The organism is Mixta tenebrionis (assembly GCF_006517625.1).
Classification (GTDB): Bacteria; Pseudomonadota; Gammaproteobacteria; order Enterobacterales; family Enterobacteriaceae; genus Mixta; species Mixta tenebrionis.
On sequence record NZ_VHQI01000013.1, the window covers coordinates 1 to 115343 of the forward strand.

Sequence of the window (115343 nt, forward strand, 5' to 3'; positions counted from 1 at the left end):
TCTGATAAATTGTTAAAGAGCAGCGCCACATTCTACTGCGGCGCGGGCTGCATATATTATGCTTTCCCGCTGAAGAGTCAAGATTTTATTTTCTTTTCCCTTCCTGACTAAGCCGGCTTACAAGCCGTTGTGCCGTGTCAGTGGAGGCGCATTATAGGGAGTTCTTTTTGGCTGACAAGTACTAAATGCAAAAAAAGATTCGTATGTCGCTTTTTTCATCAAAGCGCGAGTTTTTCCAACTTTTCGAAGCCATAACGCTGCAAAACGGGCGTTAATTGTACAGCTTCCGCAGTCATTTCCATACAAAAGGCCAGGTTGTTATCGGAAGAGCGCGCATCAGGCGCCTCATGCTCCAGCAGCCAAACGGTACGCCGGGCAATGGCGGCGGCCGAATCAATAAAACGCGTTCCCTCTGGCAAAACCTGCTGTAGTTCTTCAGCCAGCAAAGGAAAATGAGTACAGCCCAACACCACCGTGTCCGGCGGTTCCGCCATACGCAGCCACGGCTGCAGGATACGGCGAATCGCATCAAGCGACACCATCTGACCGTGCAGCTTCATCTCCGCCAGCTCCACCAGCTCGCCCGAACCCAGCATTTCAGTCTTACATTCACTGGCAAACTGAGCAATCAGATCGTGGGTATAAGAGCGGCGCACCGTCGCCCGCGTCGCCAGCAATCCCACCACGCCGTTGCGCGTCAGTCTGGCGGCAGGTTTGATCGCGGGCACCACGCCAACCACAGGAAAATCAAAGCGCGCCCGCAGCGCAGGCAGAGAAACGGTGCTGGCCGTATTGCAGGCGACAATCACCATTGCTAAAGGATAACGACGCGTTACCGCCTCCACGATCGCTACAACGCGCTCGACAATAAACGCTTCCGATTTTTCCCCATAGGGAAAAGCAACGTTATCAAAGGCATACAGATAATGGAGATCCGGCAACAGCCGCCGAACCTCATCATAGACAGAAAGCCCACCCACACCGGAATCAAATACCAGTACGGTGGGCCGCTGATTAGAAACTGTAAGTTCCGCTGAGATAGAACTCTCTGCCTGGGGTTTCGAAGCCATACGCTGTCTCGTAATCTTTATCGAACAGGTTGGCGATTCTACCACGAACCGTCAGCTGAGAGGTGACGGGATAAGCAACCGCAAGATCCCACAGGCTCATGCCGCCCAGCTTCACGCGCCGCGTCGGCGTGCTGCTATAGTCTGTATCATAGCGCGAGCCGGTGTAGAGCCAGGTTAATGACCAGTCGAAATCAGACAGCGTCCAGTCCAGTTGATATTTCACCAGCTGCCTGGCACGACGCGCCAGAACCTGGTCAGTTTGCGTATCGCGCGGATCGTTATAGTCCCAGGAAAGCTGATGGCTTAGCGGCCCGGTATCGAACTGCGCCGTTGCCTCAATACCTTTAATCCGCACCTGCTGAATATTGTAATAACGGTAAGAGGCATCGGTATTAATCATATTGTCGATATCATTACGATACGCCGATACGCGCCAGTTAACCGCATGAGTTAAACCTTCAACGCCGCCTTCCCACTGTTTGCTTTTTTCCGGCGAGAGATCAGGATTGCCATAGCCCGGTGAATAAACCTGCCCCAGATTCGGCGCTTTAAAGGCGGTGCCGTAAGAGGCAAAAAGCCGGTAGCCTTCGATAAACTCCCAGGCAGCGGCGCTTTGCCAGGTGCTATGCCAGCCGAACTGGTTGTTATCATCACCGCGCACCGCTCCTTCCAGCGTTACGCTGCCGAACTGCTGCTGCCCCGTCAGGTAGAGCCCTGTATTGCGTTGTTGATAACCCTGCGCCAGATAATTAGTGCCCGGCTCCGTGGTTTGTTTCTGCCAGTCCACGCCAGCGCTGACTTCTCCCTGCGCCACACGCAGGGTATTGCCCCACTGCAGGTTATATTGCTGGATATCGTCCAGCGTGGAGATAGCGTTATAGCGGCCCAGACGCGGATCGTAATTATAATCTTTAGTGCGGCTGTAGCTGGCGATCAGCTGGGTCGAATAGATATCGTTCTGAAAACGCAGCCCGCTATCCCAGTTGCGGCTGTACAGCTGCCGCGTATCCCTGATGCCTGTTACCTGGGTATAGCTGCTGTCATAAAGGTAATCGGAATCGTAGGCGCTGCGGTTGCTGAAGCCATAGCCGCGTATAAAGCCGCTAAGCTCATTGGTAAACTGCTGCTCAATCGAGCCATACAGCGTTTTACTCATGAAGCCATCACGATCGGGCTGGGCTGGGCCATAAGCGTTAGGATAGCCCGCCCTGACATCGAACCCTTTGGTATAGGTGTAGTCTCCCGCCAGCGTGAGCGTCGTCGCCTCGCCCAGCTTTTGCTGCGTCGCGCCGTCATAGGTCTGATAGCCGTGGGAGCCGACGCCCGCCGTTAAGCTGCTGCCGGGCTGCCCGCGTCCGGTAATAATATTGATCACGCCGCCAATAGCGTCTGAGCCGTATACGGCGGAACGCGCGCCACGGATATATTCGATGCGCTGCACCAGCGAGAGCGGAATCTGGCTAAGATCGGACGATCCGCTAATGCCCGCCTGATTAAGCCGCACGCCGTTAATCAAAATCAGCACATGATCCGATTCGGTGCCGCGAATAAACAGCGAACTTTGCTGCCCCAGGCCGCCGTTAACCGCTGAGTTGACGCCGGGCAGGCGGCGCATCACATCCACCAGGCTTTTCGCCTGCCAGCGTTCGATATCATCGCGGGTGACGATGGTAGTGGGCACCAGTACAGAGGAAACCGGCTGAGCAAAACGATTTGCTGTTACTACGATATCATTATTACCGCTGGCGGCGATGCCGAACGGCACCCAGCAGGAAAGTGCCGCAATAGCCAATGCCAGCGGCGTTTTTTTCATTATCATCATTTATCAAAGCATCCAAAAGATCGGGCAGGATGCCGCAGTGGTACGGCCAATAGCACGCGATAGCCGTAGAGTGCGACGTATTACCGGCAGGTCTTCGGGCTTGGAATCTATTATATGGCGATGACTTCCCATCAAATGACAGTGTCTGCTTGCGCTATCGCCACGACATTCCTTACCGCTGCGCGTCAGCCCCAGAATCGCACTGGGTTCCCTGTTAACTCAGCAGGAGACCGGCTCGCGCAGTCTACAAGCGCGCTTTTTGGAAGTCCAGACTTCCAGGTTGCCCTTCTCAGTAAACGTGAGAAGGCTGGACATCGCGCAGTGAATCCCTACAATCGCCCGGCAAGTTTGCCATTCAATCAGGAAAAGCCATGACGCCCGAACAACTGCCTGTCGAACAATATGAAGCCCAGCTCGCGGAAAAGGTGACGCGCCTGCAAACGATGATGGCGGCCTTTTCTGCGCCGGAGGTCGAGGTATTTCGCTCGCCGGCCAGCTACTATCGTATGCGCGCTGAATTTCGCATCTGGCACCAGGGCGACGATCTTTACCACATCATGTTCGATCAGCAGACGCACCAGCGTATTCGCGTCGATCAATTTCCGGCCGCCAGCCGGCTGATCAATCAGCTAATGCCAGTGATGATCGCTGCGATCCGCGACAATGACGCGCTACGCCGCAAGCTTTTCCAGATTGATTATCTCTCCACGCTCAGTAACCAGGTCGTTATCTCACTGCTTTATCACCGCAAACTTGATGAGCAGTGGCGGCAGGCGGCGCAGGCGCTGCGTGACGAGCTACGGGCGCAGGGCATTGACGTACAGCTGATTGGGCGCGCCACCAAAACCAAAATCTGCCTCGATTGCGACTATGTCGATGAACGGCTGCCGGTCGCCGGGCGCGACATGATCTATCGCCAGATCGAGAACAGTTTTACTCAGCCCAACGCAGCGGTGAATATTCAGATGCTGGAGTGGGCGCTGGAGGTAACTAAAGGCGCGCAGGGCGATCTGCTGGAGCTGTACTGCGGCAACGGCAACTTTTCGCTGGCGCTGGCGCGTAACTTCCGCCGCGTGCTGGCAACGGAAATCGCCAAGCCTTCGGTCGCGGCCGCCCAGTATAATATCGCGGCCAATCAGATCGATAATGTGCAAATTATTCGCATGGCGGCCGAGGAATTTACCCAGGCGATGAACGGCGTGCGCACCTTTAACCGCTTACAGGGTATCGATTTGCAGAGCTATCAGTGTGAAACGATTTTCGTCGATCCGCCGCGTAGCGGGCTGGATGAAGAGACGGTGAAGCTGGTGCAGGGCTATCCGCAGATCCTCTATATCTCCTGTAACCCGCAAACGCTGTGTCAAAATCTGGAAACGCTGAAGGAAACCCATGTTATACAACGTCTGGCGCTGTTCGATCAGTTTCCTTATACCCATCATATGGAGTGCGGCGTTCTGCTGACGCGCCGTTAAAACCCGGCGGGAAGCGTCTGCCCGGCAGGGCGACAGCGGAAACTTCCCGCAGGTTGGCTGCCTGGCGCTATCGCGCGGATAGCGCCCCGGCATCAGCTTCTCTTACGCAGTTTGCTGCCAATCCAGAAGATCAGCGCCACCATTAAAACGGTCGGGATAAAGTTCGAGCCGATTTCAGGGTGGTCGGCGCGAACAATCGCGCTGTAAAGCAAAATGCCCAGCAGAAAAAACGCGGCGGCCAGCGCAGGCATACCTTCCGGCATCGCGCGATCGAGGTAACGTTGATGCAGGCTCCAGGCAGCAAGGCCCAGCGCAAGAACGGGAAAGATAGAGAACGGCACAAAAGTATTAAACAGGGCCGAAAAAGAACCGTTAATCGCGAGGCCGGTAATAAACGCCAGCACCAGGGTTCCTTTATCGCGAGGGTTCTGATCTGTCATAGCTTATCCTTTTTTATATGTTAGTCAGGACTATCGAGCGTGACCGCTGTCCGCTCTTGTTCACGGCGATACCAGTAGTAGGCGCCTTTAGAGATCATACGCAGCTGCAACACTAGCCGTTCTTCCAGCCTGCGCCTCTGCTCCACGTCAACATCCAGCGCTTCCGCGCCCGCATTGAACACAATAATCACCATCGCCTCCGCCTGCGCTTCGGTAAAACTACGCGGCATACGGTTTTCCAGCTCAAGATAATCGGCCAGTTCGGCGATAAAATGCTGGATTTCACGCGCCACGGCGGCGCGAAACGCAGCGGAGGTGCCCGAACGCTCGCGCAGCAGCAGGCGGAAGGCGTTAGGATTGCTTTCAATAAACTCCATAAAGGTGGCGACGGAGGTTTTAATTACGCTGCCGCCTTTGGCGATACGCTGACGTGCCTGGCGCATAAGCTGCCTGAGCATCAGGCCGCTTTCATCCACCATGGTTAACCCCAGTTCATCCACATCACGAAAATGCCGATAAAACGAGGTTGGAGCAATACCGGCTTCGCGCGCCACTTCGCGTAAACTCAGGCTGGCAAAACTGCGCTCGGCACTTAGCTGACTAAATGCCGCTTCAATAAGTGAACGTCGTGTACGTTCTTTTTGCTGTGCTCTGACGCCCATCATTACTGCCTGTTAGCCTACCGGAGGCCCACTATAACAAATAACTCAGCGTACAGTCCGTCAAAGTTTGTGAACGGCTGTTAACCTCACGCTTTAGCAAATTGCGGCTAAAATCACTGCAGGAATTGGGATGTGAGCGCTGAGATGTTAGAATCACGTTGCTAAAATGTGTATAAAATAAAGGAAGTGCCGGTATGCAACATGCTTACGATTACGATGTTATTGTGATTGGCTCTGGCCCTGGCGGCGAAGGCGCCGCGATGGGCCTGGTCAAACAGGGCGCCCGTATTGCCGTGATTGAGCGCTATCACAATATTGGCGGCGGCTGCACACACTGGGGAACGATACCGTCCAAAGCGTTGCGACATGCGGTCAGCCGCACTATCGAATTTAATCAAAACCCTTTATACAGCGATCACACCCGCCATCTTCGCTCCTCTTTCGCCGATATCCTGGCGCATACGGAAAACGTTATTAGCCAGCAGACGCGCATGCGCCAGGGTTTTTACGAGCGCAACCACTGCGAACTGTTTCAGGGCGACGCCCGCTTTCTTGACGCCAACACCATCGGCCTGACGCATCCTGACGGCTCGGTCGATCGCCTGACGGCGGAAAAATTTGTGATCGCTTGCGGTTCTCGTCCCTATCATCCGGCGGATGTCGATTTCACCCATCCGCGCATCTATGATTCCGACTCAATCCTTAATCTCCATCATGAACCGGGACACGTGATTATCTATGGCGCCGGCGTAATCGGCTGCGAGTATGCCTCGATCTTTCGCGGCCTGAACGTCAAGGTGGATTTAATCAATACGCGCGATCGCCTGCTGGCGTTTCTCGATCAGGAGATGTCCGATGCGCTCTCCTATCACTTCTGGAACAGCGGCGTGGTAATTCGTCACAACGAAGAATTTGAGAAGATTGAGGGCGTAAGCGACGGGGTGATCATGCACCTTAAGTCGGGCAAAAAAGTTAAGGCGGACTGCCTGCTTTACGCCAACGGACGCACGGGCAACACCGATTCGCTGTCGCTGGAAAATGTGGGGCTGGAAGCGGATGGGCGCGGGCTGCTTAAGGTTAACAGTATGTACCAGACCGCACAGCCGCATATCTATGCCGTAGGCGATGTCATCGGCTATCCCAGCCTGGCCTCCGCCGCCTACGATCAGGGGCGCATCGCCGCACAGGCGGTGATAAAAGGCGAAGCGACGGCGCATCTGATTGAAGATATCCCCACCGGCATCTACACCATCCCGGAAATCAGCTCCGTAGGAAAAACCGAACAGCAGCTGACGGCGATGAAAGTGCCTTATGAAGTGGGCCGCGCGCAATTTAAACATCTGGCGCGTGCGCAGATCGTCGGTATGAATGTCGGCAGCCTGAAAATCCTGTTCCATCGCGATACGAAGGAGATTTTAGGTATTCACTGCTTCGGCGAGCGCGCAGCTGAAATTATTCATATCGGCCAGGCGATTATGGAGCAAAAAAACGGTGGCAACACGATCGAATATTTTGTGAATACCACCTTCAACTATCCCACAATGGCGGAAGCCTATCGCGTAGCCGCCCTGAACGGCTTAAACCGCCTGTTTTAACGTGGTTTCCATTTTGCCCTGCATATGGCTGCGAATCGCTTCAGCCAGCTGCTCATAGCGGCTGCGCAGAGGCGATCCCGGCCGGTAAACCAGCGCGATAGTGCGCTGCGGCACGGGCTTATAGCAGGAAAGATAGCTGATGCCGTCGCGGGTGCGCTCAGGCGGCACCGCCAGCGCAGGCAGCAGCGTAATGCCGCTTCCGGCCGCCACCATGTTACGCAGCGTTTCAAGACTGGTTGCGCGGAAGTGAGTGTCTTCATCGGCGCCGGCCTGAAAGCAGAAGCCCATCGCCTGATCGCGCAGGCAGTGTCCATCTTCCAGCATCAATAACTTCTCGCCCGCCAGATCGGACATCGGCACGCGATCGCGATCCTTCCACGGATGATCCTGCCAGATCGCCAGCTTCATCGGTTCATCAAACAGCGGAACCTCAATAAAGGCCGCGCTCTCTTTAACCAGCGCCAGAATAGCGCAGTCAAGCTTGCCGCTATCCAGCTGGCTTAGCAGCTGCTGCGTTTGCGCCTCGTGCAGATACATCTCCAGCCTGGGAAAGCTTTGATGCAGCATCGGAATAATATGCGGCAACAGATAGGGCCCTACGGTCGGAATCAAACCGATATGCAGCGGACCAGACATCGCCTCGCCCTGCTGGCTGGCCATCTCCTTCAGCACTTTAACCTCACGCAGTACGGTGCGCGCCTGATCGACCAGCAGTAAACCCGCCTGTGTAAACAGCACTTTACGGCTGGTGCGCTCCAGCAGCATAACGCCCAGCTCATCCTCCAGCTTACGGATCTGCCCGCTCAGCGTCGGCTGGCTGACATGGCAGGCATCGGCCGCGCGCCGAAAATGGCGATGTTCTGCGAGGGAAACCAGGTATTCAAGATCACGAATATTCATTTTATCCTCCGAGCCACGATAGCCCGTGGCAATGGATAGAATAGCAATGAACGATTAGCCCTATCAAGCCTGGATAAGAATAATGCACAGCAGAAGATAAATATGAACCGCAACGTTAATTAAGAGGTGCTGATTCTTATGTTTGCAAGTCAGGAAGGCAAAAGCGTCCCACAGGTTACTTTCCATACGCGCCAGGGCGACAGCTGGGTTGATGTAACAACTGACGAGCTGTTTAAGGGCAAAACCGTTATCGTATTTTCGCTGCCGGGCGCGTTTACCCCAACCTGCTCTTCCAGCCATCTGCCGCGTTATAACGAGCTGTCAGGCGTATTCGCCAGTCATGGCGTTGACGCCATCCTGTGCGTTTCCGTTAACGATACCTTTGTGATGAATGCGTGGAAAGCGGATCAGCATGCAGAAAATATCACCTTCATTCCGGACGGCAACGGCGATTTTACCCGCGGCATGAACATGCTGGTTGAGAAAGCGGATCTCGGCTTTGGCCCGCGCTCCTGGCGTTACTCAATGCTGGTTCGCGACGGCGTTATCGAAAAAATGTTTGTAGAGCCGAACAAACCTGGCGACCCGTTTGAAGTTTCTGACGCTGATACGATGCTGCGCTATCTGGCGCCGGAATTTAAAGTGCAGGAATCGGTCTCGCTGTTTACTAAGCCAGGCTGCCCGTTCTGTACCAAAGCGAAACAGATGCTGCTCGATCGCGGCATTCAATATGAAGAAATTGTGCTGGGACAGGATGCCACTACCGTCAGCCTGCGCGCCATGACCGGAAGGGCGACCGTGCCGCAGGTATTTATCGGCGGACGTCATATTGGCGGAAGCGACGATCTGGAAAAATTCTTTCAGGCTGCCTGAGAATCCGGAGGCCGGCTCTCAAGCCGGTTTTCAGATGTGCCTATAAAAATAAATCTGAAGTCAGAGGTTGGCGGGCAAGAATGCCCGCCTTTTTTATTACTTTCGTAAGCTACACCGGAGACTGTCAGGCATAAAGTATGATGAGTGACAGCAGCTAAATAATTAACCGGTTTTTTGCTTTTCGTCATTGGAAAGAGAGCAAATAACCTGTTAAACATTAGCAAATCTGATGTTGTCGTTAACAATTACTCTGATTAAGGCCGCAGATTTCCTGGCTTGCCGTGGATCATATTAAGCATCAGCTCTTCCGCATATGCCAGGCCTCTTTCATAACCCATGGCGGTTCCCTTAATGGCGCCGAGAACGATACCCACGGCCGCGCCGGCCAGCGCGCCAAGGAATCCGGTAATGCCGCCGCCGATGCCGATTAAATCATAGCGGGACGCGCCGCCCCAGTCGCCCCATATCGCCAGCGTCCAGGCGCCGACCACAGCTCCGCCGACCGCGCAGATGGCAAATTCGCCGATATTGGCCAGCATATTCGCGCCATAGCCGCCGGACACGCTTACTAATTCATTATGGTTCAATTCACGCATGATAATTCCCTTTAAACAACGTTAGTCCAAACTTCAACTCTCTTACTCGATTTGACCATTCCTGATCGATTCGAAAGCTTTCATTGCCATGTTATAACAAAACTCATAGGAAACCAGTAAACCGCCGATAACGCCGCCGATGGCGCCGATAATAGCTCCGGTAATGGCGCCGACGGGATGACCGATAAGGCTTAAGCCTAAATAACCCGTATTTTTACCGCCATGAACCCAGCCAATAGCGGCCCCGGTTACAGCAGCAGCAAAGCCGCCAAGCGCAGCGGTATGCAGGCGATCCGCGAGAAAGTCAAAAAAACCATCGCCCTCACCACCAGCAACGATAGTTATTTCCTCAAAAGAAAGTTGTCTCATATTTCCCTCTCGTTATTTAATTAATTATTGTTAATCAGGTTGCTGTTTTGATAAACAGGACAAAAAGAATAGAAGAATGCCTAAATATTAACATCGAAAAAAATCCATTTTAAAATTCCATTCTAAATAAAAGATAAGTTTTAACAAATTATCAGATGGCGAATGATTATTTTAAGAAGTAATAAGATGATTAAAAACATGCGGTTAATTCTGGCGCCGCGCAGCAATATCTTACTGTAATGAAAATAAGGAATTAATATGGAAAAGGAGAATTTATTCATTCTCCTTTCTGGTTATTGGCGGGATTTAATTAAGCCGCTGCCGCGCATGCAGAATGGCTTTTTGCACCTGCTGCGGCGCTACGCCGCCCTGCGCATTACGTTTATCCAGGCAGGACTGTAGTGAAAGAATTGAATACACATCCTGTTCGATAACCGGGCTAAACTGCTTCAGCTGCGTCAGCGTCAGGGCTTCCAGCGCGACGCCCTGAGCAATCGCCGCAACCACAGCCTCGCCGACGATATGATGGGCCTCCCGGAAAGGAATGCCTTTAGCAACCAGATAATCGGCCAGCTCCGTCGCGTTAGCATAGCCCTGCTCCGCCGCCTCCTGGCAACGCGGACGCTTCACCTGCAGACCATTCAACACCAGCGCCGACATATGCAGGCAGTCAAGCCAGGTATCGAGCGCATCGAACAGCCCCTCTTTATCTTCCTGCATATCCTTGTTATAGGCCAGCGGCAGCCCTTTCAGCGTCATCATCATAGCGGTCAGCGCGCCCTGCACGCGCCCGCATTTGCCGCGAATCAGTTCCAGCGCGTCCGGATTCTTTTTCTGCGGCATCAATGAAGAGCCGGATGTGACACGATCGGATAGTTCGACAAAGTTAGCTTCGCCGGTATTAAAGAAGATGAGATCTTCGGCAAAACGCGACAGGTGCACCATGCCGATAGCCGCATCGGAAAGCAGTTCCAGCGCATGATCGCGATCGGAAACGCTATCCAGACTATTACGCGTGGCTGAAGCAAAACCGAGCCAGCCGGCCAGCTGCTCGCGATCGATCTCATAGGCGGTGCCGGCCAGCGCGCCGCAGCCCAGCGGGCTAACGTCAAGGCGCTTTAGCGTATCCTGCAAACGGCTTTCATCCCGCGCCAGCATTTCAACATAGGCCAGACACCAGTGGGCAAAGGTGACCGGTTGAGCGCGCTGCAGATGAGTATAACCCGGCATTACCGCATCCTGATTCGCCTCCGCCGTCGCCACCAGCGCCTGCTGCAGTTCGCGCACCGCGCTTAACAGCTGCAGCACCTGCTCTTTGCACCACAGTTTCAGATCGGTAGCGACCTGATCGTTGCGGCTGCGTCCGGTATGAAGCTTTTTACCCAGCGCGCCGACCTTATCGATCAGCTTGCCTTCCACCCAGCTATGGATATCTTCAGCATCGCTTTGCAGGATCTGCTGCGGATTTGCGCGTACTTCTTCCAGCAGCGCTCCCAGCGCGGTTTCCAGCTGCTGCTGCTCTTCTGAAGTTAAAACGTTAACGGTTACCAGCGCTTTAGACCAGGCGACGGAGCCAATAATATCCTGTTCCGCCAGACGGTAGTCAAAACGCAGCGAATCGTTAAACTGCTTGAAGCGTCCATCGGCCGCCTGTGTAAAGCGTCCACCCCATAATGCCATGTTAAATGCTCCTGAAATCTGTTGCGCACCGGCTGCGCCTGGCTTTTTCCTGGGCGACGCGCAGGCATCGCCCTTACCGTTTATTGTTTCTCGTTCAGCGCGCGAATGCGTGAAGAGAGCGAGAACAGTCGGATAAAGCCGCCGGCATGGCTGTGGTCGTAAACTTCATCTTCGCCGAAGGTGGCGAACTCTTCGGAGTAGAGGCTATTCGGTGATTTCTTCTGGATCGCCGTCACCTGGCCTTTATAAAGCTGCAGCACCACTTCGCCGTTAACCTCGGCGGCCAGCGATTCAGCGGCGGCCTGCAGCGATTTACGCAGCGGCGCGAACCAGCGTCCGTCATAAACTACGTAAGACATCTCCAGCCCCAGCTGCTCGCGCCATTTAAAGCTGTCGCGATCCAGCACCAGCTGCTCCACCGCGCGCAGCGCGTTAACCATAATAGTGCCGCCGGGAGTTTCATAGCAGCCGCGTGATTTAATGCCTACCAGACGATTTTCAACGATATCGATACGGCCAACGCCATGTTTGGCGCCCAGCACATTGAGTTTTTCCAGGCACTGGAACGGGCTCAACGCTTCGCCGTTAACGGCTACCACGCGGCCCTTTTCTACCGTTACCGTGACCTGCTCCGGCCGATCCGGCGCTTCCAGCGGATCGACGGTCCAGACCCAGCAATCTTTATTCGGCGCGTTCCACGGGCTTTCCAGCACGCCGCCTTCGGTAGAGATATGCCAGGCGTTTTCATCGCGGCTGTAAATTTTTTCCAGTGAGGCGGTCGTCGGGATATTGCGCTCTTTCAGATAGTCGAGCAGCGCTTCGCGGGAACGCAGGTTCCATTCACGCCACGGCGCTACCACTTTCAGCTGCGGCGCCAGCGCGGTATAGGTGGTTTCAAAACGTACCTGATCGTTGCCTTTACCGGTAGCGCCATGACAGAGCGCATCGGCGCCCACTTTCAGCGCCAGTTCAACCTGCGCTTTAGCGATAATCGGACGCGCCATTGAGGTGCCCAGCAGATAGCTGCCTTCATACAGCGCGCCGGTCTGCAATACCGGATAAACGTAATCGCGGATAAACTCCTCACGCAGATCGGCAACATGGCATTCTGAAGCGCCGGACTGCAGCGCTTTCTTCTCAACGCCGACCAAATCTTCACGATCCTGGCCGATATCCGCCACGAAGGCGACCACTTCGCAACCGTAGTTCTCTTTCAGCCACGGAATAATAGCGGAGGTATCCAGGCCGCCGGAGTAAGCCAGAACGATTTTTTTAATGCCTTGATTTTGCATTTCTTAATCCTTGAAAGTAGTTTCTTTATGCGTGAATCCGGGTGCCGATCGGCACGCCGTTAAACAGAGAAGGCAGCCGCTCGGCATGGCGCCAGCTGGCGATATCCACCGGACGTCCCAGCGTGCGCGCCGCATCCAGCGCCGCATTAACTTTAACAATCATGCCGTCGGTAATAATGCCCTGGGCAATCAGCTGCTCCGCTTTTGCCGCCGTCATTTCAGCAATCCGTTGGCCTTTGCCATCAAGAATACCGCTAACGTCGGAAAGTAAAATCAGATCCGCCGCCAGCGTCGCCGCCAGCGCCGTCGCCGCCTGATCGGCGTTGACGTTCATCAGTTCGCCCGCCTCGGTAATGCCAATCGAACTGACGATCGGCATATAGCCCGCCTGCAGCAGCATCGTTAACAGCGCAGGCGCACCCGGCTGCGCCTTGCCGACATGGCCCAGCTCATCATCAAACTGCGTCACGTTAGCCATATCGCCATCGCCCAGACAAAGACCAACCGCCGGGATATGATGCTTTTTCGCCCAGGCCAGCAGGGTTTTATTCGCCGTACCCGCCAGCGCGCCGGTAATAATGTCGATTTGATCGGCAGGCGTAACGCGCAGGCCATGCTTCTTTTGCACCGGCAGAGAGAGCTTCTTCATCAGCTCATCCACCAGACAGCCGCCGCCGTGAACGATCAACAACGGACGCTGGTGCGCTTCCCGGTAAGCCACCAGCGCGGTAAACAGACGCGCCAGCGCTTCTTCGCTATCGAGCAGCACGCCGCCCAGTTTGATAATCAGTGGAGTCGTCATCATATTTATCCGCTCAGATAAGTGACTCGGTTTCCGGGAAACCGAAACGAATATTGAGGCACTGCACGGCCTGCGAGGCCGCGCCTTTCAACAGGTTATCTTCCGCCGCTACCACAATCAGGTGTTCCCCCTGCACCGCAAAGCCAATATCGCAGAACGGCAGCCCCACCACCGCCTTTAGCGCCGGTACGCCCTGCTCATAGAGGCGCACCAGCGGTTTATCCTGATAAGCGTTGTGGAACGCTTCCGCCACGTCGGCGCGGCTTACGCCGGCGCGCAGACGACAGGTGATAGTAGCGAGGATACCGCGCGGGAAATTACCGAGATGCGGAGTAAAAATCACCGGCACGCCAAGATGGGTTTCAATTTCCGGCTGGTGACGATGAGTGAAAATACCGTATGGCTGCAGGCTGACTTCACAAAAGCTGTTATTTAACGTCGCCTTACGGCCCGCGCCGCTTACGCCGCTGGTGGCATTAATCACCGGCCGCTGCGCATCGCTCAGCAGATTGGCCTCGATTAGCGGCTTCAGCGCCAGCTGCGAGGCGGTGGGATAGCAGCCAGGCACCGCAATCAGCTGCGCCTCTTTAATCGCCTCGTGCTGCCATTCCGCCAGGCCATAGACCGCTTTCTCCAGCCATGCGCTATGCTGATGCGTAAAGCCGTAATAACGTGCATAGAACGCGGCATCCTTGACGCGAAACGCGCCGGAAAGATCGAACACCACGCAGCCCATCGCCAGAAACTGCGGCGCCAGATGGTGACTGACTTCATGAGCGGTGGCGAGAAACACCACGTCCACCTTGCCAGCCCAGGCAGAGGCGTCGCTGAGCGGCTCCAGCGTCATATCGACGATGCCCTTCAGCTGTGGATGCAGTTCGGAAAGGCGTTTTCCCGCATCGGGGCTTTGCGCTGAAACCGCTAAAGCGGCTATGTTCATATGCGGATGACGATTCAGAAAGGTTGCCAGTTCTACCCCGGCGTAGCCGCTGGCACCAACAATCAGCGTGTTCAACATCAGGCCGTTTACCTTATTTACTGTCATTCAAACCCGGTGTGCAGCCTCATTGCCGCGCGCCCATGAAATCCAACGTTAGCCGGCGGGCTTTTTCAGTTCCCATCCTGCGCACGTTATTGTATTTTTATTCACTATTATTGCATGAATATTGATACATCCTAACTCAAGGACCGTCAACAGTGAAGACAAAATTACCGCCTTTTATCGAACTTTATCGCCAGCTAATCGCCACGCCTTCCATCAGCGCTACCGACAGCGCGCTCGATCAAAGCAATGAGGATTTAATCACTCTGCTGGCGGGCTGGTTCCGCGATCTCGGCTTTAAGGTAGAGGTGCAGCCGGTGCCAGGCACGCGCCATAAATTCAATATGCTGGCTAAAAGCGGCGAAGGCGCTGGCGGGCTGCTGCTGGCAGGCCATACGGATACGGTGCCCTTTGATGACGGACGCTGGACGCGCGATCCCTTTACGCTGGCCGAATATGACAACAAGCTGTACGGTTTAGGTACGGCGGATATGAAAGGCTTTTTCGCCTTCATTCTTGATACGCTGCGCGATACCGATATCCGCCAGCTAAAAAAGCCGCTCTGTATTCTTGCCACGGCGGATGAAGAAACAACGATGGCGGGCGCAAAATACTTTGCTGAATCGGCCACGCTGCGCCCGGACTGCGCGATCATCGGCGAGCCGACCTCGCTGAAGCCGGTGCGCGCGCATAAAGGCCACCTTTCCAACGCCATTCGCATTGAAGGCCAGTCGGGTCATTCCAGCGATCCGGCTCGTGGCGTAAACGCCATTGAGCTGATGCATGAGGCCATTGGCCACCTGATGCAGCTGCGTAATACGCTGAAGGAGCGCTATCACCACGACGGCTTCGCGATTCCTTATCCCACGATGAATTTTGGTCATATTCACGGCGGCGACGCGGCCAACCGCATCTGCGCCTGCTGTGAGCTGCATATGGATATTCGCCCGCTGCCGGGGCTGACGCTAAGCGATTTAGACGAACTGTTAAACGGCGCGCTGGAGCCGGTGAGCGCCCGCTGGCCGGGGCGTTTGACCGTCGCCGAGCTGCATCCGCCGATCCCCGGCTATGAGTGCCCGCATAACCATGAGCTGGTTCAGGTAGTGGAAAAGCTGCTTGGTACGCCGACCGAAGTAGTGAACTACTGCACCGAGGCGCCGTTTATTCAGCAAATCTGCCCGACGCTGGTATTAGGTCCTGGCTCAATTAATCAGGCGCACCAGCCGGATGAATTTATCGATATGGCATTTATTAAGCCGACGCGTTTGCTGATTGGACAACTGGTTAACCATTTCTGTTACTGACTGGCAGCATTTGGGGCAATTCACTGCAAAAATGGCGGTTTTCCCCGGCAAAGTTCCGACTTTGCCGATAAGAATAACTTATCCCACTTCAGGGTTGTTAAATTTCTTAAATTACCGGGATTTAACCGCCGCAGCCGACGCGCTTTGTGCAATTGACGAATCGGCAGTTACATGGCTAGATAAAAGGCGGCGTTATGCCCGCCAGGGCGAAAATTAAAGACAAGAAGGGTGTCAGGGGTCATATGAACGAACAATATTCCGCAATGCGAAGTAATGTCAGTATGCTCGGCAAACTGCTGGGAGATACGATTAAGGATGCGCTGGGAGAAAACATTCTTGATCGGGTGGAAACTATCCGCAAACTCTCCAAGTCATCCCGCGCGGGCAACGATGCGCATCGCAAGGAATTGCTCACCACGCTACAGAATCTCTCCAATGATGAACTTTTACCGGTCGCGCGCGCCTTCAGCCAGTTTCTTAACCTGACCAACGTTGCCGAACAGTACCAGACCATTTCGCCGCATGGAGAAGGCGCCAACCATCCGGAGCTGATGAAAAAAGCCTTTGAGCGTCTCAAGCAGCAGCCCGATCTGAACGAGGCGGATATTCGCAAGGCAATTGAATCTCTGTCGCTGGAACTGGTTCTGACCGCTCACCCTACCGAAATCACCCGCCGCACCCTGATCCACAAACTGGTCGAAGTTAATACCTGCTTACGTCAGCTCGACCATAACGATCTCACCGATTATGACCGCAACCAGATCATGCGCCGCCTGCGGCAGCTGGTGGCGCAGGCGTGGCATACCGATGAAATTCGTAAACATCGCCCTTCCCCTGTTGATGAAGCTAAATGGGGTTTTGCGGTAGTGGAAAACAGCCTGTGGGAAGGCGTACCCAATTTTCTGCGCGAGCTGAACGAACAGGTTGAAGAGACGTTCGGCTTTACGCTGCCGGTTGATTTCGTGCCGGTACAGTTTACCTCCTGGATGGGCGGCGATCGCGACGGCAATCCCAACGTTACCGCCAGCATTACCCGCCACGTTATGCAGCTCAGCCGCTGGAAGGCCGCCGATCTCTTCCTGCGCGATATCAGCGTGCTGGTTTCCGAGCTGTCGATGTCGGAGTGTACCGATGAACTGCGCGCGCTGTGCGGCGATCCGCAGGCGCTGGAGCCTTACCGCGTGATCCTGAAACGCCTGCGCGCCCAGCTGACCACCACCCAGGATTACTTGGAACGCCGCCTGAAGGGCGAGCGCCTGCCGCGTCCGGAAGGGCTGTTGATCTCTAACGATCAGCTGTGGGAGCCGCTTTACACCTGTTATCAATCGCTGCAGGCGTGCGGCATGAGCATCATCGCCAACGGTCTGCTGCTGGATACGCTGCGCCGGGTGAAATGTTTCGGCGTGCCGCTGGTGCGGATCGATCTGCGCCAGGAAAGCACGCGCCATACGGAAGCGATCGCCGAAATCACCCGCTATCTCGGCCTGGGAGATTATGAAAGCTGGTCGGAGGCGGATAAGCAGGCTTTCCTGATCCGCGAGCTGAACTCCAAACGTCCGCTGCTGCCGCGCCAGTGGGAGCCGAGCGAAGAAACGCGCGAAGTGCTGGAAACCTGTCGCGTTGCGGCGGAAGCGCCGCGCGGCTCCATCGCCGCCTATGTTATTTCCATGGCAAAAACCCCTTCCGACGTGCTGGCGGTGCATCTGCTGCTCAAAGAGGCGGGCATCCCCTTTGCGCTGCCGGTCGCTCCGCTGTTTGAAACCCTTGATGACCTGAACAACGCCAATGATGTTATGTCGCAGCTGCTGAGCATCGACTGGTATCGCGGCTTTATTCAGGGCAAACAGATGGTAATGATCGGCTATTCCGACTCGGCGAAAGACGCGGGCGTGATGGCCGCCTCCTGGGCGCAGTACCAGGCGCAGGATGCATTGATTAAAACCTGCGAAAAAGCGGGCATCGCGCTGACGCTGTTCCACGGACGCGGCGGCACCATCGGGCGCGGCGGCGCTCCGGCGCAGGCGGCGCTGCTTTCCCAGCCGCCGGGCAGCCTGAAAGGCGGCCTGCGCGTTACCGAACAGGGCGAGATGATTCGCTTTAAATATGGTCTGCCGGAAGTGGCGGTCGCCAGCCTGTCGCTCTACACCAGCGCTATCCTGGAAGCTAACCTGCTGCCGCCGCCGGAGCCGAAAAACGAATGGCGCAGCATTATGGATCAGCTATCTGCGGCATCCTGCGCGATTTATCGCGGCTACGTACGTGAAAAAGCCGATTTTGTCCCCTATTTCCGTTCGGCAACGCCGGAGCTGGAACTGGGCAAGCTGCCGCTGGGCTCTCGCCCGGCCAAGCGCCGCCCCAGCGGCGGCGTTGAATCGCTGCGGGCCATCCCCTGGATCTTTGCCTGGACGCAGAACCGCCTGATGCTGCCTGCCTGGCTCGGCGCGGGCGCGGCGCTGCAGCAGGCGATGGACGAAGGCCTGCAGGATCAGCTGGAAACCATGTGCCGCGACTGGCCCTTCTTCTCCACCCGGCTCGGCATGCTGGAAATGGTGTTTTCCAAAGCGGATTTATGGCTGGCGGAATATTACGATCAGCGCCTGGTAGATGCTTCGCTCTGGCCGCTGGGTAAGGAACTGCGCGATCGGCTGGCGGCGGATATTAAAGCGGTGCTGACCATCGCCAACGATTCACACCTGATGGCCGACGAGCCGTGGATTGCCGAATCTATCGCCCTGCGCAACGTCTACACCGACCCGCTGAACGTACTGCAGGCGGAGCTGCTGCACCGCTCACGCGCGCAGGAGGCCAAAGGCGAAGAGGCAGACGCGCGCGTCGAGCAGGCGCTGATGGTGACCATCGCCGGCGTGGCGGCGGGCATGCGCAACACCGGCTAACCGGCGTAACAACAGGCTCATACCCGTCAGGTATGAGCCTTTTTTATGTGCGGCGTGGGAAATCAGGCAACCAGCGCCGCAGCAGGGCGCACGCCCAGCGTATGGCAGATGGCGTAGCTCATCTCTGCACGGTTCAGCGTGTAGAAGTGAAAATCTTTCACCCCTTCGCGGCTGAGGATTTTCACCATATCCATCGCCACGTTAGCCCCGACCATTTTGCGCGTTTCCGCATCGTCATCCAGCCCGGCGAACATCGTGTTCATCCAGCCGGGAACCCGCACGTTCGTCATCGCGGCAAAGCGCTGCAGCTGTTTGAAGTTGGATACCGGCAAAATGCCCGGCACGATTTCCACATCAATACCGGTCGCGACACAGCGGTCGCGAAAGCGCAGATAGCTCTCCACGTCAAAGAAGAACTGCGTAATGGCGCGGCTGGCGCCGGCATCGATTTTACGCTTCAGGTTGATCAGATCGGCCTGGGCGCTTTTGGCTTCCGGATGTACTTCCGGATAGGCGGCGACGGAGATATCAAAATCCCCTACTTCCTTCAGCAGCGCCACCAGATCGGTAGCGTACATCTCCGGTCTGCCGCTGCCCGGCGGCAAATCGCCACGCAGCGCCACGATATGACGGATGCCGTTATGCCAGTAATCCTCGGCGATAGCGCGCAGCTCCTCGCGTGAAGCATCAATGCAGGTCAGATGCGGCGCCGCTTCCAGCCCGGTGCGATCTTTAATGCCTTTGATAATCGCGTGGGTGCGATCGCGTTCGCCGGAGTTAGCGCCATAGGTAACCGAAACAAACTTCGGCTTGAGGCTGCTCAAACGATCGATAGAACTCCACAGCGTCTCTTCCATTTCGCTGGTGCGCGGCGGGAAAAACTCAAAAGATACGTTAATGCGCCCGTTCAGCTCTGCCAGGCTTTGGTTCAGCGCTTCGCGCTGGTTGGCGTGAAAGAAACTCATATCCGCTCTGCCTTAATCAATCTCTAAGTGATTACGCTGGTACGTCGTTACACATCTAAACGTATAGACGTCCACATAGCCATAAGATGCGTGTTGCGCACTTTGTTGTCAATTGAAAAGCAGCCAGAAGCCGGTGATTTTCTTTCATGGCAGATGAAAAAGTTACACCACCGCCAGCGCTGGCCCAACAGCAGAGAGAGAAACTGACGTAAACGGAAGATATGCTCCTTTTTTTACCCGCTTATTATGATATTGCTTATAAAACAAACATTGAATATTTATTTATAATTATTTATTCTCTTAAAATAATTTTTAAGAAAAATAACAAAAAGTTTTTCTTTATTTACAACTCCAGAACCGGGCATCGCTAAAAAAATTTGTGATACCATAAAAATAGATCGATAACTTAAACCAAATAATTTGCCTGCTTATTATGTTCAGGAAACGTATTATGCAAAGAATGGAATATCTTTGCCTGTTATCACAATACCATTTATCAAACCTTCAGGGATGAAGCAGCATGCCGTTATCACCAGCCATAACCTTTATCTTTACTATTTTCAGGCATCATAAAAGCGCGCTATATTCGGTTATCCTTTTTTCAGCGCTGACCAACCTGCTGGTTTTATCCCCTTCGATTTATATGCTACAGGTTTACGATCGGGTATTGCCCTCCCGTAACGAAATGACTTTGCTGATGTTGACGGTTATGGTTCTTGGCGCGCTGGGGACCATCGCATTGCTGGAATACTGCCGCAGCATGATTGCAATTAACATCAGCAAAAAAATCGATCGCCATCTGAGCCTGGCGGTTTATCAGGCAGCTTTTGCCGCCAGCGTTCAGCAACAAAGCAAGAACGCCGAAAATTATTTAAGCGATGTCACTACGGTAAGGCAATTTTTTACCGGCAACGCCATTTTTTCTTTTATCGATGCGCCATGGTTTCCCGTGTTCATTCTGGTTATTTTTCTTTTTAATCCGTGGCTGGGCCTGTTTTCTTTCACCGGCGCGCTAATATTAATAGCGCTGGCAGCAATCAACCATAGAATTATCCAGCAGCCAATGAAAGAGGCAGGAGAAATGTCCCACCGTTCGGGAAATACCGCCGGCATGACGTTTCGCTATACCTCCACCATCGCGGCAATGGGGCTATTGCCCGCCTTCCAGCAACGCTGGTGGGGGCTGCATGAAAGGTTTATCCAGCTACAGCACCAGGCCAGTGAATATAATGGGCGCCTGACTTCAGTCACGCGCTTTGTGCGTATGGCCCTGCAGTCGTTGATTCTCGGCGTCGGCGGCTGGCTGGCGCTCGCGGGAGAGCTGACGCCGGGTATGATGATCGCCGGTTCAATTTTACTCGGACGCGCCCTGGCGCCTATTGAGCAGCTGATCGCTGCCTGGAAGCAGTGGGGCAGCGCCTGGAGCGCGCTGAATCGCCTGGAAGCGCTGCTCTCTCAACATCCGCCCGCCGCCGAAAAGATGCGGCTGCCCGCGCTCGAAGGGAACGTCTCAGTTGAGAATCTGACGCTGGTCTCGCCGCATAACAGCGAGGCGAACATTCTGCACAACATAAACTTCAGCCTGGCGGCGGGCGATATACTGGGCATTATAGGCCCCAGCGCCTCAGGAAAAAGTACGCTGGCGCGGCTGCTGCCCGGCCTGCAGCCGCCCACCCGCGGCGCCATTCGCCTGGACGGTGCGGATATACAACAGTGGAATCGCGAACAGCTGGGCCCATCGCTGGGCTATCTGGCGCAGGAAGTCGAAATATTTCCCGGCACCATCGCAGAAAATATCGCCCGCTTTAATCAGGTCGATCCGGAAAAAACCATCGAGGCCGCTAAGCTGGCCGGCGTGCATGAGATGATCCTGCGCTTACCCGCCGGTTACGATACGCCCACCGGTATTGGCCTGTCCGGCGGCCAAAAGCAGCGCATCGCCCTGGCCAGGGCGCTGTATGGCGATCCAAAACTGCTGATTCTCGATGAGCCGGACGCCAGTCTGGACGACAGGGGCTTACTGGCGCTGGCGCAGGCGCTGGCCGCCATGAAAAAGCGCAACGCTACGGTCATTCTGATTACCCATCGCAAACAGCTGCTGACGCTAACTAATAAGCTGCTGGTTTTACAGGCAGGAGAAGTAAAAGATTTCGGCGCCACCCCTGCGGTATTAAACAAATTAATCAGCGCGGCGACGGTAAAAAGCAAGGCTGCTCAGGCTGGCGCCGAAGAAACGACACAGGCTGGATTAACAGGATGATAGTTACTGATGGATCAGAAAAAAGATTTTATTGTCCCGACGCCCGATGAAAACGCCCATCGTGGAAAGGATGAGCATTATTACCAGCGGATGGGGCTGGCCATCATTTTTATCGGCGTTATCGGTTTTTTCAGCTGGGCTGCTTTTGCGCCGCTGGATAAAGGCGTAACGGCATCAGGCACCGTTATTGTTTCCGGTAACCGGAAAATGGTGCAGACGCCGGTTAATGGCATTGTCGATAAAGTCTGGATAAAAGAGGGTGACAGCGTTCAGGCCGATGCGCCGCTGATTACCTTAAGCCGCACCGCAGCTCTGGCGCGCTATGAGCAGTCGCGGGATAAATATCTCTCCGCCGTGGCTACCGTTGCCCGGCTGGAAGCGGAGCGGGATAAGCAGGCGACGCCGCGCTATCCCGCCGCGCTTCGTCAGGAAGAGTGGCAGGCGCAGGGGGAAGCCGTTATCGCTCTGCAAAACCAGCTGCTTGCCGCACGCCGGCATGCCCTGCTCAGCGAAGTAAATACCAGCCAGCATATGCTGGCCGGCCTGACACAGCAGATAAAAAGCCTGCAGCGCGCCCTGGCCCTGAAACGCAAGCTTAACGCCAGTCTGCAACAGCAGCTGCACGATATGAAGGAGCTGGTGGCAGAACATTTTCTGCCGCTCAATCGCTACCGCGAATTAGAACGCCAGCAGCACGATACGCAAGGTCAGGCGGAAGAGCTGGCAGGACAAATAGCCGTTAATCAGAAAAAACGGGATGAGATTGAACAGCGAATCGATCAAATAGAGCGTGAATACGATAAAGAGGTTCACACCCAGCTCGAAAAAGCCGCCGCCAGCATTAACGAACAGCAAAATAATATGCAGATTGCCGCGGAGGATCTTAAACATACCGCTATTGTCGCCCCCGTATCCGGAACGGTAATGTCCCTTGCGGTGTTAACGCCCGGCAGCGTGCTTTCCGCTGGCGAAACGCTAATGGAAATTGTGCCGGATAACACGCCGTTAATTATTGATGCGCAGGTCACTGCCGATCTGATTGATAAAGTTACCCCAGGGCTGCCGGTCAATATGATGTTTACCGCGCTGAATCAAAACCGCACGCCGGTAATTCCGGGGCGCGTCAGCCTCGTCTCGCCTGACCGGCTTATCGATAAAAAAAGCGGCGCCCCCTATTACGCTATCCAGGTTACCGTCAGCGACGAGGGGATGACGCTGCTGCGACATGAAGATATTCGACCGGGCATGCCGGTTGCCGTGTTGATTAAAACCGGGGCGCGTTCGCTGTTGAGCTATCTCTTCAAGCCGGTCTGGGATCGCACCGCTACCGCTCTGACCGAGGAGTAACTGATGCATCACAAGATAATCATGCTGCTGTTTTGCTGCGGTTTTTGTCTGCCGGCCCGCGCCATCGGCATTATGGAAATATACGCCCTGGCCCAGCAGCAGGATGCGCAGTTCCGCGCCTCGGTTGAAGAAAAAATGGCGGGCGAAGAGTATAAGGCGATGGGGCGTGCAGCCTTGCTGCCTTCCATTAACCTTTCCTACCAGAACGGCGTAAGAAACTGGCAAACCGCCGAGGTGCCGCAGCGCAAAAGCGCACTGAATCCAAACATGGAAAAGGTCATCACCCATCGCCGCTATCAGTCGCAAAGCGGTTCAGTCACGTTAACTCAGCCCCTTTTTGATTACGAAGCGTGGGCCAGCTATCAGCTGGGAATCGCGCAGACGCTAATGGCAAACGATCAATGGCGCGCCAGCTTTATGGAACTGGCGGTGCGGGTGGTTAACGGCTACCTCGACCTGATCGCCGCACAGGAAAAAGTCGCCCTGACGCAGCAGCAACAGGCCGCTCTGCGGCGGCAGCTTGAGCAAAACCACCGCTGGCTGCATGCCGGCGAAGGTACGGTTACTGAGATAGCAGAAACGGAATCACGCCTGGCGCTAACCGCAGCAGAGCTGTTTGCCGCACAGGATGAACAGGATAAGGCGCACAGAACGCTGGAAAGCCTAATCGGGCAGCCGATCGCCAACCTGGCTCAGCTCGACAGGCTGCTACCGGAGCCTTTTCAGCCAATTCCACTCTCTCCGCTCCATTTTGCGCAGTGGCAGCAGATCGCGCTGAAAGAGAATGCTGAGCTGGCGGCGGCCAGGCAGCAGTTGCAGATTAGCTTTTATCACCGCGAACAGCAGCGCGGCGGATTTTTTCCGCGCGTTCAGCTCTATGCCTCGCACAGTATCAGCCACTCCTCCAGCGATACCACCATCGATCAACGCTACGACAGCAGCAGCGTCGGCATCCAGCTTAACTATGCGTTTTATTCAGGCGGCTACAGCCGCGCCGCCGTCAGACAGGCCAACGCGCGCTATAACCAAAGCAAGTTTGATTTAGAAAAAAGCACTAATGAGATCGTGAATAACCTGCACAACTATTTTGACCAGTGCCGCCACGCCGGCCAGCGCCTGGGAGCGTATCAAAAGGCGGTGAGGGCGGCGGAAATTCAGGTTACGGCCACCCGCCAGGGAATTAAGGCAGGCCAGCGTACCAATATGGATTTACTCAATGCGGAATACCAGCTCTACGGCGCGCGGCTGAATTTAATTAATGAACAGTATCAACATATGCGCGCCTGGCTAATGCTGAACTACTATTCCGGCCAGCTTACGCCCGACAAACTGAAAATCATCGCCGACTATTTTTCATCATAATGCTATTGGCTAACTCATAAATAGCCTGTTTAATTATTAAGCGCCGATAAAAAAGAGAAACGGCAATTAAACAGGCTGTCGCATTGCGAATAACAGCATAATTACATTAACCATTACTCCGGTTAAGCCGCCCTGTATTTTACTCGTCCTGAAGCCAGCCGGCAGAGAGAGGAGTAATTTACGCCAGCTCAGGTTTTATCTGGGTGTTTTACTTATATATTAAAAAAATAACCTTATTCTTCAGGATATTTAATTAAACTTACAGCAAAAGGAATGCCAATGGCTATTTTTGATTATCAAAATAAAAACGATATAGCGTTAATTAACGATGCGCTGACGCTAAACGCCTACAGTACTGAGCTGGCCGGCTTTACGCTGGATACCTCTTTTCAGCAGCGCGCTGCTGAAAGCGGCTGGAAAGTTTTAAGCGCGCAGGATTTATCCTATTCAGGATCCTTTGACCAGCACAATATATTTAACGGCGAAACGCTGTTTTACTGGTCTGCGCAGGTTAACGTATTTGGTAAATATAACGATGCCGGAGATTTAGTCTCGATCGGCGTGTGCTACTGGGGAACCGGTGATGTGAAAGGCGTCCCTGGCGAACAGCTCAACACCATGACGGATAGCCTGCACGATATCCTGATTGCGCTGGAAAACGAATTCAGCGAAACCTATGTCAGCAACGCCTTTGGCAATTTGCTGAGCTGCGTCGCCCGCCTGGCCACGGAAAACGGGCTTTCCGGCAAAGACGTTATTTTTAGCGGTATGAGCCTGGGCGGCATGGCGGTAAACAGTACGGCGATGGCCTCGGCGAACAATGCCTGGGACGGTTTTTATGAAGATTCCAGCTATATCGCCATCTCCTCGCCGGTGCAAAATACCTACGATGATAAGGTGCTGAATATCGGCTGTGAAAACGATCCGGTTTATCGTGCGCTGGAAGGCACATCAATTAACTTTCCCGGTACTTTCTTTGAGCATGACAAGCCGCTGGATACCTGCGTTAACAACCTGGTGATATTCAATGACTATTATGGCTCTGAAGATTTCACTATTTTATCTATTGCCGGACAGACGTGGGGAGCCTGGGCAGGCCACGATGCTGTAAATTATATTGAGGGTTTACAGAGCATACTTAACTCTCTGACTTATCAAATCACCAACAGAGATTCCACGGTTATCGTTTCCCGTATGTCTGATGAAATGCGCGAAAAAACCTGGGTAACGGATCTGAACCGCTTTGCCGAACCGCACGAAGGCCCGACCTTTATTTTTGGCTCCGATAAAGCGGACCTGATTGCCGGCGGCAAAGGTATGGACTACCTGGAAGGCTTTGCCGGCGACGACAGCTTCCGCGATGCGGGCGGCTTTAACCTTATCGACGGCGGCGCGGGCTACGATCTGTTCGATCTGCAGGGTGAAATCAGCAAAACCTCTATTGCGCAACTGGCCGACGGCATTCTTGCCATTAAGGGGGCCGACGGCGGCATCACCCTGCTGCACGATGTCGAGGCGATAAAGGAAACCTACTGGTTTCTCTGGGACAACTACCTCACCTATGAGGTGACCAACGAAGGGCTGACGCTGGACGGCAAGCTTTCCCTTACCTACGCCAATACCGTACACGCCAGCACCGAACGCAGCGGCGAAATCTTCGCGCCGGAAAACGGCGGCTTCTACGTTGACCAGACCAGCTGGCTGATGGGCTCCGCTCAGGATACGGTGATGCACGGTTCTCACAGCAGCGACGTGTTCATCTGTCAGCAAGGCGATGACATCATTTATATCAACGGCGGCGACGACATCATCCTGCTGACCGGCAACGATATCGGCAATAAAACCGTTTACGGCTTCGGTCAGGATGACAAGCTGGCGTTTATGGTTAATGCGCAGACCACCGCCAACGGCAACTATCTGGATTATCTGTCGCAGTGTGAGGACGGCGTACAGTTTACCTGCGATGCGGGCAGCGTCACGCTGGTAGGCGTCACGCTCGATCAGCTGCATGAAAGCCAGTTCGTACTGGCCTAAGCGCGCCGCCTGACGGACAGCTTGAAAAACAAACGGGTGACCAATGTCACCCGTTTTTTACTTACCTCACAGCAGCTGCGCCAGCCGGTTAATATCGGACTGTATCGCCCCCGCCGTCACGTCACGCCCGGCGCCCGGCCCGCGGATCACCAGCGGATTATCCCGATACCAGCGGCTCTCAATCGCAAACACATTATCGCAGGGCAGCAGCGCCGCCAGCGGATGTTCAGGACGCACCGCCTCGATACCAACGCGCGCCTTGCCGTTAGCGTCGAAGCGCGCAACGTAGCGCAGCACCAGCCCCAGCTCCTGCGCCGCCTCCAGCCGTTGCAGCATCTGCTCGTTCAGCGCCTCGCTGTTTTCAAAGAAGTGATCGACAGAATCGCTTTCGCCGCCCGCAGGCACCAGCGACTCGACGCGCACCTGATCGGGCTCGATATCGTAACCCGCCTCGCGCGCCAGAATCACCAGCTTGCGCATCACGTCCAGCCCGGAAAGATCGACGCGCGGATCGGGTTCGGTCAACCCCTGCTGCCACGCCTGATCCACCAGCTCGCTAAAGGGCACCGTGCCGTCAAATTGCAGGAATAGCCAGGAGAGCGTACCGGAAAAAATACCGCTGATAGAAAGAATAGTATCGCCGCTCTCTCGCAGATCGCGCACCGTATGGTTGACCGGCAGGCCGGCGCCTACCGTCGCGTTATAAAGCCAGTGGCGTCCGGTTTTGGCAAAGGCGTCGCGCACCTGGCGCCAACGATGGCTGCCCGATGCGCCAGCGACTTTATTTGCGCTCACCACATGAAAACCGTAGCTGGCAAAATCCAGATATTGCTCAGCCAGCGACTCACTGGCGGTGACGTCCAGCACCACTAAATCATCATAAGGATGGGCGCGCATCCACAGGAAGAGCGATTCCTCATCCTGCGCAACCGCCTCATCCTCAAAAAACGCCATGGCGCGACTGGCATCCAGCCCGTCATAGCTCAGCAGGCTGCGGCGGCTGTCCACCACGCCCGCCAGCACAAATTCAAAGCCGGTACGCGCAGAGAGGCTTTTCTGCTCGCGAGCGAACAGCTCCAGCCAGCGTGAACCGATATTGCCTTTACCAAACAGCACCAGGCCAATGCGTTTCTCGGCGCGGAACAGCGACTGGTGCAGCCCCTGGATCAGATGCTGCGTCGGGCCGACGCGCAGCACCGCCACCAGGCTGATACCCTCTTCCGACTGCCAGATAAACTCTACCGGCTGATCGTTAATCTGCTGCCAGAAGCGATGGCTGTGCAGCGGATTACGGCTTACGCCGGCGCCGACCAGCGCCACCAGCGCCAGCCCTTCACGCAGCTGGAGGCGCCCCGGCAGCCCCGCTTCCAGCAGCAGTTCGAAGGCGCTGTTAACCACCTCGGAGGTGTAGCAGAGCTGTAGCAGGCTGCGATCGCTGTGCACGCCGGTCGCCAGCGGACGAATCTGCGCACGCTTCAGCAGATGATCCACCTCCTTATGCAGCGCCGCAAAATCGTGCTGCGGCGGCACCTCAATCTCAATCAGGCAGACATCGTCATGGCTGGTAACGATGCGCGCGCCGGTACCGGAAGCCAGCACGCGCTCAATGCGCGTCGATCCCTGCTCCGGTTGGTAGCTGCAGCGCAGCTGTAGATCGATATCGCTATTGGAAACCGGCTGCAGGGTGCGGGCATGCAGCACCGGCGCCGCCAGGCGCGCCAGTTCGCTGGCCTCGTCCAGACGCAGCAGCGGCAGTAGGCAGGCATCCTTAACCTTGCGCGGATCGGCGCTGTACACCCCCGCTACGTCGCTCCAGATAGTAACGCGGCTGACACCTGCCAGCGCGCCGATCTGGGTGGCGGAATAGTCAGAACCGTTACGCCCCAGCAGTACCGTTTCGCCGGCGTCGTTACGGCAGATAAAGCCGGTAACCACCAGGCGCTGATGCGCGTGCTGCGTCATCAGCTGCTGCAGCAGAGGCCAGGATTTTCCTTCGTCAACCTGCGGCTGCGCCGCACGCTCGGCGCGCAGAAAATCACGCGCGTCCAGCCAGCAGGCCGCCAGATCGCGCTGTTGCAGCACCGCCGCCATCAGGCGCGCCGACCACACCTCGCCGTGCCCCACCACTTCGGCATAAACCGCATCGGTAATCTGGCCGTCCAGCAGACCGGCCAGGTACTCCAGATCCTGAATAAAGCGCGCCAGCAGCGGCTGGGCGATATCCGCTGGCAGCAGGCCCTTAATTAAATCGGACTGATAACGGCGCAGACTCTGCTGTACCTGATGCGCCGACAGCCGATCGCTCTGGCTCAGCTTCAGCCAGCCGATCAGTTGGTTAGTGGTGCTGCCGGCGGCGGAAACCACCATCAGATCGCCAGGCTGGCTGTAATCGGCCATAATGCCGGCAACGCGCTGATAGCAGCTGACATCAGCAAGGCTGCTGCCGCCAAATTTATGCAGCTGCCTGCTGTTCGACGCGCCCGCTGTGGCTGAAATACTCATCTGTTAATCCTCGACCGCCGCCCGGAATGCCTGATCCAGATCGGCGATTAAATCTTCGTGATCTTCTATCCCAACCGATATGCGCAGCAGGGCGTCGGAGATACCGGCCTCCGCTCGCGCTTCCGCAGACATCCCGGCATGGGTCATGGTCGCGGTATGGGAAATTAAACTTTCTACGCCGCCCAGCGATTCCGCCAAGGTAAAGAGTTCCAGCGCCTTCAGGAAACGGCGCAGGCGCGCTTCATCGCCATCCAGCTCAAAACTTAGCATCGCGCCGAAACCGCGCTGTTGGCGCGCTGCGAGCTGGTGGCCAGGGTTTTCCGGCAGGGAAGGATGATACAGCTTTTTCACCAGCGGCTGCTGCTTCAGATAATCAATAATTGCCAGCGCGTTACGCTGTGCCGCCGCCATGCGCGGGCCTAACGTGCGCATACCGCGCAGCAGCAGGTAGCTGTCGAAGGCGGAGCCGGTTACGCCGATATTATTCGCCCACCAGGCCAGCTCCGTCGCTGTCCCGGCCTCTTTGGCAATCACCGCTCCTGCTACCACGTCAGAATGACCGTTGAGATATTTGGTGCAGGAGTGCAGCACCAGATCGGCGCCCAGCGCCAGCGGATTCTGCAGCGCCGGGCTGAGAAAGGTGTTATCCACCACGCTCACCGCGCCGGCGGCGCGCGCGGCGGCGCAGATGGCGGCGATATCCACCACGCGCAGCAGAGGGTTGCTGGGGCTTTCCACCAGCACCAGCTTCGGCTTCTGCGCCAGCGCCGCCTGCAAAGCTTCAGCATCGCCCTGATCGACGAACTTCACGCGGTATGCGCCGCGTTTGCTCTGGCTGTCAAACAGGCGATAGCTGCCGCCGTAGCAGTCGTGCGGCGCCACCAGCAGATCGCCGGGCTTCAGGAACAGCGTACAAACCAGATGAATCGCCGACATGCCGGTATTAGTCATCACCGCCCCGGCGCCGCCCTCCAGCTCAGCCAGCGCCCGCTGCACCACATCGCGCGTCGGATTGCCCCGGCGCGAATAGTCATGGGCGCGCGGCTGGTTGTAATCAGTGAAGTTATAGGTGCTGGAAAGGTGGATCGGCGGGACAACGCAGCCATACTGTTCGTCATCATTCAAACCGCTACGTACTGCGATAGTTGCCTGTTTGCGCGTCATGGTGCTTACTGTTCCTGAAAGGGCCTGAAAGAAGGCTCACAGGATAACATCTCGCTTCTGGACGTCAATACATCTGGACATCTAAATGTCTTTGCGTATAGATTGAGCAAAGGCGCAATAACCGCTAAAATTGCGGGACATTGCCCTGCTGTAAAACGTCTTACCTCAACCGGCAAAGCGGCTGTTATATGCTGACTTTAATTAGTGAGACGTGGAAAGATCGGGCATAATTGGCTGATTTCCGGCACTTTCACTTTTAATAATTAAGGTAACTCATGGCTGAATGGAATGGCGAATATATCAGCCCTTATGCTGAGCATGGTAAGAAGAGCGAGCAGGTTAAAAAAATTACCGTGTCTATTCCGCTGAAAGTATTAAAAATCCTGACAGACGAGCGTACGCGCCGTCAGGTAAACAATCTGCGTCACGCCACCAACAGCGAACTGCTGTGCGAAGCATTTTTGCATGCTTTTACCGGGCAGCCGCTGCCGGACGACGTCGATCTGCGTAAAGAGCGCAGCGATGAAATCCCGGAAGAGGCGAAGAAAATTATGCGTGAACTGGGGAAAGATCCCGATACCTGGGAATATTAATCCGTCGGTTGCGCCCATAAAAAAACCCAGCCGAAGCTGGGTTTTTTCTTGCATCCGCTCCGCTGAAACCAGGGTAGCGTCTGCCGGGAAACTTATTTGCTGCCCGGAATGCTGAAGCGTTTGTTGAAGCGCTCAACACGGCCGCCGGTATCAACAACACGCTGTTTACCAGTGTAGAACGGGTGGCATTTACCGCACACGTCCAGGTTCAGATCGTGACCAACGGTAGAACGGGTTTTGATCACATTACCGCAAGAACAAGTTGCAGTAATTTCAACATAGTTAGGATGAATACCTTGTTTCATGGGATAACCTCAGTAAAGGCCGTGTCGCTCTCCCGCGCCAGGAAAAACCTGCGCCGGCACCACACGTGGATTAAAGATTCTGGTGATTTTTGATACTTTTTTCTGCATCAAAGGCGGCGAACTATACAGAAAATAACCGCCCGATGCAATCGAATCCGCACATTTATGGCGACCCGGTGTACACTACGCCGTCCAACTCTGTTTACGGATAACCTCATGCCCGTTGCTCAGGTCGCGCTGCCCGTTCCGCTGGCGCGCAGCTTTGATTACCTGCTTCCCGCTCACCTGCATCCCGTGCCGGGCGGCCGCGTGCGCGTGCCTTTCGGCAACCGTAAGATGGTCGGCATCGTGGTAGGGTTCAGCGAGCAGAGCGATCTGCCGGAAGCGCAGCTGAAAAGCGTGCAGGAAGTTATCGACAGTGAATCGCTGTTCCCACCTTCCCTCTGGCGCATCCTGCACTGGGCGGCGGATTATTATCATTATCCGCTGGGCGAAGTGCTGTTTCATGCCCTGCCGGTGCTGCTGCGTCAGGGTAAACCGGCGCAGGAGACGCCGCTCTGGCAATGGTTTATCACCGAACGGGGGCGCGAAACCGCCCCGGAAAGCCTGAAGCGTGCTCCCAAACAGCAGCAGGCGCTGGCCGCGCTGCGTCAGCAGCCGCTTTACCGCCATGAAATCGCGCAGCACCAGCTGGCCGATCAGGCATTACAGGCGCTGCGGGCGAAAGGGCTGTGCGATCTGCGCGAACAGCTGCCCGCCAGGGAGGAGTGGCGCGCCAGCTTCAGCATCAATGGCGACCGGCTGCGTCTCAATACCGAACAGGCGATGGCGGTTGGCGCTATTCGCAGTGAGGATGAGCAGTTCGCGCCCTGGCTGCTGGCAGGCATTACCGGTTCCGGTAAAACCGAGGTCTACCTCAGCGTGCTGGAAAACGTACTGAGCCGGGGCCGACAGGCGCTGGTGCTGGTGCCGGAAATCGGCCTGACGCCGCAAACTATTTCCCGCTTCCGCGCGCGCTTTAACGCGCCGATCGATGTGCTGCACTCCGGCCTGAACGACAGCGAGCGTATGGCCGTCTGGCTGCGCGCGCGCCAGGGGGAAAACGCTATCGTTATCGGCACCCGCTCGGCGCTGTTCACGCCTTTTGCCCGTCCGGGCGTAATTATTATTGATGAAGAGCATGACAGCTCCTATAAGCAACAGGAAGGCTGGCGCTATCACGCCCGCGATCTGGCGGTGTTCCGGGCGCGTGAGGAAAACATTCCCATTGTGATGGGATCGGCGACGCCCGCGCTGGAAACGCTGCATAACGTACAGAGCGGCAAGTATCGTCAGCTCAACCTGAGTAAACGCGCCGGCAATGCCCGCCAGGCTACCCAGCAGCTGATCGATTTAAAAGGCGTCCAGCTGCAGGGCGGCCTCTCTCCGGCGCTGATACAGCGTATGCGTCTGCATCTGCAGGCGGATAATCAGGTGCTGCTGTTCCTTAACCGCCGCGGCTTTTCGCCCGCGCTGCTGTGCCACGACTGCGGCTGGACCGCCGAATGTCCGCGCTGCGATCACTACTACACGCTGCATCAGCAACAGCGCCAGCTGCGCTGTCATCACTGCGACAGCCAGCGTCCGGTGCCGCGCCAGTGTCCGCAGTGCGGCTCCACGCATCTGGTTCCGGTAGGATTGGGCACCGAGCAGCTGGAGCATAATCTGCAGGGCCTGTTTCCCGCCGTGCCGCTGTCGCGTATCGATCGCGATACCACCAGCCGCAAAGGCGCGCTGGAGCAGCATCTGGCCGACGTATTTCGCGGCGGCGCGCGTATTCTTATCGGTACGCAAATGCTGGCGAAAGGGCACCATTTTCCTGACGTGACGCTGGTATCGCTGCTGGATGTGGATGGCACCCTGTTCTCCGCCGATTTCCGGGCGGCGGAGCGTTTCGCCCAGCTCTATACTCAGGTCGCCGGACGCGCCGGACGCGCCGGCAAACAGGGCGAAGTGCTGTTGCAAACCCATCACCCGGAACATCCGCTGCTGCAGATCCTGCTGCATCAGGGCTATGACGCCTTTGCCAGCCAGACGCTGCATGAGCGCAAAAGCGTACAGCTGCCGCCGTTTACCAGCCATGCCCTGTTCCGCGCCGAAGATCATGACAATCAACAGGCCGCCGCCTTTTTACATCAGCTGCGCAACCTGCTGGAGGCGAGCCCGCTGCGCGACGAAACGCTGTGGATAATGGGGCCGGTTCCGGCACTGCAGGCAAAACGCAGCGGACGCTATCGCTGGCAGCTTTTACTGCAGCATCCGGCGCGTCTTCGTCTGCAACAGCTGTTAAAAAGCTCGCTGCCGCTGATTTCTACCCTGCCGCTGGCGCGTAAAGTAAAATGGACGCTGGATATCGATCCGACGGAAAGCTAAGCGGCGTCCGGCGCGAAAGTTTGCGAGCTGGATCGAAAAACCTCGGATAAGTCACAATTTTTATGCAATTTGGGTAACGGCCCTCCGGACAATCTGTTAAAAATGTGATGACCGTCAGCTTTAGCCGCAACAAGCGCAGCCTGACGAAACATAACGGACAGCAAGTCAGATCGGCGCAGCCGATGCGAGGAGAAAAGCGTTGGAGCAGAACCAGGCGTCGACGGCAGCGACGATGAAAGATGTGGCTGAACGGGCGGGAGTCTCAACCGCCACCGTGTCGCGCGCGCTGATGAATCCTGAGAAGGTTTCGGCGGTAACCCGTCAGAAAGTCGAACAGGCGGTAATTGAGGTAGGCTATTCCCCCCATGCGCTGGCGCGCAACGCCAGGCGCAGCGAATCGCGCACTATTCTGGTTATTGTGCCCGATATCTGCGATCCCTTTTTCAGCGAAATTATACGTGGCGTGGAGGTCACCGCCGCGGCGGAAGGCTATCTGGTGCTGATCGGCGACTGCGCGCACCAAAACCAGCAGGAAAAAACCTTTCTCAGCCTGATGCTGACGCGCCAAATCGACGGCATGGTGCTGTTAGGCTCGCAGGTGCCTTTCGATACCGGCGTAGAGGAGCAGCGCAACCTGCCGCCGATGGTAATGGCGAACGAGTTCGCGCCGGACCTGGAGCTGCCGACGGTGCATATCGATAATCTGACGGCGGCTTTCGAAGCGGTCAATCATCTGTGGCAGCTTGGCCACCGCCGTATCGCCTGCATCGCCGGGCCGGAAGAGATGCCGCTCAGCCACTATCGCCTGCAGGGCTATATCCAGGCGCTGCGCCGTCACGGCCAGGATGTCGAGCCGCGCTATATCGTGCGCGGCGACTTTACCTTCGAGGCGGGGGCCGCCGCCTTTAAACGGTTGATGGCGCAGCCTCAGCCGCCGGAAGCGCTGTTTTGTCACAACGACATTATGGCGCTGGGCGCGATGTCGCAGGCGAAAAGCATGGGCCTGCGCATTCCGCGCGACATCTCCCTGATTGGGTTTGACGATATCGAACTATCCCGCTACAGCGATCCGCCGCTCACCACCGTCGCGCAGCCGCGTTTTGCACTGGGACGCGAAGCGATGCTGCTGCTGCTGGAGCAGCTGCAGGGTAAGATGGTACGCAACGGCTCGCGGCTGCTGGAGTTTGAGCTGAAGCTGCGCGGAAGCACGATACACGCCAGTTAAACCGCCGCGTGCCGCCGTTCAGGCAGTTTCAGCAAATTCTTAAACGACTCACTGCTGGTCAAACTTCCAGCCCTTGAGTAACATGGCGGGCTGACAGCCGGATAGCTGCGGCGCGCCCGTTTCAGCGCCCGCTCGTCCGGCAGGCATTTTCTTCTTTGAATTAGCGGAACGATTAGTGGCACAAAAAGATTACGTAGGCCGCGGGCGTTCGACAGGGACGCGTCGCAAGAAAGGCAACAGCCGCAGCAAAAAGCGTAACGGCAGCGCCGGTATTTCTAAGGTGATGATCGGGCTGGCGGTTGCCGTACTGGTGACTTTCGTTGGCGGGCTGTGGTTTATCGCCCATCATAAAAAAGAAGAAACGCCGGTGATACCCGATCATAAAGCGACCGGCAACGGGCTGCCGCCTAAACCTGAAGAGCGCTGGCGCTATATTAAAGAGCTGGAAAATCGGCAGGTTACCGTGCCGGCGCCGAAAGAGCCCTCCGCAGGCGGCGAAATTAAATCGCAAACGCAGCTTACCGACGAGCAGCGTCAGCTGCTGGAACAGATGCAGGCGGATATGCGCCAGGAGCCGACCCAGCTGAACGAAGTGCCGTGGAACGAACAGACGCCGATACAGCGCCAGCAAACGCTACAGCGTCAACAGCAGCAACAGTTGCAGCAGCAACGCGCGCAACAGCAACAGGCGCAGCAACAGCGCGCCCAGCAGCAACACAGCCAGCCGGCGCAGCCGCGTACGCCGGCTGCCGCCCCGAAACCGCAGGAAAGCAGCCGCGCCAAACCGCAGGAAGCCGCTAAGGCCAGGGTGGAAAAAGAGAAATCCCAGCGCTGGATGGTGCAGTGCGGCTCTTTTAAAGGCAGCGAACAGGCGGAGTCGGTACGCGCCCAGCTGGCCTTCGAAGGTTTTGAAAGCCGCATTACCACCGGCGGCGGCTGGAATCGCGTCGTGATCGGCCCTTATAACAGCCGCGCCAGCGTCGATAATACCCTGAAGCGCCTGCGCAGCGCCGGCCACTCCAGCTGTATTCCTCTTGCTCTTGGGGGTTGAAACCCTCTAAAGCTGCCCCATATCTTGTTGCATTATGCTCCGCGCCACGCAGCGCGGAGCCTTTTTTCCACTGTAACAAGGGGTCTGCCCGTGACAACGATAGTAAGTGTACGACGCAACGGCCAGGTAGTGATTGGCGGTGATGGCCAGGCTACGCTCGGCAATACCGTAATGAAAGGCAACGTCAAGAAAGTGCGCCGTCTTTACAACGACAAGGTGATTGCGGGCTTTGCCGGCGGCACAGCGGATGCTTTCACTCTGTTTGAACTTTTCGAGCGCAAGCTGGAGATGCATCAGGGCCATCTGGTGAAAGCGGCGGTGGAACTGGCTAAAGACTGGCGTACCGACCGTATGCTGCGCAAGCTTGAAGCGCTGCTGGCGGTAGCGGATGAAAACGCCTCCCTGATTATTACCGGCAATGGCGATGTGATTCAGCCTGAAAACGATCTGATCGCTATCGGCTCCGGCGGCCCCTATGCGCAGGCCGCTGCCCGCGCGCTGCTGGAAAATACCGAGCTCAGCGCCCGCGACATTGCTGAAAAATCCCTGGGTATTGCAGGTGACATCTGCATCTACACCAACCACAATCTGACTATTGAAGAATTAGCCTCCAAAGCGTAAGGATCGAAATTATGTCTGAAATGACTCCGCGCGAGATTGTCAGCGAACTGAACAGATTTATCATCGGCCAGGATGGCGCCAAGCGTGCTGTGGCGATCGCCCTGCGCAACCGCTGGCGTCGTATGCAGCTGGATGAAGATCTGCGCCATGAGGTTACGCCGAAAAATATCCTGATGATTGGCCCTACCGGCGTCGGTAAAACCGAAATTGCCCGCCGCCTGGCCAAGCTGGCGAACGCCCCTTTTATCAAAGTCGAAGCGACCAAATTCACCGAAGTCGGCTACGTAGGTAAAGAAGTGGATTCCATCATCCGCGATCTGACCGATGCGGCAATGAAAATGGTGCGTATGCAGGCGATTGAGAAAAATCGCTATCGCGCTGAAGAGATGGCCGAAGAGCGCATTCTCGACGCGCTGATCCCGCCGGCAAAAAACAACTGGGGCCAGCCGGAGCAGAGCGCCGAGCCCTCCGCGGCGCGCCAGTCGTTCCGTAAAAAGCTGCGCGAAGGCCAGCTGGACGATAAAGAAATTGAAATCAACCTGGCCGCCGCGCCGATGGGCGTAGAAATCATGGCGCCTCCGGGCATGGAAGAGATGACCAGCCAGCTGCAGTCTATGTTTCAGAACCTGGGCGGGCAGAAACAGAAGCCGCGTAAGCTGAAGATTAAAGATGCGATGAAGCTGCTGATCGAAGAAGAGGCGGCGAAGCTGGTCAATCCGGAAGAGCTGAAGCAGGAAGCGATTGACGCCGTTGAACAGCACGGCATCGTATTTATCGATGAGATCGATAAAATCTGTAAGCGCGGCGAAACCTCCGGCCCGGACGTATCACGCGAAGGCGTACAGCGCGATCTGCTGCCGCTGGTGGAAGGCTGTACCGTCTCTACCAAGCACGGAATGGTGAAAACCGACCATATTCTGTTTATCGCCTCCGGCGCCTTCCAGGTGGCCAGCCCGTCCGATCTGATCCCGGAACTGCAGGGCCGTCTGCCGATCCGCGTCGAGCTGCAGGCGCTGACGGTAAATGATTTCGAGCGCATTCTGACCGAACCGAGCGCTTCGGTTACCGTTCAGTACCGGGCGCTGATGGCGACCGAGGGCGTGAGCATCAGCTTTACCGATGACGGTATCCGCCGCATCGCCGAAGCCGCCTGGCAGGTCAACGAAACTACGGAAAATATCGGCGCGCGTCGCCTGCATACGGTGCTGGAGCGCCTGATGGAGGATATCTCCTATGACGCCAGCGATCGCAACGGCGAAAGCATCACTATCGACGCCGACTACGTTTCCCAGCATCTGGATCAGCTGGTCGCCGACGAAGACCTGAGCCGCTTTATTTTGTAAGCGACATCACTACTGCGTTAAAGGAGGCTACGGCCTCCTTTTTTGTTGCTTTCTTCTCCCTTAACTCCGGCAACTTGACGAAGATTAAAGCGGTAGATAGCGCAGCGCCTTAGAATGCGCCTACTCCTTTTTAATTACACCCGCTGCGGGCAGGCTTATGGAACAGATTCAACGGATAACTTCCTTTCAATTCCGGGGCTGGCTGGAAAGCCTGCGCCCGCGTACGCTGCCGCTGGCATTCGCCTCGATCCTGACCGGTTCCGCGCTGGCGTGGTGGCAACATCATTTCAGCCTGACCATCGCCCTGCTTTGCTTCCTTACCAGCGGTCTGCTGCAGGTGCTTTCCAACCTGGCTAACGACTACGGCGATGCGCTGAAAGGCAGCGACGGCAGCGAGCGGCTTGGCCCGCTGCGCGGCATTCAGAAAGGGATCATTACGCTGCCGCAGCTGCGCAGAGGCATGATGCTGGTAGCCAGTCTGGCGCTGATCTGCGGCATCATGCTGATTAGTCAGGCCTGTCATACGCTGGGCGACGTGTTGAGCTTTCTGCTGCTGGGCGCGCTGGCCGTGGTTGCGGCTATTGCCTATACCGTGGGCAAAAAACCTTACGGCTACCTGGGGCTGGGCGATCTGTCCGTTTTAATCTTCTTTGGCTGGCTGGGCGTAGGCGGCAGCTTCTATCTGCAAAGCCACAACCTGCCGCCGCTGGTTCTGCTGCCGGCCACCGCCTGCGGCCTGCTGGCGGCGGCGGTGCTGAACATTAACAATCTGCGCGATATAGAAACGGATCGTCAGTGCGGGAAAATGACGCTGGCGGTACGGCTCGGCGCAGACCATGCGCGACGCTATCATGCGCTGCTGCTGGGCGGCGCGCTGCTGTGCTTCGCCGTTTTCGCCTGGTCCGGCCAGCAGGGCTGGGGACGCTGGCTGTTTTTGCTGGTCGTTCCGCTGCTGTGGCAACAGGGCCGCTATATCCTGCAGCAAAAGTCGCCCCAGGCGATGCGCCCGATGCTGGAGAAAACGGTAAAGGCGGCGCTTTTGACCAATATTCTGTTTGCGGTGGGCGTACTGCTCAGCTGATCGCCGGATTGCTGATATAACGCAATTTTTGCGCGGTTGATGATTTTGCCAACAACTCAGATAAAGCGATATACTTACCGCTCCTGTGGCAAACAGACGAAAATCCTATGAAATATGATACTTCCGAACTCTGCGACATCTATCACGAAGAAGTTAACGTGGTAGAACCACTCTTCTCCAACTTTGGGGGTCGCACCTCGTTTGGCGGCCAAATTACGACCGTAAAATGTTTCGAGGACAACGGCCTGTTATACGACCTGCTGGAAGAAAACGGCCGGGGACGTGTGCTGCTGGTCGATGGCGGCGGCTCGGTACGACGCGCGCTGGTTGATGCGGCGCTGGCGCAGCTGGCGGTGCAAAATGAATGGGAAGGCATCGTCGTCTATGGTTCCGTGCGCCAGGTAGACGATCTGGAAGAGCTGGATATCGGCATTCAGGCTATTGCCGCTATTCCGGCGGGCGCGGCGGGCGAAGGCATCGGCGAAAGCGATGTGCGGGTTAACTTCGGCGGCGTCACCTTCTTTTCCGGCGATCACCTTTACGCGGACAACACCGGCATCATCCTGTCAGAAGATCCGCTGGATATCGAATAACATCGCGCCGCGCCAAACGCGGCGGATGACCAATAAAGGATCACCACCTCCACAGGAGGTGGTTTAAAATTGATAACGAAAACGGGTGCCTGAAGGCACCCGTTTTTTATGGTTGATGAAAGCAGCATCCCCGAAGGATTACACCTCTTCCATCTTACCTAACAAAGCCCGCAGGCGTTCCTGCCACTGCACCTGTTCTTCTTTCAGCTGCTGATTTTCACGCACCAGCGCTTCGCTGTTGCCTGAGGCCTGCTGCACTTCATTCCTCAGCGTATTGTTCTGCTCTTTCAGCTCTTCAATTTCCATCTGCAGCAGGGTGATGGTATCAATCGCCTGCTGGACTTTCGCTTCCAGTTTCTCGAATACTTCAAATGACATTCTATGACTTCTCCTAATCGCAAGGCGTTGATGATGCCAGCCGCAGACGACGAGACATCACAAAACTCCGTTGAAAATGCTGATATACCGATTGTAAGTAGGCGCACAGCCCAAGTCCAGCGGCGAACCGTTGTGAAGCGCAGTATGTAACAATTTTCAGCTTATGCCGAGCGCTTAAACGCTATCTGAACGCGAATCTCAGATTATTTGCGCGTTGTTAAATAAAATGCGCACTGCGCAGCGCGCGCGACCGCTAAAAGAACCTTTACAGAAGGGTAAAAGACGCGAAAACGCGCATTTTTTTGATGGAGTACACAGAATTCAATTTCGCTATTTCTCGTTTATGAGCGTTAACGATAAATTCACACCAGCCATACATTTGTTTGGGTGGTTCAATGGAATGAAAACAACGATTGATAAAATTTAACCTCGCCTTCAGGAATTTCATTATGAGTCAGACAGCAACGAGCACACTTAAGGGCCAGTGCATTGCCGAATTCCTCGGAACCGGCATGATCATCTTCTTCGGCGCTGGCTGTGTTGCCGCGATGAAGCTGGCCGGCGCCGCTTTTGGCCAGTGGGAAATCTGTATTATCTGGGGCCTCGCGGTCTCAATGGCGGTCTATATGACGGCGGGCGTATCCGGCGCGCATCTTAACCCGGCGGTTACCCTCGCCCTTTGCCTGTTCGCCAATTTTGAAGGGCGCAAAGTCATCCCTTATATTATCGCCCAGGTAGCCGGCGCTTTTAGCGCCGCGGCGTTGGTTTACGGCCTCTACTATAATCTGTTCGTTGATTATGAAAGCGCTCATCAGATGGTGCGCGGCACGGCTGAAAGCCTGGACCTGGCGGGGGTTTTCTCTACCTATCCCAACCCGCATATTAGCGTAGGTCAGGCGTTTTTAGTGGAGCTGGTAATTACCGCCGTTCTGATGTCGGTAATCATGGCCCTGACCGACGACGGCAACGGCGTACCGCGCGGCCCGCTGGCGCCGCTGCTGATCGGCCTGCTGGTCGCTATTATCGGCGGCGCAATGGGGCCGCTTACCGGTTTCGCGCTCAATCCCGCGCGTGATTTCGGCCCGAAAATTTTCGCCTGGCTGGCAGGCTGGGGCAATGTCGCCTTTACCGGCGGACGCGATATTCCCTATTTTCTGGTGCCGATTTTCGGCCCGCTGGCAGGCGCCTGTCTGGGCGCGTGGGGCTATCGTTCGCTGATCTGTCGTCATCTGCCGTGCAACCTTAACGTCACGCAGAAAAGCGACGCCAGTAAGCCTGTTACCCGTGCTGAACAACCTAAAGCGTAACCCTGTTCAACTTTTGCTCATCAGGAAATCATTATGTCTGCAGATAAAAAATATATTGTTGCGCTCGACCAGGGTACAACCAGCTCCCGCGCCGTAGTGCTTGACCATGACGCCAATATCGTTGCGGTTTCCCAGCGCGAATTTACCCAGATCTACCCGAAAGCGGGCTGGGTTGAACACGATCCGTTAGACATCTGGGCTTCGCAAAGCTCCACGCTGGTAGAGGTGCTGGCACATGCGGATATTCGTTCCGACCAGATCGCCGCTATCGGCATCACCAACCAGCGCGAAACGGCGATTGTCTGGGATAAAGAGTCCGGCAAACCGATCTATAACGCTATCGTCTGGCAGGATCCACGCACCGCAGACTACTGTGAAAAGCTGAAAAAAAAGGGTCTGGAAGAGTATATCCAGCATACCACCGGCCTGGTTATTAACCCTTACTTCTCCGGCACCAAGGTAAAATGGATTCTCGATCATGTGGAAGGCGCGCGCGAACGCGCTAAACGCGGCGAGCTGCTGTTCGGCACCGTGGATACCTGGCTGGTGTGGAAAATGACGCAGGGCCGGGTACATATCACCGATCACACCAACGCCTCCCGCACCATGATGTACAATATTCACAAGCTGGAATGGGATCAGCGCATGCTGGATATCCTTGATATTCCGCGTGAAATGCTGCCTGAGGTGAAATCTTCCTCCGAGGTGTACGGGCAGACTAACATCGGCGGCAAAGGCGGCACCCGTATTCCGATCGCCGGTATCGCCGGCGACCAGCAGGCAGCGCTGTACGGCCAGCTGTGCGTACAGCCAGGCATGGCGAAAAATACCTACGGCACCGGCTGCTTTATGCTGATGAATACCGGCACCGAGGCGGTAACCTCTACTCACGGCCTGCTGACCACCATCGCCTGCGGCCCGCGCGGCGAAGTTAACTACGCGCTGGAAGGCGCGGTATTTATCGGCGGCGCATCGATCCAGTGGCTGCGCGATGAAATGAAGCTGATTAGCGATTCCGCTGACTCTGAATACTTTGCAATGAAGGTCAAAGATTCAAACGGCGTCTATATGGTGCCCGCCTTTACCGGTCTCGGCGCGCCCTACTGGGATCCCTATGCACGCGGCGCGCTGTTCGGCCTGACGCGCGGCGCCAATGCAAACCACATTATCCGCGCCACGCTGGAATCTATCGCTTATCAGACCCGTGACGTGCTGGAGGCGATGCAAAACGATGCCGATACCCGTCTGCAGTCGCTGCGCGTGGACGGCGGCGCGGTAGCCAACAATTTCCTGATGCAGTTCCAGGCCGATATTCTCGGCGCGCGCGTTGAGCGGCCGGAAGTGCGTGAAGTGACGGCGCTGGGCGCCGCCTATCTGGCCGGGCTGGCGGTGGGCTTCTGGCAGGATTTGGAAGAGGTGCGCGCTAAGGCGGTTATCGAGCGCGAATTCCGCCCCAGCATTGAAACCACCGAACGTAACTATCGCTACGCCGGCTGGAAAAAAGCCGTCGCCCGCGCCCAGGCGTGGGAAGATCACGAATCGTAATGCCTCAGGCCCGTACCGCCAGCCGGTGCGGGCATTTCTTCTCCGCCCTCCCCGCTGTGATACACTTTCGCCTCATTCGTTTTTGCAGAGGCTGAGATGAAACGAGAACTCGCCATTGAATTTTCCCGCGTGACCGAAGCGGCAGCGCTGGCTGGCTATAAGTGGCTGGGCCGCGGCGACAAAAACCAGGCTGACGGCGCGGCGGTCAACGCCATGCGCATTATGCTGAATAAAGTGGATATCGACGGACAGATCGTTATCGGAGAAGGTGAAATCGATGAGGCGCCGATGCTCTATATCGGCGAGAAGGTCGGCACCGGCAACGGCGATGCGGTAGATATCGCCGTCGATCCCATCGAAGGCACGCGGATGACCGCGATGGGCCAGGCAAATGCGCTGGCGGTGCTGGCGGTGGGCGATAAAGGCACGTTTCTGCACGCGCCCGATATGTATATGGAGAAGCTGATTGTCGGCCCCGCCGCCAAAGGCCATATCGATCTTGATTTGCCGCTGGAAACCAATCTGAAAAATATCGCGGCGGCGTCAGGCAAAACGCTTAACGAGCTGACGGTGACTATTCTGGCGAAGCCGCGCCACGACGCGGTGATTAAGCAGATGCAGCAGCTGGGCGTACGCATCTTCGCTATTCCCGACGGCGACGTCGCCGCCTCCATTCTGACCTGTATGCCGGACAGCGAAATCGATGTGCTGTACGGCATCGGCGGCGCGCCGGAAGGGGTAATCTCCGCGGCGGTAATTCGCGCGCTGGATGGCGATATGCAGGGGCGTCTGCTGCCTCGCCATCAGGTGAAAGGCGCAAGCGAAGAAAATCGTCGCCTCGGCGAACAGGAGCTGGCGCGCTGCCGGCAAATGGGCATCGACGCCAGCCAGCGGCTGACGCTGGAGATGATGGCGCGCAACGATAATGTCATCTTCGCCGCCACCGGCATTACCAGCGGCGATCTGCTGAAAGGCGTTACGCGTCAGGGTAATATCGCCACCAGCGAAACCCTGCTAATCCGCGGCAAATCACGCACCATTCGCCGCATCCAGTCAATTCACTATCTGGATCGTAAGGATACGGCGCTGCAGCAGTGGCTGCTGTAACGGCTAAACGGTCTGCGGCTGCGGATTTTTAGACAGCGGCCACCAGCATATCAGCATCAACAGGGTGGTCGCGCACATCAGCATGCCCAGACTAAACTGGCTGTCCTGCGGCAGCAGCGCCGACAGCCAGGCCGCCAGGCCAGAACCCAGATTCTGCAACCCGCCGATCAGCGCGCCGGCGGTGCCCGCCAGCCAGGCGTAGGGTTCCATCGCGCCGGAGGTCGCCAGCGGAAACATCATGCCGGCGCCGAAGAAAAACAGCGAGGCGGGCACCAGCAGCGTCCAGGTATTCATAATGCCGAACCACCCCGGCAGCCACATTAATAATGATGCCAGCAGGCAGCTGTTCACCGCATACCACATCAGCGTGTGAAAACTTTTATCATCGCGTCCGGCAAACCAGGCGCCGAAAAAGGCTGCCGGAATCGGCAGGATAAACAGAATGCTGATGGTCATCGCATCCAGCCCCAGCGCTCCGCCCATCAGCACGCCGCAGCTTGATTCATACAGCGCGATGCCCGCCAGCGCGCCGATCAGCATCAGCAGATAGCGAACAAAAATACTATCGCGCAGCAGCGGCCCATAGCGGGAGAACAGCGGACGCGTTTCGCTTTGCTGCGGGCGGGTTTCCGGCAGCCAGCGCGCTATAGCGCCGGTAACCAACAGGCACAGCAGCAGCATAAAAACAAAGCAGGCGTGCCAGCCGAATGTCTGGGTTAACAGCGCGCCAATCATCGGCGCTACCAGCGGGCTAAACAGAATGCCCATGTTCAGCAGGCTGTTCGCCCGGCGCAGCGCATGACCGGAATAGAGATCGCGCGGCATGGTGCGGGCCATGACGCCGCCGACGCCGGTGCCCAGCCCCTGTACCGCGCTGGCCGCTACCAGCCAGTTAATCGAGGGCGCCAGCAGCGCCCCAAGCGCGCCTGCCATAAAGATGCTCATCCCCGCCAGAATCACCGGGCGGCGGCCAATACTGTCCGACAGCGGCCCATAAAACAGCTGCGATCCGCCATAGGTCATCAAATAAGCGGCCATAACTCGCTGTATTACACCATCGCGCACGTTAAGGGATTCCGCAATCACAGACATCGCCGGGACATAAATGGTTTGCGCCATTTGCCCTACCGCCACCAGCACAATCAGCATCAGCAACAGATGCCCGTTTTCTAATCTTTTCATGACGACTCAGAAGAAAATTACAGGATGAAAACCCGCTATTCAGCGATTGCGCAGCTAATCAGCGGGTAAAAAAGGATTGATGGCGGGAAAAATATCAGGTTGTGCCGGAAAAGGAACGGCAGCGGCATAAAGTTATTTTGTCCGCGTGGCAGCAGAAATTGCCCTTCTTTGTAAAACTAACTATACGGGCGCACAAAGTGTCGCCGTTTTTTGTCGCTCAGAGCTTTCCGCCCGCGCACGGGCTGGAAAAAGCCGCCCGGAGTGGCGAAGATAGGCGCAAAGCTAACTGGATGGAGAAAGCTCAATGGCTGAATGGGTTAATGGCAATGTAGTCAACGTCACGCACTGGACGGAAAGTCTGTTCAGCATCAAGGTGAATGCGCCCGTTGCTCCTTTTACCGCCGGCCAGTTCGCCAAGCTGGCGCTGGAAATCAACGGTGAACGCGTTCAGCGCGCCTACTCCTATGTCAACGCCCCTGATAACCCCGATTTAGAGTTTTACCTGGTTAACGTGCCGGAAGGGAAGCTCAGCCCAAAGCTGCACGCGCTCCAGCCGGGCGATCAAATCATGGTGACGAAAGAGGCCGCCGGTTTTTTTGTGCTGGACGAGGTGCCGGAATGCGAGACGCTGTGGATGCTGGCGACCGGTACGGCTATCGGCCCCTATCTCTCAATTTTACAGCAGGGCGAAGGGCTGGCGCGTTTCCGTCATATCGTGCTGGTGCATGCGGCGCGTTACGCCGCCGATTTAAGCTATCTGCCGTTGATGCAGCAGCTGGCAGAGCGCTATCGGGGTCAGCTGCGCATTCAGACGGTGGTCAGCCGTGAGGAGGCGCCAGGCTCGCTAACCGGACGCGTTCCGGCGCTGATTGAAAACGGCAGCCTGGAACGCGCCGTCGGGCTGCCGATAGAGGCGCAGAGCAGCCATATTATGCTGTGCGGCAATCCGCAAATGGTGCGCGACACCCAGCAGCTGCTGAAAGATACGCGGGCGATGCAGAAACACCTTCGCCGCAAGCCGGGCCATATCACCAGCGAACACTATTGGTAGCCAATATCAGGCGCGGCGTTTGCGGAAAAAATCTACCCGCTGCGCCGCCTGGCCGAAACGGTTTTCGCCCGGCGATCCCTGCAGCACGCCCAGTTCGATCAGCATGATGACCAGAATAAGCGAGGGCGCAAAACGCCCCAGCGCCCACTGCCAGCCATCGCCCAATACATTCCAGTTTCCCGCCAGCAATACCCAGGCGAGGATTAGCAGCAGCGCCCAGTAGCCGCGATGATTGCGATCGTGCAGGCGCTTAACCAGCACCGCGCTGGCGGGCCACAGCAGGCACACCACGCAGAAAGCCGCCATTTGCGTATCAAGCAGGCCATTGCCGGCGAGGACGAACAGCGCCGTCATGGTTAACAGCCAGACTACCTGCCAAATCCAGAAGTCTCGTCGTCCCAGGCGACCGCGCCAGGAAAAACACCATTGCTGTAGCGTCATCTTTTCGTCCCGAGGAAAACTATAAATTGGCCGCCGCAGCTTTTGACTTTGGCGGGTAAAAACCGTTCTAATCTGGGCTGAGTTTACTGGACAGGGCAGAAAAAATGAAGAAAGCGCCAGGCACTTTGCTGACGCCAATCCTGATACTGGCTGCGTTACTATTCCAGGGCGGCATAGCGCGGGCCGATGAGGCGACGGCTCGTCAACAACCGCTCTCCACCGCTCCCTATCTTCTGCCGGGCGCGCCGACGTTCGACATGAGTATTGCGCAGTTTCGGGAAAAATATAACGCGGCGAACCCCACGCTGCCGCTCAGCGAATATCGGGCCATCGACAGCCGCCGCGATAAAAGCAACTTAACCCGCGCCGCCAGCAAAATTAGCGAAACGCTTTACGCCTCTACCGCGCTGGAGCCCGGCACCGGCAAGATAAAAACCTTGCAAATCACCTGGCTGCCGATTCCCGGTCCGGAAGAGCAGGCGGCGGAAGAGAAGGCTCGCGCCTATATGACCGCGCTGATGCGCTTCTTTTCTCCCACCCGATCGCCGGAAGAGTGCAGCAGGCGATTAGGCGAACTGCTAAGCAAGGGCAAAGGCGCGCGTTATTACGCGCAGACCGAGGGCGCGCTACGTTTTGTGGTAGCAGATAACGGCGAAAAAGGGCTAACCTTCGCCGTTGAACCGATTAAGCTTGCGCTATCGGAGCCGTAAGCGTCGCGGCAAAAATGACGAAAAACAAAGCCATTCAGGTTCAACATCTCTATACTGTCTGGCAGACAGCGCTGCCTGCAGGCAGTGTACTTTCCTGGTATTGCGTTACACGTGGAGGATATGATGCGACATCCGTTAGTTATGGGTAACTGGAAGCTGAACGGCAGCAAAAAAATGGTCAGCGAGCTGATCGATGGCCTGCGTAAAGAGCTGAGCGCCGTTCAGGGCTGTGGCGTCGCCATCGCCCCGCCGACGATCTATCTGGATCAGGCACAGCAGGCGCTGGGCGACAGCCAGATCGTACTGGGCGCTCAGAACGTTGACGTTAACCTGTCCGGCGCGTTTACCGGCGAAGTTTCTGCGGAAATGCTGAAAGATATCGGCGCGCGTTACATCATTATCGGCCATTCAGAACGCCGTACTTATCACAAAGAGAGCGATGAGTTTATTGCGAAAAAATTCGCCGTGCTGAAAGCTGCCGGTCTGACGCCGGTGCTCTGCATCGGTGAAACCGAAGCGGAAAACGAAGCGGGTAAAACCGAAGAAGTTTGCGCACGTCAGATCGACGCCGTGCTGGAAACGCAGGGCGCAGAAGCCTTTAACGGCGTGGTAATCGCCTACGAACCTGTCTGGGCCATCGGCACCGGCAAATCTGCTACCCCGGCGCAGGCGCAGGCGGTACATAAATTTATCCGTGACCATATCGCCAAAAAAGATGCGAAAGTGGCTGAGCAGGTCATTATTCAGTACGGCGGTTCCGTTAACGATAAAAACGCCGCTGAGCTGTTCGCCCAGCCGGACATCGACGGCGCGCTGGTTGGCGGCGCTTCACTGAAGGCTGACGCCTTCGCCGTTATCGTGAAGGCAGCTGCGGCGGCAAAAGCCTGATGATCTACGGGCGGCCCGGCGCCGCCCGTTGTTCTGTCGCCGCGTGCAGAATCGCACACCGATGATCCTGTAGCTCCTCCGCTGTCGCCCTGTTCAGCCTTACCCCGTCACGCTTAAGCGCCATCAGCGCCAGCCTGCCGTCCGGCAGCGCCGCCAGCGCCAGTCCATATTTCCCCATCTCCCTCTGCGCCTGCGGTACCTCATACGCCAGTCGCCTGAAGCCGCTTTGCTGCGTCAGCTCCGCCGCCGTCAGGGTACGCATCAGCCAGTCACGATCGCCCAACGGATAATGCCGCCAGCGCTTATCAAGCCGCCGCGCCAGCTGGTTTAGCTGTTGGCGAATATCGGAACGCAGGCAGGAGATGTGTATATGCAGCTGATTTTGCGTGCGGCCAAATTCCGAGTTAACGCTCAGCGCGATCGCGCTGTCAGGCAGCGCCGCGCCGTGGCGTAACGACAGCAGGCGGCGCTGCTGCCACGCCAGCGCTAAAAAGTCAGGCGTACTTTTTTTGAGCAGCGCCGGGCTTTCAATGCCGCTGATACGCGCCGTCGGCAGCAGCAGGTACTGTAGCGGACCGTTGCGATCTTTTAGCGTAACGAATCCCTGCGCGACGTCAACGCGCTCGCAGGGGGAAGGATTGTTCTGCTGCAGCTGACCGGGGATGCATTGCTGGCTGATAATCTGCCACAGCGCGTTGCCATTGTGATAAAAGCGCCAGAGTGCGAAAGCGAGCGTAAGCAGGAGGAGCAGAATAACAACCGCGACGTATTTTAGCGTGCGGGCAGTTCCAGGCATGAACAACTTCTCCGTATTTAACCGGTGACGATCCTCATCGGCCAGCGAGAACCGTCACGGTAGCAAAGACGGAGCCGCCGGCTTAGCGCTGCATAATCTTATCGTAGGTGCCGCCATCAGCGAAATGCGCTTTCTGCGCGGCGGTCCAGCCGCCAAATTTATCATCAATGGTGAACAGCTTCAGCGGCGTAAAGGTGCTGGCATATTTCTTCGCCACCTCAGCATCACGCGGACGATAGTAGTTTTGCGCAGCTATCGCCTGTCCCTCCGGCGAATAGAGGTAGTTAAGATAGTCGTTTGCAACGTTGCGCGTATTACGTTCATCCACCACGCGATCGACTACGGAAACCGTTGGCTCCGCCAGAATAGATTCACTCGGCGTAATAATCTCAAACTGATCTTTGCCCAGCTTGTTCACCGCCAGGTAAGCCTCGTTCTCCCATGCAATCAGCACGTCGCCAATACCACGCTCAACAAAGGTATTGGTAGCGCCGCGCGCGCCGGAATCCTGCACCTCGACATTTTTAAACAGCGCTTTGACGAATTCCTGCGCTTTCGCCTGGTCGCCGTGGTTCCGATCGAGCGCATAGCCCCAGGCAGCCAGATAGTTCCAGCGCGCGCCGCCGGAGGTTTTCGGGTTCGGCGTAATAACCGATACGCCCGGCTTCAGCAGATCTGGCCAGTCGTGAATCTGCTTCGGATTGCCTTTGCGCACCAGGAACACGATGGTGGAGGTGTAAGGCGCGGCGTTATGCGGCAGGCGCTTGATCCACGCTTTATCAATACGGCCGCGCGCGGCGATAGCATCAACGTCCGAAGCCAGCGCCAGGGTGACCACATCAGCGCGGATGCCGTTGATAACCGAGGTCGCCTGCTTGCCTGAGCCGCCATGCGACTGACGGATCACCACGTTATCGCCCGTTTCCTGCTTATAGTGGGTGCTGAACGCCTTGTTATACTGCTCATACAGCTCACGAGTTGGATCGTAAGAAACGTTCAGTAGCTGAATATCCTTCGCCAGTACGCTGGTTGACGCCAGTAAAACCGCCAGACCCACACTCCACTTATTCATTTTACGCTCTCCGAATGTTTATTAACGAAAGCGTGACATAAAGCGCGCGGCGTTTTAAAGAATTAAAAAATGGAGTTTATTACTTTATGGAATATAACAGGGGAGGAAAAAGGCGCTGACCATGCAGCGCCCTGAAGCCATCAGTAGAGTTTTTTCGCCGTTTCCAGCCAGTCGCCTTTGAACGGGCGCTTCATGTTTTCAATGGCGTCGATAATATCGTGGTGCACCATTTTCTCATTCTGGATACCAACGCAGCGTCCACCGTAGCCCTGTAGCAGCAGCTCAATCGCGTAGGCGCCCATGCGGGAAGCCAGAATACGGTCGTAGGCTACCGGCGCGCCGCCGCGCTGGATATGGCCCAGCACCGTCGCACGGGTTTCACGTTTGGTTTCTGACTCGATATATTTAGCCAGCTCATCGATATCGCAGATATGCTCGGTGATAGCGACGATTGCGTGTTTTTTACCTTTGGCGATGCCTGCTTTAATCTCGGCAACCAGCTCTTCACGGGTATAGGGGATTTCCGGCAGTACGATAAACTCACAGCCGCCGGCGATTGCCGCCGCCAGCGTCAGATCGCCGCAGTAGCGCCCCATGACTTCAACAATGGAGATACGCTGATGCGAAGAAGAGGTATCGCGCAGGCGGTCAATCGCCTCAACCACGGTTTCCAGCGCGGTAAAATAGCCGATGGTGTAATCAGTGCCGGCAACGTCGTTATCGATAGTGCCCGGCAGACCGATGCAGGGGAAACCCATTTCGGTCAGACGCTTCGCGCCCATATAGGAGCCGTCGCCGCCAATTACCACCAGCGCATCGATGCCGCGCTTTTTCATGTTCTCGATAGCAACTTTGCGCGTTTCTTCGTTACGGAATTCAGGAAAACGCGCGGAACCCAGGAAAGTACCGCCGCGGTTAATCATGTCGGAAACGCTATAGCGGTCCAGGTCGATCATGCGGTCTTCATACAAGCCGAGATAGCCATCATAAATGCCACATACTTCCAGACCTTCGCTCAGGGCAGAGCGCACTACGCCGCGAATTGCTGCGTTCATCCCTGGGGCGTCGCCGCCACTTGTCAGTACACCGATTTTCTTGATCATGGCTACCTCTGGACTCAATACTTGATGTGAATTCGTTACGCCGGGAGAGTTCGACGCCCGCTTAGTGCCCAATCTTACCGACTCATAATGGCAAATAGTATATCAAACCACTGTTGCTGAATTGATTCAGGTCAGACAATTTCTGGTAATCTTTACGCTAACAGGCGCGTAGTCGCCAACTATAGACAGATCGATATTATTTCACATTTCTGGTTATAAAAAACCCTGTGGCTCGGTTCTCGCTACCGAACAGGGATCCTGATGAATAATTACGTCAGAGCCGGGAAACTCCTTTAGCAGCGCCTGTTCAACCTGCTCGGCGATACGATGCGCCTGCAACAGGGGCAGATTATCATCAATCTCCAGGTGTACCTGAATAAAGCGGGTCGGCCCGGCCTGGCGGGTACGTAAGTCATGCGCGCCCTGGACGCCTGGCCAGGTGGTAACGATAGTGACAATGCGCTGCCGTTCCGCATCGGGCAGCGCCCGATCGAGCAGCGACTGTACGGCATCGTAGCCCATTCGCAGCGCGTTAAACAGAATCCATACGCCGATACCTAATGCAAACAGCGCATCGGCGCGAGCAAAGCCGTACCAGCTTAGCGCCAGCGCCAGTAAAATCGCCCCGTTCATTAATACATCTGACTGATAGTGCAGCATATCGGCGCGGATCGCCTGGCTGTGCGTTTTACGTACCACCCAGCGTTGAAAGGTTACCAACAGCAGGGTGGAAACCAGAGCGGCTAAGGTTACCACCATGCCGACCAGCGGCGCATGCAGCGTTTCAGGGCGCGCCAGGTGTTGCAGGCCAGTCAGAAACAGAAACAGCGCGGAGCCGGAAATAAACATACTTTGCGCCAGCGCCGCCAGCGACTCCGCCTTACCGTGGCCAAAGGTATGGCTGGCATCAGGCGGCTGCAGTGAATAGCGCACCACCAGCAGATTGGTTAATGAGGCGGCGATATCCACCAGCGAATCCACCAACGCCGCCAGCAGGCTAACCGATCCGGTATACCACCAGGCAAAAATCTTAATCAGCAACAGCAGCGACGCCAGCACCGTCGCCGCCAGCGCAGCACGGTTAACCAGCCGCGCATAGGAATCTGTCATGCGCACTCCACGAAAGATAAAAGCTAAGTATAAGAGCAATATGGCAAAACAGAGACCGTTATGCGCACCGGCACAGGATCAATGCTTCTGCCGTACAGAAGAAAAATAGCGGCGTAGCGTACCGTTTTCCAGCGCCACGCCCGGATGACTTTTCGCCGCGAAGTTTACTTAAGGCAGCGATGGCGCACTTTAATCCGCATCAGTTTATATCTTTCAGGGGATCGGCGCCGGCGTTACGCAGCAGGTCGATAAGGACAAAATAACAGCGTTCGCAAAACTCATTATCCGTCGCCGTTAAACGCGCTATCAGGCTTCGCTTACTACCGCATTCCGCACAATATTTTTTTGCAAGTCCCGGCCTTTTTTTCATCACATCCCTGTTCGTCTTTACGCTATGCAAGCTATTGCCTCTGCCGGCTGATTTTGTGAAATATCGTTCTGTTGGTCAGACTCGTCGCTGAACAATGCCTGTATCGCCAGAAGAACCGACTGAACCTTAATATCCTCTACGCGCTTCCCTTCATGTAAAATAATATGTTTCACACCCAGCGGGTGCCAGCGTAGATACTTTTCTGGCCGCGACTCAAACAGAGCGACAACCGGAATTTGTAACGCGGAGGCGAAATGTACAGGCGCGCTGTCTGCGGAAACCACGCAGTCAAGCTGCGTCATCGCGGCTAAAAGTTCAGGAACGGTCGGCGTGGATATTCGCTGCGCGCTGGAGCCATCCCGCCAGCCGACAGGAAAATGCTCCTGCGGAGAATGAAAAATCAGCAGTTCATAATCTCCGGCCAGTTTATCTGTCAGCGCCTGCCATTTATCCCATGCCCATCGACGCGCGGCATTGTTATTGGAGATGAAAAAACCGATGCGCGGCTTTGTCTTATCTTTAAAACGCTGGCGCCAGGCTGAAATAAGCTCCGCGCGTGGCTGGAGGTACAGGCGCAGCTGGCTAATATCGGGCACTCCCAGCTCAGGTAAAAGCTTAAAACCGGAAAGCGCTTCATGATCCATTGGGCGGGTAGCCACATGCTCCTGCAATCGATCATCAAATTCCGTATCGGCGTTATGCCAGCGGCAGTCAGCAACATTTAACCATTTAGCAAAGCCTATGGCATTTTTATTCATCCCGCCATTAGGAATAATCAGTAAATCAAATTTATATTTTCTCAGACTAACAATCAATTTTGCCCGATCGATAAGATAATGAAGGAAGCCGGGGCGAATATTTTTCTGAAAGTTTTTAGAGTAAACGTAATAGTGGATTTTATTAATATCTTTGCTGTTTTCAAGTACGGCGGCGTTATACTTATTCGCCAGAACGTGTATTTCCGCATGGGGCCAGCGAACCCGCAAAGCGTGGAGCAATGGCGTGGTGCAAACCATATCGCCCAAAAAATCGATACGTATAACTAAAATTTTATTTACTACACCCTTATCCATTAAGCTTTCCTTAAGCGAGCTGCAAACGCTTAATCTTTACCCGTAAAAAGTTATATTAATTAATTTATATTATATTTATCAGTAAAATTAAGGTCTGAAAAAACGGCGTTATATGCTTCAGGGAATATAATTGCATTTAACTATCAGGGTCAAGGCGGATGCCATAAAACCGCTGCCTATCCTGCCGGAGCAATTATTTATAAAATCATCAGGCAGAAATGTTATCAATAATAAATTATAAACCGCTGCCCCTGTATTTATCCTGTTAAATAAAGCTGCAGGTAAAGCTGAAAAAACCATTACGCAACGCTATTTTGCTATTAATTTAATAATGTATTTGCCAGCTATGACGGGTTGTTAACAGAATCATCCTTATTTCTCGCTGCTGGTTGTCTGCATACAAAACTGCGCTGAGTCGCAGCCGTCCGGTGGTTGACTGGCTGATGGCTGATGGCTGATGATAATTAAAAAGCTATTGATTTATAATAGATTTCATCAGGCGCCTGATAAAAAAAACCCCGCCATCATGGCGGGGAAGACAGGGATGGTGTCTATGGCAAGGAAAACAGGGATACTATGTTACTGGTTACTGCCGGTACTACTCGCTTCATGCAGCGATGGAACCTGCTGCTGATTCGTCAGCCTGCGCAACTCGTTCATACGTTGCTCATGCCGTGTTTGTAAAACAGCCTGCTGCTGCGGCGTTAGCAGGTGATACATCTGGTTGCGGATGCGGGACATTTCGACCTGCCGCACAACCTGTGCCTGCGCTAACTTTTCTGCCTGAGCCCTGACGGCTGCTTCATTAAATTCATCTGCAATGATTAAATTATGCAGGGTTTCAATTTCTTTCACGTTGACCAGTGGACGCGCATACTGCGTTTGCTGCATCAGATCGCGCATCTGCTGACGCTGCTGTTCCGAAAGCTTGATGCCATCGAACATATGGCTTTGCAGATTTTGCGCTATGCTGCCAAACATCGCTTCGCCCGGCTGCTGCATTACGCTAACCGTGTTAACGTCTGCCGCCCATGCGCTGGAGTAACTTAAAACCACCGAGGCTGAAGCTAAAACGGCGGCGGTCACTTTGCGCATCGTTCACTCCCACTTTCGTTTACGTCATTTGATTCAACGAGGTTCAGACTACAGGGATAGCTGCAAACTAGCGTCAGGGGGTGTAAAACTACGTAAAGCGATGGAATGGGGTGTGCGATCACGCTATTTTGCCTGCGGAGGGCTTAAGAAAATGAATAAAATCCTGTTGGTAGATGATGACCGCGAATTAACTTCGCTGCTGAAAGAACTGCTTGAAATGGAAGGCTTTGATATCGTCGTTGCCACCGATGGCGAGCAGGCGTTGAACATGCTTGATGATACCATCGATTTGCTGCTGCTCGATGTTATGATGCCGAAAAAGAACGGTATCGATACGCTGAAGGAGCTGCGCCAGCAATATCAAACGCCGGTGATTATGTTAACCGCGCGCGGCAGCGAGCTGGACCGCGTGCTGGGCCTGGAGCTGGGTGCCGATGATTACCTGCCGAAGCCCTTTAACGACCGCGAACTGGTGGCGCGTATCCGGGCGATTTTACGTCGTTCCAGCTGGAGCGAACAGCAGCAGCAGCACGACAACAGCTCCCCTACGCTGGAGGTAGACTGTCTGCGTCTGAATCCGGGACGTCAGGAAGCAAGTTTTGATAACGTCACGCTGGATCTGACCGGCACCGAATTCACGCTGCTTTATCTGCTGGCGCAGCATCTGGGTCAGGTGGTGTCGCGTGAACATTTAAGTCAGGAAGTGCTGGGTAAACGCCTGACGCCTTTCGATCGCGCTATTGATATGCATATTTCCAACCTGCGCCGCAAGCTGCCGGAACGCCGCGACGGCCATCCCTGGTTTAAAACGCTGCGCGGACGCGGTTATCTGATGGTTTCCGCATCATGATAAGCAGTTTGACCACCCGCATCTTCGCCATTTTCTGGTTAACCCTGGCGCTGGTTTTGATGCTGGTGCTGCTGCTTCCCAAACTTGATTCACGACAGCTGACCTCGCTGCTGGAAAGTGAACAGCGCCAGGGCACCATGATTGAGCAGCACGTTGAGGCGGAACTGATGCAGGACCCGCCCAACGATCTGATGTGGTGGCGCAGGCTGTTTCGCGCTATTGATAAATGGGCGCCGCCGGGTCAGCGTCTGCTGCTGGTCACCAGCGAAGGTCGAGTGATCGGCGCGCAGCATAATGAAATGCAGATTATCCGCAACTTCATCGGGCAATCCGACAACGCCGATCATCCGCAGAAAAAGAAATATGGCCGCGTCGAACTGGTTGGACCGTTTGCGGTACGCGACGGCGAGGATAACTATCAGCTCTATCTGATGCGCCCGGCCAGCAGCTCGCAGCTCGATTTTATTAACCTGCTGTTTGACCGCCCGCTGCTGCTGCTGATCGTTACCATGCTGATCAGTTCGCCGCTGCTGCTCTGGCTGGCCTGGAGCCTGGCAAAGCCGGCGCGCAAGCTAAAGCATGCGGCAGATGAGGTGGCGAGCGGCAACCTGCGCCAGCACCCGGAACTGGAGGCTGGACCACAGGAGTTTCTTGCCGCCGGTTCCAGCTTTAATCAGATGGTAAGCGCGCTGGAGCGAATGATGTCGGCGCAGCAGCGTCTGCTGTCCGATATCTCACACGAGCTGCGTACGCCGCTGACGCGTCTGCAGCTGGCGACGGCGTTGATGCGGCGCCGCTACGGCGAAGGCAAAGAGCTGGGGCGCATAGAGCTGGAAGCGCAGCGTCTCGACGGCATGATCAATGATTTGCTGGTGCTGTCGCGCACCCAGCATAAAAATGCGTTGATCAGCGAAGCGATGAAAGCGAACCACCTCTGGAACGGCGTACTGGAAGATGCCGTTTTCGAAGCGGAGCAGATGGGTAAAAAGCTGGAAGTTCCCTATCCGCCCGGCCCGTGGCCGCTGTATGGCAACCCCCATGCGCTGGAAAGCGCGCTGGAAAACATCGTTCGCAACGCGCTGCGCTATTCGCATTCCCATATCTGCGTCAGCTTCTCGGTTGATAAGCAGGGTATTACGGTGCATGTGGATGATGATGGTCCCGGCGTCAGCCCGGAAGATCGCGAACAGATATTTCGTCCTTTCTATCGCACCGATGAGGCGCGCGATCGGGAATCTGGCGGTACGGGCCTCGGCCTTGCCATTGTCGAAACGGCGGTGCAGCAGCATCGCGGCTGGGTAAAAGCGGATGACAGTCCGCTTGGCGGCCTGCGTCTGACTATCTGGCTGCCGCTGTACTCCGCGCGTTAATTTGTTATGCTTCGGCCCTCGTTATCGGGGGCCCTATGCTGAACATCGTCTTGTTTGAACCTGAAATTCCGCCCAATACCGGCAATATTATCCGCCTGTGCGCCAATACCGGCTTTCAGCTGCATCTGATCGAGCCGCTGGGTTTTGCCTGGGATGATAAGCGACTGCGGCGCGCCGGGCTTGATTACCATGAATTCACCGCGGTTAAGCGTCACGCCAGCTTTGACGCCTTCTGCGCCAGCGAGCAGCCGGAACGCCTGTTTGCCCTGACGACCAAAGGCACGCCCGCCCACAGCGCGGTAAGCTATCAAATCGGCGACTATTTGCTGTTTGGCCCGGAAAGCCGAGGGCTACCGGCATCGATTCTCGACGCGCTGCCGCCGCAGCAGAAGATTCGGGTGCCGATGCTGGCGCAAAGCCGCAGCATGAACCTCTCTAATGCCGTTTCCGTTGTGGTATATGAAGCGTGGCGCCAGCTGGATTATGTCGGCGCCCTGCTGAAAAGCTGACGCCGATAGGGTGATATGACTCAGATGCCGTCGCCGAACTCAAAGCCCGGCACCATGCCGTTGAAGTGCTGATCCATATCCATCGAGGGTTTATCGCTGGCGGGTTTACCCACGATACGCGCCGGAACGCCAGCGGCAGTGGTATGCGGCGGCACCGGCTGCAGCACCACGGAGCCCGCGCCGATTTTCGCGCCGCGTCCAACTTCGATATTGCCGAGAATTTTCGCGCCTGCGCCAATCATTACGCCTTCGCGAATCTTCGGATGACGATCGCCGCTGGTTTTACCAGTACCGCCCAGCGTAACCGACTGCAGGATGGAAACGTCGTTTTCCACCACCGCCGTTTCGCCAATTACGATGCCGGTGGCGTGGTCAAGCATAATACCGTAGCCGATACGCGCCGCCGGATGGATATCAACGGCGAACGAGACGGAGATTTCGTTTTGCAGATACACCGCCAGCGCGCGTCGGCCCTGCTTCCACAGCCAGTGACCAATGCGGTAGGCCTGCAGCGCATGAAAACCTTTTAGATAGAGCAGCGGCGTGGAGTATTTATCGATAGCCGGGTCACGCAGCAGCACCGCCTGGATATCACGGGCGGCGGCGGCAATCATGGAAGGATCCTGGCGGTAGGCTTCTTCAACAATCTCGCGGATGGCGATGGCGGGCATAATCGCATTCGCCAGCTTATTAGCCAGCATATAGCTTAGCGCGCCCCCCAGATTTTCATGCTTGAGCAGCGTCGCATGGAAAAAACTGGCCAGCATCGGTTCACAATCTGCAAGGGCGCGCCCTTCCGCCTTGATGTTATTCCAGACCAGGCTTAACTCTTCATCCGACATTGCTCTCTCCCGATAAAAAAATAGCGCCCGGTTACCCCGGAACGCCACAGGTATGACAGCCGGGCTCCGCCTCAGCGACTGCTGTTTTCATCCTTACGGGCACGCCCCAGCAGCGTTAATGCTGCCTCGCGCGCCGATTTTTCGCAATACAATACCTGATAAATTTGCTCGGTTATCGGCATTTCTACGCCGTAGCGGGCCGCCAGCGCCTTCACCTCTTTGGTGTTGCGGTAACCTTCCACCACCTGTCCAATCTGCGTCTGCGCGCTTTCCACATCCACGCCCTGACCCAGCATCATGCCGAAACGGCGGTTGCGCGACTGATTATCGGTACAGGTCAGTACCAGATCGCCCAATCCCGCCATGCCCATAAAGGTGGTGGGATCGGCGCCCAGCGCGGCGCCAAGGCGGCTCATCTCCGCCAGCCCGCGGGTAATCAGCGCGGTACGCGCGTTAGCGCCGAAGCCGATGCCGTCAGAGATGCCGGCGCCGATGGCAATCACGTTTTTTACCGCCCCGCCCAGCTGTACGCCGATAAAATCGGGATTGTTATAGACGCGAAAGCTTTTGCCGCAGTGCAGCAGCTGCTGTAAATCGTCAGCAAACTGCGGATCGGTCGCGGCCAGCGCAATAGCGGTCGGCAGGCCCGCCGCCAGCTCTTTAGCGAAGGTAGGGCCGGAGATCACCGCCAGCGGCAGCGCGTCGCCGACGATTTCACGCGCCACGTCCTGCAATAAACGCCCGGTTTCACGCTCCAGGCCTTTGGTTGCCCAGACGATTCGTGAATCAGCCCGCAGGTGCGGCTTAACCTGTTTCAGCACGTCGCCAAAAACATGGCTCGGCACCACGATCAGCAGATCGCGGCTGGCCGCGACGGCTTCCGCCAGTTCAGGCTCGGTAGAGAGCGTATCGGGAAAGGGAACGTCAGGCAGGAAGGCGGCATTGCAGCGATCGGCTTCCAGCTGCGCCAGATGCTGCGGATTATGGCCCCACAACAGCACAGAATGGCCGTTGCGAGCCAGGGTAATCGCCAATGCGGTGCCGTAAGATCCGGCACCCAGCACGGTAACTGAAGCGTTACGCTTATTCATCAGGCATCCTGACGAGGTTCGCCGCCTTCTTGCTGCTGCAGATAGTTCATAAACAGCGCATCGAAGTTAACCGGCGCAAGGTTAAGCTGCGGGAAAGTGCCGCGTGAAACCAGGCTGGTAATGCACTCACGGGCGTACGGGAACAGAATGTTCGGGCAGTAAGCGCCAAGGCAATGCGCCATCTGGGTGCCTTCGATACCGGCGATGGTGAAGATGCCGGCCTGCTGCACTTCGCACAGGAACGCGGTTTCGGTTCCTACGGAAGCGGTGACCGTGACGCGCAGCACCACTTCGTAAACGCCTTCCGCCAGCTGGCTGGAGGCGGTATCCAGATCCAGTTTAACTTCCGGCTCCCACTCTTTCTGGAAAACCTGCGGCGCGTTAGGCGCTTCAAAAGAAACGTCTTTGGTATAGATACGTTGGATCTGGAATGACATCTCGCTGGTGTTCTGTTCTGACATTATTATTTGGTCCTGTTAGTTAAAAAAATCCATCGTTACGCCAGTTGCCGTTATTTCAGCAGAGGATCAAGCCCTTCACGGCTATCCAACGCGTAAAGATCGTCGCAGCCGCCAATGTGCTGCGCATCGATAAAAATCTGCGGCACGGTGGTGCGTCCGCTGCGCTTAATCATCTCTTCGCGCTTGTTCGCATCGCCATCGACAGGGATTTCCTGGAAGGCCACGCCTTTCTGCGCCAGCAGCGCTTTTGCCCGGTGGCAGTAAGGACAGGTTGCTTTGGTATAAATCTCTACGTTAGCCATATTCAGCACCTTTACGGTTATTTACCACGCACCAGCGGCAGATTTTCGCTGCTCCAGCCGGCGACGCCATCTTTCAGTACGCTGACGCGCTCAAAGCCTGCCGCGTGCAGCTGAGCGGCTGCTTCAAAGGCGGAATTACCCGTCGCGCAAACTACAATTATGGGCTGAACCTTATGCTTTTCCAGCTCGCCGAAGCTGCCCTTTTTAATATCCGCCGCCAGAATATTATGAGCGCCGGAAATATGACCTTTACGGAAATCGTCGCGGGAGCGGATATCCACAACAACCGCATCTTCCTTGTTAATCAGTCGGGTGGCTTCACCGCGGCTGATGGCTTTAACTTTGGAAAACATGCCCTTAAACGTGGTCACGATTACCAAAACCAGCAACACGACCCATGCCAGACACAGAATGGGGTGATTGCTTGCGAATTGCATAAATTCTTGCATGAGGGGTAACAACTCCCGACAGGGTTAATAAGCGAAAATAAGGTTTCTGAGTATACCTGCGCCACCTCGCATGTACAGACGTGAAGCGGTCAGAGTTTCGTTTTCTGCCGCAGAAAAAGGAAAAAAATTGCCGCAGCGCAAACAAGACGGAAGCGAAAGCCGAAAAAGGCGCGGCAGAGAGCGCAATTATCCGCTAATGTCCTTTCAGGACAGTATCCGCCGCGCTTTCGACTGCGCCAGTAGGTCTGCTTTTGACATGAACGGAAACGGAAAAGCGCGGTTGTTAACTGGCAAGCCGCTATTCATCGTGGAATAATCGGTTCTTATGAGGGAAAAAGCATCAGTTTCACATTCATGGATTTCAGGTAATTTTATGGACAGTTACGCGCCGCTATGCCGCAGCCTGTCTGCGCTTTCCGCCTGCCTGTTATGCGCTGGCGCGTTGCTGTTGCCGCTGTATACGCACGCAGCGGAAGATAACAAATCTCAGCTTAAGTCTATTCAGCAGAGCATTGCGGAAAAAGAGAAAAGCGTCCGTCTGCAGAAGCTGCAGCGCAGCAAATTGCTGGATCAGCTGCAAACTCAGGAAAAAGCCATTGCCGAGGCGAGCCGCAAACTGCGCCAGACGCAGCAGCAGCTGAGCCGTCTGAATAAAGAGATCGTCGCCCTTAACCGCTCCATCGCCCAGCTGCAAAAGCGGCAAAAACAGCAGGAAACGCTGCTGGCGCAGCAGCTGGACGCCGCCTTTCGTCAGGGCAAACACAGCGGCCTGCAACTGTTGCTCAGCGGCGAAGAGAGCCAGCGCAACGAGCGCATTCTGTCCTATTTCGGCTACCTCAACGAGGAACGCCAGAAAACTATCGGCGAACTGCAGCAAACGCGACGCGATCTGGCGATGCAAAAAGCCGATCTGCTGCGTAAGCAAAATCAGCAGAAAACCCTGTTAGCGGAGCAGCAGACGCAGCAGGGACGGCTGGAACAGGCGCGCGCGGCGCGGAAAAAAACGCTGGCATCGCTGGAAAACGCGCTGGAGAAAGATCAGGCCGATCTGGTAGAGATGCGCCAGAACGAAAGCCGCCTGCAGAGTAAAATTGCGCGCGCCGAACGCGAAGCAAAAGCGCGTGCCGAACGCGAAGCGCGTGAAGCCGAGCAGGTACGTAAGCGCCAGGCGCAGGCGAAAGCCAAAGGTTCCACCTACAAACCCACCGAAAGCGAACGCTCGCTGATGTCGCGAACCGGCGGCCTGGGCCGTCCTGGCGGGCAGGCGCTCTGGCCGGTACGCGGCCGTATCGAACATCGCTTTGGTGAAACGCTGCAGGGCGAGCTGCGCTGGAAAGGGCTGGTGATTAACGCGCCGGAAGGCACCGAGGTAAAAGCGATTGCCGACGGGCGCGTGCTGATGGCCGACTGGCTGCAGGGCTACGGCCTGGTGGTGGTGGTTGAGCATGGTAAAGGCGATATGAGCCTGTATGGCTATAACCAGAGCGCGCTGGTGCGCACCGGCGATCAGGTGAGAGCCGGGCAGCCTGTCGCGCTGGTCGGCACCAGCGGCGGACGCGGTACGCCGTCGCTCTATTTTGAAATTCGTCGCCAGGGACAGGCGGTCAACCCACTCCCGTGGTTAGGAAAATAAGTGTTGTTTTCAGTAAAAAAAATCGCGCCGCTGCTGGGCGGTCTGCTGCTGGCTGGCTCGGCACAGGCCGCCAGGCTCGCCATCGTTATCGACGATTTCGGCTACCGTCCGCAGCAGGAAAATCTGGTGTTACAGATGCCGAACGCTATATCGGTGGCGGTGCTGCCAAACGCTCCCCACGCGCATGAGATGGCGACCAAAGCCCACCAGCGCGGGCACGAAGTCTTGATCCATCTTCCTATGGCGCCGCTCAGCAAGCAGCCGCTGGAGCGCGACACCCTGCAGCCAGAGATGAGCGCGGAAGAGATCGCGCGTATTATCCGCAACGCGGTTAATAACGTGCCCTGGGCCGTTGGTATCAATAACCATATGGGCAGTAAAATGACCTCCAGCCTGCCGGGCATGCTGAAGGTGATGCAGGTACTGGATCGCTACAATCTTTACTTCCTCGACAGTATGACTATCGGCAACAGCCAGGCAACGCGCGCCGCCGCAGGCACGCGGGTAAAGGTGATTAAGCGCCGCGTATTTCTTGACGATAACCAGAACGAAGCGGAGATTCGTAAGCAGTTTAACCGCGCGGTACAGCTGGCGCAGCGCAACGGCTCCGCTATCGCTATTGGTCATCCGCACCCCACTACCGTGCGCGTGCTACAGCAGATGTTGCCCGGCCTGCCGGCTGACGTCACGCTGGTCCGTCCCAGCCAGCTGCTGAATGAGCCGCAAACCGATCGGCCCGCTCCGCTGCCGACGCCGCCAGCGGCGAAGCCGCATAATCCGTTCCGCGGCATCGGCGTGTGTCGGGCAACGCAGCCGCCGGCGCCGGTTCCGGCAACGCGCGCGCTGATGGTGGTGGCGGAAAGCATCCAGCAAAGCCCGCTGGTACAAAAAATAAGCAATCTGTTCTGAACGATACCCCATCGTCAGGGCGGCGGTTAATCTTTATAATGCCGCCCTGATCACTCCACCTTCGTGGGCGTAAGGATATCGCGCAATGACGCAATCTCGGCAAAAGATCCTGTTACTGGATAACGGTAGAGAATGGGGCGGCGGCACCAACAGTATGCTGGAGCTGCTCAGGCGAATCGATCGCGATCGTTTTGACGTTACCTGCTGTTTTTACTACAACTACCAGCGCGGCGAAGGTGAAACTATTCAATCGGTGCTGAATGCTCTCGGCATTCCTGTGGTCTTTATCCCGCAGCGTAAACAGCCGCTTTCCGCCCGGCTGCAAAAAGAGCTGCTGCGTTCGCTGCTGTTTTTCAGCCGCGCGCTGAAAAAGCGCGTGGTGAATGCAGTCGATCGCCGCTGGCGCGTTGAGCCGAACGCCCGCAGGCTGCGTGAACTGCTGCTGCAGGGCGGTTACGATACCCTCTATATGAACAACCAGCCCAGCACTAACGTCGAAGGCTACCTGGCGGCGCAGCATCTGGCGGTTGGCCTGGTACAGCACTGCCGTATCGAGCCGCAGCTGGATAAGCGGCTGGTCAGGATGATTAACCAGCGCGTCGATGTTGTTATCGCCGTTTCCCACGGCGTTAACCAGACGCTGCGCGCCCACGGCGTGGATGCGGCGCGCTGCTTTACCGTTTCCAACGCTATCGATATCCATCAGCCGCTGCCCGATGGCGGTACGGCGCGCGCGCGCCTTGGGCTGCCGGCGGACGGCTTCCTGTTTGGCAGCATCGGCTCGCTGATCCCGCGCAAGGCGACGCACCATACTTTGCAGGCGCTGGGCGCTTTACGTCGCTCTTGTCCAGAGATTAACTGGCATATGGTGGTTGTCGGCGCCGGCCCGCAGCTGGAGAAACTGCAACAGCTGGCGGCGCGTGAAGGTATTGCCGATCGCGTGATTTTTACCGGCTTTCGTAATAACCCGCTCGACTATCTGGCGGCAATGGATGTTTTTGTTCTCGCCTCGCGCAGCGAGGGCCTGCCGCGCGTGGTGCTGGAGGCGATGCTGGTCAATACGGCGGTCATCGGTTCGAAGGTAGTCGGCACTGCCGAGCTGGTTGATGACGGACGTACCGGCCTACTGTTTGAATATGGCGATACGGCGCAGCTCTGCGCCCATATGCAGGCGCTCAGCCAGAATCACCAGCTGCGCCAGCAGCTGGTTGCCCAGGCCAACGCCAATGTTAAAGAACACTACGCTATCGAACATTATGTCGCAGGGGTTGAAGCCCTGCTGCACAGCGTAACCAGGGAGCCTCGACCCCATGCTTAACTTTCTTCATCCGCGCTATCGCTATATTCAGTCGCGCCATAATATCCCCTACGCCAGAGCAGAGGCGCAGGGCGACGTGCCGGTTACCTCGGTGGTCATCCCCTGCACCGGCGCCGATTTTATCGAGGAGGCGGAGCTGAGCGCGCTGTTTGCCTCACGCTATGCCGATCGCGCCGAAGAAATCGTTATTGTCAGCGATCAGCCTGCCGCACGCTTTCATCATCTGCCGGAAAAAACGCGCGTGGTAACGCTGCAGGTAGCGGAACGGGAAGAGAGCTATCGCTACAAGCAAATCTACCGCAGCCGCCTGATTAAACTTCAGGCGCCGTTGCAGGCCCGCACCGAAGGGATTTTGATGATCGATTCCGATCTCAACCTGCTAAAAATGCCTGATATTCGCATGAAAAATGGCCATATTTACTCCAGCTTCCGTCAGGGGAAAATGATCGCCAAGCTGGATAACGCCCCGGCGGAAAACCGCCCCGCCTACTACGCCGGTACGGTGCGTCCTTATCTGGTCGATCACGTGAACGGCGCGTTTCTGGCCGCGACGCGCCAGACGTGGAAGCGCATCTGTCCGCTCTGGCTGACGCTGTTTCAGGATACCTGGGAATTGATGGATGATTCCCAACCGCCGACCGATCAGCTGCCGCTGGCCGCCCTGTTGGATCTGCTCGATATTAAAACCATTAATCTCGGCGAGTGGATGAACTGGCCGGTTTCCAAGCGCATCGGCGGCCATGAAGCGGTGATACCGCCAGAGGTAATCGGCGCGCACGGCGGTTTCCCGCTGGCCGAGTGGCAAAAATATCTGCAATCGGCCGACGCGCCGCTGCGGTTTAAAGGTCAGGATTACACGCGCAAAGTGCGTTACCTGACCGATGCGGAAAAAAAGCAGTAATTATCCGCCAGCCCGCAAGCAACAGCGGGCTGGCGTTACGCAGAACTAATCCCAGCTCAGCACTACCTTGCCGGAACGCCCGGAGCGCATCTCATCAAATCCCTGCTGAAACTCATCGATATGATAGCGGTGGGTAATAATCGGCGTCAGATCCAGCCCGGACTGAATTAGCGCAGCCATTTTGTACCAGGTTTCAAACATCTCCCGGCCATAAATGCCTTTGATAAACAGCCCTTTGAAAATCACCTGATTCCAGTCGATCGCCATATCCGACGGCGGTATTCCCAGCAGCGCGATACGCCCGCCGTGATTCATCGCCTGCAGCATGGAACGGAATGCGGGCGGCGCGCCGGACATCTCCAGCCCGACATCAAAACCTTCCGTCATACCCAGCTCGCTCATTACCTGCGACAGCGATTGCTGGCTGACGTCCACCGCACGCGTAACGCCCATTTTTCGCGCCAGTTCCAGCCGCCAGGCATTAACATCGGTGATCACCACGTGACGCGCGCCGACATGCTTACATACCGCCGCCGCCATAATGCCGATCGGCCCGGCGCCGGCAATCAGAACATCCTCTCCCACCAGATCGAACGAGAGCGCGGTATGCACCGCATTGCCGAAAGGATCGAAAATGGCCGCCAGCTCATCGGGAATATTGTCGGGAATTTTGAAGGCGTTAAACGCCGGAATCACCAGATACTCGGCGAAGCAGCCCTGGCGGTTGACGCCGACGCCGACGGTGTTACGGCAAAGGTGGGTACGCCCGGCGCGGCAGTTGCGGCAGTGCCCGCAGGTAATATGGCCTTCGCCGGAAACGCGATCGCCAATAGAGAAGCCTTTCACTTCCTGACCAATCGCTACCACTTCGCCAACATATTCATGGCCGACGATCATCGGTACCGGAATGGTTTTTTGCGACCACTCGTCCCAGTTATAGATATGAATGTCGGTGCCGCAGATGGCGGTTTTACGAATTTTAATCAGCAGATCGTTGTGGCCCGGTTCGGGGATCGGCGCATCGGTCACCATCCAGATCCCTTCCGCCGCCTTTAGTTTTGCCAGTGCTTTCATAACCGCTCTCCTCAGGCGATAACGCCCAGCTGTTTGCCGATGCGCGTAAACGCCTCTACCGCACGCTCAAGCTGCTGATGCGTGTGATCTGCTGAAATTTGCGTACGGATACGCGCCTGCCCTTTGGGCACCACCGGATAGAAGAAGCCGGTCACGTAAATGCCTTCATCCTGCAGCAGGCGGGCAAACTCCTGCGCCACCGGCGCCTCGCCCAGCATCACCGGAATAATGGCGTGATCGGCGCCCGCCAGGGTAAAGCCCGCTTTGGTCATCGCCTCACGGAAATAGCGTGCGTTTTCCCACAGCCGCTGGCGCAACCCGTCGCCTTCGCTCAGCAGCGTCAGCACGCGCAGCGATGCGCTGACAATCGCCGGCGCCAGCGAGTTAGAGAACAGATAAGGACGAGAGCGCTGCCGCAGCCATTCCACTACCTCTTTTTTCGCCGCGGTATAGCCGCCGGAAGCGCCGCCCAGCGCCTTGCCCAGCGTGCCGGTAATGATATCGACGCGTCCCATAACGTCGCAGTATTCATGAGTGCCGCGCCCGCTGGCGCCAACAAAGCCGACGGCATGAGAATCATCCACCATCACCAGCGCATCAAACTCATCGGCCAGATCGCAAATGCCGCGCAGGTTGGCGATGACGCCGTCCATAGAGAAAACGCCGTCGGTAGCGATAAGTATATGGCGGGCGCCGGCGCGTCGCGCCTCCTCCAGCCGCGCGCGCAGCTCTTTCATATCGTTGTTGGCGTAGCGATAGCGCTGCGCCTTGCACAGACGCACGCCGTCGATAATCGAAGCGTGATTCAGCGCATCGGAGATTACCGCATCCTCCGGCCCCAGCAGCGTTTCAAACAGGCCGCCGTTGGCATCGAAGCAGGAGGAGTAGAGAATGGCGTCCTCCATCCCAAGAAAGTCGGCCAGCCGCTGTTCCAGCTGTTTATGGATATCCTGCGTGCCGCAGATAAAGCGCACCGACGCCATGCCGAAACCGTGACTATCCATGCCTTCCTTCGCCGCCAGCACCAGCGCCGGGTGGTTCGCCAGTCCGAGGTAGTTATTGGCGCAGAAGTTGATTACTTCCTGCCCGGCACCGAGGCGGATATCGGCCTGCTGGGCCGACGTGATAATCCGTTCCTGTTTAAACAGCCCTTCCCGCTGCGTTGCGGCAAGCTGTTCATTAATTTGACGATAAAAATCTGCAGGCATTTTTATTCTCCGTTACCGGCTTACTGTCGGCACATCATACTGAACGCCCGCCTTTCGCACGATAATCCACGCAACAGAATGTGAATTTTGCAGCAGATATCACGCCTGACGCCACCTTAGTTTTGGTAACGGACTCCTCTGGCTGTCTGCGCGCCGATGAAATGTTATGATAATGCTTATTCAGGCGTGGAGCCCCCCGTTCCCCCTCACTGTTAAGGTTAAACACATGATTATTGTCACTGGCGGCGCCGGTATGATCGGCAGCAATATTGTGAAAGCGCTAAATGATGAAGGCATTACCGATATCCTGGTGGTTGATAACCTGAAAGACGGCACCAAGTTCGTTAATCTGGTCGATCTCGATATCACCGATTACATGGATAAAGAGGATTTTATCGCCAGTATTATGGCCGGTGACGATCTGGGCGATATCGACGCGGTGTTTCATGAAGGCGCCTGTTCCGCTACCACAGAGTGGGACGGCAAATATATGATGGATAACAACTATCAGTACTCGAAAGAGCTGCTGCACTTCTGCCTGGAGCGCGAGATTCCGTTCCTGTATGCCTCTTCCGCCGCCACTTACGGCGGGCGCAACGATAATTTTATCGAAGAGCGCCGCTATGAGCAGCCGCTGAACGTTTACGGCTACTCTAAGATGCTGTTTGACCACTATGTGCGTCAGATCCTGCCGGAAGCTAACTCCCAGGTTTGCGGTTTCCGCTATTTCAACGTTTACGGGCCGCGCGAAGGCCATAAAGGCAGCATGGCGAGCGTTGCTTTCCATCTCAACACCCAGCTTAATAACGGTGAAAATCCTAAGCTGTTTGAAGGCAGCGACAACTTCAAGCGTGATTTTATTCACGTCAGCGATGTGGCGGCGGTGAATCTGTGGTTCTGGAAAAACGGCGTTTCCGGCATCTTCAACTGCGGTACCGGGCGTGCCGAATCTTTCCAGGCGGTGGCGGATGCCGCGCTCGCTTTCCACCAGAAAGGCGCTATTGAATACATTCCTTTCCCGGAGAAACTGAAAGGGCGCTATCAGGCCTTCACCAAAGCGGATCTCACTAAACTGCGCGCCGCAGGCTATGATAAACCGTTCAAAACCGTGGCCGAAGGCGTGGCTGACTATATGGCCTGGCTCAACCGCGACGCATAACCACAAGGAAGGCGCACCGGCATGAAAATACTGGTAATCGGCCCCTCATGGGTCGGCGATATGATGATGTCGCAAAGTCTCTATCGCACGCTAAAGGCCGAACATCCTGATGCCGCGATCGATGTGATGGCGCCTGCATGGTGCCGGCCGTTGCTGTCGCGAATGCCGGAAGTTAACGACGCGCTGGCGATGCCGCTGGGCCATGGCGCGCTGGCGCTGGGCGAACGCTATCGTCTGGGCAAGTCGCTGCGCGACCGGCGTTACCAGCGCGCTTTTGTGCTGCCCGGATCGTTCAAATCAGCGCTGGTGCCCTTCTTTGCCAATATTCCACAGCGCACCGGCTGGCGCGGCGAGATGCGCTACGGCCTGTTGAACGATCTGCGCGTGCTGAATAAACCCGCTTTTCCCCTGATGGTGGAGCGCTATGTTGCGCTGGCCTACGACAGCGCACGCGTTAGCAGCGCGCGCGATCTGCCGCAGCCGCTGCTGTGGCCGCGTCTGCGCGTTGAGCAGCAGGAGAAGCTGGATACCGCCGCACAGTTTGCGCTTTTATCCGAACGTCCCATTATTGGCTTTTGCCCCGGCGCCGAATTCGGCCCGGCGAAACGCTGGCCGCACTACCATTACGCCGCGCTGGCGCAGCAGCTGATCGGCGCCGGCTATCAGATCGTACTGTTCGGCTCCGCAAAAGATAAAGAAACCGGCGAACAGATTCGACAAACGCTGAGCGAAGCCAATCGTCCCCACTGTCGTAACCTGGCGGGGGAAACGCAGCTGGATCAGGCGGTAATTCTGCTGGCGCACTGCGCAGCGGTGGTTACCAACGACTCCGGGCTGATGCATGTCGCCGCCGCGCTTAACCGTCCGCTGGTAGCGCTGTACGGCCCCAGCAGTCCCGATTTTACCCCGCCGCTGTCGCAGCAGGCGCGCGTGATCCGCCTGATTACCGGCTATCACAAGGTGCGTACAGGCGATGCGGAGCAGGGTTATCATCAAAGCCTGATCGATATCCAGCCTGAACGCGTTATGGAAGAGCTGCAAACTTTACTGAGCCAGCAGGAGCGCGGATGAAAGTGCTGATTGTAAAAACCTCTTCAATGGGGGATGTACTCCATACGCTGCCGGCGCTTACCGATGCCATGCAGGCGATCCCTGCGGTACGCTTCGACTGGGTAGTGGAAGAGAATTTTGCGCAAATTCCTTCGTGGCACCCGGCCGTCGATCGCGTATTGCCGGTCGCGATTCGCCGCTGGCGCAAACACTGGTTCGGCAGCCAGCAGCGCGAAGAACGCGTGCGCTTCAGGCAGGCATTGCAGTCGCGCGAATATGACGTGGTCATTGATGCCCAGGGCCTGATAAAAAGCGCCGCGCTGGTAACGCGCCTGGCGAAAGGCATTAAGCATGGGCAGGACAGCCGCAGCGCGCGCGAACCTTTCGCCAGCTGGTGGTATGACAAACGTCATGAGATCAGCAAGCAGCAGCATGCGGTTGAACGTACCCGTGAGCTATTCGCTAAAAGCCTTGGCTATGACAAGCCGCAGACGCCAGGCGATTACGCCATCGCTTCCCATTTTCTGGCGCATCCGCCGGCGGATGCCGATCGCTATCTGGTTTTTTTGCACGCTACCACGCGTGAGAACAAGCACTGGCCGGAGAGCCGCTGGCGCGAGCTGATCGAGCGGCTGGCGCCGAGCGGTTTGCAAATTAAGCTTCCCTGGGGGGCCGCGCACGAACAGCAAAGGGCGCAGCGCCTGGCGGAAGGTTTTGATTATGTGGAAGTTTTGCCCAGGCTGACGCTGGAGCAGGTGGCGCGCACGCTGGCGGGCGCTAAAGCCGTGGTTTCGGTAGATACCGGCCTGAGCCATCTTACCGCCGCGCTCGATCGCCCTAACATTACCTTATACGGCCCAACGGACCCAGGGCTGATCGGCGGATATGGATTGAATCAGCAAGCCTTGCGCGCGCCTGAGAACGGCGATATGGCTACGATAAGCGCCGATATGGTGCAACACGCGCTACAGTCATTTTTACATGCGGAAATACCATGAACTCCTGTCGCCTGAGTATCATCGTTACTGCCCATAACTGTGAAAAATGGTTACAGGGGACGCTTGACAGCATTGTCGCTTCTGCGGGCAGCGCCCTGTCTTGCTGCGATATCGTGATTATTAATGACGCCTCAGAGGATAATACACAATATATTATTGAGACTTTTGCTGCTGCATATCCCCAGGTTCGCTATCAACAAACCTCGCTGCGTAATATTGGTAAAGTTCGTAATTACGCGGTCACACAGGCACGGGGCGATTATGTTCTGATGGTTGATGGCGACGATAAGCTACTTCCTGGCGCCGTTGATGCGCATCTGAAAATTTTAACAGAGCAGTCTCCTGATATATTTTTAAGCAAGCTGATTGAAAGCCGGAACGGTAAAACAAGCCGTGCCGCTGTATGGCATAATCGCTCTCCTGAGACGTTGACCAACAACGAGGCGATTACCCGCTTTCTGATACATCGTGATATTCAGGCGCATTTTATCGGCCAGTACTTTCTGCGTCGTTTACTGCAGGAATATCCTTTTCCACCTTTTATTTGTTATGAGGATGCCTGGCTTTTCCCTTTATTATTAATAAAAAGCAAAAAAATATTATATGCGGATTCAGGTTTTTATCTCTACAATAAACACGCCTCCAGCCTGTCAACGCGTATCCATCCTGATAAAATCAACTGTCTGTTAACGGCGACCCAACATATGGATGAGGTTCTGCCATCTCATTATCAACCGCTTATTACCTGTCACTGGATTGAAGTTGCAAATCGACACAGTGAAATATTGAAAGCAACAGGAGAATGGGAAAAGGTGATAAAGCGCATTAACCAGCAAAGCCTGCTCGCTTTCCTTTTTAACAGTCAGATAAGATGGAGTTATAAGCGTAAGATGTTAAAAGTAAGGCGGCTGAAGTAGCCGCCTGCTGGTATTATGACAATCGATTCTGCTGCATAACGCTAATATTTTTCCACATAACGCTTAAAATTAGCAGAAGCGAGGTACATATTGTCAGCTCACGGCTGATAAAAACGACGTCCGTCAGGCCGCTTATTATTACTATGACTATCACAGAAAGTAGCAAAGCGTTTCTTCTACACAGCGCGTTAATCAAAGTTACCATGTAAAACAAAAGCATCGTCAAAGCACCCAGGATGCCTTGCAGGGTCGCGCTATCGATTAATTCATTATGCAAGTGCACGGAGACATAGGGCAGCGCGCTGGCATCACGATGATGTTCTTTAACATAGCGCTTAAACCATATTTCCCTTTGTTCCATATTCATTCCCAGCGGATGTGCTCTGAAACAGGCTATACCTATATTCCACATAGCAAACCGGCTGGTTAACGATCCCATTTTGTTTCCCTGGTCCTGACTATAGCGATCGATTTCAGTAATCGTTTTGTCCAGTCTGGGTTTAATCATCGGCTGGTAGCATGCTGCGCCAAGCAAAAGTATAGCGATAAAGCTTCCCATGGCGGCCTTCCAGCCTAAATAGTTGAACTGCAGCAGGCCAATGAAAAAGATAACGATTGGAAACGCTGCCATCATATTACGCGTACCGGTTTGTATAATAATAAACCAGGAGACGATAAATAAGGCCAGACATAACAACAGCTGGTATTTACTGTTTTTTTTCGCCGCCAGGATAAAAATCGTAACCGCTGATAACATTGCATAGCCGTAAGCGGAGACGGTTGCGCGATCCAAGGTAAATTCAACCCGTTGGGCGCCACTTAAAAACTGGTAGAATCCATAGGCTGTTGCTCCGATAAAAGCAATAAATAATCCCCACTCAACTATACGCTGGCTAAGTAGTGGAAAGTTTATGTACTTTTTAAACAAATAATAGCCTATAACGGCAGCTATCAATAAACGTTTCCCGGCATTAAGGTAGTCATTAAAAGGATTTAACTCTGGCTGCCCCAAATAGTGCCAGTAGAACCAAATGACTTTGCTGCCGCCCAGCAAAGCCAGTGCGGCGACCGGCCAGATATGGCTGCGGTTAACTTGTCGCCAGCTTGAGATAATTCCAGCGATTGAGAAATAGAATGCCCAGTAAAAAGCAACCTTTGCTAATTTTTCATCAATAAAGGTGCATATAACAGAAAGCATAACGGTTAACAGAGCAAAAACATACAGCAGTTCTCGCCAGTTTATTTTCATATCGGAAATTTTTAACCGGTCCGTAAAAGGTTGTACCTTAATCATTCTCACCGTACCTGAAGTGTTGATAATATTCCGCCAGCGTCATGCCGCACGTACGCGCCTGTAGCCAGCTGAATAGCCCTTCTAAATCATCATACAACCGTTCAATATCCGCTTCGTTTTTAAACGTTGGGCTGCCGTCCGGCATAAATTCCGACGAATGCAGCATAAATTCTACGTAATCACTTCCTTCCGCCAGGCTCGCCTGCACAACCTGCTGCATCGCGGCCAGATTGCCGCCTGAGGGGCGCAGCCAGTTCACCGATGGACCGCGCGTCTTGCCGCGCAGGCGATGGTAGCCCTGCTTCAGGCGGTTCACCAGCGCGGAATGCTTGTACTGAATACTCATCGGCACTTCCAGCAGAGTCGTTGCGCCGCTGCGTGAGATATCGTCAGCATCGAGAAAATAAGCGTGGCGAGGAAAATGGGTATAGTCCGTACCGCCCTGCCCCTGCGGCGCGCCCGGTGAGTTACGCCAGCTCACGCGCGGGGTGACCGAACAGTCAACCTGATAGCCCAGCTCACGCAGCACCGCGGCATAGCGCTCATCAAAGGCCCACCGACCGGCGCGGTGGCTCACCATTTTCGTGCGGAACTTTTCTTCCAGCAGATCGGTCATAAATTTGACCTTATCACGCAGCACGTCATCCGGATATTCAATAAGATAGGGTTGCCAGCGCCAGTCATCATCCGTTAACGGCGCTGTCGGCGGGCTGTTCCATGCGTGCAAATGCATACCAACTTCGGCCTGACCGCGCCTGACGGCGTCATGCGCAAACTCTACATAAGCCGGATCGCAGGCCATCTCATAGTTAGTCAGCCAGGTCGGCTTGAAACCATATTTTTCACAGAGCGCCTGAAAACGCGGTAAAAAAAGTGTATTCCGCGTGGTGATGGTACGATGATTGCGCCAGAGATTGTCGCCTTCGGTATCAATTGTGATGAGAAATGCCGGTTTATTCATCTTACTTTCAACGCTCCACAGGTTAAGCCGCCATGTTACGCAGCCCGATTCTTAAGGGCAAAATTATTTCACCTTACAGAAGTCGCCATGGTCTGTAACAACCGGTCAAACAGGGTTTAATTAAGATGTTATGGGCAGATCGGTAGGTTTTTTTAGCCGATATGATGGAGTAATCTTCAACGACAATACGACGCCGGGCCAGCAGCCCTGCAGAGGCGCATCTGCCGCCGACATGCGCTTATCGACGTTAAAAAACGAATAACTTAACTAACGACAAGATTGCTTTTACACTTTTGGCAGTGCGTAGTAGTTATTGTTACACACAGAAGGATTTAAACATTGTCCAGGCGTATTTTGATGATCATTGATGGCTTACCAGGCGGAGGTGCGGAAAAAGTCGTGCTAACGCTGGCTAAGGGCCTGTTATCGCTGGGGCATCACGTCTCGCTGTTTTCGTTGCGCAGCGTTTGTGATTACCCTCTGCCGACCGGGCTGGACTATCAGGTGATTCAGGATAGCTGCCGCCGGCCATGGCGTAAACTTACCGAGCTGCATCGCCGGGCGCATCTGCTGGACCAGGCGGTTATCGATGCCGAGCATCGCTACGGCGCCTTCGATCTGGTGATCTCCCATTTGCATAAAACGGACCGCATCGTTAGCCGCTGCCGCCACCTCGACCCGGCGAGAACCTGGTACTGCCTGCACGGCGTCTTTTCCGCCTCCTATCTGGCGCGACGCAAAGGTTTTTCCCGCTGGCTGAAAATTCATAAAACCCGCCGCGTTTATCAGCATCGCAACATTATTGGCGTATCGCCGTTCGTTATCGACGATCTGAAGCGGCATTACGGCATCCAGCCCGCACGGGAAGCGGTGATATTCAATCCGTTCGACGTCAGACTGATTGTTCAACAGTCCGGCGAACCCTGCGAACTCTCCGGCCAGGATTACCTGCTGCACGTTGGGCGTTTTCACGCTACCAAGCGTCACGATCGACTGTTGGAGGCCTACGCCAAAAGCGGTTTGCAGGCGCCGCTGGTGTTGATTGGTCAGGGCGATCCGGCGCGTATCGCCACGCTAAAGCAGCTGGCTGAAAGGCTGAATATTGCCGAACGTGTCATTTTTAAAGGTTTCACCCATAATCCCTATGCATGGATAAAACATGCACGTATGCTGATTGTCAGTTCAGACAGCGAAGGGTTTGGCAATGTGTTGGTTGAAGCGCTGCTCTGCCGGACGCCGGTTGTCAGCACCCGTTGTCCCGGCGGCCCGGAAACTATACTGCAGGGCGAGCTGGCGCGCGGTCTGGCAGAGATGACCAGCGAGTCGCTGGCGGAAAAAATGCGGGATATCTACCATCATCCACCTGAACTTCAGCAGCTTGATCTTTCAGGCTATTCTCTTGAGGTCATCTGTCAGCGTTACCTCGCACTGATCGAGCACTGAGCATGAAGCACACTAATGGAATATATTTTTTAACAGGGGATTGTTATGTTTTGCCTCGAAGCCAGTACCGCTGAGGAAACGGTGTGAATTACATTTTTATTTTTATTTTACTGCTGCCGCTAAAATGGATAAGAAAACTGTTCCATAAAAAAACCGGGCGCAATCTGGTAATTCAGACCGCTAAAATCGGCGATTTTATTAATATCACGCCGCTGCTGGCCTACCTGCAGCGCAGCGATGCGCTGCTCAGCCGTACCGTCGCGCCCCTGGCGCAAAACGACGATACGCTGCAGGAAATCTGGTATATCGAAGATCACAAAAACAGCCTGCGCGCTAAAATTGGCCTGGCGCTGCAGCTGATGAATCGCTACGACAATGTTTATCTGCTGCACCCAAACAACATCAATCTTTTTTATGCCGCCTGCTGTAACGCGGGAAATAAGCGTTTCCTCTCCAGCTATCGGCGTAGATGGTATCAGGCGCTGTTCTACTGGACGGCCAGCGGCACCGTAAAACATGAAAAGCATACGCTGACGCTAGAAAACTATCTTAAGCTGGGAGATCCGCGGCTGACTAAGGACAGCTACCCAAAGCACGCCACCCGTCCGCTCTGTCCGCTTGCCGCTATTCCGGCAGCGCTGCAGCGCCAGGACGGGATCAAAATCGGCCTGAGCATTTCCGCAGGCAATCAGGCAAAAACTATTCCCCCGGTTATCTGGCAGCGCCTGTTTGATCGGCTGGCCGATCTGCCCTGCCTGTTTTATATATTCGGCTCGCCTGGCGAAATGGAGCGGCTGCAGGCGCTCTATCAGGTGGTGGGAGAACGCGATAATATTATCAGCCTGATTGGCGATATCCCGCTGGAGGGGCTGCCGCATGCGATCAGCATGATGGACTTTTACATCGCCTCAGATTCCGGTAATGTTTATATCGCTGACGCCGTTGGCGTGCCGGTGATTTTGATCTACGGCCCCTGCTGCATAGAAGAGCAGCGCCCGTTAGGCGATGTGCTGTTGATTGGCCCCGATCGTATCGCGCCTTCCTCGTTTGTTTTCGCCGCACAATATCGTTTTCCCTATCCGGCGGAACAGCTTTACGCGCTCGATCGGCACAGGCTTGATGATATCCATGATTTTATTGCCGCACGCCAGCCGCACCGGCTGCGCCAGACCAAACTTCATTAACCATGACTCAACTTTCTGACACCGCTTCCCCTTTGCTGAGCGTTATCGTTCCGATGTATAACGCAGGCGAGCTGTTCGACAAGTTTATGGCGTCGCTGCTGGCGCAAACCTTTAACCGTCTTGAGGTCATCATCGTGAATGATGGCTCGACGGACGGCAGCGGCGAACGGGCGGCGGAGTACGCTGCGCGCTATGCGCATATCAGCGTGATCGATCAGCAGAACGGCGGCGTCTCCCGCGCGCGCAACGCCGGCCTCGCGGTAGCGCGCGGCAAGTATGTTACCTTTCCGGACGCCGACGATACCCTTTCGCCCGCCCTCTATCAGACGCTGGTAGAGATGGCGGAACAGGATGAGCTGGATGCCGCCCAGTGCAACGCCGAGTGTTTCTATACCGGCAGCCAGCGCGTCAGAACGCTGATCCCTCACGATCGGCTGACCTCGACCGGCGTGCTGGACGGCGCCGCCTGGCTAAGCAAGGCGCTGGCAACCCGCCGCTACCTGCACGTGGTCTGGATTGGCATCTATCGTTTATCGCTGATCAAATCCTGTAACTTGCTGTTTGAACCGGGGCTGCACCACCAGGATATCCCCTGGACGACGGAATTTATGCTTAACGCGCGCCGGGTACGTTATACCGACGTAGCTTTGTATCGCTATCATGTCCATGACCAGTCTATCAGCAACCGCAAACGTACCGGCCAGCGCAACGTGGAGTACCAGCGTCATTATCTGAAAATTGCGCGTATGCTGGAGGAGATAAATCAGCGCTATCGCGGAAAAGTAACTATTTATCCTGAGTTTCATTATCAGATAACCCATGAAGCGCTAAGCGTTTGCCACTCGGTGCGTCGTGAACCGGAAGCCGCCGCGCGTCAGGCGATTATTGCTGATATCTTCGCCACCCAAACCCATCGTCGAATGTTACGCAATGCGCGTGGTCTGAAGCAGTGGTATCAGCTACTACTCTGGCTCTGTCGTCTTTATCGCTGGCGCCAGCGTTAACGACAAAACGGGAGAAGCCTGTGCGGCGCTTTTCCCGCAGTTAGCTTTCCCCTAGAATCGGCTCACTTGATCCTGAGACAGGTTTTGTATGGCAACTATCCCTGCATCCTTTACACCGCGTACTATTCTGGTGATTAAACTACGCCATCACGGCGATATGCTGCTAACGACGCCGGTCATTAATGCGCTGCGCCAGCGTTATCCCGACGCTTCGATTGATGTGCTGCTTTATCAGGAAACATCTCCGATGCTACAGGCGCATCCCGCCATACGTCATCTGCATCGGATCGACCGTAAATGGAAAAAGCTGGGCGCCTGGCAACAGCTAAAGCATGAGCTGGCGCTGGTAAACGCCATTCGGCGCAGCCGCTACGATCTGGTTATCAACCTGGCCGATCAGTGGCGCAGCGCGCTGATTACGCTGATTTCCGGCGCGCAGGAACGCATCGGCTTTGCCTACAACAAGCGCGATAACGCTTTCTGGCGTCTTTGCCATAACCAGCTGGTTGCCGCCACAAGCTTTAATCAGCTGCATACCGTTGAGCAGAATCTGCTGGCGCTTTCCCCGCTTGGCATACCGACGAACCATGTCCCCGTCTCAATGCATTACGCTCATCAGGAGTGGCTGGCTACGGAGCAGCTGCTGCTCCAGCGCGGCGTTAATGGCCCTTACGTAGTGATTCAGCCCACCTCACGCTGGGTATTCAAATGCTGGGATGATGAAAAGATGGCGGCATTAATCGATCGGCTTAATCAGCCCGACCTGAAGATTGTATTAACCGCCGCGCCGGATGCGAAGGAGATGGCAATGATCGAGCATATTCTGTCGCTTTGCCGCAACCCGCAGGTTACAACCATCGCCGGCCAGCTTAGCCTGACGCAGCTGGCGGCGCTGATCGATCATGCCCGGCTGTTTATCGGCGTCGATTCTGCGCCGATGCATATGGCAGCGGCGCTGCAAACGCCCTGCGTGGCGCTGTTTGGCCCAACCAAACTTCAGCACTGGCGTCCGTGGGGTGAAAACAACCGCGTTATCTGGGCCGGCGATTACGGTCCGCTGCCCGCGCCGGACTCTATCGATACGCAAACCGAACGACGTTATCTGAGCGCGATTCCGGTTGATGACGTGGTTGCAGCCGCAAGGAGTTATCTGGATGCGTAATATTCGCCTGGCGATCGTTCGCCAAAAATATCGCCCTGACGGCGGCGCCGAGCGCTTTATTTCACGGGCGCTGGAAGCGCTGAACCATGAACGACTCGATCTGAATATCATCACGCGCAGCTGGCAGGGCACGCCAAAGCCGGACTGGCGCCTGCATATTTGCAACCCGCCTCAATGGGGACGGGTATCACGCGAGCGCGGTTTTGCCGCCGCCGCGCGCGCCTGCTGGCAGCGTGAACGCTTTGATATCGTACAGAGCCACGAGCGAATCGCCGGCTGCGATATTTTTCGCGCCGGGGATGGCGTCCATCGCGTCTGGCTGGAGCAGCGCGCGCGCATCGTCTCGCCGCTGCAGCGCCTGAGCGCCTCGCTCAGCCCCTACCATCGCTATGTACTGCGCGCGGAAGAGGAGATGTTTCACTCCTCCGCCTTAAAAAAGGTGATCTGCAATTCAGAGATGGTCAGGCAGGATATTATCCGCTGCTTTAATCTGCCGCACGAGCGCATCACGGTGATCTATAACGCTATCGATGCACAGCGCTTCCAGCCCGCAACCGAGGCTACCCGTCACGCGGCGCGGCAGCAGCTCTCTATCCCTCAGCAGGCCGTGGCGCTGATTTATGTCGGTTCAGGCTTCGAGCGTAAGGGGCTGAAGGCGGCGATCGAGGCAATAGCCCATAGCGATCGCTATCTGATCGTCGTCGGCCAGGATAAGCGCCAGTCGCGCTATCAGCAGCTGGCTAACCAGCTTAACTGCTTGGATCGCCTGCGTTTTGTTGGCGTTCAGCAGGATGTTCAGCCCTTCTACCATGCGGCGGACGGTCTGATTTTGCCCACGCTCTACGATCCTTTTCCGAATGTTATTCTGGAAGCGATGGCCTGCGGCCTGCCGGTGATTACCAGCACCGGCTGTGGCGGAGCGGAATTTATCGCGCAGGGCAGGCAGGGCTTTGTCTGTGACGCGTTAGATATCAAGGCATTACACGAAGCGGTAATAGCTATTCCCGCTAAAGTAGAGAATTCAACGATGGGAGACGCGGCACGCGCCAGAATTTTGCCTTATACGCCGCAGCGGCTGGGCGCTGAGCTAAATTCGCTTTATCAGCAGCTGCTGGCAGGCTCGGCGGAAGTTAGATGAGCGCCGGCGCGTTATCTGCTAACATGCGCATTCCGCATATTTTGCCCAGGTTTGACGCATAAGTGTCGTAAAGATCGGTATGACGACGATTTACACCACCCTGCTTTACCTTATCCAGCCCCTGATTTGGCTGCGCCTCTGGCTGCGCGGTCGTAAAGCGCCTGCCTATCGTAAACGCTGGGCTGAACGCTACGGTTTCTGCGCAGGAAAAGTCAGCCCCGGCGGCATTCTGCTGCATTCGGTTTCCGTAGGAGAAACGCTGGCGGCGGTGCCGCTGGTGCGGGCGCTGCGTCATCGCTATCCAACGTTGCCGATTACCGTCACTACCATGACGCCAACCGGCTCGGAGCGCGCGCAGTCGGCCTTCGGCAAAGATGTCCATCATGTTTACCTGCCTTACGACCTGCCCGACGCCGTTCATCGTTTTCTTAATACCGTCGATCCGCGGCTGGTCATTATTATGGAGACCGAGCTGTGGCCGAATCTGATTAAGGCGCTGCACGATCGCCAAATACCGCTGGTCATCGCTAATGCGCGTCTGTCGGCGCGCTCGGCGGCTGGCTACAAAAAGCTGGGGAAATTTATGCGTCGTCTGCTGCAACGCATTACCCTGATAGCCGCGCAGAATGAAGAGGATGGCGCACGCTTTATTGAGCTGGGCCTGAAACGTTCCCAGCTGGCCATCACCGGCAGCCTGAAATTCGATATTTCCGTTACGCCGGAGCTGGCGGCGCGGGCGATCACGCTACGTCGTCAGTGGGCGCCGCGCCGTCCGGTCTGGATCGCCACCAGCACCCACGAAGGGGAAGAGAGCATCATGCTGGAGGCGCATCGTCGCCTGCTGGCGCGCTTTCCCAATCTGCTGCTGATCCTGGTGCCGCGTCATCCGGAGCGTTTTGAGAGCGCGCGGGAAATGACGCAAAAAAGCGGCTTCAGCTATACCTTACGCAGCAGCGGCGAAATTCCTTCCGGTACGACTCAGGTGGTGATTGGCGATACCATGGGCGAGCTGATGCTGCTGTACGGCATTGCCGATCTCGCCTTTGTCGGCGGCAGCCTGGTGGAGCGCGGCGGTCATAATCCGCTGGAGCCGGCCGCACATGCGATTCCCGTGCTGATGGGGCCTCACACCTTTAACTTTAAAGATATCTGCAGCAAGCTGAAACAGGCCGATGGTCTGATCACCGTAACGGATACCGCCTCGCTGGTGCATGAAATCGCCAACCTGTTGGTTGATGATGACTATCGGCGCTATCACGGACGCCATGCGGTGGAGGTGCTGCATCAAAACCAGGGCGCATTGCAGCGCCTGCTTCAGCTACTCGAACCCTATCTGCCGCCACGGAACCATTAAATGAGCACTCGCCAACGCCTCTCCGTCGTGACAATCGTTAAAAACGAAGCTGAGCTGCTGCCCGCATGTCTCGCCTCGGTTAGCTGGGCGGATGAAATTATCCTGCTGGATTCCGGCAGCAGCGACGATACGCTTGCCGTCGCGCAGCAGCACGGCGCAAAGGTTTTTCAGTCACAGGAGTGGCCCGGCTATGGCAAACAGCGTCAGCTGGCGCAGTCGTACGCCAGCGGCGATATGATTTTGATGATCGATGCGGATGAGCGCGTGACGCCAGAGCTGCGTGCCGCTATTGAGCAGGTGCTTAACGGCGCGCCGCAGTCGGATATCGTCTACAGCCTGGGGCGATTGAACCTGTTTTTAGGCCGCTTTATGCGCCACAGCGGCTGGTATCCTGACCGCGTGGTACGCCTCTACCCGCGCGCCTATCGCTATAACGATCATCAGGTTCATGAGTCGCTGGAGACGGGAAAGGCGCAGGTAATACCTTTGCCGGGCCATTTACAACATCTTACCTGCCGCGATTTTTCAGCTTTTCAGCGTAAGCAGCTGGCCTACGCTACGGCCTGGGCGCAGCAGCGATATCAGCAGGGCAAACGCTGCGGCGTTTTTTCTGTTTTCAGTCATACGCTGGGCGCTTTCTGTAAAACCCTGGTGCTGCGCGCCGGTTTTCTCGACGGGCCTCAGGGCTGGATGCTGGCAGTGGTGAATGCGCAATATACTTTCAATAAGTACGCGGCGCTGTGGGCGCTGGGTCAGTCAGCGAATGGAGATAAATCATGAGCACCAAAGCTATCTATCCCGGCACCTTTGATCCTCTGACGAACGGGCACTTGGATATTTTAAGCCGCGCCGCGATGATGTTCGATCATATTATTCTGGCTATCGCCGCCAGCCCGTCCAAAAAGCCGATGTTCAGCCTGGAAGAGCGCGTTACGCTGGCGCGGCAGGCTACCGCACATCTGGCTAACGTAGAAGTGACCGGCTTTAGCGATTTGATGGCGAACTTTGCCCGCGAGCAGCAGGCGAATGTGCTGGTTCGCGGCCTGCGGGCAGTGTCCGATTTCGAATATGAACTGCAGCTGGCGCATATGAACCGCCACCTGCTGCCTGCGCTGGAAAGCGTATTCCTGATGCCCTCCGAAGCTTACTCCTTTGTCTCTTCTTCGCTGGTAAAAGAAGTCGCGCGTCACGGCGGCGAGGTAAAAGCCTTTCTGCCGGAGCCGGTTTATCAGGCGCTGCTGGCGAAACTGGCGTAGTTAAATATTGATGCCGGACATCGATCTGGCGTTATATACAATAATACATTTCGTTTTTGATGATTAAATCATCCTCAGCAGCTTATTAAGATGGTGGGCGCGTCGGCGTCGCGGCGCCGTTACCCTGGGGAGGAAATATGTCGATTGATAATATTGCTTTTGCCGATCTCTATCGTCAGCAGTGGGCGCTTAACGGGCGAACGGAAAAAGCGCCCGAACACTGGGACAGGCGCGCGGAAAAGCTCGCCCAGGGCTGCGACCATCCTGATAACGCCTACCTGAGACAGCTGCTGGCGAAGATCGACCTGCAAGGCGCCGCCACGCTGCTGGATATGGGCTGCGGCCCCGGCTCCGTCTGTCTGCCGCTGGCGGATAAACTGACGCATGTCTATGGCGTCGATTACAGCCAGGGCATGCTGCAGGCGGCCAGAAAGCGCGCGCAGCAGGCCGGCGTTGATAACCTCAGGCTAATACGACGCGCCTGGGAAGAGAACTGGGATGATCTGCCGGTGTGTGATATTGCCGTTGCCTCGCGATCGACGCTGGTTGCCGATCTGGCGCAGGCGCTGGCAAAGTTAAATCAAAAGGCGCGGCTGCGGGTTTATACCACGCATCTGGTCAGGCCCTACTTTATTTCGCCGCTTATCCAGCGCCTTCTGGGGCGTGAAGTTACTGCATATCCCACCTACATTTACGCCGTTAATCTGCTTTACCAAATGGGCATTTATGCCCACGTTGATTTTATTCGCGACCCACGTCTGCCGCCCGACCCGGAAGATTTTGAACGTTTTGCCGAAAGCGTAAGCTGGTCAGGCGGCACGCTCAGCTGCGAGGATCGGCAACGTCTGTATGAGCTCTGGCAGCAACAGCGCCGTCAGGGAACGCTATCTACCTTGATTCCGCCGCGCGACTGGGCGCTGGTGTGGTGGGATAGCTCTTCCACCGCGGGCGTATAACCATCACCGCGGGCGATAACTATCACCGCGGGCGTATAACCATCACCGCGGGCGTATAACCATCACCGCGGGCGTATAACCATGATATTTCGCTCCGCCGCTCAGATTGCAACGGCTAACCTCTGCGCCCTGATTCGTGCCANTAACCATGATATTTCGCTCCGCCGCTCAGATTGCAACGGCTAACCTCTGCGCCCTGATTCGTGCCATATTCAGTTACGCCTGTTTCTGCTCTTTGCCGCACGGAACGCCGTTTTAGTGCTGGCAGCAACGACAGAAGAAGGTGCTGCGCTGTCCGTGTTTGGCGCTCTCGATGGGCGCTCCGCATACGCGGCAGGGTTCGCCTGCACGCCCATACACCTGTAGCTGCTGAGCAAAATAGCCGGGCTTGCCGTCGCTTTGCAAAAAGTCGCGCAGCGTCGTGCCGCCCTGCTCAATGGAGCGCAGCAGTACCGCCTTGATGGTTTTCACCAGCAGCGCCGCCTCTTCTGACGACAGGGACATAGCCGGTCGATCGGGCAAGATCCCGGCGGCGAACAGCGATTCGCTGGCGTAAATATTTCCCACGCCCACCACCAGCTTATTATCCATCAGCCAGGGCTTGACCGCGGTGCGCTTGCCGCGCGATTTTTCAAACAGATAGTCGGCGTTAAAAGCGGCGCTGAGCGGCTCCGGCCCCAGGTGCGCCAGCACATTGCTGGCCTGTAAATCATTGCTCCAGAGCCAGGCGCCGAAGCGACGCGGATCGGTATAGCGCAGCACTTTGCCATTGCTCATCACCAGATCGACATGATCGTGTTTCGCTGCCGGGATCTCTTCCGGCAGTACGCGCAGGCTGCCCGACATGCCCAGATGGATGATAATCCAGCCCTTCGGCAGCTCCAGCAGCAGATATTTTGCGCGCCGCTGCACGCTTAACACCGGCTGATCGCTCAGGGTATGAATCTCCTGCGAGACAGGCCAGCGCAGCCGTGGATTACGCACCACGGCATGCAGAATTGTCTCTCCAACCAGGTGCGGTTCAATGCCGCGACGGCTGGTTTCTACCTCAGGTAATTCAGGCATGGCAGCTCCCCCACGTTTTATGTTCTCATAAAAACAAAAAACCCGGCCGAAGCCGGGTTTTCCGTGGAAGCCGCAATTATTTAATTTTGGCTTCTTTGTACATCACATGCTGACGTACAACCGGATCGAACTTTTTCAGTTCCAGTTTTTCCGGCTTAGTACGTTTGTTCTTCGTGGTGGTATAGAAGTGACCTGTACCAGCAGAGGAAACCAGCTTGATCTTCTCACGAATACCTTTAGCCATGATTCAGTTCCTTAGTACTTCTCACCACGGGCACGCAGATCGGCCAGAACCGTATCAATGCCCTTTTTATCAATTACACGCATACCTTTAGCAGATACGCGCAGGGTAACGAAACGCTTCTCGCTCTCAACCCAGAAACGGTGAGAGTGCAGGTTCGGCAGGAAACGGCGTTTCGTCGCGTTCATTGCGTGGGAACGGTTGTTACCGGTCACCGGACGCTTGCCAGTTACTTGGCAGACTCGTGACATGTCAATTCTCCAAAAATCAAATCAGCTCGAGCTTTAAAAATTAGGTCTTGGCCGCCTCGTCAGGCTGGTAGCCCATCCAGGCGAGTTCGATGCGAACCCGCTGAGCAGGCCTAAACGCCAAACCCGAGATTCTCAAAGGTGGCGTAGTATACGCCTTGTCGCGTCGGTGCTCAAGTCCCGAACAGATAAAGATCCCTCCGGATCGCCGCAACAGCGCAGGAATGAGGCAATTTTAACCATTAAAGCCAGCCTCTTTCGGCGAAAGAAACGTATTCGCCTTTTCCAATAACCAGGTGATCTAACACGCGAATATCCACCAGCTGGCAGGCCTGTTTAATCTGTTGTGTAATATCACGGTCGGCGACGCTCGGCTCCGCATGGCCGGAGGGATGGTTATGCGCCAGAATCATTGCGGCGGCGTTAAGCTTCAACGCCGCCCGGACGATTTCGCGCGGATGCACCTCTACGCTGGAGATAGTACCGGAAAACAGCTGCTGCGCCTGTAAAACCCGATGCTGATTATCAAGAAAAATAGCCATAAAGATCTCCCGCTCCTGGTGCGCCAGCACGCTTTGCAGATAGCGTTGCGTAATCTGCGGGTTTTCCAGCACATCTTCCCGCATCAGCTGCGCATCAAAAAAGCGGCGCGCCAGCTCCGCCACCGCGTGCAGCTGCGCCAGCTTGGCGTTACCGATTCCTTTTATCGCGCTAAAAGCGCTTTTATCCGCGCTCATCAGCAGATAAAGCGAGCCAAAAGTCATCAGCAGTTCGTTAGCCAGCGCCATAACCGGTTTGCCGCTGGCGCCGGTGCGTAAAAAAATAGCCAGCAGCTCGGCGTCGCTTAACGCCGCAGCGCCTTTTTGATCGAGTTTTTCCCTTGGCTTCAACATGCGCTTATTCCCCCGCCGGCGCTGTTACGCATCCAGCCGTAACTTTGCCTCCGACATTGAAAACGCGCCAGCGGTCAGACTTTACTTCTCGGCATCGCTCGCAAAGGTGGCGGGATGCTAAACGGCCCGGCGGTAAGAATATGGTAAAATGGCGCTATAGTGTTGCCGCCAGGCATCTCAGCAGGTTTGATAAGGGCAGACATGAAAATGATGGGCTTAACCGGAAAACATATCGTAGTCGGCGTCAGCGGCGGCATCGCCGCTTATAAAACGCCAGAGCTGGTACGCCGCTTACGCGATCGCGGCGCGGAAGTACGCGTCGTAATGACCCAGGCGGCAAAAGCCTTTATTACCCCATTGACGTTGCAGGCGGTTTCCGGCTATCCCGTCTATGACGATCTGCTCGACCCGGCGGCAGAAGCGGCAATGGGGCATATCGAACTGGGCAAATGGGCCGATTTGGTCATTCTTGCTCCCGCTACGGCTGATTTGATTGCGCGCGTAACGGCAGGCATGGCGAACGATCTGGTAACCACAACCTGCCTGGCTACCGCTGCGCCGATTGCCGTGGCGCCCGCCATGAATCAGCAGATGTACCGCGCTCTGCCAACGCAGGACAATCTACAGCGCCTTGCCGGGCGCGGCGTAATGATTTGGGGGCCGGACAGCGGCAGCCAGGCATGCGGCGACGTGGGGCCGGGGCGCATGCTCGACCCGCTGGCGATTGTCGAGCGTGCCGTCGCCTGGTCGACACCGACTAACGATCTGCAACATCTCAATATTATGATTACCGCCGGCCCTACGCGCGAAGCGCTCGATCCGGTACGCTATGTCACTAACCACAGCTCCGGCAAGATGGGCTTCGCCATCGCCGCCGCCGCCGCAGCCAGAGGCGCAAACGTCACGCTGATTGCCGGGCCGGTCGCGCTTGCCACGCCCGCTGGCGTGCGGCGCATTGACGTCACCAGCGCGCTGGAGATGCAAAAAGCGGTGATGGCGCAAATTACTCAGCAACAGATTTTCATTGGCAGCGCAGCCGTGGCAGACTATCGCGCAGCAGACATCGCGGTGGAAAAAATAAAAAAACAGGGTGATGAAATCACGCTGAAAATGGTAAAAAACCCCGATATTGTCGCCGGCGTCGGCGCCATGCGCGAACAGCGCCCCTATGTCGTAGGGTTTGCCGCTGAAACCCGTAATGTGGAAGAATACGCCCAACAAAAACGTGTGCGGAAGAATCTGGATCTTATCTGCGCTAACGATGTTTCTAAATCCGGGCAAGGTTTCAACAGCGATACCAATGCTCTTCACCTTTTCTGGCAGGAGGGAGAAAAAGTTTTGCCGCTCATGGGTAAAACGCTCCTTGGCCAGCAGTTATTAGACGAGATTGTCAGCCGTTATGATGAAAAAAATCGACGTTAAGATTCTTGATGCGCGTGTAGGTAAAGAATTTCCTCTGCCGACCTATGCCACCTCCGGCTCCGCAGGGCTGGATCTGCGCGCCTGCCTTGATGCTCCGCAGGAGCTGGCGCCGGGCGCCACTACGCTGCTGCCAACCGGCCTGGCGATTCACATCGCCGATCCTGCCCTGGCGGCTGTAATTCTGCCGCGTTCAGGTCTTGGTCATAAGCATGGCATCGTACTGGGCAACCTGGTTGGCCTGATTGATTCCGATTATCAGGGCCAGCTGATGGTGTCGGTCTGGAACCGTGGTCAGGAAAGCTTCACGATTCAGCCCGGCGAACGTATCGCCCAGCTGGTTTTTGTTCCGGTCGTGCAGGCGGAATTTAATCTGGTAGAAGATTTTGACGCCAGCGCGCGCGGTGAAGGCGGCTTCGGCCATTCAGGTCGAAATTAAACGCGCCACCACTACCCTCCGTAAACCGAATTATTAAATTTTCAGCACCGTGAGAGCCTTTCCCACGAGTGCTGCGTGGGCCTGTGCCCGTTTATGGTAAATCTCAGGGGTTTATAACGTCATGGCAGAAAAAAAGATCGCAAAAAGGAATCGTCGCGATGAAATCCTGCAGGCTCTGGCGCAAATGCTGGAATCCAGCGACGGAAGCCAACGAATTACAACAGCAAAACTAGCCGCGACGGTCGGCGTCTCCGAAGCCGCGCTGTATCGTCATTTTCCCAGTAAAACGCGCATGTTTGACAGCCTGATCGAATTTATTGAAGACAGTCTGATTACGCGTATCAATACGATTTTGAAAGATGAAAAAGAGACCATGACGCGCCTGCGTTTAATCGTGCAGCTGATTCTTGGTTTCGGCGAACGTAATCCTGGGCTAACGCGTATTCTCACCGGTCACGCGCTGATGTTTGAACAGGATCGCCTGCAGGGACGCATCAACCAGCTTTTCGAGCGTATCGAAGTGCAGCTGCGGCAGGTATTGCGCGAGCGAAAAATGCGTGAAGGCGCAGGTTTTGTTACGGATGAGACGCTGCTGGCCAGCCAGCTGTTGGCCTTCTGCGAAGGGCTGCTGTCGCGCTTTGTGCGTTCTGAATTTCGCTATCTTCCTACCCAGGATTTTGAAGCGCGCTGGCCGCTGTTGGCGGCGCAGCTGGTCTGAAAAAGATTGCCGGGCAGGCGGCCCGGCATCGCATACCCTTTAGATACCGTAGGTTCGACGATAGGCGCGCACTGCCGCCAGGTGATCGGCCATTTCCGGTTTTTCCTCAAGGTAATCAATCAGGTCGGCCAGCGTAATAAGGGCGGTAACCTGACACTGATAGTCACGTTCCACTTCCTGAATCGCTGAAATCTCACCGCGTCCACGTTCCTGACGGTCAAGGGAGATCAACACGCCGGCCAGCCGGGCGCCGTGAGCGGCGATAATTTCCATCGACTCGCGAATAGCTGTTCCGGCGGTAATCACATCGTCAACCAGCATTACGCGTCCCTGTAGCGGGCTGCCGACCAGCGTGCCGCCTTCACCGTGATCCTTCGCTTCCTTACGGTTAAAGCAGTAAGGCACATCACGCTGATGGTGATCGGCAAGCGCCACGGCGGTCGTAGTGGCGATAGGGATACCTTTGTAAGCGGGGCCAAACAGTAAATCAAAATCGACGCCGGAATCGACCAGCGCCTGCGCATAAAAACGGCCCAGCAGCGCTAAATCCCGTCCGGTATTAAACAGGCCCGCATTAAAGAAATAGGGACTTTTACGCCCCGATTTCAGCGTAAACTCGCCGAATTTCAGCACCTGTTTATTTAAAGCAAACTCAATAAATTCCCGCTGCCAGGCTTTCATTCTGCTCTCCTCAAAAATAGCCGTAAAAAAGGCGACTCTCTGGTCGCCTGAAATGATTAGCTGTTCAGCGCCGCCTTCTGCGCCTGAATCAGGGTTTCGATGCCGCCCCGCGCTAACGCCAGCAGCGTTAGCAGCTCCTCATGGCTGAAGGGTTCGCCTTCGGCGGTGCCCTGCACTTCAATCATGCGGCCATCTTCCATCATCACCACGTTCATATCGGTTTCGGCCGCGGAATCTTCCACGTACTCCAGATCGCAAAGCGCTTCGCCGTTAACGATGCCGACGGAAATTGCCGCTACCATCCCTTTCATCGGGTTTTTCGCCAGCTTACCCGCAGCGACCAGCGCATTAAGCGCATCCGCCAGCGCAACGCAGGCGCCGGTAATAGAAGCGGTACGGGTGCCGCCGTCAGCCTGCAATACGTCGCAGTCGAGCGTAATAGTAAATTCGCCCAGCGCTTTTAGATCGACCGCTGCACGTAGCGAACGGGCTATCAGCCGCTGAATTTCCAGCGTACGCCCGCCCTGCTTGCCTTTTGCCGCTTCACGCGCGTTGCGGCTGTGCGTTGAACGCGGCAGCATGCCATATTCTGCCGTAATCCAGCCCTGCCCCTGGCCTTTCAGAAAGCGCGGCACGCCCTCTTCTACGGTAGCGGTACAAAGTACTTTAGTGTCGCCGAATTCAACCAGTACAGAGCCTTCTGCATGTTTGGTGTAATGACGGGTCAGGGTGACGGGACGCACCTGCTGTGTGAGACGGCCTGCTGGACGCATGGTTTTTCTCCGGCTTGCTAAATAGTGGCTGCGCATTATACGGATTTAGGTCTGTTCTGCCTACCGCCCCTTAACGGGGTTTGCGCGGGAAAACAGAGATCGGGACCGCGATCAGTCAAGCGTTTTACGGAAAGACTTCAGGGCAATCCCTACAATAATCAGCGCCAGCAATCCCAGCGGCAGCAAATCGGGCAGCAGCTCGATAAAACCATAACCTTTTAGCATGATCCCCTTAATTAAACGTATAAAGTAAGTTAAGGGGAGGCACGAACCGATCCACTGCGCCCATAACGGCATGCTAATGAAGGGGCTAATAAAGCCGGAAAGCATCACCGAGGGGATAAAGTAGAACGAGGACATCTGTAAAGCCTGCAGCTGATTTTGCGCCAGGCTTGAGATAGTAATACCGATCGACAGGCAGAGAAAAACATAGACGAACAGCACCAGAAAAAGCAGGAAAGGGTTGCCTAATAAGGGTATGCCGAAAAGATAAACCGCACAGAGCAGAATCAGCAGCGACTGGAAAATACCGATAAGGACATAGGGAACGATTTTACCGGTAATAACTTCCAGGCTGGTGAGCGGCGATATCAGTAAATTTTCAATAGCGCCGCTCTCGCGCTCGCGGGTGATTGCCAGCGCGGTCATCAGCACCAGCGTGGTACTGAGTATCGAACCGATAATGCCCGGTATCGTATTGTACTGGGTAATTCCTTCCGGGTTGAACATACGATGTATTACTAACTCAAAATCATCCTCTTTTACTTCGCTGCGCATGGCTGGTGGAAGATCCTGTTGAAACGTGGTTTTCGCCGCCTGCGTAATCGCACTTAACGCATTACCTATGGTTAACGGATCGATGGCGTCTCCCTGTACCAGTATCTGCGGTTTTTCTCCGCGTAGCAGATCCCGACTAAATCCCTGCGGAATCGTCATAATAAAAATAATATCGCCGCGTACGAATGCCGAGCGCGCCTGCTTTTCCGACTGAAAAGGAATCACCGAAAAATAGCCGGTATTTTGCGCCGCGGAAACGAAGACATGGCTCATTTGCTCCGTATCATAATTCAACAGCCCAGTAGGTATATTACGCGCATCCATATTAACGGCATAGCCAAGTATGGTTAGCTGCAACAGCGGCGTAATCACTACCATAGCCATACTAATTTTATCACGCCGCAGCTCATGAATTTCCTTAATCACTACGCCAATCCAGCGCAAAAAAGAAAAATTAATTCTCATTTTTTTTAGCATTGTTTTTCATTAGCCAGGTAAAGGCATCTTCCAGCGTCGTTTCCACCTTGCAAACGTCGTAATCAGAAGTAACAGCCTGTGACAGAATCGGGTTTAATACTGTTTCATCTTCGGCCGTAACAAACAGGCTATTACCAAAAATTACCGTTTGTTCGATGCCAGGCATTTTAAGCAGCTCATTTTCCAGTTCCGTCAGCTTCTTGCCGCTTATTTTAACCGTGGTCAGGTTTTGCTCCTGAATAATTGAGCGAACGCTACCGTTAGCTAACAGATTGCCATAAGAGAGATAGGCTACCTTGTGGCACCGCTCCGCCTCATCCATATAGTGCGTACTGACAAGTATTGAGATGCCCCGATCGGAAAGTTGATGAAGAATTTGCCAGAATTCGCGGCGCGCTTTGGGATCGACGCCGGCGGTCGGCTCATCCAGAAAAAGCAAAGAGGGCTGATGCAGCGTACAGGCGGCAAGCGCCATGCGCTGCTTCCATCCGCCGGAAAGAAATTTCGCCAGCTGATGCTGACGCGAGGTCAGCCCCAGTTCATCCAGCGTTTGATCCACCCTGGCTTTCCCCTTATCCAGATTATAGATACGGGTAATAAACAGCAGATTTTCCCGAATTGATAAGTTTCCCCACATAGAAAAATGCTGCGTCATATAGCCGATATGACGTTTTATCTGCGCCCGCTGGGTAAAAATATCCATATCAAGGCAGTGACCGCTCCCTGAATCAGGCGTAATTAACCCGCACATCATGCGTATCGATGTGGTTTTTCCACTACCGTTCGGCCCCAAAAAACCGTATATTTCACCTTTTCTTACCGTTAGTGAAAAATCTTTTACCGCATGGTTACTGCCAAAATGCTTGTTTAGTTTACTTACCTCAATACAAATATCACTCATCAGAAACAACCTCTATCGCTACGGGCTGTCCTGTTTTAACCAGCGGAAGATCTTCCTTTACCGGAACGGCTTCAGCCATAAACAGCAGTTTTTCACGTCGCTGAGTGCTGTAAATAACCGGTGGGGAAAACTCTGCCTGAGGGCTGATATAGTTGATATAGGCCGACAGCGATCTGCTGCATCCGTCACAGTGAACTTTTATTCGGGTGCCAGTCTGAATCTCACCCAGTCTTTTTTCCGGCACATAAAAGCGAATTTTGATGCGATCCGGGGAGAGCAGGCTGATAACCGGGCGATCGGCTGCCGGGCGTTCTCCCGGATGATACAGAATGTCATACACCAGCGCGTCTTGTGGGGCAAACAGCGTTCTTTGCTCAAGATCCCAGCGCGCTTTATCACGTTGCAGCACGGCCGATTCAACGCGTGACTTCTGATTATTTATTTCCGCCTCACGGGCCGGCAGCTCTTTTACTTCCAGCTGATGCAGCAGCTCTTTTACCTGCGCCTTTTTCTGTATGTAGTCTTCTTTCGCCCGTTCCCACTCAGCAACCGATACCATTTTTGCTTTATAAAGGCGCTGTTGCCTCTCCAGCTCTCTCTTCGCCAGGCTCGCGGCGGATTTAGCTCTTTCAAGCTGGGCGCGAACCATATTTAATGCGGCCTGGCGTTCACCCGTTTCTAAATTATGCAGCAGCGCCTGTTCAGCCAGTACGTTCTTTTCCGCTACGTGCAACGCATTTTCTGCAGTAAATTTAACCATCTGCATAAGCTTCTGCCCCTTACTGACCGTCTCGCCTTTAGCGACAAACAGCTCTTCCACTTCTTCCGTGAATGGAAACGACAGATAGGTAAACTCACCATAGGTGTAACCTGCTAAAGCGAACGGTTCTGCATCCTTACAGCCCGACAGTAAAGTTAAACAGCACAAAAATATAATAAGCTTGTTATTCAGCATCTTAAATCCCAGAAAGCAGTAAAAGTAAGGCAAAGTTATTTCAGTTAAACACTAGAGATACAAATTATTTAACAAGATCTGATTAATATTCAGGTTTCAGGCTATTATTTAGGCAAATAACGTTTACCATAGCTTTTCTTAAGCTTATCTATTTCGCAAAGATTTAAACCAGCGATGGAATTAAAATGCTTATCCTCAACGAAGCATAATATTTTTGAGCCTCCGGCGCTGTACCACTTAGCAGCTTGCTTATAAGGCCAGGGAAGATCGCACTCCATTTCCCGCAGCTTTATATTAAGTTTTTTCCAGTCCTCATCAAAATTTTCGCGGTTAAAGAGTTGGTTAACCTCTTCATCAACCACATCATATTGATGTAAAGGAGTGCAGGCATCAACATCCGCAGAGAGGTAGGTTTGATAAAAACCTATCATTAGCTTTTTCGCATACTCAGAGTAATCTTGTGGGATAGTCAACACGCCCAGCAGATATTTATATTCGCTATGTTTCAGCGCAACATTAAAGATCCCCTTCCAAAGCTCATCAAGCACGTTAGTTTTTTGATACTGTTTCTGAATAAAACCTCGCCCAATCTCAATGCTTTTACTGGCAATGGACGAAAAGCTCTGTTTGTAATTAAAAAGATCGTTACTGTAGAGCCCCTGCAGGCCTTTCTTTGCAATTTGCTCACCCGCCATGACAAATCTGTAAGCGCCGGCGATTTCAAGCCTTTCAGGATCCCACACCATGATATGTTGATAATCTATATCATAAATATCGTTATCATACTCTTGCCCTGTTCCGGCGCCTATTTCACGAAAACAGATCTCGCGCAGACGTCCCAGTTCTCTTAATACAGGTGAGTATTCCGTCCCCTGGTGGCGATACAGCAGAACGGTTTTACCGTCATTCAGCTTTTTTAATTCCGTGCAGCTCTCCAGCGCTGCACACAGTAAATTTTTATCGAGGGGTTCAGCAACAGGTGTGATAACGGGCAATATTCCAGGCTGGTTTTTACCTGCACGTGCAATATGCTCCATAAAGGTAGCCGCAACTTCTGTCACGCGCTCTTTATCAATATCCAGCTTAGCTAAGTTAACCTGCGGAAGAAAATTCATTTTCAAAGTCTTGCCGCTATGGCGCAAACATTCTCTGATCACCATAAGGTTAGACAGCGGACGCCAGAGCTTCGCGGTAATATAATAACGCCATGAATTTAAGCCTTTGAGACTTACGGGTACGACTGCGGCATTGTTTTTACTGGCAAGGTGGAGGAACCCGGGGTTCCATGGCGCTTCCTGTAACCCTGTTTTTTTCAGGCTGGCAAGCCTTCCGGAGGGAAAAATGATAAGCACCCCGCCTTTTTTAAGCTGCGCATTCATTTCGCGATACTGGCTGGCGCCCATCTTTCCCTGCATATTTCTGATGCCAATAGTGAGGCTTTTTGTTTTTGGCAACATATGGGTTAACACCTGGTTGGCCACAATTTTGATGTCACGCCTTACTTTGGAAGCGGCTACGATTACCGCCATGCCATCAATAACGGTAGGATGATTAGCAACTATAACCACCGGACCTTCGCTGGGAATGTTATAAATATTATCAACAGCCAAATTAATTCTTAACTTTTCTACTACAGCTGCTAACCAATCTATACCATCTTTGTTCTCAGCACCTCTGACTCGAGAAAAAAGCGCATCTAATCCTACAGCCCATCTGATTATTATCTTTAGTAAGGGGGATACTTTTCTTTCCGGGAAAAACTCCTGTGTGATTTCATCAATTACATCCATTGTATTTCTTTCTCCTTAGCATACTTTCATTTACGCATTTATCATGTTTTCCCTCAGCTTACTTAATAGTAAACTTTCAACCTTAGTTGAATCTAAGAAATTATTAGCCATAACTTATTTATCATATGATAAAAAGGGGTAAGAAAAAATAATATCATAAAAAACATTTTTAAATCATAAATTTATTAATTTTACTAAATAAAATAATAGATTACTGGATATTATTTTATGCCTAACCATTTAAAACCCAATTAAAAAATGATTTAATAAACCCGCTAATGATTATCAACAACCAATTTAATGCAGATAATTTAATGAAAAAAAACAACTATCGACTGTTTACCCGCAGATAATTATTCCTTCAGAGCCTGATTTTTGTTGATAGCCGAACAATAAGTGCTATTTTTACTTTTTGAGACTCCTTTCTTATTTTCTTTTATCGCTTATACGTTGTTATCGCTTTATCCTCTCCCTTGCTTTATTACGTTTGGCTCACTTTGCGCTGGCCGGGACCTCTGTCTGGTGCTGGTGCTACCTCACCTGGTTTTTCAGAATGCGCTTTTTTACCTGTTAAGGGGAAGGCTGCATCGCTATAATCCCTGAAACTTTACTTAATACGGGTACGCAAAATGATCCGCAGTATGACCGCCTACGCCCGGCGTGAAATCAGGGGTGAATGGGGCAGCGCAGCCTGGGAGCTGCGTTCCGTAAACCAGCGCTATCTTGAAACTTACATCCGTCTGCCGGAGCAGTTTCGCAGTCTGGAACCGGTGATTCGTGAACGTCTGCGTAATCGTCTGACGCGTGGCAAGATTGAATGCAACCTGCGTTTTGACGCCGATCCAGGCGCGCAAAGCGCGCTGATACTAAATCAGGCGCTGGCAAAGCAGCTGCTGGAGGCCGCGCAATGGGTGAACCAGCAGTATGCAGGCGGTGAGATTAATCCGGTTGATATTTTGCGCTGGCCTGGCGTAATGTCAGCTCAGGAACAGGATCTGGACGCAATTAACGTTGCGCTGCTGGAGGCGCTGGAACTGGCGATTGATGATTTTATTACGGCGCGCGAAAGCGAAGGGACCGCGCTGAAAGCGTTGATTGAACAGCGTCTGGAAGGCGTCAGTTTTGAGGTCAAAAAAGTCCGCGCCTGGATGCCTGACATTCTGAAATGGCAGCGTGAGCGTTTGGTCACAAAGCTTGAGGAAGCCGAACTGCAGCTGGACAACAATCGCGTTGAACAGGAGCTGGTGATGATGGCTCAGCGCATTGATGTCGCAGAAGAGCTGGATCGTCTTGAAGCGCACGTTAAAGAAACCTATAACATATTGAAAAAGAAAGAGGCCGTTGGCCGCCGCCTTGACTTTATGATGCAGGAATTCAATCGCGAATCGAATACGCTGGCGTCTAAATCCATCAATTCTGATGTAACCGCCTCAGCGATTGAACTGAAGGTGCTGATTGAGCAAATGCGCGAGCAGATCCAGAATATCGAGTAACTTCCTGCCACCGTGCCGGTGAAAGAGACCTGAGCCCTGTTACAGGGCTTTTAACCATCGTGGTAAAGCTTCACCGGTCATTACGCACGCCGTGAAAACACAACAAAGAAGCGTCACGCTATGCCGTGAATTCGTAATAGTTTGGCCAGCCAGAAAATAACAAACCCGAAGCTGCAGCAAATTCTGCTATTTTAAAGGAAAAGTTAATATCTGTTCGGCATCAATTTTCAGGTAGGTGACCGACTTTAGTCATCTTGCTTAAATTAATTTCTCCCGCATTACAGATTATGTGCAGGGTAAACCATTCTCGCCGCCGCTCAACGGAACGATCCGTGTTACGTGGCATCAGGATCCAACACCAATGCCTGCACTCAATAACATCCAGCGCCCGATACCTGCCGCCCAACATTTGGCACCCGATACCCGATACCCGATACCCGATACCCGATACCCAGCATCTGCTCACAACAGCGTACAGGTGGCAAGCGCAAAGAAAAGCAGCTTACGATACAACCAGTAACTAATGGGCAGGCAACAAGTTGGAGCGGTAACGATGAACTCTCATTGCGGTAATACATAGCGCATAAATCACATGCTCTGGCCCCTTTCTGTATATCTCTGCTGAAGAACATATTACTGGCTTCTGCCTCTGGGCTATAAAGGTGAGGCGTCGGCTACAGCTGCTGAAACAATAGCGTAAACGAGCGAAAATCAACCTGGTGAGCTTCCGCAACTGCTCGCAACGAAGTTTACTGACTGCGGCGGTTCAATCGCCTGCCGGTGCTAAACGGCCGGTAATTTACCGCTGGATGACGCGCTGCTAATTGGTTAAGGAAAAACGTTTTCTTCAGCACGCAAAAATTTTTACGTTAAGCAGGGCTTGATAATAATTAGCCGTATCGCCACATTAAAAACAGAGTAATAACATCAGGTTATATATAAATCCTTTTTATTTTCCGCTGCTAACCTTTAACAGGGCAAATGATTTTTTTTGCTTTTTTAGTAAAGCATTTAGATTTTCAGTACCAATAATTATCGCATAAATAAATTCAGATATTTCTGATGGTGTTTTAATGCGCAAAAAAAGATATAAATCTCCCCGCACACAGCAACCTTTTAAACAGACTTTCCAGGAAAACTTCTATGGAACGCACATCCCTACAGGAATTTACCGAGCAGGAATTTACAGATTTTGCTCAGCGAATATTGCTTGCAGATTTTGAAACAACCGAAGATTTGGTAAACGCAGCAATGGAGTTTGTATTATTATGCGGCCACCCATCCGGCACCGATCTCATTTGCTATCCTGATGAGTTTAATATTACTACACCTAAAAGCATGGTAGAGTTTGTTAAAAACTGGCGCTTACAGAACGGCCTGTCCGGCTTCAGGGAAGAATATTATCCTGTTGCGATTTAAAATAATAAGACTATCTATCAAAAGCCGTCTATCTTTCACCTGATGTTTTACCTTTATGAGCAAACTATGACTTTAAAACAAAAGGCGATAAACGGCGCAAAGTGGTCCGCAATATCGTCAGTAACGACTATCGGCCTTGGCCTTTTACAGCTGGCGCTCCTTGCCAGAATTATCGATCCTGAACAGTTCGGTCTGCTGACCATATCGTTAGTTATTCTGACACTGGTAGATACGCTTTCTGATTTTGGCCTGTCCAACTCTGTTATTCAGCGTAAAAATATGGCAGAGACGGAACTCTCTACGCTGTACTGGTTAAATATCATCATTGGCGCGCTGGTTTTTATCGTGGTTTACAGCAGCAGCGATTATATCAGCGCGCTGTTCCATCAGCCGGAGCTGGTTGAGTTAATTCAGACGCTTTCCGTTGCCTTTATTATTATTCCCCAGGGGCAGCAGTTCCGGGCACTGTTGCAAAAGGAGCTGGCGTTTACCGAAATCGGCCGCACCGAAGTGCTGGCTGCGCTGGCAGGTTTTGCGGTTACGCTCGCTTCAGCGTTTATATCGCCCTCAGCACTGTGTGCTATCTGGGGCTACCTCACTATGGTTTCAGTAAGGATGCTGCTGTTTTGCTACTATGGCAGAAGCATATACCGGCCAATCTTCGTCTTTAAACTGAAGAGCGTCAGCAGTAATTTACGTTATGGCAGTTATCTGACGGCCGACAATTTGATCAACCAGCTAACCATAAATATGCCTACGATGTTGCTTACCCGCCTGTTGGGGGCTATTGCTATCGGCGGCTACAATCTGGCTTATAATCTGGCCGTTATGCCGCCAGCCAAAATTAACCCTATCCTGACTCGCGTATTGTTTCCAACTTTCGCTCAAATGCAGGACGATCGCCCGCGTTTACGCCATAACTTTTACAAAATGTTATCGATCATGAGTTTGCTGAACTTTGTCGCCCTGCTGGGCATGATCGGCGTGGCGGATAATCTGGTGCGTTCTGTGTTTGGCGAACGCTGGCTGTTTATCGTCCCCGTACTGCAGATCTTATGTGTCGCCGGCATGATGCGCGCGGTTAACAACCCTGTCGGCGCGCTGGTAATGGCGAAAGGAACGGTTGATATTAGCTCTAAGCTGAATGCGTTCCGCCTGCTGCTTTCCATACCGGTCATTTGGTCAGGAGCCACATGGGGCGGTTTACTGGGGGCAACTATTAGTTTTACCGCGCTACAGGTTATGACGGTATTAACGAATTATTTTATGCTGATTCGGCCCATCCTGGGTGCCAGCGGAAAGGCCTTTCTTGCCAGCCAGTGGATGCCGCTGCGTATGGCGTTGCCAACGCTCTGGATAAGCTATGCGCTCGACTACCTTCTTGAAGGTATTTTACCTGTCACTGTTACCCTGGCGATTCAGATCGCCGCCGGCGCGCTGGTTTGGGGCCTGATGATGTTAAGCAGCCGCCATCCATTAGTGCTTGAATTAAAAGCAATTGCGCAGCGTAAGGTCCGAGCTAAAGTCACATTAAAAAGCGAAAACCCGTCAACTTAATAGAGCTGTTTACTGCTGGTAATAACGCCTGGTTATTCCGGATCTTTCTGAGCGTGCCGCGTCGGCACGCTTTTTTTATCGCTGTTGCTTACCGCCGCCGTAACTATTCGCATAAATATAGCTAATCCGAAAAGCGCTACCTTAGAAATTTTCACTCGTCTACAATCAGGCAAGCGCTGTAGGCTTGCCACCGTTTTTCTGGAGCTGGCTATGTTACTAACCGTACTTTATATCATCGGCATCACTGCCGAAGCGATGACCGGCGCGCTTGCTGCAGGTCGTCGTAAAATGGATCTTTTTGGCGTCATTATTATCGCATCGGTAACGGCCATCGGTGGCGGTTCGGTACGCGATATATTACTTGGACACTATCCGCTCGGCTGGGTGAAGCATCCCGAATATATCATTATCGTCGCCGTGGCGGCCGTATTGACCACCGTCGTAGCGCCATTGATGTCCCATCTGCGCAAGGTGTTTCTGGTGCTGGACGCGCTAGGCCTGGTGGTTTTCTCCATTATTGGCGCCCAGGTCGCCCTGGATATGGGCCATCCTGCAATTATCGCCGCTATCAGCGCCGTCATTACCGGCGTATTTGGCGGCGTGCTGCGGGATATGTTCTGTAACCGAATCCCGCTGGTATTTCAGAAAGAGCTGTATGCCGGCATCGCTTTCGCCGCCGGCTGGCTCTATATCCTGCTGCAGCAAACGCCGTTAAGCCATGAAACCGTGGTCATCATTACGCTGCTGTTCGGTTTTCTCTCCCGCCTGCTGGCGCTGCGCTTTCGGCTGGGGCTGCCCGTTTTCAATTATACGCATCCTGAACATTAGCCGCGGGCGGCCCAGCCAGCGAAGGCAGTATCGGCTGGGTCGCCGTGTAAGCGGCATCGGCCTGCCATTGCTGAATCAGCGTAATAAGATCGCGCACCTGCTTATCTTTTAGCCAGTTTTCTATCCTGTGCGCCAGCTTTATGCCAACGCCAGGCAGCTGCTGCCATGAGTGAGCGTCGCGCGCCAACAGCTGCGCCCAGCTGTTATCCGGCAACGCTGATAGCGTAACCTCCGGCACAGGCGCGCCCAGCGCCTTTATCCAGCGACGCAGAGGCAAATGTCGCGTCATATTAAAGTAATGGATAATTTGCCGGGCTTGCAAAGGGCTGATGCCTGCCTGAGTGGAAAGCTGCTCCGCCTCCAGCGTCATCCAGGAAAAAATATGCGTAAAGCCGGGCAGCTGCAATAACCGTTGCCAGGTACTGCGCTGAATGCCTGGCAAGTTAAGTACCTGCCGCTGGCTTAACCAACTTAATCGGGACAGAAACTGTTGACGGCATACCATACTGTTATAAAAGCAGCTCAAAGGATGGTACTGCTGCGGATCGGGCGCCGTGGGCCGATCGCGCTGCATAACCCGCCAGACTACCTTTTCAAAGCGTGGGATACCCTGCCCGGCCAGGCTAATGGCCACCTGATCGCCAGGCACAATATCCAGCGCCTGCCAGCGTGCCAGAGAACCCAGACTGACGCGTCGCACGGTTTTATCATCCAGCTGAACCGGCATGACATTTAATACTGCGGCAACTTTACCGGTACGCCCAACCGGAAACGCCACCGAACGGACTTCGCTACTGACAATCGGCGGAGTATATTTCCAGGCGGCAGCGAACCCGTTATCGCCGGGCATCCACTGTTTGCCTGACGCCCGCTTGTCCGTATGTATCACGACGCCGTCGGTAACAAAAGGCAGAGGCATACGAAACCAGCTATCGCGCCAGCGGGCGACCTCTTCTTCATCGGTTACCCGCTGCGTCCAGTCATTGGATAAACCAAATCCCAGCCGCTTAAGGGCGATTTGGCGCATCACCATGGTTTCCGGCCCGTCAGGCCAGGCCCAAATAAAAATACCCAGCTGTGCCAGCAGCGGCGAGGCTTCCTGCCGCCTCAGCGCTCCGGCAACCTGAGCGCGCGCATTTCTGCCGCCATGCGCCGCCTGTTGATGATCGGTCATGGTTAAAAACAGTTCGCCCTGTAGCACTAGCTGTGGGCGTCGATCGGGAATTTGCGGCGGAATCGCCGGAATATAAGGCGCCTTATCCAGCCAGCTTTGGCCCCTTAACCCGTCGCCGCGGCTGATCAATGCGGCCAGTTTTCCATCGCGATAGACCAGCGTTACCGCCACGCCATCGATTTTTGGCTGTAGCCATAAAGGCCCTTTACCCTGCATCCAGTACGCGACCGCCAGCTTATCCGCTAATTTTTTTACGCCGGTATGGGCTACCGGATGCGCGACCGTGCCATCCGCGACCCAAACGGGCTGATCCGGCGCGGTACTGGCGTGAAAACAATGCTGCCATTGCCGCAGACGTTTTTGCAGGCTGTCGTACAGCGCATCATCAATCAGCGTTTCGCCATCACGATAATAAGCGCTGTCCCAGCTGCGCAGCTGCTGTTGTAAATGAGCGATCTCTTCCGTAGCGCGGGCGGGCGACCAGCGCGGGCAGAGCGCCTGCGCCGCGCCGGCGCACCACCACAACAGCCACAGCACATGCTTTCCAGTCATGATTTCTCCTTGTTATCAACCGCCCCAGTACAACGCACGTAGCGCCCGACGGCGAGCGGCGGTAAAAGGAAATGGAATTTGTCCCGACGGTTTTTTATGTAACAAGAGCAAAAGGCTAAACTTTATGCGGGGCGGTTCCAGAAAAAGCAGAAAAAAATCAGCGTAACGGCGCAAACGCTGCATGGCGGCGGCAAGCCGTGTATACTGTGCAGGAAACAGACTCCGCCCTTTTACACACTTCAAGAATTATCATGGCTCAAGGCACGCTTTATATTATTTCCGCTCCCAGCGGCGCGGGTAAATCCAGTCTGATTCAGGCTATGCTGAAAACGCAGCCGCTATACGATACGCAGGTATCCATTTCGCATACCACTCGCGGAATGCGCCCCGGCGAGCAGCATGGCGAACATTATTATTTCGTTTCTAAACAAGAGTTTGAAACGATGATCGCGCAGGATGCTTTTCTTGAGCATGCCGAAGTGTTCGGCAACTACTACGGCACTTCACGCGCGGCGATTGAGCAGGTGCTGGCTACCGGCGTCGATGTATTTCTCGATATTGACTGGCAGGGCGCGCAGCAGATCCGACGGAAAATGCCCGGCGCACGCAGCATTTTCGTTCTGCCGCCGTCAAAAGAGGAACTGGATCGCCGCCTGCGCGGGCGCGGTCAGGATAGCGAAGAGGTCATCGCCCGCCGCATGATGCAGGCCGTTGCGGAGATGAGCCACTACGCCGAATACGATTACTTAATTGTGAATGATGATTTCGATCTGGCGCTGTCCGATCTGAAAACCATCATTCGCGCCGAGCGTCTGCGCATGGGGCGTCAAAAATCCCGGCATGATGCTTTAATCAGCAAACTATTGGCAGACTGAAGCCACTTTCAGTATTATGCCCAGTCATTTCTTCACCTGTGGAGTAACACATTTATGGCACGCGTAACCGTTCAGGACGCAGTAGAGAAAATTGGTAACCGTTTTGACCTGGTTCTGGTCGCTGCACGTCGCGCACGTCAGATGCAGGTGAGCGGTAAAGATCCGCTGGTACCGGAAGAGAACGATAAACCGACCGTTATCGCCCTGCGTGAAATCGAAGAAGGCCTGATCACCAATCAGATTCTCGATGTCCGTGAGCGCCAGGAACAGCAGGAGCAGGAAGCCGCCGAACTACAGGCTGTAACCGCTATCGCTGAAGGCCGTCGTTAATTAGCCGGAAGGCTCGCCCTTGTATCTTTTTGAAAGCCTCAATCAGCTGATTGAAAAATACTTGCCTGAGGAGCAGATCAAGCGCCTCAAGCAAGCTTATCTTGTCGCGCGTGATGCCCACGAGGGGCAGACACGCTCCAGCGGCGAGCCTTATATCACGCATCCGGTCGCCGTCGCCTGCATCCTGGCGGAAATGAAGCTCGACTATGAAACCCTCATGGCCGCGCTGCTGCATGATGTGATAGAAGACACGCCGGCGACCTATCAGGATATGGAACAGCTGTTCGGCAAAAGCGTTGCCGAGCTGGTTGAAGGCGTATCCAAACTGGATAAGCTGAAATTCCGCGATAAGAAAGAGGCGCAGGCGGAAAACTTCCGCAAAATGATCATGGCGATGGTGCAGGATATCCGCGTTATCCTGATCAAGCTTGCCGACCGTACGCATAACATGCGGACGCTGGGTTCGCTGCGCCCGGATAAGCGGCGGCGTATTGCGCGCGAAACGCTGGAGATCTATAGCCCGCTGGCCCACCGTCTGGGCATTCATCATCTGAAAACCGAGCTGGAAGAGCTGGGCTTTGAAGCGCTCTATCCTAACCGCTACCGCGTTATTAAAGAGGTGGTGAAAGCCGCGCGCGGTAACCGTAAGGAGATGATCCAGAAAATCCTTGCGGAAATAGAAGGGCGTTTGCAGGAGGCGGGTATTCCCTGCCGCGTTTTCGGCCGCGAGAAACACCTTTACTCCATCTATTGCAAGATGCATCTCAAAGAGCAGCGTTTCCACTCCATTATGGATATCTACGCGTTTCGCGTCATCGTTCGCGATGTGGATACCTGCTATCGCGTACTGGGTCAGATGCACAGCCTGTATAAACCACGTCCAGGGCGGGTTAAAGACTATATCGCCATTCCGAAAGCGAACGGTTACCAGTCGCTGCACACTTCAATGATCGGGCCGCACGGCGTGCCGGTTGAAGTGCAGATCCGTACTGAAGATATGGATCAGATGGCGGAGATGGGCGTCGCGGCGCACTGGGCGTATAAAGAACAGGGCGAAAGCAGCACCACGGCGCAGATACGCGCGCAGCGTTGGCTGCAAAGCCTGCTGGAGCTGCAGCAAAGCGCCGGCAGCTCTTTTGAATTTATTGAAAGCGTTAAATCCGATCTGTTCCCGGATGAGATTTACGTGTTTACCCCGGAAGGACGCATTGTCGAACTGCCCGCTGGCGCAACGCCGGTAGATTTCGCCTATGCGGTGCATACCGATATCGGTCACGCCTGCGTCGGCGCACGCGTCGATCGGCAGCCCTACCCGCTTTCGCAGCCGCTGGCCAGCGGTCAAACGGTGGAAATTATTACGGCGCCGGGCGCGCGTCCAAACGCCGCCTGGCTCAACTTTGTCGTGAGTTCCAAAGCCCGAGCCCAAATTCGCCAGCTGCTGAAAAACCTTAAGCGCGAAGACTCCGTTAGCCTGGGGCGACGCCTGCTCAGCCATGCGCTGGGCGGCAGCCGCAAGCTGGCGGAGATACCGGCAGCAAATGTCGCGCAAGAGCTGGAGCGAATGAAGCTGGCATCGCTGGACGATCTGCTGGCGGAAATCGGCCTCGGCAACGCCATGAGCGTGGTGGTAGCGAAAAACCTGCTGCAGGATACGCCGGGCGCGCAGCCTAACAGCGCCACTTCGCGCAGCAAGCTGCCGATTAAAGGCGCTGACGGCGTCCTGATTACCTTCGCGAAATGCTGTCGCCCTATCCCCGGCGACCCGATTGTGGCGCACGTTAGCCCTGGCAAAGGGTTGGTCGTGCATCATGAGTCATGCCGTAATATTCGCGGCTATCAGAAAGAGCCTGAGAAGTTTATGGCGGTCGAATGGGATAAAGTGACCGATCAGGAGTTTGTTGCGGAGATTAAGGTGGAGATGTTCAACCACCAGGGCGCGCTGGCGAATCTGACCGCGGCAATCAATACCGCCGGCTCCAATATTCAAAGCCTCAACACCGAAGAGCGTGACGGGCGCGTTTACAGCACCTTTATCCGCCTGACGGCGCGCGATCGCGTCCATCTGGCGAATATTATGCGTAAAATTCGCGTCATGCCGGACGTGATTAAAGTTCACCGTAACCGAAATTAGCGCATGAATGCTCAACGTTTCGCTCGTATACGCGAGATGCTGGCCGCACGCCAGCATGATTTAACCGTGTGTATGGAGCAGGTTCACAAGCCCCATAACGTTTCCGCCATTATTCGCACGGCGGACGCAGTCGGCGTGCATGAGGTTCACGCCGTCTGGCCCTCCAGCCGTATGCGTACCGCTGCCTCTTCCGCCGCCGGCAGCAACAGCTGGGTGCAGGTGAAAACGCACCGCACTATCGCTGATGCTGTCGCCCATCTGAAACAGCGGGATATGCAGGTGCTGGCGACCAACCTTTCGGCTAACGCGGTTGATTTTCGCGAAATCGACTATACGCGCCCCACCTGCATTCTGATGGGCCAGGAAAAAACCGGCATTACTCAGGAAGCGCTGGCGCTGGCCGATCGCGATATTATTATCCCCATGGTCGGCATGGTGCAGTCGCTCAACGTTTCCGTCGCCTCCGCGCTGATTTTATATGAGGCGCAGCGCCAGCGGCAGAATGCGGGCATGTATCAACGTAGCAGCAGTACGCTGCCCCGCGCAGAGCAGCAGCGTTTGCTGTTTGAAGGCGGCTATCCTGTGCTGGCCCGCGTCGCGAAACAAAAGGGCCTTCCTCGTCCTGAAATTAACGACCACGGTGAAGTGGTTGCCGATGCCGCATGGTGGGCCGCAATGCAGGCGACGGTGGCGCGATGAAGGGCCGCCTGCTGGATGCCGTCCCGTTAAACTCCCTTTCCGGCGTAGGCGCAAGCCAGGCTGGAAAGCTGGCGAAAATCGGGCTGCATACCGTGCAGGATTTACTGCTGCATCTGCCGCTACGCTATGAAGATCGCACCCAGCTCTATCCTGTCGGCGATCTGTTGCCCGGTATCTGGGCCACCGTTGAAGGCGAAGTGCTGCATACTGACGTTACTTTTGGCCGCCGCCGTATGTTGGTTAGCCAGATTAGCGATGGCACCGGCGTCATCACGCTGCGCTTCTTTAACTTTAACGCCGGTATGAAAAACGGGCTCGCCCCTGGCGCGCGCGTTACCGCCTGGGGCGAGATCAAGCGCGGACAGCGCGGCGCTGAAATTATCCATCCCGAATATCGTATCCAGGGCGAGCATGGCGTTACCGAACTGCAGGAAACGCTGACGCCGGTTTATCCAACCACCGAGGGCATTCGTCAGGCCACGTTGCGTAATCTGACGGATCAGGCGCTTAAGCTGCTGGAAAGCTGCCCGATCGCCGAGCTGCTGCCCGCCGAGCTGAGCGGCGGCCTGCTCAGCCTGCCTGATGCGTTACGCACGTTACACCGCCCGCCGCCGGATGTGCAGCTGATCGATCTGGAAAACGGCCGCCACCCAGCCCAGCGCCGGTTAATTCTTGAAGAGCTGCTGGCGCACAATTTAAGCATGCTGGCGGTGCGCGCTGGCGCGCAGCGCTATCACGCTTTACCGATGCCGCCACGCCACCAGCTGCGCGACAAACTGCTGGCGGCGCTGCCGTTTAAGCCAACGAATGCTCAGCAGCGCGTAGTTAAAGAAATTGAGCAGGATTTAGCGCATGACTACCCGATGATGCGGCTGGTTCAGGGGGATGTCGGCTCAGGCAAAACGCTGGTTGCGGCGCTGGCGGCGCTGCACGTCATTGCCCACGGTAAACAGGTCGCTCTGATGGCGCCGACTGAGCTGCTTGCCGAACAGCACGCTAACAATTTCCGCCAGTGGTTTACGCCGCTGGGTCTGGAAGTGGGCTGGCTGGCTGGCAAGCAAAAGGGCAAGGCGCGCCTTGCCCAGCAGGAAGCGATCGCCAGCGGCCAGGTATCGATGGTGGTCGGCACGCACGCGATTTTTCAGGAGCAGGTGCAGTTTAACGGGCTGGCGCTGGTTATTATTGATGAACAACACCGCTTCGGCGTCCATCAGCGGCTGGCGCTGTGGGAGAAAGGCGAGGAGCAGGGTTTTCATCCGCATCAGCTGATTATGACCGCCACGCCCATTCCGCGTACGCTGGCGATGACCGCCTACGCCGACCTTGATACCTCCACCATCGACGAGCTGCCGCCGGGACGTACGCCGGTTACCACCGTCGCCATCCCCGATACGCGGCGAGCGGAAATTATTGAGCGAGTGAAGCGCGCCTGCCAGAACGAAGGCCGCCAGGCTTACTGGGTATGCACCCTGATCGAAGGGTCCGATCTGCTGGAGGCGCAGGCGGCGGAAGCAACCTGGGAAGAACTAAAGCTGGCGCTGCCCGATCTGCAGGTCGGCCTGGTGCATGGGCGTATGAAGCCGCAGGAAAAACAGGAAGTTATGCAGGCCTTCAAGCAGGGACAGCTCCAGCTGCTGGTTGCCACGACGGTAATTGAAGTAGGCGTGGATGTCCCTAATGCCAGCCTGATGATTATCGAAAACCCGGAGCGGCTTGGCCTGGCGCAGCTCCACCAGCTGCGCGGACGCGTGGGACGCGGCGCCGTCGCCTCGCACTGCGTGCTGCTCTATAAATCTCCGCTAAGCAAAACGGCGCAAAAGCGTCTGCAGGTGCTGCGCGACAGTAATGACGGCTTTGTTATCGCCCAGTGCGATCTGGAAATCCGCGGCCCTGGCGAGCTGCTCGGTACGCGCCAAACCGGCAACGCAGAATTTAAAGTTGCCGATTTGCTGCGCGACCAAGCGCTGATCCCGGAGGTACAGCGCATAGCCCGCCATATCCATCAGCACTATCCGCAGCAGGCCCAGGCGCTGATTGAGCGCTGGCTGCCGGAAACCGATCGCTATACCAACGCCTGAATCCGGGCGCTAAAGCTTTTCTGATCCAGAATAAATAAAACGCGTTAAAGGCGCCGCGCGGCATGGCAAACGATTGCTTTTGCCATCGAGTGAATTACAATCGCCACTTTGTTTCTCAGGGATCCTTTATTATGTCCGTCACCCCTAACGAAATCGCCCCGTCCGCTGCCGCTGCGACGCCAAAGAGCGAACTTATCTATCGCCTGGAAGATCGTCCGCCGCTGCCGCAAACGCTGTTCGCCGCCGGTCAGCATCTGCTGGCTATGTTCGTGGCGGTGATCACACCCGCTCTGCTCATCTGCCAGGCGCTTGGCCTGCCCGCTCAGGATACGCAGCATATCATCAGCATGTCGCTGTTTGCTTCCGGCGTGGCGTCAATATTGCAGATTAAGACCTGGGGACCGGTCGGTTCCGGGCTGCTTTCTATTCAGGGCACCAGTTTCAACTTTGTTACGCCCTTAATTATGGGCGGTCTGGCGCTGAAAAACGGCGGCGCCGATGTGCCGACGATGATGGCTGCGCTGTTCGGTACGCTGATGGTGGCCTCCTGTACTGAGATGGTGCTCTCGCGCGTACTGCATCTGGCGCGCCGTATTATCACGCCGCTGGTTTCCGGCATCGTGGTGATGATTATCGGCCTGTCGTTAATTCAGGTGGGATTAACCTCAATTGGCGGCGGCTTCGCCGCGATGAACGATCACACTTTTGGCGCGCCGAAAAACCTGCTGCTGGCGGGCGTAGTGCTGGCGGTGATTATTTTGCTTAATCGCCAACGTAACCCTTACTTGCGCGTGGCCTCGCTGGTTATCGCTATGGCGGTAGGCTATCTGCTGGCCTGGGCGCTGGGTATGCTGCCGGAAAATATCGCAGCGCCCAACGGCGCGGTTATCGCGGTGCCGATGCCGCTCTACTACGGCCTGGGTTTTGACTGGAATCTGCTGATCCCGCTGATGCTGGTGTTTATGGTGACCTCGCTGGAAACCATCGGCGATATTACCGCAACCTCCGATGTTTCAGAGCAGCCGGTCAGCGGCCCGCTCTATATGAAACGCCTGAAGGGCGGCGTGCTGGCGAATGGCCTTAACTCGTTCGTTTCCGCGCTGTTCAATACTTTCCCCAACTCCTGTTTTGGTCAGAATAACGGCGTGATTCAGCTAACCGGCGTCGCCAGCCGCTATGTCGGCTTTGTCGTTGCATTAATGCTGATCGTTCTCGGCCTGTTCCCGGCAGTAAGCGGATTTGTACAGCATATTCCGGAACCGGTATTAGGCGGCGCGACCATTGTGATGTTCGGTACCATCGCCGCCTCCGGCGTGCGTATTGTCTCCCGCGAGCCGCTAAATCGTCGCGCGATTATGATTATTGCGCTGTCGCTGGCGGTTGGCCTGGGCGTGTCGCAGCAGCCGCTGATCCTGCAGTTTGCTCCGGACTGGCTGAAAACGCTGTTCTCCTCCGGCATTGCGGCTGGCGGTATTACGGCGATTGTGCTGAATCTGGTTTTTCCTCAGGAGAAGTAATCTGTCAGGGCGAGTAACGGCTCGCCCTGCATACCTGCCTGTTTATTTCCCTCTTTGCTCTCAGGCGGTTGAGCTATGCCGTTAATTCAGGCATAACTGGCGATACCGGAAATTCATACGGATAGATGCAATGAAATTTGTCGGAAAGTTAATTCTTTCGCTGCTTATACTGCTGCTGCTGATAGTGGTGGTGAGTTACTTTCTGCTGCAAACCCGCTGGGGGGCGGAGTGGGCAAGCAGACGCATCAGCGACGATACGGCATACCATCTTTCCGTCGCTAAAATCGAGCATAACTTTTCCCATCCCGCCCTGCTTATATTACACAGCGTCAGCTTTGGTCACGATGGCCGCCCGGCCGTTACGGTGGCGAAAACCGTTAGCCTGGGCCTGTCATTCAACCTGTTTGATCATCCTCTGCGCTTCGCCACTATTGAGCTGCGCGACGGCATACTGGATGTCGCCAATATGCCGAATAATCTGGCGTGGCCGCTGCAGGCCGGGCGGCTGCAGCTGCATGATATGACGGTTAACAGTCCGCATCTGGCGGTTAACGCTAAAAAACTCAACGGCGGCATAATTCCATGGCAGCCGGAGCCGGGACGAATCGCCGGCAGCAACGCCAGTTTCCAGTTCAGCGCCGACAGCGCCACGTTTAACGGCCTGACGGCAACCAATACGCTGGTTCAGGGACGTATCAGCAACGGCCAGCTGTTGGTAAATAATTTTGGCGCCGATATCGCGCGCGGTTCAGTAACCGGCAGCGCGCAGCGGGACAGTCAGGGCAACTGGCGCGTGGCGGCGCTGCGGCTGAATGATATTCGCCTGCAAACCGATAAGCCGCTGGCTGCTTTTCTACAGCCGCTGCGTGCGCTTCCCGCCGTTCACATCGCCCGCATCGATATGACCAACGCCCGGCTACAGGGGCCGGACTGGGCTGTGACCGATCTCAATCTGCTGGTTAAGAATCTGACGCTGCGCCACGGCCGCTGGCAAAGCGAAGAGGGTTCGCTGGCGCTGAACGCAGACAGCTTTATCAACGGCCAGCTGACGCTTAACGATCCTATCCTTAACCTGCGTCTCTCGCCGCAGGGCGTTACCGACGCCCGCTTCAGCTCGCGCTGGGTTAACGGCCTGATCCGCGCCCAGGGCAGCTGGCAGCGCCAGAACAAGCGGCTGACGCTGGATGAGCTGGCGCTGGCGGGGCTGGAATATACGCTGCCGGAAAACTGGCGCGAGCGCTGGATGGCGGCGCTGCCGGGCTGGCTCGACAGCGTGCTGGTGAAAAAGCTGAGCGGCAACCGCAATCTGCTTATTGATGTGAATCCAGCCTGGCCGTTCCAGATTACGGCGCTGGATGCGTCAGGCGCTAATTTGCTGCTCGCCCGTCAGCATCAATGGGGAATATGGCAAGGCGATCTCAACCTGAACGCCGCGGAAGCCACCTTTAACCGTACCGACGTGCGTCATCCATCGCTGGCGCTGAATGCCAGCGCTGAACAGATCAACGTAACGGAAATAAGCGGCTTTACCGGCGAAGGAATGCTGGAGGGGGTAGCGACGCTGGAACAGGCGCCCGCGCGCCAGCTGTCTCTGACGCTAAACGGACGCGCAGTACCGGCAGACGTGCTGCAAAACTGGGGCTGGCCCGCTTCGCCACTTGCCGGCCCGGCAACGCTGCAGCTAAAACTGGAGGCGCGCCTGACAGCGGAGACGCCGCTAAAAAACAGCGCCAGCGGCACGCTAATGCTGAATGCCGGCGGCCATACCCTGCAACAGACTCTGTCGCAGGGCGCGGTCAGCACTCAGCCCTGAGGCTCCAGCGGCCCGTCAGGATCGGCGGGCAGCACGATATAAACGCCATTAAATACCGCCCCGCATTCATCATTACCAAACAGTTCCACTTCCAGCTGTACGCGGGCCTTGCGCCCGCGCGCGAGGCGATCGAGATCGCCGCTCAGCGAACCCAGATCCGCCGTTGCGCTGGGCTTACCGATAACAGGTTGGCTATAGCGGATATGCGCATCCGCCAGGATTATGGTGCCGCCCAGGTGACGTTCACGCAGCAGCAGCCAGATCAGCCCCCAGCCGGTGAGCGTCGCCAGCGAAAACAGGCTGCCGGCAAACAGCGTGTGATGCGGATTTTGATTGCCGGTTTCCGGCATGGTGGTCATAAATTTTTGCCCGGTATACTGCGTGATCCGCACGCCCATTTTCTCGCTGAGCGGAATATGCTCATACCAGGCCTGCTGTAGCTGACCGCACCAGTCGGCGCGATGCAATATGTCATCCAGCGTGACCACCGGTTTAATCATCAAAAAATGGCGTACCGGCGTAGTCAGCGGCGCAGTGATCTCCCCCTGATTGAGGTAGCCCAGCTTGGCAAAAAACTCTACCGCATCCTCACGCGCGCTGCAGACCACACGCTTAACGCCCTCCTGACGCGCGACTGATTCGAGCGTCATCGCCACCAGCGTTCCCAACCCTTTTCCCTGCACCGTCGGGTGCACGGCCAGAAAGCGAATCGAAGCTTCGTTATCGGCATTGATATAGAGCCGCCCCGCGGCGACCGGCTTGCCCTGCTCATCCACCACCATTTGATGATGCGCCAGCGCATCCCAGGCATCCCGTTCCGAGCCCTGCGGCTGGCGCAACGGCTTACGCAACATTTCCCAGCGGAACTGATAATACATCTCCAGTTCTTCAGCTGTTTCCGGCACTCGTAGATGATACATAAAAGGATTCTCTCGTTCGGCTGTCCGGTAGCGGCGGCGTCAATAGCGATCGACGTTAAACCTGTAACCAAAAGGTGACCGGGCCATCGTTAACCAATGCCACCTGCATATCCGCGGCAAAGCGGCCATTTTCAACCGCCACGCCCTGCTGGCGGCAGCAATCGCTGAAATAGTGATAAAGACGCTCCGCCTCCTGCGGCTCGGCGCCGCGCGAGAAGCTGGGACGCATGCCTTTTTGCGTATCGGCAGCCAGGGTAAATTGTGAAACGACCAGCACGCTGCCGCCGGCCTGCTGTACGTTCAGGTTCATCTTGCCGTTTTCATCGCTAAAAATACGATAGCCTAAAACCCGTTCGCAAAGGCGCTGCGCTTTCTGCTCGTTATCTTCCTTTTCCACGCCCAGCAACACCAGCAGGCCAGGCCCAATGCTGCCCGTGGTTTCATGCGCCACCGTAACGCTGGCGCTCAGCACACGCTGTATTAATGCAATCATGCTTCCTCGTCAGTTTTCTCTTCCTGTTGTCGCTGGCGATATTCCCCCAGCGTAACGGTTATCTCCGCCCCTAACAGTACGATACACCATGTCCAGTACACCCACAGAAACAGAATCGGGATCACCGCCAGCACGCCGTAAATCAGCTGATACGACGGAAACATGGTGACGTAAAGAGTGAACGCCTTTTTACCCAGTTCAAACAGCATCCCCGCCACCAGCGCGCCGATTAGCGCGTCGCGCTGCGGTACGCGCGTGGTGGGCACCAGACTGTACAGCAGCCAGAATGCCAGCCAGGAGAGCAGCAGCGGAAAAATACGCAGCGTATGGTCAACCAGTCCGGTCATACCGCTAACGGCCACCCACTTTAGCGAAAGCAGCCACGTACTGATCGCCAGGCTGGCGCCCGCCAGCAGCGGCCCCAGCGTCAGAATCATCCAGTAAACGGCAAAGGAGAAGACCAGCGGGCGCTTTTTCTGGCTGCGCCAGATAGCGTTCAGCGCGCTGTCGATAGAGTGCATCAGCAGCAGCGCCGTTACGATCAGGCCTACCGCGCCCACCACTGTCATTTTGTTGACGTTGGCGACAAACTGATCGAGATACTCCTGCACCACATTGCCTGCCGCCGGGACAAAATTGTTGAAAATAAAATGCTTGAGCTGAACGCTGATATCCGCGAAGACCGGAAACGCGGCAAAAAGAGAAAAAACCACCGCCACCAGCGGCACCAGCGCCAGCAGCGAAACAAAGGCGAGATTACCCGCCTCGGTAGTCATGCTGTCATGCTCAATACGCCGCCACAGCAGCCTGAGCCAGGCGCCCGTCGCATGCAGGCGCCGCTTCACAGACAAGGACTTCATTGTTTAACGTTGGCGGCGAACCACGCCGGAATAACGCGCGCATCGGTAACATGGACGGCGGTGATGCCAAGCTGGCGGGCCGCCTCAATATTTTCCGGATGATCGTCGAAGAAAATCGCCCGATCGGCGCTAACCCCTTCCTGTTCCAGAACATACTGATAAATACGCGCTTCCGGCTTACGCATTCCTGTCTCCTGGGAGAGATAGAGCTGATCCGCCGCCTGCCGCACCTGCGGATATTGGGAAGGCCAGTAGTCGCAGTGCAGACGGTTGGTATTGGAAAGGATAACCACACGTTCGCCACGGCGGCGAAGCTGCTGCATTATTTCGATAACCTCAGGACGCAGGCCGACAAAAATCGCCTGCCAGCCGGAAACAAACTGTTCATAGCTCAGCGCAATATCCAGCTCGGCGCAGAGGTTTGCCGCAAACTCTTCATCGCTAATCTCACCGCGCTCATGCCGTGCAAAGTTTTCCCCCATCTGAAAGCGGCTTTTCAACAGCGCTAACGGGACACGGCTCAGATCGCTCCAGACGCCCAGCACCCGGCTGAAATCGATATCTACAACGACATTACCTAAATCAAAGATATACAGCATGGTCATCTCCTTTTGTCCCGTTGAGCTATTCACTCTAACGATAAAACGGCAGGCTGAACAGGGTATGACGCAAAGGATAAAGAAATCAGAACGGGGTTTCAGGCGGGAAAGCGGTACGTTTTAATGTGCGGAGAAAAAAATGGCCCCTTGCGGGGCCATATTACAGCGTTAGCTTACGGGCTGGCGTAACGTTATACGTCTTTGCTGCCGCGCGCCGCGCGCTTACGATCGTTTTCCGTCAGGTAACGTTTACGAATACGTACCGAGGTCGGCGTCACTTCCACCAGTTCATCATCATCGATAAACTCGATCGCCTGCTCCAGCGTCATCTTGATCGGCGGAACCAGCGTCGTCGCTTCATCCGTACCAGAGGCACGCATGTTGGTCAGCTTCTTACCGGTCAGGCAGTTTACGGTCAGGTCGTTAGAACGGCTGTGGATACCGATAATCTGGCCTTCATACACTTCCGCGCCGTGACCCAGGAACAGCTTGCCGCGATCCTGCAGGCCGAAAAGCGCAAAGGCAACCGCTTTGCCCTGACCGTTGGAGATCAGCACGCCGTTCTGGCGCTGGCCCACTTCGCCCGGACGCACGTCGTCGTAGTGGCTGAAGGTAGAGTAAAGCAGACCGGTACCGGAGGTCATGGTCATAAATTCGTTACGGAAGCCGATCAGACCACGGCTTGGGATTACGTAATCCAGACGCACGCGGCCCTTACCATCCGGGTCCATGTTTTTCAGATCGCCTTTACGTTCGCCCATCGCCTGCATCACCGCGCCCTGATGCTGTTCTTCAATATCCAGCGTCACGTTTTCGAACGGTTCCTGCTTACGGCCATCCACTTCACGGAAGATAACTTTCGGGCGGGATACCGCCAGCTCAAAGCCTTCACGACGCATGTTTTCGATCAGGACAGAGAGGTGCAGCTCACCGCGC

Annotated in this window: 108 protein-coding genes and 1 riboswitch (1 of these 109 running past the window's edge); of the genes, 59 read left to right on the forward strand and 49 right to left on the reverse strand. The window is 55.2% G+C overall.

Annotated elements, in window-relative coordinates:
• Window positions 1-218: 218 nt before the first annotated feature.
• Both murI and btuB read right to left on the reverse strand, forming a co-directional pair.
• Window positions 219-1070 (reverse strand): glutamate racemase, encoded by an 852-nt coding sequence (murI, locus tag FKM52_RS17740; protein WP_141177491.1) that lies wholly within the window; start codon window positions 1068-1070, stop codon window positions 219-221.
• Window positions 1015-2892, reverse strand: a complete 1878-nt coding sequence (gene btuB, locus FKM52_RS17745) for a TonB-dependent vitamin B12 receptor BtuB (protein WP_141177492.1) — start codon at window positions 2890-2892, stop codon at window positions 1015-1017. Before btuB ends, murI begins: the two co-directional genes overlap by 56 nt.
• Before the next feature lie 68 nt (window positions 2893-2960).
• Window positions 2961-3141: riboswitch (cobalamin riboswitch) on the reverse strand.
• Between the two features lie 122 nt (window positions 3142-3263).
• On the opposite strand from btuB, the gene trmA reads away from it, so the two are divergent.
• Entirely contained in the window at window positions 3264-4364 is a 1101-nt protein-coding gene (trmA, locus tag FKM52_RS17750) for a tRNA (uridine(54)-C5)-methyltransferase TrmA (protein ID WP_141177493.1), read from the forward strand.
• A gap of 92 nt (window positions 4365-4456) precedes the next feature.
• On the opposite strand, the gene FKM52_RS17755 is transcribed toward trmA, so the two are convergent.
• Both FKM52_RS17755 and fabR read right to left on the reverse strand, forming a co-directional pair.
• Window positions 4457-4804 (reverse strand): YijD family membrane protein, encoded by a 348-nt coding sequence (locus FKM52_RS17755; protein ID WP_141177494.1) that lies wholly within the window; start codon window positions 4802-4804, stop codon window positions 4457-4459.
• A 20-nt stretch (window positions 4805-4824) separates the two neighbouring features.
• Window positions 4825-5466, reverse strand: a complete 642-nt coding sequence (gene fabR, locus FKM52_RS17760; protein WP_141177603.1) for an HTH-type transcriptional repressor FabR — start codon at window positions 5464-5466, stop codon at window positions 4825-4827.
• Between the two features lie 194 nt (window positions 5467-5660).
• On the opposite strand from fabR, the gene sthA reads away from it, so the two are divergent.
• Window positions 5661-7061, forward strand: a complete 1401-nt coding sequence (sthA, locus tag FKM52_RS17765) for a Si-specific NAD(P)(+) transhydrogenase (protein WP_141177495.1) — start codon at window positions 5661-5663, stop codon at window positions 7059-7061.
• On the opposite strand, the gene oxyR is transcribed toward sthA, so the two are convergent.
• Window positions 7044-7961: a DNA-binding transcriptional regulator OxyR gene (gene oxyR / locus FKM52_RS17770; protein ID WP_141177496.1), complete on the reverse strand. Its 918-nt coding sequence runs from the start codon at window positions 7959-7961 to the stop codon at window positions 7044-7046. The genes sthA and oxyR overlap by 18 nt on opposite strands.
• A gap of 138 nt (window positions 7962-8099) precedes the next feature.
• Between oxyR and FKM52_RS17775 the strand changes: the two genes are divergently transcribed.
• Window positions 8100-8834 carry a redoxin family protein gene (locus FKM52_RS17775; RefSeq protein WP_141177497.1) on the forward strand — a complete coding sequence of 245 codons (735 nt, stop codon included), beginning with the start codon at window positions 8100-8102 and terminating at the stop codon, window positions 8832-8834.
• Between the two features lie 254 nt (window positions 8835-9088).
• On the opposite strand, the gene FKM52_RS17780 is transcribed toward FKM52_RS17775, so the two are convergent.
• The 6 genes from FKM52_RS17780 to argC all read right to left on the reverse strand — a co-directional run bounded on the left by FKM52_RS17780 (window position 9089) and on the right by argC (window position 14591).
• The gene (locus FKM52_RS17780; protein ID WP_141177498.1) at window positions 9089-9430 is read right to left on the reverse strand and encodes a Blp family class II bacteriocin; all 342 of its coding nucleotides are present in this window, start codon (window positions 9428-9430) and stop codon (window positions 9089-9091) included.
• A 42-nt stretch (window positions 9431-9472) separates the two neighbouring features.
• A complete protein-coding gene (locus FKM52_RS17785; RefSeq protein ID WP_141177499.1) occupies window positions 9473-9799 on the reverse strand; it encodes a hypothetical protein in 327 nt (108 codons plus the stop codon).
• Between the two features lie 306 nt (window positions 9800-10105).
• Window positions 10106-11479, reverse strand: coding sequence for an argininosuccinate lyase (gene argH, locus FKM52_RS17790; protein ID WP_141177500.1), 1374 nt, complete (start codon window positions 11477-11479; stop codon window positions 10106-10108).
• An 80-nt stretch (window positions 11480-11559) separates the two neighbouring features.
• Window positions 11560-12771 (reverse strand): argininosuccinate synthase, encoded by a 1212-nt coding sequence (locus FKM52_RS17795; protein ID WP_141177501.1) that lies wholly within the window; start codon window positions 12769-12771, stop codon window positions 11560-11562.
• Between the two features lie 25 nt (window positions 12772-12796).
• On the reverse strand, window positions 12797-13573 hold the full coding sequence (argB, locus tag FKM52_RS17800; RefSeq protein WP_141177604.1) for an acetylglutamate kinase: 777 nt from the start codon (window positions 13571-13573) through the stop codon (window positions 12797-12799).
• 13 nt (window positions 13574-13586) lie between these two features.
• On the reverse strand, window positions 13587-14591 hold the full coding sequence (gene argC / locus FKM52_RS17805) for an N-acetyl-gamma-glutamyl-phosphate reductase (protein ID WP_141177605.1): 1005 nt from the start codon (window positions 14589-14591) through the stop codon (window positions 13587-13589).
• 179 nt (window positions 14592-14770) lie between these two features.
• Here argC and argE point away from each other — a divergent pair, with 179 nt between their 5' ends.
• Genes argE through ppc form a run of 3 tightly spaced genes read left to right on the forward strand, consistent with a single transcriptional unit; the run spans window position 14771 to window position 18813 of the window.
• Entirely contained in the window at window positions 14771-15919 is a 1149-nt protein-coding gene (gene argE, locus FKM52_RS17810; protein WP_141177502.1) for an acetylornithine deacetylase, read from the forward strand.
• Window positions 15888-16136, forward strand: a complete 249-nt coding sequence (locus FKM52_RS21745; RefSeq protein WP_167519759.1) for a hypothetical protein — start codon at window positions 15888-15890, stop codon at window positions 16134-16136. The genes argE and FKM52_RS21745 overlap by 32 nt, the downstream gene beginning before the upstream one ends.
• Window positions 16137-16161: 25 nt before the next feature.
• A complete protein-coding gene (ppc, locus tag FKM52_RS17815; RefSeq protein ID WP_141177503.1) occupies window positions 16162-18813 on the forward strand; it encodes a phosphoenolpyruvate carboxylase in 2652 nt (883 codons plus the stop codon).
• A 62-nt stretch (window positions 18814-18875) separates the two neighbouring features.
• Here ppc and metF read toward each other — a convergent pair whose 3' ends face one another.
• A complete protein-coding gene (gene metF, locus FKM52_RS17820) occupies window positions 18876-19778 on the reverse strand; it encodes a methylenetetrahydrofolate reductase (protein WP_141177504.1) in 903 nt (300 codons plus the stop codon).
• 520 nt (window positions 19779-20298) lie between these two features.
• On the opposite strand from metF, the gene FKM52_RS17825 reads away from it, so the two are divergent.
• From FKM52_RS17825 to FKM52_RS17840, 4 genes are all read left to right on the forward strand, one after another.
• A complete protein-coding gene (locus tag FKM52_RS17825) occupies window positions 20299-22038 on the forward strand; it encodes a type I secretion system permease/ATPase (protein WP_141177505.1) in 1740 nt (579 codons plus the stop codon).
• Window positions 22039-22047: 9 nt separating this feature from the next.
• Entirely contained in the window at window positions 22048-23385 is a 1338-nt protein-coding gene (locus tag FKM52_RS17830; protein ID WP_141177506.1) for an HlyD family type I secretion periplasmic adaptor subunit, read from the forward strand.
• 3 nt (window positions 23386-23388) lie between these two features.
• The gene (locus tag FKM52_RS17835) at window positions 23389-24747 is read left to right on the forward strand and encodes a TolC family outer membrane protein (RefSeq protein ID WP_141177507.1); all 1359 of its coding nucleotides are present in this window, start codon (window positions 23389-23391) and stop codon (window positions 24745-24747) included.
• Window positions 24748-25026: 279 nt separating this feature from the next.
• Window positions 25027-26781, forward strand: a complete 1755-nt coding sequence (locus FKM52_RS17840; RefSeq protein ID WP_141177508.1) for a polyurethane esterase — start codon at window positions 25027-25029, stop codon at window positions 26779-26781.
• A 66-nt stretch (window positions 26782-26847) separates the two neighbouring features.
• On the opposite strand, the gene FKM52_RS17845 is transcribed toward FKM52_RS17840, so the two are convergent.
• Entirely contained in the window at window positions 26848-29283 is a 2436-nt protein-coding gene (locus FKM52_RS17845; protein WP_141177509.1) for a bifunctional aspartate kinase/homoserine dehydrogenase II, read from the reverse strand.
• Window positions 29284-29286: 3 nt separating this feature from the next.
• The gene (gene metB / locus FKM52_RS17850; protein WP_141177510.1) at window positions 29287-30447 is read right to left on the reverse strand and encodes a cystathionine gamma-synthase; all 1161 of its coding nucleotides are present in this window, start codon (window positions 30445-30447) and stop codon (window positions 29287-29289) included.
• A 275-nt stretch (window positions 30448-30722) separates the two neighbouring features.
• Here metB and metJ point away from each other — a divergent pair, with 275 nt between their 5' ends.
• Entirely contained in the window at window positions 30723-31040 is a 318-nt protein-coding gene (gene metJ / locus FKM52_RS17855) for a met regulon transcriptional regulator MetJ (protein WP_038629044.1), read from the forward strand.
• A 92-nt stretch (window positions 31041-31132) separates the two neighbouring features.
• Here metJ and rpmE read toward each other — a convergent pair whose 3' ends face one another.
• Window positions 31133-31345, reverse strand: coding sequence for a 50S ribosomal protein L31 (rpmE, locus tag FKM52_RS17860; RefSeq protein WP_104958924.1), 213 nt, complete (start codon window positions 31343-31345; stop codon window positions 31133-31135).
• A 216-nt stretch (window positions 31346-31561) separates the two neighbouring features.
• Between rpmE and priA the strand changes: the two genes are divergently transcribed.
• The 7 genes from priA to rraA all read left to right on the forward strand — a co-directional run bounded on the left by priA (window position 31562) and on the right by rraA (window position 39671).
• Window positions 31562-33757 (forward strand): primosomal protein N', encoded by a 2196-nt coding sequence (priA, locus tag FKM52_RS17865; protein ID WP_141177511.1) that lies wholly within the window; start codon window positions 31562-31564, stop codon window positions 33755-33757.
• A 199-nt stretch (window positions 33758-33956) separates the two neighbouring features.
• Window positions 33957-34982, forward strand: coding sequence for a DNA-binding transcriptional regulator CytR (cytR, locus tag FKM52_RS17870; protein WP_141177512.1), 1026 nt, complete (start codon window positions 33957-33959; stop codon window positions 34980-34982).
• 175 nt (window positions 34983-35157) lie between these two features.
• Window positions 35158-36033 (forward strand): cell division protein FtsN, encoded by an 876-nt coding sequence (ftsN, locus tag FKM52_RS17875; protein ID WP_141177513.1) that lies wholly within the window; start codon window positions 35158-35160, stop codon window positions 36031-36033.
• Between the two features lie 90 nt (window positions 36034-36123).
• Window positions 36124-36654, forward strand: coding sequence for an ATP-dependent protease subunit HslV (gene hslV, locus FKM52_RS17880; RefSeq protein WP_141177514.1), 531 nt, complete (start codon window positions 36124-36126; stop codon window positions 36652-36654).
• A gap of 11 nt (window positions 36655-36665) precedes the next feature.
• The gene (hslU, locus tag FKM52_RS17885) at window positions 36666-37997 is read left to right on the forward strand and encodes an ATP-dependent protease ATPase subunit HslU (protein WP_141177515.1); all 1332 of its coding nucleotides are present in this window, start codon (window positions 36666-36668) and stop codon (window positions 37995-37997) included.
• Between the two features lie 157 nt (window positions 37998-38154).
• Window positions 38155-39078 carry a 1,4-dihydroxy-2-naphthoate polyprenyltransferase gene (locus tag FKM52_RS17890; protein ID WP_141177516.1) on the forward strand — a complete coding sequence of 308 codons (924 nt, stop codon included), beginning with the start codon at window positions 38155-38157 and terminating at the stop codon, window positions 39076-39078.
• A gap of 107 nt (window positions 39079-39185) precedes the next feature.
• A complete protein-coding gene (rraA, locus tag FKM52_RS17895) occupies window positions 39186-39671 on the forward strand; it encodes a ribonuclease E activity regulator RraA (RefSeq protein ID WP_141177517.1) in 486 nt (161 codons plus the stop codon).
• Between the two features lie 138 nt (window positions 39672-39809).
• Here the strand turns inward: rraA and zapB are convergent, their stop codons facing one another.
• Window positions 39810-40049, reverse strand: coding sequence for a cell division protein ZapB (zapB, locus tag FKM52_RS17900; protein WP_141177518.1), 240 nt, complete (start codon window positions 40047-40049; stop codon window positions 39810-39812).
• Between the two features lie 449 nt (window positions 40050-40498).
• On the opposite strand from zapB, the gene FKM52_RS17905 reads away from it, so the two are divergent.
• The 3 genes from FKM52_RS17905 to glpX all read left to right on the forward strand — a co-directional run bounded on the left by FKM52_RS17905 (window position 40499) and on the right by glpX (window position 44008).
• Entirely contained in the window at window positions 40499-41356 is an 858-nt protein-coding gene (locus FKM52_RS17905) for an MIP/aquaporin family protein (RefSeq protein ID WP_141177519.1), read from the forward strand.
• Window positions 41357-41386: 30 nt separating this feature from the next.
• On the forward strand, window positions 41387-42901 hold the full coding sequence (gene glpK, locus FKM52_RS17910) for a glycerol kinase GlpK (protein ID WP_141177520.1): 1515 nt from the start codon (window positions 41387-41389) through the stop codon (window positions 42899-42901).
• Between the two features lie 96 nt (window positions 42902-42997).
• The gene (gene glpX / locus FKM52_RS17915; RefSeq protein ID WP_141177521.1) at window positions 42998-44008 is read left to right on the forward strand and encodes a class II fructose-bisphosphatase; all 1011 of its coding nucleotides are present in this window, start codon (window positions 42998-43000) and stop codon (window positions 44006-44008) included.
• A 3-nt stretch (window positions 44009-44011) separates the two neighbouring features.
• Here glpX and emrD read toward each other — a convergent pair whose 3' ends face one another.
• Window positions 44012-45190 carry a multidrug efflux MFS transporter EmrD gene (emrD, locus tag FKM52_RS17920; protein WP_141177522.1) on the reverse strand — a complete coding sequence of 393 codons (1179 nt, stop codon included), beginning with the start codon at window positions 45188-45190 and terminating at the stop codon, window positions 44012-44014.
• 304 nt (window positions 45191-45494) lie between these two features.
• On the opposite strand from emrD, the gene fpr reads away from it, so the two are divergent.
• Entirely contained in the window at window positions 45495-46241 is a 747-nt protein-coding gene (gene fpr / locus FKM52_RS17925) for a ferredoxin--NADP(+) reductase (RefSeq protein WP_141177523.1), read from the forward strand.
• A 6-nt stretch (window positions 46242-46247) separates the two neighbouring features.
• On the opposite strand, the gene FKM52_RS17930 is transcribed toward fpr, so the two are convergent.
• Entirely contained in the window at window positions 46248-46682 is a 435-nt protein-coding gene (locus tag FKM52_RS17930; protein ID WP_141177524.1) for a DUF805 domain-containing protein, read from the reverse strand.
• A 104-nt stretch (window positions 46683-46786) separates the two neighbouring features.
• On the opposite strand from FKM52_RS17930, the gene FKM52_RS17935 reads away from it, so the two are divergent.
• Entirely contained in the window at window positions 46787-47392 is a 606-nt protein-coding gene (locus FKM52_RS17935; RefSeq protein WP_141177525.1) for a DUF1454 family protein, read from the forward strand.
• Between the two features lie 123 nt (window positions 47393-47515).
• Window positions 47516-48280 (forward strand): triose-phosphate isomerase, encoded by a 765-nt coding sequence (tpiA, locus tag FKM52_RS17940; protein ID WP_141177526.1) that lies wholly within the window; start codon window positions 47516-47518, stop codon window positions 48278-48280.
• A gap of 4 nt (window positions 48281-48284) precedes the next feature.
• On the opposite strand, the gene FKM52_RS17945 is transcribed toward tpiA, so the two are convergent.
• From FKM52_RS17945 to cpxP, 6 genes are all read right to left on the reverse strand, one after another.
• Window positions 48285-49076 (reverse strand): CDP-diacylglycerol diphosphatase, encoded by a 792-nt coding sequence (locus FKM52_RS17945; protein ID WP_141177527.1) that lies wholly within the window; start codon window positions 49074-49076, stop codon window positions 48285-48287.
• A gap of 82 nt (window positions 49077-49158) precedes the next feature.
• Window positions 49159-50148 carry a sulfate ABC transporter substrate-binding protein gene (locus FKM52_RS17950; protein WP_141177528.1) on the reverse strand — a complete coding sequence of 330 codons (990 nt, stop codon included), beginning with the start codon at window positions 50146-50148 and terminating at the stop codon, window positions 49159-49161.
• Window positions 50149-50288: 140 nt separating this feature from the next.
• The gene (pfkA, locus tag FKM52_RS17955; RefSeq protein WP_141177529.1) at window positions 50289-51251 is read right to left on the reverse strand and encodes a 6-phosphofructokinase; all 963 of its coding nucleotides are present in this window, start codon (window positions 51249-51251) and stop codon (window positions 50289-50291) included.
• Between the two features lie 213 nt (window positions 51252-51464).
• Window positions 51465-52361, reverse strand: coding sequence for a CDF family cation-efflux transporter FieF (fieF, locus tag FKM52_RS17960; protein WP_141177530.1), 897 nt, complete (start codon window positions 52359-52361; stop codon window positions 51465-51467).
• 387 nt (window positions 52362-52748) lie between these two features.
• Window positions 52749-53804, reverse strand: a complete 1056-nt coding sequence (locus FKM52_RS17965; RefSeq protein WP_141177531.1) for a glycosyltransferase family 9 protein — start codon at window positions 53802-53804, stop codon at window positions 52749-52751.
• Window positions 53805-54383: 579 nt separating this feature from the next.
• Entirely contained in the window at window positions 54384-54899 is a 516-nt protein-coding gene (cpxP, locus tag FKM52_RS17970) for a cell-envelope stress modulator CpxP (protein ID WP_141177532.1), read from the reverse strand.
• A gap of 151 nt (window positions 54900-55050) precedes the next feature.
• Between cpxP and cpxR the strand changes: the two genes are divergently transcribed.
• From cpxR to trmL, 3 genes are read left to right on the forward strand one after another with little or no spacing between them, the layout of a single operon-like run.
• Window positions 55051-55749, forward strand: a complete 699-nt coding sequence (gene cpxR, locus FKM52_RS17975) for an envelope stress response regulator transcription factor CpxR (RefSeq protein ID WP_141177533.1) — start codon at window positions 55051-55053, stop codon at window positions 55747-55749.
• Window positions 55746-57119 (forward strand): envelope stress sensor histidine kinase CpxA, encoded by a 1374-nt coding sequence (gene cpxA / locus FKM52_RS17980; protein ID WP_141177534.1) that lies wholly within the window; start codon window positions 55746-55748, stop codon window positions 57117-57119. Before cpxR ends, cpxA begins: the two co-directional genes overlap by 4 nt.
• Before the next feature lie 35 nt (window positions 57120-57154).
• The gene (gene trmL / locus FKM52_RS17985) at window positions 57155-57628 is read left to right on the forward strand and encodes a tRNA (uridine(34)/cytosine(34)/5-carboxymethylaminomethyluridine(34)-2'-O)-methyltransferase TrmL (protein WP_141177535.1); all 474 of its coding nucleotides are present in this window, start codon (window positions 57155-57157) and stop codon (window positions 57626-57628) included.
• A 20-nt stretch (window positions 57629-57648) separates the two neighbouring features.
• On the opposite strand, the gene cysE is transcribed toward trmL, so the two are convergent.
• The 5 genes from cysE to FKM52_RS18010 all read right to left on the reverse strand — a co-directional run bounded on the left by cysE (window position 57649) and on the right by FKM52_RS18010 (window position 60773).
• Complete coding sequence (gene cysE / locus FKM52_RS17990) at window positions 57649-58470, reverse strand: serine O-acetyltransferase (protein WP_141177536.1); 822 nt, start codon at window positions 58468-58470, stop codon at window positions 57649-57651.
• Between the two features lie 71 nt (window positions 58471-58541).
• Entirely contained in the window at window positions 58542-59561 is a 1020-nt protein-coding gene (gene gpsA / locus FKM52_RS17995) for an NAD(P)H-dependent glycerol-3-phosphate dehydrogenase (RefSeq protein WP_141177537.1), read from the reverse strand.
• A complete protein-coding gene (gene secB / locus FKM52_RS18000) occupies window positions 59561-60022 on the reverse strand; it encodes a protein-export chaperone SecB (RefSeq protein ID WP_141177538.1) in 462 nt (153 codons plus the stop codon). The genes gpsA and secB overlap by 1 nt, the downstream gene beginning before the upstream one ends.
• Before the next feature lie 50 nt (window positions 60023-60072).
• Complete coding sequence (gene grxC, locus FKM52_RS18005; RefSeq protein WP_141177539.1) at window positions 60073-60324, reverse strand: glutaredoxin 3; 252 nt, start codon at window positions 60322-60324, stop codon at window positions 60073-60075.
• Window positions 60325-60341: 17 nt separating this feature from the next.
• A complete protein-coding gene (locus FKM52_RS18010) occupies window positions 60342-60773 on the reverse strand; it encodes a rhodanese-like domain-containing protein (RefSeq protein WP_141177540.1) in 432 nt (143 codons plus the stop codon).
• A gap of 70 nt (window positions 60774-60843) precedes the next feature.
• Between FKM52_RS18010 and FKM52_RS18015 the strand changes: the two genes are divergently transcribed.
• From FKM52_RS18015 to FKM52_RS18035, 5 genes are all read left to right on the forward strand, one after another.
• On the forward strand, window positions 60844-61089 hold the full coding sequence (locus tag FKM52_RS18015; protein WP_141177541.1) for a hypothetical protein: 246 nt from the start codon (window positions 60844-60846) through the stop codon (window positions 61087-61089).
• A gap of 57 nt (window positions 61090-61146) precedes the next feature.
• Entirely contained in the window at window positions 61147-62406 is a 1260-nt protein-coding gene (gene envC, locus FKM52_RS18020; protein WP_246085552.1) for a murein hydrolase activator EnvC, read from the forward strand.
• A 21-nt stretch (window positions 62407-62427) separates the two neighbouring features.
• Entirely contained in the window at window positions 62428-63315 is an 888-nt protein-coding gene (locus FKM52_RS18025; protein ID WP_141177606.1) for a divergent polysaccharide deacetylase family protein, read from the forward strand.
• Between the two features lie 85 nt (window positions 63316-63400).
• Window positions 63401-64633, forward strand: coding sequence for a glycosyltransferase (locus tag FKM52_RS18030; RefSeq protein ID WP_141177543.1), 1233 nt, complete (start codon window positions 63401-63403; stop codon window positions 64631-64633).
• Window positions 64626-65534 (forward strand): hypothetical protein, encoded by a 909-nt coding sequence (locus tag FKM52_RS18035; RefSeq protein ID WP_141177544.1) that lies wholly within the window; start codon window positions 64626-64628, stop codon window positions 65532-65534. The genes FKM52_RS18030 and FKM52_RS18035 overlap by 8 nt, the downstream gene beginning before the upstream one ends.
• 45 nt (window positions 65535-65579) lie before the next feature.
• On the opposite strand, the gene tdh is transcribed toward FKM52_RS18035, so the two are convergent.
• A complete protein-coding gene (tdh, locus tag FKM52_RS18040) occupies window positions 65580-66608 on the reverse strand; it encodes an L-threonine 3-dehydrogenase (RefSeq protein ID WP_141177545.1) in 1029 nt (342 codons plus the stop codon).
• Window positions 66609-66619: 11 nt separating this feature from the next.
• Window positions 66620-67816 carry a glycine C-acetyltransferase gene (gene kbl, locus FKM52_RS18045; RefSeq protein WP_141177546.1) on the reverse strand — a complete coding sequence of 399 codons (1197 nt, stop codon included), beginning with the start codon at window positions 67814-67816 and terminating at the stop codon, window positions 66620-66622.
• 226 nt (window positions 67817-68042) lie between these two features.
• Here kbl and rfaD point away from each other — a divergent pair, with 226 nt between their 5' ends.
• Genes rfaD through FKM52_RS18065 form a run of 4 tightly spaced genes read left to right on the forward strand, consistent with a single transcriptional unit; the run spans window position 68043 to window position 71940 of the window.
• Window positions 68043-68975: an ADP-glyceromanno-heptose 6-epimerase gene (rfaD, locus tag FKM52_RS18050; RefSeq protein WP_141177547.1), complete on the forward strand. Its 933-nt coding sequence runs from the start codon at window positions 68043-68045 to the stop codon at window positions 68973-68975.
• Between the two features lie 21 nt (window positions 68976-68996).
• Complete coding sequence (rfaF, locus tag FKM52_RS18055; RefSeq protein ID WP_141177548.1) at window positions 68997-70046, forward strand: ADP-heptose--LPS heptosyltransferase RfaF; 1050 nt, start codon at window positions 68997-68999, stop codon at window positions 70044-70046.
• On the forward strand, window positions 70043-71023 hold the full coding sequence (gene rfaC / locus FKM52_RS18060) for a lipopolysaccharide heptosyltransferase RfaC (protein WP_141177549.1): 981 nt from the start codon (window positions 70043-70045) through the stop codon (window positions 71021-71023). Before rfaF ends, rfaC begins: the two co-directional genes overlap by 4 nt.
• Window positions 71020-71940 (forward strand): glycosyltransferase family 2 protein, encoded by a 921-nt coding sequence (locus FKM52_RS18065; protein ID WP_141177550.1) that lies wholly within the window; start codon window positions 71020-71022, stop codon window positions 71938-71940. Before rfaC ends, FKM52_RS18065 begins: the two co-directional genes overlap by 4 nt.
• 13 nt (window positions 71941-71953) lie before the next feature.
• Here the strand turns inward: FKM52_RS18065 and FKM52_RS18070 are convergent, their stop codons facing one another.
• Entirely contained in the window at window positions 71954-73234 is a 1281-nt protein-coding gene (locus tag FKM52_RS18070; RefSeq protein WP_141177551.1) for an O-antigen ligase family protein, read from the reverse strand.
• Complete coding sequence (locus tag FKM52_RS18075; protein ID WP_141177552.1) at window positions 73227-74195, reverse strand: polysaccharide deacetylase family protein; 969 nt, start codon at window positions 74193-74195, stop codon at window positions 73227-73229. The genes FKM52_RS18070 and FKM52_RS18075 overlap by 8 nt, the downstream gene beginning before the upstream one ends.
• Window positions 74196-74552: 357 nt before the next feature.
• On the opposite strand from FKM52_RS18075, the gene FKM52_RS18080 reads away from it, so the two are divergent.
• The 9 genes from FKM52_RS18080 (at window position 74553) to FKM52_RS18120 (ending at window position 83692) form a co-directional block, all read left to right on the forward strand.
• Window positions 74553-75638, forward strand: a complete 1086-nt coding sequence (locus tag FKM52_RS18080; RefSeq protein ID WP_141177607.1) for a glycosyltransferase — start codon at window positions 74553-74555, stop codon at window positions 75636-75638.
• Between the two features lie 83 nt (window positions 75639-75721).
• Window positions 75722-76822, forward strand: coding sequence for a glycosyltransferase family 9 protein (locus FKM52_RS18085; RefSeq protein ID WP_141177553.1), 1101 nt, complete (start codon window positions 75722-75724; stop codon window positions 76820-76822).
• A gap of 2 nt (window positions 76823-76824) precedes the next feature.
• Window positions 76825-77826, forward strand: a complete 1002-nt coding sequence (locus tag FKM52_RS18090; RefSeq protein ID WP_141177554.1) for a glycosyltransferase — start codon at window positions 76825-76827, stop codon at window positions 77824-77826.
• A gap of 88 nt (window positions 77827-77914) precedes the next feature.
• Window positions 77915-78988, forward strand: a complete 1074-nt coding sequence (gene rfaQ, locus FKM52_RS18095; RefSeq protein WP_141177555.1) for a putative lipopolysaccharide heptosyltransferase III — start codon at window positions 77915-77917, stop codon at window positions 78986-78988.
• Window positions 78981-80126, forward strand: a complete 1146-nt coding sequence (locus FKM52_RS18100) for a glycosyltransferase family 4 protein (protein ID WP_141177556.1) — start codon at window positions 78981-78983, stop codon at window positions 80124-80126. Before rfaQ ends, FKM52_RS18100 begins: the two co-directional genes overlap by 8 nt.
• A gap of 79 nt (window positions 80127-80205) precedes the next feature.
• The gene (gene waaA / locus FKM52_RS18105) at window positions 80206-81480 is read left to right on the forward strand and encodes a lipid IV(A) 3-deoxy-D-manno-octulosonic acid transferase (protein ID WP_141177557.1); all 1275 of its coding nucleotides are present in this window, start codon (window positions 80206-80208) and stop codon (window positions 81478-81480) included.
• Entirely contained in the window at window positions 81481-82260 is a 780-nt protein-coding gene (locus tag FKM52_RS18110) for a glycosyltransferase family 2 protein (RefSeq protein WP_141177558.1), read from the forward strand.
• Window positions 82257-82736: a pantetheine-phosphate adenylyltransferase gene (coaD, locus tag FKM52_RS18115; protein ID WP_141177559.1), complete on the forward strand. Its 480-nt coding sequence runs from the start codon at window positions 82257-82259 to the stop codon at window positions 82734-82736. Before FKM52_RS18110 ends, coaD begins: the two co-directional genes overlap by 4 nt.
• A gap of 137 nt (window positions 82737-82873) precedes the next feature.
• A complete protein-coding gene (locus FKM52_RS18120) occupies window positions 82874-83692 on the forward strand; it encodes a class I SAM-dependent methyltransferase (RefSeq protein WP_141177560.1) in 819 nt (272 codons plus the stop codon).
• A 255-nt stretch (window positions 83693-83947) separates the two neighbouring features.
• Here the strand turns inward: FKM52_RS18120 and mutM are convergent, their stop codons facing one another.
• From mutM to radC, 4 genes are all read right to left on the reverse strand, one after another.
• Entirely contained in the window at window positions 83948-84757 is an 810-nt protein-coding gene (gene mutM, locus FKM52_RS18125; RefSeq protein ID WP_141177561.1) for a bifunctional DNA-formamidopyrimidine glycosylase/DNA-(apurinic or apyrimidinic site) lyase, read from the reverse strand.
• Window positions 84758-84833: 76 nt separating this feature from the next.
• Window positions 84834-85001, reverse strand: coding sequence for a 50S ribosomal protein L33 (rpmG, locus tag FKM52_RS18130; RefSeq protein ID WP_013094893.1), 168 nt, complete (start codon window positions 84999-85001; stop codon window positions 84834-84836).
• 11 nt (window positions 85002-85012) lie between these two features.
• Window positions 85013-85249 (reverse strand): 50S ribosomal protein L28, encoded by a 237-nt coding sequence (gene rpmB, locus FKM52_RS18135; RefSeq protein ID WP_038629143.1) that lies wholly within the window; start codon window positions 85247-85249, stop codon window positions 85013-85015.
• Between the two features lie 239 nt (window positions 85250-85488).
• Window positions 85489-86139 carry a RadC family protein gene (gene radC, locus FKM52_RS18140; RefSeq protein WP_141177562.1) on the reverse strand — a complete coding sequence of 217 codons (651 nt, stop codon included), beginning with the start codon at window positions 86137-86139 and terminating at the stop codon, window positions 85489-85491.
• A 207-nt stretch (window positions 86140-86346) separates the two neighbouring features.
• Here radC and coaBC point away from each other — a divergent pair, with 207 nt between their 5' ends.
• The 3 genes from coaBC to slmA all read left to right on the forward strand — a co-directional run bounded on the left by coaBC (window position 86347) and on the right by slmA (window position 88715).
• A complete protein-coding gene (gene coaBC, locus FKM52_RS18145) occupies window positions 86347-87561 on the forward strand; it encodes a bifunctional phosphopantothenoylcysteine decarboxylase/phosphopantothenate--cysteine ligase CoaBC (RefSeq protein ID WP_141177563.1) in 1215 nt (404 codons plus the stop codon).
• Entirely contained in the window at window positions 87539-87997 is a 459-nt protein-coding gene (gene dut, locus FKM52_RS18150; protein WP_167519778.1) for a dUTP diphosphatase, read from the forward strand. The genes coaBC and dut overlap by 23 nt, the downstream gene beginning before the upstream one ends.
• 121 nt (window positions 87998-88118) lie before the next feature.
• Complete coding sequence (gene slmA, locus FKM52_RS18155) at window positions 88119-88715, forward strand: nucleoid occlusion factor SlmA (protein WP_141177564.1); 597 nt, start codon at window positions 88119-88121, stop codon at window positions 88713-88715.
• 39 nt (window positions 88716-88754) lie between these two features.
• Here the strand turns inward: slmA and pyrE are convergent, their stop codons facing one another.
• The 6 genes from pyrE to FKM52_RS18185 all read right to left on the reverse strand — a co-directional run bounded on the left by pyrE (window position 88755) and on the right by FKM52_RS18185 (window position 95069).
• A complete protein-coding gene (gene pyrE, locus FKM52_RS18160) occupies window positions 88755-89396 on the reverse strand; it encodes an orotate phosphoribosyltransferase (protein WP_141177565.1) in 642 nt (213 codons plus the stop codon).
• A gap of 56 nt (window positions 89397-89452) precedes the next feature.
• The gene (gene rph / locus FKM52_RS18165) at window positions 89453-90169 is read right to left on the reverse strand and encodes a ribonuclease PH (RefSeq protein ID WP_141177566.1); all 717 of its coding nucleotides are present in this window, start codon (window positions 90167-90169) and stop codon (window positions 89453-89455) included.
• A gap of 111 nt (window positions 90170-90280) precedes the next feature.
• Window positions 90281-91411 carry an ABC transporter permease gene (locus FKM52_RS18170; RefSeq protein WP_377088810.1) on the reverse strand — a complete coding sequence of 377 codons (1131 nt, stop codon included), beginning with the start codon at window positions 91409-91411 and terminating at the stop codon, window positions 90281-90283.
• Entirely contained in the window at window positions 91401-92324 is a 924-nt protein-coding gene (locus tag FKM52_RS18175; RefSeq protein WP_141177568.1) for an ABC transporter ATP-binding protein, read from the reverse strand. The genes FKM52_RS18170 and FKM52_RS18175 overlap by 11 nt, the downstream gene beginning before the upstream one ends.
• A complete protein-coding gene (locus FKM52_RS18180) occupies window positions 92317-93279 on the reverse strand; it encodes an HlyD family secretion protein (RefSeq protein WP_141177569.1) in 963 nt (320 codons plus the stop codon). Before FKM52_RS18180 ends, FKM52_RS18175 begins: the two co-directional genes overlap by 8 nt.
• Window positions 93280-93383: 104 nt before the next feature.
• Entirely contained in the window at window positions 93384-95069 is a 1686-nt protein-coding gene (locus tag FKM52_RS18185) for a bifunctional lysophospholipid acyltransferase family protein/GNAT family N-acetyltransferase (protein WP_141177570.1), read from the reverse strand.
• 629 nt (window positions 95070-95698) lie between these two features.
• On the opposite strand from FKM52_RS18185, the gene FKM52_RS18190 reads away from it, so the two are divergent.
• The 4 genes from FKM52_RS18190 to FKM52_RS18205 all read left to right on the forward strand — a co-directional run bounded on the left by FKM52_RS18190 (window position 95699) and on the right by FKM52_RS18205 (window position 100366).
• On the forward strand, window positions 95699-96562 hold the full coding sequence (locus tag FKM52_RS18190) for a YicC/YloC family endoribonuclease (protein WP_141177571.1): 864 nt from the start codon (window positions 95699-95701) through the stop codon (window positions 96560-96562).
• Between the two features lie 1143 nt (window positions 96563-97705).
• Window positions 97706-97981 carry a bacteriocin immunity protein gene (locus FKM52_RS18195; RefSeq protein WP_141177572.1) on the forward strand — a complete coding sequence of 92 codons (276 nt, stop codon included), beginning with the start codon at window positions 97706-97708 and terminating at the stop codon, window positions 97979-97981.
• A 66-nt stretch (window positions 97982-98047) separates the two neighbouring features.
• Window positions 98048-99538 carry an MOP flippase family protein gene (locus FKM52_RS18200; RefSeq protein ID WP_141177573.1) on the forward strand — a complete coding sequence of 497 codons (1491 nt, stop codon included), beginning with the start codon at window positions 98048-98050 and terminating at the stop codon, window positions 99536-99538.
• A 210-nt stretch (window positions 99539-99748) separates the two neighbouring features.
• Complete coding sequence (locus FKM52_RS18205) at window positions 99749-100366, forward strand: trimeric intracellular cation channel family protein (RefSeq protein WP_141177574.1); 618 nt, start codon at window positions 99749-99751, stop codon at window positions 100364-100366.
• On the opposite strand, the gene ligB is transcribed toward FKM52_RS18205, so the two are convergent.
• Window positions 100341-102092: an NAD-dependent DNA ligase LigB gene (gene ligB, locus FKM52_RS18210; protein WP_141177575.1), complete on the reverse strand. Its 1752-nt coding sequence runs from the start codon at window positions 102090-102092 to the stop codon at window positions 100341-100343. The genes FKM52_RS18205 and ligB overlap by 26 nt on opposite strands.
• 251 nt (window positions 102093-102343) lie before the next feature.
• Here ligB and gmk point away from each other — a divergent pair, with 251 nt between their 5' ends.
• The 7 genes from gmk to FKM52_RS18245 all read left to right on the forward strand — a co-directional run bounded on the left by gmk (window position 102344) and on the right by FKM52_RS18245 (window position 111535).
• Window positions 102344-102967: a guanylate kinase gene (gmk, locus tag FKM52_RS18215; RefSeq protein ID WP_141177576.1), complete on the forward strand. Its 624-nt coding sequence runs from the start codon at window positions 102344-102346 to the stop codon at window positions 102965-102967.
• A gap of 54 nt (window positions 102968-103021) precedes the next feature.
• Window positions 103022-103297 (forward strand): DNA-directed RNA polymerase subunit omega, encoded by a 276-nt coding sequence (gene rpoZ / locus FKM52_RS18220; RefSeq protein ID WP_141177577.1) that lies wholly within the window; start codon window positions 103022-103024, stop codon window positions 103295-103297.
• 19 nt (window positions 103298-103316) lie between these two features.
• Window positions 103317-105428, forward strand: coding sequence for a bifunctional GTP diphosphokinase/guanosine-3',5'-bis pyrophosphate 3'-pyrophosphohydrolase (gene spoT, locus FKM52_RS18225; RefSeq protein ID WP_141177578.1), 2112 nt, complete (start codon window positions 103317-103319; stop codon window positions 105426-105428).
• 3 nt (window positions 105429-105431) lie between these two features.
• Window positions 105432-106127: a tRNA (guanosine(18)-2'-O)-methyltransferase TrmH gene (gene trmH, locus FKM52_RS18230; protein ID WP_141177579.1), complete on the forward strand. Its 696-nt coding sequence runs from the start codon at window positions 105432-105434 to the stop codon at window positions 106125-106127.
• Complete coding sequence (gene recG / locus FKM52_RS18235) at window positions 106124-108205, forward strand: ATP-dependent DNA helicase RecG (RefSeq protein ID WP_141177580.1); 2082 nt, start codon at window positions 106124-106126, stop codon at window positions 108203-108205. Before trmH ends, recG begins: the two co-directional genes overlap by 4 nt.
• Before the next feature lie 131 nt (window positions 108206-108336).
• Complete coding sequence (locus tag FKM52_RS18240; protein ID WP_141177581.1) at window positions 108337-109722, forward strand: nucleobase:cation symporter-2 family protein; 1386 nt, start codon at window positions 108337-108339, stop codon at window positions 109720-109722.
• Window positions 109723-109852: 130 nt separating this feature from the next.
• Window positions 109853-111535, forward strand: a complete 1683-nt coding sequence (locus FKM52_RS18245; protein ID WP_141177582.1) for an AsmA family protein — start codon at window positions 109853-109855, stop codon at window positions 111533-111535.
• Here the strand turns inward: FKM52_RS18245 and fabY are convergent.
• The 5 genes from fabY to typA form a co-directional block, all read right to left on the reverse strand.
• Window positions 111526-112455, reverse strand: coding sequence for a fatty acid biosynthesis protein FabY (fabY, locus tag FKM52_RS18250; RefSeq protein WP_141177583.1), 930 nt, complete (start codon window positions 112453-112455; stop codon window positions 111526-111528). The two genes, FKM52_RS18245 and fabY, sit on opposite strands and share 10 nt — an antisense overlap.
• A 55-nt stretch (window positions 112456-112510) precedes the next feature.
• On the reverse strand, window positions 112511-112948 hold the full coding sequence (dtd, locus tag FKM52_RS18255; protein ID WP_141177584.1) for a D-aminoacyl-tRNA deacylase: 438 nt from the start codon (window positions 112946-112948) through the stop codon (window positions 112511-112513).
• Window positions 112945-113808 carry a virulence factor BrkB family protein gene (locus FKM52_RS18260; protein ID WP_141177585.1) on the reverse strand — a complete coding sequence of 288 codons (864 nt, stop codon included), beginning with the start codon at window positions 113806-113808 and terminating at the stop codon, window positions 112945-112947. Before FKM52_RS18260 ends, dtd begins: the two co-directional genes overlap by 4 nt.
• Window positions 113805-114407 carry a glucose-1-phosphatase gene (gene yihX / locus FKM52_RS18265; RefSeq protein WP_141177586.1) on the reverse strand — a complete coding sequence of 201 codons (603 nt, stop codon included), beginning with the start codon at window positions 114405-114407 and terminating at the stop codon, window positions 113805-113807. Before yihX ends, FKM52_RS18260 begins: the two co-directional genes overlap by 4 nt.
• Window positions 114408-114598: 191 nt before the next feature.
• A protein-coding gene (typA, locus tag FKM52_RS18270; RefSeq protein WP_141177587.1) for a ribosome-dependent GTPase TypA crosses the window boundary here: on the reverse strand, window positions 114599-115343 show its 3' portion. It continues 1079 nt past the right edge of the window; the window shows 745 of its 1824 coding nt (coding positions 1080-1824); its start codon lies beyond the right edge, outside the window; its stop codon occupies window positions 114599-114601.

What these genes read in the sequence shown, in the direction of transcription:
- murI (WP_141177491.1), bottom strand. Translation starts at nt 1,070, where the DNA reads ATGGCTTCGAAACCCCAGGCAGAGAGTTCTATCTCAGCGGAACTTACA.
- btuB (WP_141177492.1), bottom strand. Translation starts at nt 2,892, where the DNA reads ATGATGATAATGAAAAAAACGCCGCTGGCATTGGCTATTGCGGCACTT.
- trmA (WP_141177493.1), top strand. Translation starts at nt 3,264, where the DNA reads ATGACGCCCGAACAACTGCCTGTCGAACAATATGAAGCCCAGCTCGCG.
- FKM52_RS17755 (WP_141177494.1), bottom strand. Translation starts at nt 4,804, where the DNA reads ATGACAGATCAGAACCCTCGCGATAAAGGAACCCTGGTGCTGGCGTTT.
- fabR (WP_141177603.1), bottom strand. Translation starts at nt 5,466, where the DNA reads ATGGGCGTCAGAGCACAGCAAAAAGAACGTACACGACGTTCACTTATT.
- sthA (WP_141177495.1), top strand. Translation starts at nt 5,661, where the DNA reads ATGCAACATGCTTACGATTACGATGTTATTGTGATTGGCTCTGGCCCT.
- oxyR (WP_141177496.1), bottom strand. Translation starts at nt 7,961, where the DNA reads ATGAATATTCGTGATCTTGAATACCTGGTTTCCCTCGCAGAACATCGC.
- FKM52_RS17775 (WP_141177497.1), top strand. Translation starts at nt 8,100, where the DNA reads ATGTTTGCAAGTCAGGAAGGCAAAAGCGTCCCACAGGTTACTTTCCAT.
- FKM52_RS17780 (WP_141177498.1), bottom strand. Translation starts at nt 9,430, where the DNA reads ATGCGTGAATTGAACCATAATGAATTAGTAAGCGTGTCCGGCGGCTAT.
- FKM52_RS17785 (WP_141177499.1), bottom strand. Translation starts at nt 9,799, where the DNA reads ATGAGACAACTTTCTTTTGAGGAAATAACTATCGTTGCTGGTGGTGAG.
- argH (WP_141177500.1), bottom strand. Translation starts at nt 11,479, where the DNA reads ATGGCATTATGGGGTGGACGCTTTACACAGGCGGCCGATGGACGCTTC.
- FKM52_RS17795 (WP_141177501.1), bottom strand. Translation starts at nt 12,771, where the DNA reads ATGCAAAATCAAGGCATTAAAAAAATCGTTCTGGCTTACTCCGGCGGC.
- argB (WP_141177604.1), bottom strand. Translation starts at nt 13,573, where the DNA reads ATGACGACTCCACTGATTATCAAACTGGGCGGCGTGCTGCTCGATAGC.
- argC (WP_141177605.1), bottom strand. Translation starts at nt 14,591, where the DNA reads ATGTTGAACACGCTGATTGTTGGTGCCAGCGGCTACGCCGGGGTAGAA.
- ppc (WP_141177503.1), top strand. Translation starts at nt 16,162, where the DNA reads ATGAACGAACAATATTCCGCAATGCGAAGTAATGTCAGTATGCTCGGC.
- metF (WP_141177504.1), bottom strand. Translation starts at nt 19,778, where the DNA reads ATGAGTTTCTTTCACGCCAACCAGCGCGAAGCGCTGAACCAAAGCCTG.
- FKM52_RS17825 (WP_141177505.1), top strand. Translation starts at nt 20,299, where the DNA reads ATGCCGTTATCACCAGCCATAACCTTTATCTTTACTATTTTCAGGCAT.
- FKM52_RS17830 (WP_141177506.1), top strand. Translation starts at nt 22,048, where the DNA reads ATGGATCAGAAAAAAGATTTTATTGTCCCGACGCCCGATGAAAACGCC.
- FKM52_RS17835 (WP_141177507.1), top strand. Translation starts at nt 23,389, where the DNA reads ATGCATCACAAGATAATCATGCTGCTGTTTTGCTGCGGTTTTTGTCTG.
- FKM52_RS17840 (WP_141177508.1), top strand. Translation starts at nt 25,027, where the DNA reads ATGGCTATTTTTGATTATCAAAATAAAAACGATATAGCGTTAATTAAC.
- FKM52_RS17845 (WP_141177509.1), bottom strand. Translation starts at nt 29,283, where the DNA reads ATGAGTATTTCAGCCACAGCGGGCGCGTCGAACAGCAGGCAGCTGCAT.
- metB (WP_141177510.1), bottom strand. Translation starts at nt 30,447, where the DNA reads ATGACGCGCAAACAGGCAACTATCGCAGTACGTAGCGGTTTGAATGAT.
- metJ (WP_038629044.1), top strand. Translation starts at nt 30,723, where the DNA reads ATGGCTGAATGGAATGGCGAATATATCAGCCCTTATGCTGAGCATGGT.
- rpmE (WP_104958924.1), bottom strand. Translation starts at nt 31,345, where the DNA reads ATGAAACAAGGTATTCATCCTAACTATGTTGAAATTACTGCAACTTGT.
- priA (WP_141177511.1), top strand. Translation starts at nt 31,562, where the DNA reads ATGCCCGTTGCTCAGGTCGCGCTGCCCGTTCCGCTGGCGCGCAGCTTT.
- hslU (WP_141177515.1), top strand. Translation starts at nt 36,666, where the DNA reads ATGTCTGAAATGACTCCGCGCGAGATTGTCAGCGAACTGAACAGATTT.
- FKM52_RS17890 (WP_141177516.1), top strand. Translation starts at nt 38,155, where the DNA reads ATGGAACAGATTCAACGGATAACTTCCTTTCAATTCCGGGGCTGGCTG.
- rraA (WP_141177517.1), top strand. Translation starts at nt 39,186, where the DNA reads ATGAAATATGATACTTCCGAACTCTGCGACATCTATCACGAAGAAGTT.
- zapB (WP_141177518.1), bottom strand. Translation starts at nt 40,049, where the DNA reads ATGTCATTTGAAGTATTCGAGAAACTGGAAGCGAAAGTCCAGCAGGCG.
- FKM52_RS17905 (WP_141177519.1), top strand. Translation starts at nt 40,499, where the DNA reads ATGAGTCAGACAGCAACGAGCACACTTAAGGGCCAGTGCATTGCCGAA.
- glpX (WP_141177521.1), top strand. Translation starts at nt 42,998, where the DNA reads ATGAAACGAGAACTCGCCATTGAATTTTCCCGCGTGACCGAAGCGGCA.
- emrD (WP_141177522.1), bottom strand. Translation starts at nt 45,190, where the DNA reads ATGAAAAGATTAGAAAACGGGCATCTGTTGCTGATGCTGATTGTGCTG.
- fpr (WP_141177523.1), top strand. Translation starts at nt 45,495, where the DNA reads ATGGCTGAATGGGTTAATGGCAATGTAGTCAACGTCACGCACTGGACG.
- FKM52_RS17930 (WP_141177524.1), bottom strand. Translation starts at nt 46,682, where the DNA reads ATGACGCTACAGCAATGGTGTTTTTCCTGGCGCGGTCGCCTGGGACGA.
- FKM52_RS17935 (WP_141177525.1), top strand. Translation starts at nt 46,787, where the DNA reads ATGAAGAAAGCGCCAGGCACTTTGCTGACGCCAATCCTGATACTGGCT.
- tpiA (WP_141177526.1), top strand. Translation starts at nt 47,516, where the DNA reads ATGCGACATCCGTTAGTTATGGGTAACTGGAAGCTGAACGGCAGCAAA.
- FKM52_RS17945 (WP_141177527.1), bottom strand. Translation starts at nt 49,076, where the DNA reads ATGCCTGGAACTGCCCGCACGCTAAAATACGTCGCGGTTGTTATTCTG.
- FKM52_RS17950 (WP_141177528.1), bottom strand. Translation starts at nt 50,148, where the DNA reads ATGAATAAGTGGAGTGTGGGTCTGGCGGTTTTACTGGCGTCAACCAGC.
- pfkA (WP_141177529.1), bottom strand. Translation starts at nt 51,251, where the DNA reads ATGATCAAGAAAATCGGTGTACTGACAAGTGGCGGCGACGCCCCAGGG.
- fieF (WP_141177530.1), bottom strand. Translation starts at nt 52,361, where the DNA reads ATGACAGATTCCTATGCGCGGCTGGTTAACCGTGCTGCGCTGGCGGCG.
- FKM52_RS17965 (WP_141177531.1), bottom strand. Translation starts at nt 53,804, where the DNA reads ATGGATAAGGGTGTAGTAAATAAAATTTTAGTTATACGTATCGATTTT.
- cpxP (WP_141177532.1), bottom strand. Translation starts at nt 54,899, where the DNA reads ATGCGCAAAGTGACCGCCGCCGTTTTAGCTTCAGCCTCGGTGGTTTTA.
- cpxR (WP_141177533.1), top strand. Translation starts at nt 55,051, where the DNA reads ATGAATAAAATCCTGTTGGTAGATGATGACCGCGAATTAACTTCGCTG.
- cpxA (WP_141177534.1), top strand. Translation starts at nt 55,746, where the DNA reads ATGATAAGCAGTTTGACCACCCGCATCTTCGCCATTTTCTGGTTAACC.
- trmL (WP_141177535.1), top strand. Translation starts at nt 57,155, where the DNA reads ATGCTGAACATCGTCTTGTTTGAACCTGAAATTCCGCCCAATACCGGC.
- cysE (WP_141177536.1), bottom strand. Translation starts at nt 58,470, where the DNA reads ATGTCGGATGAAGAGTTAAGCCTGGTCTGGAATAACATCAAGGCGGAA.
- gpsA (WP_141177537.1), bottom strand. Translation starts at nt 59,561, where the DNA reads ATGAATAAGCGTAACGCTTCAGTTACCGTGCTGGGTGCCGGATCTTAC.
- secB (WP_141177538.1), bottom strand. Translation starts at nt 60,022, where the DNA reads ATGTCAGAACAGAACACCAGCGAGATGTCATTCCAGATCCAACGTATC.
- grxC (WP_141177539.1), bottom strand. Translation starts at nt 60,324, where the DNA reads ATGGCTAACGTAGAGATTTATACCAAAGCAACCTGTCCTTACTGCCAC.
- FKM52_RS18010 (WP_141177540.1), bottom strand. Translation starts at nt 60,773, where the DNA reads ATGCAAGAATTTATGCAATTCGCAAGCAATCACCCCATTCTGTGTCTG.
- FKM52_RS18015 (WP_141177541.1), top strand. Translation starts at nt 60,844, where the DNA reads ATGTACAGACGTGAAGCGGTCAGAGTTTCGTTTTCTGCCGCAGAAAAA.
- envC (WP_246085552.1), top strand. Translation starts at nt 61,147, where the DNA reads ATGGACAGTTACGCGCCGCTATGCCGCAGCCTGTCTGCGCTTTCCGCC.
- FKM52_RS18030 (WP_141177543.1), top strand. Translation starts at nt 63,401, where the DNA reads ATGACGCAATCTCGGCAAAAGATCCTGTTACTGGATAACGGTAGAGAA.
- FKM52_RS18035 (WP_141177544.1), top strand. Translation starts at nt 64,626, where the DNA reads ATGCTTAACTTTCTTCATCCGCGCTATCGCTATATTCAGTCGCGCCAT.
- tdh (WP_141177545.1), bottom strand. Translation starts at nt 66,608, where the DNA reads ATGAAAGCACTGGCAAAACTAAAGGCGGCGGAAGGGATCTGGATGGTG.
- kbl (WP_141177546.1), bottom strand. Translation starts at nt 67,816, where the DNA reads ATGCCTGCAGATTTTTATCGTCAAATTAATGAACAGCTTGCCGCAACG.
- rfaD (WP_141177547.1), top strand. Translation starts at nt 68,043, where the DNA reads ATGATTATTGTCACTGGCGGCGCCGGTATGATCGGCAGCAATATTGTG.
- rfaF (WP_141177548.1), top strand. Translation starts at nt 68,997, where the DNA reads ATGAAAATACTGGTAATCGGCCCCTCATGGGTCGGCGATATGATGATG.
- rfaC (WP_141177549.1), top strand. Translation starts at nt 70,043, where the DNA reads ATGAAAGTGCTGATTGTAAAAACCTCTTCAATGGGGGATGTACTCCAT.
- FKM52_RS18065 (WP_141177550.1), top strand. Translation starts at nt 71,020, where the DNA reads ATGAACTCCTGTCGCCTGAGTATCATCGTTACTGCCCATAACTGTGAA.
- FKM52_RS18070 (WP_141177551.1), bottom strand. Translation starts at nt 73,234, where the DNA reads ATGATTAAGGTACAACCTTTTACGGACCGGTTAAAAATTTCCGATATG.
- FKM52_RS18075 (WP_141177552.1), bottom strand. Translation starts at nt 74,195, where the DNA reads ATGAATAAACCGGCATTTCTCATCACAATTGATACCGAAGGCGACAAT.
- FKM52_RS18080 (WP_141177607.1), top strand. Translation starts at nt 74,553, where the DNA reads ATGATCATTGATGGCTTACCAGGCGGAGGTGCGGAAAAAGTCGTGCTA.
- FKM52_RS18090 (WP_141177554.1), top strand. Translation starts at nt 76,825, where the DNA reads ATGACTCAACTTTCTGACACCGCTTCCCCTTTGCTGAGCGTTATCGTT.
- rfaQ (WP_141177555.1), top strand. Translation starts at nt 77,915, where the DNA reads ATGGCAACTATCCCTGCATCCTTTACACCGCGTACTATTCTGGTGATT.
- FKM52_RS18100 (WP_141177556.1), top strand. Translation starts at nt 78,981, where the DNA reads ATGCGTAATATTCGCCTGGCGATCGTTCGCCAAAAATATCGCCCTGAC.
- waaA (WP_141177557.1), top strand. Translation starts at nt 80,206, where the DNA reads ATGACGACGATTTACACCACCCTGCTTTACCTTATCCAGCCCCTGATT.
- FKM52_RS18110 (WP_141177558.1), top strand. Translation starts at nt 81,481, where the DNA reads ATGAGCACTCGCCAACGCCTCTCCGTCGTGACAATCGTTAAAAACGAA.
- coaD (WP_141177559.1), top strand. Translation starts at nt 82,257, where the DNA reads ATGAGCACCAAAGCTATCTATCCCGGCACCTTTGATCCTCTGACGAAC.
- FKM52_RS18120 (WP_141177560.1), top strand. Translation starts at nt 82,874, where the DNA reads ATGTCGATTGATAATATTGCTTTTGCCGATCTCTATCGTCAGCAGTGG.
- mutM (WP_141177561.1), bottom strand. Translation starts at nt 84,757, where the DNA reads ATGCCTGAATTACCTGAGGTAGAAACCAGCCGTCGCGGCATTGAACCG.
- rpmG (WP_013094893.1), bottom strand. Translation starts at nt 85,001, where the DNA reads ATGGCTAAAGGTATTCGTGAGAAGATCAAGCTGGTTTCCTCTGCTGGT.
- rpmB (WP_038629143.1), bottom strand. Translation starts at nt 85,249, where the DNA reads ATGTCACGAGTCTGCCAAGTAACTGGCAAGCGTCCGGTGACCGGTAAC.
- radC (WP_141177562.1), bottom strand. Translation starts at nt 86,139, where the DNA reads ATGTTGAAGCCAAGGGAAAAACTCGATCAAAAAGGCGCTGCGGCGTTA.
- coaBC (WP_141177563.1), top strand. Translation starts at nt 86,347, where the DNA reads ATGATGGGCTTAACCGGAAAACATATCGTAGTCGGCGTCAGCGGCGGC.
- dut (WP_167519778.1), top strand. Translation starts at nt 87,539, where the DNA reads ATGATGAAAAAAATCGACGTTAAGATTCTTGATGCGCGTGTAGGTAAA.
- slmA (WP_141177564.1), top strand. Translation starts at nt 88,119, where the DNA reads ATGGCAGAAAAAAAGATCGCAAAAAGGAATCGTCGCGATGAAATCCTG.
- pyrE (WP_141177565.1), bottom strand. Translation starts at nt 89,396, where the DNA reads ATGAAAGCCTGGCAGCGGGAATTTATTGAGTTTGCTTTAAATAAACAG.
- rph (WP_141177566.1), bottom strand. Translation starts at nt 90,169, where the DNA reads ATGCGTCCAGCAGGCCGTCTCACACAGCAGGTGCGTCCCGTCACCCTG.
- FKM52_RS18170 (WP_377088810.1), bottom strand. Translation starts at nt 91,411, where the DNA reads ATGAGAATTAATTTTTCTTTTTTGCGCTGGATTGGCGTAGTGATTAAG.
- FKM52_RS18175 (WP_141177568.1), bottom strand. Translation starts at nt 92,324, where the DNA reads ATGAGTGATATTTGTATTGAGGTAAGTAAACTAAACAAGCATTTTGGC.
- FKM52_RS18180 (WP_141177569.1), bottom strand. Translation starts at nt 93,279, where the DNA reads ATGCTGAATAACAAGCTTATTATATTTTTGTGCTGTTTAACTTTACTG.
- FKM52_RS18185 (WP_141177570.1), bottom strand. Translation starts at nt 95,069, where the DNA reads ATGGATGTAATTGATGAAATCACACAGGAGTTTTTCCCGGAAAGAAAA.
- FKM52_RS18190 (WP_141177571.1), top strand. Translation starts at nt 95,699, where the DNA reads ATGATCCGCAGTATGACCGCCTACGCCCGGCGTGAAATCAGGGGTGAA.
- FKM52_RS18195 (WP_141177572.1), top strand. Translation starts at nt 97,706, where the DNA reads ATGGAACGCACATCCCTACAGGAATTTACCGAGCAGGAATTTACAGAT.
- FKM52_RS18200 (WP_141177573.1), top strand. Translation starts at nt 98,048, where the DNA reads ATGACTTTAAAACAAAAGGCGATAAACGGCGCAAAGTGGTCCGCAATA.
- FKM52_RS18205 (WP_141177574.1), top strand. Translation starts at nt 99,749, where the DNA reads ATGTTACTAACCGTACTTTATATCATCGGCATCACTGCCGAAGCGATG.
- ligB (WP_141177575.1), bottom strand. Translation starts at nt 102,092, where the DNA reads ATGACTGGAAAGCATGTGCTGTGGCTGTTGTGGTGGTGCGCCGGCGCG.
- gmk (WP_141177576.1), top strand. Translation starts at nt 102,344, where the DNA reads ATGGCTCAAGGCACGCTTTATATTATTTCCGCTCCCAGCGGCGCGGGT.
- rpoZ (WP_141177577.1), top strand. Translation starts at nt 103,022, where the DNA reads ATGGCACGCGTAACCGTTCAGGACGCAGTAGAGAAAATTGGTAACCGT.
- trmH (WP_141177579.1), top strand. Translation starts at nt 105,432, where the DNA reads ATGAATGCTCAACGTTTCGCTCGTATACGCGAGATGCTGGCCGCACGC.
- recG (WP_141177580.1), top strand. Translation starts at nt 106,124, where the DNA reads ATGAAGGGCCGCCTGCTGGATGCCGTCCCGTTAAACTCCCTTTCCGGC.
- FKM52_RS18240 (WP_141177581.1), top strand. Translation starts at nt 108,337, where the DNA reads ATGTCCGTCACCCCTAACGAAATCGCCCCGTCCGCTGCCGCTGCGACG.
- FKM52_RS18245 (WP_141177582.1), top strand. Translation starts at nt 109,853, where the DNA reads ATGAAATTTGTCGGAAAGTTAATTCTTTCGCTGCTTATACTGCTGCTG.
- fabY (WP_141177583.1), bottom strand. Translation starts at nt 112,455, where the DNA reads ATGTATCATCTACGAGTGCCGGAAACAGCTGAAGAACTGGAGATGTAT.
- dtd (WP_141177584.1), bottom strand. Translation starts at nt 112,948, where the DNA reads ATGATTGCATTAATACAGCGTGTGCTGAGCGCCAGCGTTACGGTGGCG.
- FKM52_RS18260 (WP_141177585.1), bottom strand. Translation starts at nt 113,808, where the DNA reads ATGAAGTCCTTGTCTGTGAAGCGGCGCCTGCATGCGACGGGCGCCTGG.
- yihX (WP_141177586.1), bottom strand. Translation starts at nt 114,407, where the DNA reads ATGCTGTATATCTTTGATTTAGGTAATGTCGTTGTAGATATCGATTTC.